The 104,089-nt window shown below is 67.1% G+C and carries 91 protein-coding genes, 1 tRNA gene and 1 pseudogene (1 of these 93 only partly in view); 45 read left to right on the top strand and 48 right to left on the bottom strand.

Annotation, left to right across the window (positions count from 1 at the left end; all coding sequences use genetic code 11):
* On the bottom strand, positions 1-410 hold a 410-nt coding region (locus tag AC1DFC_RS12845; protein WP_478179351.1), incomplete at its 3' end, for a TetR/AcrR family transcriptional regulator.
* 99 nt (positions 411-509) lie between these two features.
* On the opposite strand from AC1DFC_RS12845, the gene AC1DFC_RS12840 reads away from it, so the two are divergent.
* Complete coding sequence (locus AC1DFC_RS12840) at positions 510-926, top strand: 4-oxalocrotonate tautomerase (RefSeq protein ID WP_478179350.1); 417 nt, start codon at positions 510-512, stop codon at positions 924-926.
* A gap of 80 nt (positions 927-1,006) precedes the next feature.
* The gene (locus AC1DFC_RS12835; RefSeq protein ID WP_478179349.1) at positions 1,007-1,300 is read left to right on the top strand and encodes a VOC family protein; all 294 of its coding nucleotides are present in this window, start codon (positions 1,007-1,009) and stop codon (positions 1,298-1,300) included.
* 256 nt (positions 1,301-1,556) lie between these two features.
* Here AC1DFC_RS12835 and AC1DFC_RS12830 read toward each other — a convergent pair whose 3' ends face one another.
* Both AC1DFC_RS12830 and AC1DFC_RS12825 read right to left on the bottom strand, forming a co-directional pair.
* Entirely contained in the window at positions 1,557-2,213 is a 657-nt protein-coding gene (locus AC1DFC_RS12830) for a dihydrofolate reductase family protein (RefSeq protein WP_478179348.1), read from the bottom strand.
* Positions 2,214-2,407: 194 nt separating this feature from the next.
* The gene (locus tag AC1DFC_RS12825; RefSeq protein ID WP_478179347.1) at positions 2,408-3,412 is read right to left on the bottom strand and encodes an AraC family transcriptional regulator; all 1,005 of its coding nucleotides are present in this window, start codon (positions 3,410-3,412) and stop codon (positions 2,408-2,410) included.
* Between the two features lie 194 nt (positions 3,413-3,606).
* Here AC1DFC_RS12825 and AC1DFC_RS12820 point away from each other — a divergent pair, with 194 nt between their 5' ends.
* The 5 genes and pseudogenes from AC1DFC_RS12820 (at position 3,607) to AC1DFC_RS12800 (ending at position 8,692) form a co-directional block, all read left to right on the top strand.
* The gene (locus tag AC1DFC_RS12820; RefSeq protein WP_478179346.1) at positions 3,607-4,398 is read left to right on the top strand and encodes an SDR family oxidoreductase; all 792 of its coding nucleotides are present in this window, start codon (positions 3,607-3,609) and stop codon (positions 4,396-4,398) included.
* A 34-nt stretch (positions 4,399-4,432) separates the two neighbouring features.
* The gene (locus tag AC1DFC_RS12815; protein ID WP_007836034.1) at positions 4,433-5,671 is read left to right on the top strand and encodes a styrene monooxygenase/indole monooxygenase family protein; all 1,239 of its coding nucleotides are present in this window, start codon (positions 4,433-4,435) and stop codon (positions 5,669-5,671) included.
* 14 nt (positions 5,672-5,685) lie between these two features.
* Positions 5,686-6,924, top strand: a pseudogene (locus AC1DFC_RS12810) (styrene monooxygenase/indole monooxygenase family protein); the annotation flags it as partial.
* 33 nt (positions 6,925-6,957) lie between these two features.
* A complete protein-coding gene (locus AC1DFC_RS12805; RefSeq protein WP_256220245.1) occupies positions 6,958-7,419 on the top strand; it encodes a flavin reductase family protein in 462 nt (153 codons plus the stop codon).
* Between the two features lie 19 nt (positions 7,420-7,438).
* Positions 7,439-8,692: a dienelactone hydrolase family protein gene (locus AC1DFC_RS12800; protein WP_478179345.1), complete on the top strand. Its 1,254-nt coding sequence runs from the start codon at positions 7,439-7,441 to the stop codon at positions 8,690-8,692.
* A 24-nt stretch (positions 8,693-8,716) separates the two neighbouring features.
* Here AC1DFC_RS12800 and AC1DFC_RS12795 read toward each other — a convergent pair whose 3' ends face one another.
* From AC1DFC_RS12795 to AC1DFC_RS12785, 3 genes are all read right to left on the bottom strand, one after another.
* Positions 8,717-9,442, bottom strand: coding sequence for a hypothetical protein (locus AC1DFC_RS12795; protein WP_478179344.1), 726 nt, complete (start codon positions 9,440-9,442; stop codon positions 8,717-8,719).
* 143 nt (positions 9,443-9,585) lie between these two features.
* Positions 9,586-10,659 carry an L-idonate 5-dehydrogenase gene (locus AC1DFC_RS12790; protein ID WP_478179343.1) on the bottom strand — a complete coding sequence of 358 codons (1,074 nt, stop codon included), beginning with the start codon at positions 10,657-10,659 and terminating at the stop codon, positions 9,586-9,588.
* Positions 10,660-10,672: 13 nt separating this feature from the next.
* Positions 10,673-11,626, bottom strand: a complete 954-nt coding sequence (locus AC1DFC_RS12785; protein WP_478179342.1) for a 2-hydroxyacid dehydrogenase — start codon at positions 11,624-11,626, stop codon at positions 10,673-10,675.
* A 127-nt stretch (positions 11,627-11,753) separates the two neighbouring features.
* Between AC1DFC_RS12785 and AC1DFC_RS12780 the strand changes: the two genes are divergently transcribed.
* Genes AC1DFC_RS12780 through AC1DFC_RS12770 form a run of 3 tightly spaced genes read left to right on the top strand, consistent with a single transcriptional unit; the run spans position 11,754 to position 13,848 of the window.
* A complete protein-coding gene (locus AC1DFC_RS12780; protein WP_007836040.1) occupies positions 11,754-12,533 on the top strand; it encodes a glucose 1-dehydrogenase in 780 nt (259 codons plus the stop codon).
* A 30-nt stretch (positions 12,534-12,563) separates the two neighbouring features.
* On the top strand, positions 12,564-13,466 hold the full coding sequence (locus AC1DFC_RS12775) for an NAD(P)-dependent oxidoreductase (protein WP_478179341.1): 903 nt from the start codon (positions 12,564-12,566) through the stop codon (positions 13,464-13,466).
* A 43-nt stretch (positions 13,467-13,509) separates the two neighbouring features.
* Positions 13,510-13,848, top strand: a complete 339-nt coding sequence (locus tag AC1DFC_RS12770) for an EthD domain-containing protein (protein ID WP_007836048.1) — start codon at positions 13,510-13,512, stop codon at positions 13,846-13,848.
* On the opposite strand, the gene AC1DFC_RS12765 is transcribed toward AC1DFC_RS12770, so the two are convergent.
* Both AC1DFC_RS12765 and AC1DFC_RS12760 read right to left on the bottom strand, forming a co-directional pair.
* Complete coding sequence (locus tag AC1DFC_RS12765; protein WP_478179340.1) at positions 13,814-15,736, bottom strand: glycoside hydrolase family 15 protein; 1,923 nt, start codon at positions 15,734-15,736, stop codon at positions 13,814-13,816. The genes AC1DFC_RS12770 and AC1DFC_RS12765 overlap by 35 nt on opposite strands.
* A gap of 85 nt (positions 15,737-15,821) precedes the next feature.
* Positions 15,822-16,067: a hypothetical protein gene (locus tag AC1DFC_RS12760; protein WP_007836053.1), complete on the bottom strand. Its 246-nt coding sequence runs from the start codon at positions 16,065-16,067 to the stop codon at positions 15,822-15,824.
* A gap of 235 nt (positions 16,068-16,302) precedes the next feature.
* Here AC1DFC_RS12760 and AC1DFC_RS12755 point away from each other — a divergent pair, with 235 nt between their 5' ends.
* The 4 genes from AC1DFC_RS12755 to AC1DFC_RS12740 all read left to right on the top strand — a co-directional run bounded on the left by AC1DFC_RS12755 (position 16,303) and on the right by AC1DFC_RS12740 (position 27,936).
* A complete protein-coding gene (locus tag AC1DFC_RS12755) occupies positions 16,303-17,085 on the top strand; it encodes a 4'-phosphopantetheinyl transferase family protein (RefSeq protein ID WP_478179339.1) in 783 nt (260 codons plus the stop codon).
* A 421-nt stretch (positions 17,086-17,506) separates the two neighbouring features.
* Positions 17,507-25,201 (top strand): ESPR-type extended signal peptide-containing protein, encoded by a 7,695-nt coding sequence (locus AC1DFC_RS12750; RefSeq protein WP_478179338.1) that lies wholly within the window; start codon positions 17,507-17,509, stop codon positions 25,199-25,201.
* Between the two features lie 32 nt (positions 25,202-25,233).
* Positions 25,234-26,124 carry an OmpA family protein gene (locus tag AC1DFC_RS12745; RefSeq protein ID WP_478179337.1) on the top strand — a complete coding sequence of 297 codons (891 nt, stop codon included), beginning with the start codon at positions 25,234-25,236 and terminating at the stop codon, positions 26,122-26,124.
* A gap of 93 nt (positions 26,125-26,217) precedes the next feature.
* Positions 26,218-27,936 carry a tannase/feruloyl esterase family alpha/beta hydrolase gene (locus AC1DFC_RS12740; RefSeq protein ID WP_478179336.1) on the top strand — a complete coding sequence of 573 codons (1,719 nt, stop codon included), beginning with the start codon at positions 26,218-26,220 and terminating at the stop codon, positions 27,934-27,936.
* Positions 27,937-27,946: 10 nt separating this feature from the next.
* On the opposite strand, the gene AC1DFC_RS12735 is transcribed toward AC1DFC_RS12740, so the two are convergent.
* From AC1DFC_RS12735 to AC1DFC_RS12725, 3 genes are all read right to left on the bottom strand, one after another.
* The gene (locus AC1DFC_RS12735) at positions 27,947-29,827 is read right to left on the bottom strand and encodes a TRAP transporter large permease (protein ID WP_413335539.1); all 1,881 of its coding nucleotides are present in this window, start codon (positions 29,825-29,827) and stop codon (positions 27,947-27,949) included.
* The gene (locus AC1DFC_RS12730) at positions 29,824-30,840 is read right to left on the bottom strand and encodes a TRAP transporter substrate-binding protein (protein WP_007836067.1); all 1,017 of its coding nucleotides are present in this window, start codon (positions 30,838-30,840) and stop codon (positions 29,824-29,826) included. The genes AC1DFC_RS12735 and AC1DFC_RS12730 overlap by 4 nt, the downstream gene beginning before the upstream one ends.
* A gap of 278 nt (positions 30,841-31,118) precedes the next feature.
* A complete protein-coding gene (locus AC1DFC_RS12725; RefSeq protein WP_042673845.1) occupies positions 31,119-31,937 on the bottom strand; it encodes an SDR family NAD(P)-dependent oxidoreductase in 819 nt (272 codons plus the stop codon).
* 280 nt (positions 31,938-32,217) lie between these two features.
* On the opposite strand from AC1DFC_RS12725, the gene AC1DFC_RS12720 reads away from it, so the two are divergent.
* Together AC1DFC_RS12720 and AC1DFC_RS12715 are read left to right on the top strand one after the other, a co-directional pair.
* Complete coding sequence (locus AC1DFC_RS12720) at positions 32,218-33,108, top strand: LysR family transcriptional regulator (RefSeq protein ID WP_007836069.1); 891 nt, start codon at positions 32,218-32,220, stop codon at positions 33,106-33,108.
* Complete coding sequence (locus tag AC1DFC_RS12715; RefSeq protein ID WP_478179335.1) at positions 33,075-34,079, top strand: YihY family inner membrane protein; 1,005 nt, start codon at positions 33,075-33,077, stop codon at positions 34,077-34,079. The genes AC1DFC_RS12720 and AC1DFC_RS12715 overlap by 34 nt, the downstream gene beginning before the upstream one ends.
* Before the next feature lie 126 nt (positions 34,080-34,205).
* Here the strand turns inward: AC1DFC_RS12715 and AC1DFC_RS12710 are convergent, their stop codons facing one another.
* From AC1DFC_RS12710 to AC1DFC_RS12690, 5 genes are read right to left on the bottom strand one after another with little or no spacing between them, the layout of a single operon-like run.
* Positions 34,206-35,186: a UDP-glucuronic acid decarboxylase family protein gene (locus tag AC1DFC_RS12710; RefSeq protein ID WP_478179355.1), complete on the bottom strand. Its 981-nt coding sequence runs from the start codon at positions 35,184-35,186 to the stop codon at positions 34,206-34,208.
* A gap of 22 nt (positions 35,187-35,208) precedes the next feature.
* A complete protein-coding gene (locus AC1DFC_RS12705) occupies positions 35,209-36,594 on the bottom strand; it encodes a UDP-glucose dehydrogenase family protein (RefSeq protein WP_478179334.1) in 1,386 nt (461 codons plus the stop codon).
* Between the two features lie 29 nt (positions 36,595-36,623).
* Positions 36,624-37,436 carry a glycosyltransferase family 2 protein gene (locus tag AC1DFC_RS12700; protein WP_478179333.1) on the bottom strand — a complete coding sequence of 271 codons (813 nt, stop codon included), beginning with the start codon at positions 37,434-37,436 and terminating at the stop codon, positions 36,624-36,626.
* Between the two features lie 54 nt (positions 37,437-37,490).
* The gene (locus AC1DFC_RS12695; RefSeq protein WP_478179332.1) at positions 37,491-38,399 is read right to left on the bottom strand and encodes a UbiA family prenyltransferase; all 909 of its coding nucleotides are present in this window, start codon (positions 38,397-38,399) and stop codon (positions 37,491-37,493) included.
* Positions 38,396-41,068: a hypothetical protein gene (locus AC1DFC_RS12690; protein WP_478179331.1), complete on the bottom strand. Its 2,673-nt coding sequence runs from the start codon at positions 41,066-41,068 to the stop codon at positions 38,396-38,398. Before AC1DFC_RS12690 ends, AC1DFC_RS12695 begins: the two co-directional genes overlap by 4 nt.
* A gap of 193 nt (positions 41,069-41,261) precedes the next feature.
* On the opposite strand from AC1DFC_RS12690, the gene AC1DFC_RS12685 reads away from it, so the two are divergent.
* Positions 41,262-43,931 (top strand): glycosyltransferase, encoded by a 2,670-nt coding sequence (locus tag AC1DFC_RS12685; protein ID WP_478179330.1) that lies wholly within the window; start codon positions 41,262-41,264, stop codon positions 43,929-43,931.
* Between the two features lie 182 nt (positions 43,932-44,113).
* Here AC1DFC_RS12685 and AC1DFC_RS12680 read toward each other — a convergent pair whose 3' ends face one another.
* Positions 44,114-45,172 carry a beta-keto acid cleavage family enzyme gene (locus AC1DFC_RS12680; protein ID WP_478179329.1) on the bottom strand — a complete coding sequence of 353 codons (1,059 nt, stop codon included), beginning with the start codon at positions 45,170-45,172 and terminating at the stop codon, positions 44,114-44,116.
* 250 nt (positions 45,173-45,422) lie between these two features.
* Here AC1DFC_RS12680 and AC1DFC_RS12675 point away from each other — a divergent pair, with 250 nt between their 5' ends.
* The gene (locus tag AC1DFC_RS12675; RefSeq protein WP_007836072.1) at positions 45,423-46,463 is read left to right on the top strand and encodes an AraC family transcriptional regulator; all 1,041 of its coding nucleotides are present in this window, start codon (positions 45,423-45,425) and stop codon (positions 46,461-46,463) included.
* A gap of 91 nt (positions 46,464-46,554) precedes the next feature.
* Here the strand turns inward: AC1DFC_RS12675 and AC1DFC_RS12670 are convergent, their stop codons facing one another.
* Genes AC1DFC_RS12670 through AC1DFC_RS12660 form a run of 3 tightly spaced genes read right to left on the bottom strand, consistent with a single transcriptional unit; the run spans position 46,555 to position 49,506 of the window.
* Positions 46,555-47,613 carry a beta-keto acid cleavage family enzyme gene (locus tag AC1DFC_RS12670; RefSeq protein WP_413315704.1) on the bottom strand — a complete coding sequence of 353 codons (1,059 nt, stop codon included), beginning with the start codon at positions 47,611-47,613 and terminating at the stop codon, positions 46,555-46,557.
* A 50-nt stretch (positions 47,614-47,663) separates the two neighbouring features.
* Positions 47,664-48,506, bottom strand: coding sequence for a TauD/TfdA dioxygenase family protein (locus AC1DFC_RS12665; RefSeq protein ID WP_007836074.1), 843 nt, complete (start codon positions 48,504-48,506; stop codon positions 47,664-47,666).
* 31 nt (positions 48,507-48,537) lie between these two features.
* Positions 48,538-49,506 carry a Bug family tripartite tricarboxylate transporter substrate binding protein gene (locus AC1DFC_RS12660; RefSeq protein ID WP_478179328.1) on the bottom strand — a complete coding sequence of 323 codons (969 nt, stop codon included), beginning with the start codon at positions 49,504-49,506 and terminating at the stop codon, positions 48,538-48,540.
* A 202-nt stretch (positions 49,507-49,708) separates the two neighbouring features.
* Between AC1DFC_RS12660 and AC1DFC_RS12655 the strand changes: the two genes are divergently transcribed.
* The 3 genes from AC1DFC_RS12655 to AC1DFC_RS12645 are packed head-to-tail and all read left to right on the top strand — an operon-like array spanning position 49,709 to position 52,995.
* A complete protein-coding gene (locus tag AC1DFC_RS12655) occupies positions 49,709-50,680 on the top strand; it encodes a quinone oxidoreductase family protein (RefSeq protein ID WP_478179327.1) in 972 nt (323 codons plus the stop codon).
* A 7-nt stretch (positions 50,681-50,687) separates the two neighbouring features.
* Positions 50,688-51,698, top strand: a complete 1,011-nt coding sequence (locus AC1DFC_RS12650; RefSeq protein WP_413335528.1) for a YeiH family protein — start codon at positions 50,688-50,690, stop codon at positions 51,696-51,698.
* A gap of 49 nt (positions 51,699-51,747) precedes the next feature.
* Positions 51,748-52,995: a porin gene (locus tag AC1DFC_RS12645; protein ID WP_478179326.1), complete on the top strand. Its 1,248-nt coding sequence runs from the start codon at positions 51,748-51,750 to the stop codon at positions 52,993-52,995.
* A 257-nt stretch (positions 52,996-53,252) separates the two neighbouring features.
* Here AC1DFC_RS12645 and AC1DFC_RS12640 read toward each other — a convergent pair whose 3' ends face one another.
* From AC1DFC_RS12640 to serS, 3 genes are all read right to left on the bottom strand, one after another.
* Positions 53,253-54,575, bottom strand: coding sequence for an amidohydrolase (locus tag AC1DFC_RS12640; protein ID WP_007836079.1), 1,323 nt, complete (start codon positions 54,573-54,575; stop codon positions 53,253-53,255).
* 516 nt (positions 54,576-55,091) lie between these two features.
* Positions 55,092-55,181 (bottom strand) — tRNA-Ser (locus AC1DFC_RS12635).
* A gap of 57 nt (positions 55,182-55,238) precedes the next feature.
* Positions 55,239-56,570, bottom strand: coding sequence for a serine--tRNA ligase (serS, locus tag AC1DFC_RS12630; RefSeq protein WP_478179325.1), 1,332 nt, complete (start codon positions 56,568-56,570; stop codon positions 55,239-55,241).
* A 61-nt stretch (positions 56,571-56,631) separates the two neighbouring features.
* On the opposite strand from serS, the gene AC1DFC_RS12625 reads away from it, so the two are divergent.
* Positions 56,632-57,033, top strand: a complete 402-nt coding sequence (locus AC1DFC_RS12625) for a VOC family protein (protein ID WP_007836081.1) — start codon at positions 56,632-56,634, stop codon at positions 57,031-57,033.
* A 105-nt stretch (positions 57,034-57,138) separates the two neighbouring features.
* On the opposite strand, the gene AC1DFC_RS12620 is transcribed toward AC1DFC_RS12625, so the two are convergent.
* The 3 genes from AC1DFC_RS12620 to AC1DFC_RS12610 are packed head-to-tail and all read right to left on the bottom strand — an operon-like array spanning position 57,139 to position 59,509.
* Positions 57,139-58,104, bottom strand: a complete 966-nt coding sequence (locus tag AC1DFC_RS12620) for a threonine/serine dehydratase (RefSeq protein WP_007839274.1) — start codon at positions 58,102-58,104, stop codon at positions 57,139-57,141.
* Positions 58,101-59,069: a 4-hydroxy-3-methylbut-2-enyl diphosphate reductase gene (gene ispH / locus AC1DFC_RS12615; RefSeq protein ID WP_007839273.1), complete on the bottom strand. Its 969-nt coding sequence runs from the start codon at positions 59,067-59,069 to the stop codon at positions 58,101-58,103. Before ispH ends, AC1DFC_RS12620 begins: the two co-directional genes overlap by 4 nt.
* Entirely contained in the window at positions 59,066-59,509 is a 444-nt protein-coding gene (locus AC1DFC_RS12610) for an FKBP-type peptidyl-prolyl cis-trans isomerase (protein ID WP_413335521.1), read from the bottom strand. Before AC1DFC_RS12610 ends, ispH begins: the two co-directional genes overlap by 4 nt.
* Positions 59,510-59,617: 108 nt before the next feature.
* Here AC1DFC_RS12610 and radC point away from each other — a divergent pair, with 108 nt between their 5' ends.
* Together radC and AC1DFC_RS12600 are read left to right on the top strand one after the other, a co-directional pair.
* Positions 59,618-60,295, top strand: coding sequence for a RadC family protein (radC, locus tag AC1DFC_RS12605; protein ID WP_007839271.1), 678 nt, complete (start codon positions 59,618-59,620; stop codon positions 60,293-60,295).
* Positions 60,295-60,951, top strand: a complete 657-nt coding sequence (locus AC1DFC_RS12600) for a Smr/MutS family protein (protein ID WP_413335519.1) — start codon at positions 60,295-60,297, stop codon at positions 60,949-60,951. Before radC ends, AC1DFC_RS12600 begins: the two co-directional genes overlap by 1 nt.
* A gap of 143 nt (positions 60,952-61,094) precedes the next feature.
* Here the strand turns inward: AC1DFC_RS12600 and AC1DFC_RS12595 are convergent, their stop codons facing one another.
* Genes AC1DFC_RS12595 through fabV form a run of 3 tightly spaced genes read right to left on the bottom strand, consistent with a single transcriptional unit; the run spans position 61,095 to position 64,000 of the window.
* On the bottom strand, positions 61,095-62,318 hold the full coding sequence (locus AC1DFC_RS12595; RefSeq protein WP_007839269.1) for an NAD(P)/FAD-dependent oxidoreductase: 1,224 nt from the start codon (positions 62,316-62,318) through the stop codon (positions 61,095-61,097).
* Between the two features lie 38 nt (positions 62,319-62,356).
* Positions 62,357-62,776, bottom strand: coding sequence for a group II truncated hemoglobin (locus AC1DFC_RS12590; RefSeq protein ID WP_007839268.1), 420 nt, complete (start codon positions 62,774-62,776; stop codon positions 62,357-62,359).
* Between the two features lie 27 nt (positions 62,777-62,803).
* The gene (gene fabV, locus AC1DFC_RS12585) at positions 62,804-64,000 is read right to left on the bottom strand and encodes an enoyl-ACP reductase FabV (RefSeq protein WP_478179324.1); all 1,197 of its coding nucleotides are present in this window, start codon (positions 63,998-64,000) and stop codon (positions 62,804-62,806) included.
* A 186-nt stretch (positions 64,001-64,186) separates the two neighbouring features.
* Between fabV and AC1DFC_RS12580 the strand changes: the two genes are divergently transcribed.
* The 5 genes from AC1DFC_RS12580 (at position 64,187) to AC1DFC_RS12560 (ending at position 68,339) form a co-directional block, all read left to right on the top strand.
* The gene (locus AC1DFC_RS12580) at positions 64,187-65,014 is read left to right on the top strand and encodes an ABC transporter substrate-binding protein (RefSeq protein ID WP_413335513.1); all 828 of its coding nucleotides are present in this window, start codon (positions 64,187-64,189) and stop codon (positions 65,012-65,014) included.
* A gap of 168 nt (positions 65,015-65,182) precedes the next feature.
* Complete coding sequence (locus AC1DFC_RS12575) at positions 65,183-65,878, top strand: amino acid ABC transporter permease (RefSeq protein ID WP_413335967.1); 696 nt, start codon at positions 65,183-65,185, stop codon at positions 65,876-65,878.
* Between the two features lie 12 nt (positions 65,879-65,890).
* Positions 65,891-66,601, top strand: coding sequence for an amino acid ABC transporter permease (locus tag AC1DFC_RS12570; protein WP_007839262.1), 711 nt, complete (start codon positions 65,891-65,893; stop codon positions 66,599-66,601).
* The gene (locus AC1DFC_RS12565; RefSeq protein WP_007839260.1) at positions 66,598-67,341 is read left to right on the top strand and encodes an amino acid ABC transporter ATP-binding protein; all 744 of its coding nucleotides are present in this window, start codon (positions 66,598-66,600) and stop codon (positions 67,339-67,341) included. Before AC1DFC_RS12570 ends, AC1DFC_RS12565 begins: the two co-directional genes overlap by 4 nt.
* Positions 67,338-68,339 (top strand): isopenicillin N synthase family dioxygenase, encoded by a 1,002-nt coding sequence (locus AC1DFC_RS12560; protein WP_007839259.1) that lies wholly within the window; start codon positions 67,338-67,340, stop codon positions 68,337-68,339. The genes AC1DFC_RS12565 and AC1DFC_RS12560 overlap by 4 nt, the downstream gene beginning before the upstream one ends.
* A 10-nt stretch (positions 68,340-68,349) precedes the next feature.
* Here AC1DFC_RS12560 and AC1DFC_RS12555 read toward each other — a convergent pair whose 3' ends face one another.
* Both AC1DFC_RS12555 and AC1DFC_RS12550 read right to left on the bottom strand, forming a co-directional pair.
* Positions 68,350-69,039 (bottom strand): HAD family hydrolase, encoded by a 690-nt coding sequence (locus AC1DFC_RS12555; protein ID WP_478179323.1) that lies wholly within the window; start codon positions 69,037-69,039, stop codon positions 68,350-68,352.
* Between the two features lie 64 nt (positions 69,040-69,103).
* Complete coding sequence (locus AC1DFC_RS12550; RefSeq protein WP_007839257.1) at positions 69,104-70,444, bottom strand: MFS transporter; 1,341 nt, start codon at positions 70,442-70,444, stop codon at positions 69,104-69,106.
* Positions 70,445-70,622: 178 nt separating this feature from the next.
* Between AC1DFC_RS12550 and cyoA the strand changes: the two genes are divergently transcribed.
* The 8 genes from cyoA to trhA are packed head-to-tail and all read left to right on the top strand — an operon-like array spanning position 70,623 to position 78,139.
* Positions 70,623-71,651 (top strand): ubiquinol oxidase subunit II, encoded by a 1,029-nt coding sequence (gene cyoA / locus AC1DFC_RS12545; RefSeq protein WP_042674611.1) that lies wholly within the window; start codon positions 70,623-70,625, stop codon positions 71,649-71,651.
* 1 nt (position 71,652) lies between these two features.
* Positions 71,653-73,656 carry a cytochrome o ubiquinol oxidase subunit I gene (gene cyoB, locus AC1DFC_RS12540; protein ID WP_413315346.1) on the top strand — a complete coding sequence of 668 codons (2,004 nt, stop codon included), beginning with the start codon at positions 71,653-71,655 and terminating at the stop codon, positions 73,654-73,656.
* Positions 73,649-74,311 carry a cytochrome o ubiquinol oxidase subunit III gene (gene cyoC / locus AC1DFC_RS12535; RefSeq protein ID WP_413315348.1) on the top strand — a complete coding sequence of 221 codons (663 nt, stop codon included), beginning with the start codon at positions 73,649-73,651 and terminating at the stop codon, positions 74,309-74,311. The genes cyoB and cyoC overlap by 8 nt, the downstream gene beginning before the upstream one ends.
* Positions 74,308-74,712, top strand: a complete 405-nt coding sequence (gene cyoD / locus AC1DFC_RS12530) for a cytochrome o ubiquinol oxidase subunit IV (RefSeq protein WP_007839253.1) — start codon at positions 74,308-74,310, stop codon at positions 74,710-74,712. Before cyoC ends, cyoD begins: the two co-directional genes overlap by 4 nt.
* The gene (locus AC1DFC_RS12525; protein WP_413335955.1) at positions 74,712-75,509 is read left to right on the top strand and encodes an SURF1 family protein; all 798 of its coding nucleotides are present in this window, start codon (positions 74,712-74,714) and stop codon (positions 75,507-75,509) included. Before cyoD ends, AC1DFC_RS12525 begins: the two co-directional genes overlap by 1 nt.
* Positions 75,493-76,887, top strand: coding sequence for an ATP-binding protein (locus tag AC1DFC_RS12520; RefSeq protein ID WP_042674621.1), 1,395 nt, complete (start codon positions 75,493-75,495; stop codon positions 76,885-76,887). Before AC1DFC_RS12525 ends, AC1DFC_RS12520 begins: the two co-directional genes overlap by 17 nt.
* Positions 76,868-77,413 (top strand): response regulator transcription factor, encoded by a 546-nt coding sequence (locus tag AC1DFC_RS12515; protein ID WP_413315350.1) that lies wholly within the window; start codon positions 76,868-76,870, stop codon positions 77,411-77,413. The genes AC1DFC_RS12520 and AC1DFC_RS12515 overlap by 20 nt, the downstream gene beginning before the upstream one ends.
* A gap of 36 nt (positions 77,414-77,449) precedes the next feature.
* Positions 77,450-78,139, top strand: a complete 690-nt coding sequence (trhA, locus tag AC1DFC_RS12510; RefSeq protein WP_007839245.1) for a PAQR family membrane homeostasis protein TrhA — start codon at positions 77,450-77,452, stop codon at positions 78,137-78,139.
* A gap of 6 nt (positions 78,140-78,145) precedes the next feature.
* On the opposite strand, the gene AC1DFC_RS12505 is transcribed toward trhA, so the two are convergent.
* From AC1DFC_RS12505 to AC1DFC_RS12495, 3 genes are read right to left on the bottom strand one after another with little or no spacing between them, the layout of a single operon-like run.
* Positions 78,146-78,370, bottom strand: coding sequence for a SlyX family protein (locus tag AC1DFC_RS12505; RefSeq protein WP_007839244.1), 225 nt, complete (start codon positions 78,368-78,370; stop codon positions 78,146-78,148).
* A 46-nt stretch (positions 78,371-78,416) separates the two neighbouring features.
* Positions 78,417-79,340, bottom strand: a complete 924-nt coding sequence (locus AC1DFC_RS12500) for an SDR family oxidoreductase (RefSeq protein ID WP_413335958.1) — start codon at positions 79,338-79,340, stop codon at positions 78,417-78,419.
* A gap of 45 nt (positions 79,341-79,385) precedes the next feature.
* Complete coding sequence (locus tag AC1DFC_RS12495) at positions 79,386-80,129, bottom strand: SDR family oxidoreductase (RefSeq protein ID WP_413335960.1); 744 nt, start codon at positions 80,127-80,129, stop codon at positions 79,386-79,388.
* A 123-nt stretch (positions 80,130-80,252) separates the two neighbouring features.
* Between AC1DFC_RS12495 and AC1DFC_RS12490 the strand changes: the two genes are divergently transcribed.
* Positions 80,253-81,149 carry a LysR family transcriptional regulator gene (locus AC1DFC_RS12490; RefSeq protein WP_413335962.1) on the top strand — a complete coding sequence of 299 codons (897 nt, stop codon included), beginning with the start codon at positions 80,253-80,255 and terminating at the stop codon, positions 81,147-81,149.
* 7 nt (positions 81,150-81,156) lie between these two features.
* Here AC1DFC_RS12490 and AC1DFC_RS12485 read toward each other — a convergent pair whose 3' ends face one another.
* Entirely contained in the window at positions 81,157-82,668 is a 1,512-nt protein-coding gene (locus AC1DFC_RS12485) for an MFS transporter (RefSeq protein ID WP_413335964.1), read from the bottom strand.
* A 107-nt stretch (positions 82,669-82,775) separates the two neighbouring features.
* On the opposite strand from AC1DFC_RS12485, the gene AC1DFC_RS12480 reads away from it, so the two are divergent.
* Positions 82,776-83,702, top strand: a complete 927-nt coding sequence (locus AC1DFC_RS12480; protein ID WP_007839236.1) for a LysR family transcriptional regulator — start codon at positions 82,776-82,778, stop codon at positions 83,700-83,702.
* Here the strand turns inward: AC1DFC_RS12480 and AC1DFC_RS12475 are convergent, their stop codons facing one another.
* A complete protein-coding gene (locus AC1DFC_RS12475) occupies positions 83,703-85,415 on the bottom strand; it encodes an AAA family ATPase (protein ID WP_478179322.1) in 1,713 nt (570 codons plus the stop codon).
* 89 nt (positions 85,416-85,504) lie between these two features.
* The gene (locus AC1DFC_RS12470) at positions 85,505-88,021 is read right to left on the bottom strand and encodes an ABC transporter permease (RefSeq protein ID WP_478179321.1); all 2,517 of its coding nucleotides are present in this window, start codon (positions 88,019-88,021) and stop codon (positions 85,505-85,507) included.
* A 204-nt stretch (positions 88,022-88,225) separates the two neighbouring features.
* Between AC1DFC_RS12470 and AC1DFC_RS12465 the strand changes: the two genes are divergently transcribed.
* Positions 88,226-88,453 (top strand): hypothetical protein, encoded by a 228-nt coding sequence (locus tag AC1DFC_RS12465; RefSeq protein WP_007839233.1) that lies wholly within the window; start codon positions 88,226-88,228, stop codon positions 88,451-88,453.
* An 84-nt stretch (positions 88,454-88,537) separates the two neighbouring features.
* Here AC1DFC_RS12465 and selD read toward each other — a convergent pair whose 3' ends face one another.
* Positions 88,538-89,605 (bottom strand): selenide, water dikinase SelD, encoded by a 1,068-nt coding sequence (gene selD / locus AC1DFC_RS12460; protein ID WP_478179320.1) that lies wholly within the window; start codon positions 89,603-89,605, stop codon positions 88,538-88,540.
* Positions 89,606-89,688: 83 nt separating this feature from the next.
* On the opposite strand from selD, the gene AC1DFC_RS12455 reads away from it, so the two are divergent.
* The 5 genes from AC1DFC_RS12455 (at position 89,689) to mnmH (ending at position 94,305) form a co-directional block, all read left to right on the top strand.
* Positions 89,689-90,549 (top strand): putative selenate ABC transporter substrate-binding protein, encoded by an 861-nt coding sequence (locus AC1DFC_RS12455; protein ID WP_007839231.1) that lies wholly within the window; start codon positions 89,689-89,691, stop codon positions 90,547-90,549.
* Between the two features lie 124 nt (positions 90,550-90,673).
* Positions 90,674-91,489, top strand: a complete 816-nt coding sequence (locus AC1DFC_RS12450) for a phosphonate ABC transporter ATP-binding protein (protein ID WP_007839230.1) — start codon at positions 90,674-90,676, stop codon at positions 91,487-91,489.
* Positions 91,486-92,316, top strand: coding sequence for a PhnE/PtxC family ABC transporter permease (locus AC1DFC_RS12445; protein WP_007839229.1), 831 nt, complete (start codon positions 91,486-91,488; stop codon positions 92,314-92,316). The genes AC1DFC_RS12450 and AC1DFC_RS12445 overlap by 4 nt, the downstream gene beginning before the upstream one ends.
* Positions 92,313-93,113 carry a phosphonate ABC transporter, permease protein PhnE gene (gene phnE / locus AC1DFC_RS12440; RefSeq protein WP_413335508.1) on the top strand — a complete coding sequence of 267 codons (801 nt, stop codon included), beginning with the start codon at positions 92,313-92,315 and terminating at the stop codon, positions 93,111-93,113. The genes AC1DFC_RS12445 and phnE overlap by 4 nt, the downstream gene beginning before the upstream one ends.
* A gap of 121 nt (positions 93,114-93,234) precedes the next feature.
* On the top strand, positions 93,235-94,305 hold the full coding sequence (gene mnmH / locus AC1DFC_RS12435; protein WP_413335506.1) for a tRNA 2-selenouridine(34) synthase MnmH: 1,071 nt from the start codon (positions 93,235-93,237) through the stop codon (positions 94,303-94,305).
* Here the strand turns inward: mnmH and fdhD are convergent.
* The 10 genes from fdhD to apbC all read right to left on the bottom strand — a co-directional run.
* Positions 94,239-95,165, bottom strand: a complete 927-nt coding sequence (fdhD, locus tag AC1DFC_RS12430; protein ID WP_007839222.1) for a formate dehydrogenase accessory sulfurtransferase FdhD — start codon at positions 95,163-95,165, stop codon at positions 94,239-94,241. The two genes, mnmH and fdhD, sit on opposite strands and share 67 nt — an antisense overlap.
* A gap of 31 nt (positions 95,166-95,196) precedes the next feature.
* Complete coding sequence (locus AC1DFC_RS12425) at positions 95,197-95,487, bottom strand: hypothetical protein (protein WP_007839221.1); 291 nt, start codon at positions 95,485-95,487, stop codon at positions 95,197-95,199.
* Positions 95,484-97,844: an FdhF/YdeP family oxidoreductase gene (locus AC1DFC_RS12420; RefSeq protein ID WP_478179319.1), complete on the bottom strand. Its 2,361-nt coding sequence runs from the start codon at positions 97,842-97,844 to the stop codon at positions 95,484-95,486. The genes AC1DFC_RS12425 and AC1DFC_RS12420 overlap by 4 nt, the downstream gene beginning before the upstream one ends.
* A gap of 84 nt (positions 97,845-97,928) precedes the next feature.
* Complete coding sequence (locus AC1DFC_RS12415) at positions 97,929-98,720, bottom strand: ABC transporter ATP-binding protein (RefSeq protein ID WP_007839219.1); 792 nt, start codon at positions 98,718-98,720, stop codon at positions 97,929-97,931.
* A 340-nt stretch (positions 98,721-99,060) separates the two neighbouring features.
* On the bottom strand, positions 99,061-99,810 hold the full coding sequence (gene modA, locus AC1DFC_RS12410) for a molybdate ABC transporter substrate-binding protein (protein ID WP_478179318.1): 750 nt from the start codon (positions 99,808-99,810) through the stop codon (positions 99,061-99,063).
* A gap of 28 nt (positions 99,811-99,838) precedes the next feature.
* Positions 99,839-100,522 carry a molybdate ABC transporter permease subunit gene (modB, locus tag AC1DFC_RS12405; RefSeq protein ID WP_007838579.1) on the bottom strand — a complete coding sequence of 228 codons (684 nt, stop codon included), beginning with the start codon at positions 100,520-100,522 and terminating at the stop codon, positions 99,839-99,841.
* A gap of 89 nt (positions 100,523-100,611) precedes the next feature.
* The gene (locus AC1DFC_RS12400) at positions 100,612-100,959 is read right to left on the bottom strand and encodes a winged helix-turn-helix domain-containing protein (protein ID WP_042674408.1); all 348 of its coding nucleotides are present in this window, start codon (positions 100,957-100,959) and stop codon (positions 100,612-100,614) included.
* Positions 100,960-101,024: 65 nt separating this feature from the next.
* Positions 101,025-102,722 carry an OFA family MFS transporter gene (locus tag AC1DFC_RS12395; RefSeq protein WP_007838583.1) on the bottom strand — a complete coding sequence of 566 codons (1,698 nt, stop codon included), beginning with the start codon at positions 102,720-102,722 and terminating at the stop codon, positions 101,025-101,027.
* Positions 102,723-102,854: 132 nt separating this feature from the next.
* Entirely contained in the window at positions 102,855-103,799 is a 945-nt protein-coding gene (locus AC1DFC_RS12390; RefSeq protein WP_413315368.1) for a LysR substrate-binding domain-containing protein, read from the bottom strand.
* A gap of 209 nt (positions 103,800-104,008) precedes the next feature.
* Positions 104,009-104,089, bottom strand: partial view of an iron-sulfur cluster carrier protein ApbC gene (gene apbC, locus AC1DFC_RS12385; protein ID WP_413335498.1) — the 3' end only. It continues 1,011 nt past the right edge of the window; 81 of the gene's 1,092 nt are visible here — the last part of the coding sequence; the start codon falls outside the window, past its right edge; it ends in the stop codon at positions 104,009-104,011.

The raw sequence follows: 104,089 nt of genomic DNA, 5'->3' as shown, positions 1-104,089 counted from the left end.
GTACGGGAGGCTTCGTCCGATCGTGCCACTTCCGCCGGCATCGTCTGCAGCGTGCAGCTCTCTGACAGGTCACAGGTGCGCTTCGCGCTGAGGTAGAAGCGCACAAACTCCGCCCACCAAGCGCGTCCGTGCTTTTCTTGAAAGTACAGCACGCCACCTCGCAATTCGGCCATGCCTTGTGCGACCGACTCTCGGAATGCGTCAGCCTTYGAGTCGAAATGAACGTAGAAAGCACCCGATGTCAGGCCTGCTTCCTTCGCCAGGCCGTCCACCCCGATCCCGCCGAATCCGGCTTTGCGAAACCCGCGACCTGCGCCCTCCAGGATGCGCTGCCGCGTCTGCACCTTCTGTTCGGACCTTGACACGAGGAACTCCTTCGACATGTGAAGTCGACGATTGTAGTTGTTCAAAACACGATCGTTATGTATTATCGAATAACGGTCGTTACTTGAAATGCCCTGCAGATCGCAGCGTGTGAGTCGACACCGTTCCTTYCACTTGGAGTACCCATGCCACTTACGCTCACCCTCACCGAAGGCGTTCTCCCCAAAGGCCAGGAGAAAGTCGCGTTCAGYCGCCTGTCCGATGCCATGCTCAAGTGGCACGGCCTTACAGGAAACAAGGCGTTGACGCCCAACATCGTTGGCTCGATTCACGTCTTGCCGAAGGAGCACACGTACTCCGGATCAAAGGAGGCCTCCGTGGCCTTCGTCGAATGGAAGGTTCCATCCTTCGCGTTCGCCAGTCGGGATGTGCAAGTCGGCTACATCGAAGAAGCCACGAGCATCATTCATGARCTGTCTGGCGCGCACCACCCGAAGGAGCGCATATGGGTCAACGTGGTGCACGCSGTGGACGGGGCCTGGGGCATTGCCGGGACGGCCCTCACCAATGCGCAGCTCGGCGAAGGGGCCGCTTCGKCCTGACACATCCGCGGGGCAGCAACACGGTCTCCCGGAGCGGTGCGGACCTTGTCGTAGCCCCGTGCACATCCAACTACGCCATCATGCAACTCTCGAACTATCTGTTCTTCACCACAACCTGCGATCAGGCTCTGTCTTTCTACACTGAGGGGCCAGGCCTGCTCTTCTATGCCTCAGACAACGAAGACGCTGAGCCGATGCGGGGCTCCGCGCACTTGCTCGCGATGGACGACCGAGATTCCACGGACAAGCTCTTCCTGGCTCTGGGTGCCGGCGGGACAATCACGACCCCTTTGGGCATCCAGTCCTGGGGCGACTACTACGGCAAATTGACCGATCGTTTCGGTGTTCAGTGGATGTTGAATTGCGCTGAGTGAGATCGTTGGCAGCGCACCTGTCGAGCACGGCCTTCTTGGTCAAGGTCTCCTTCGGAGCAAGCCGACGATCGGCAACGGCCCCAGTCGCCGGCAACCCTTCGGCTGCAGCCGGCGCAATGTGATCCGAACCCGTCATTCACTGTGGGCGGACTGGCGGCACATTTCGCTCCAAAATAATTGCCGCGTTCGGCCAGGAGCGGGCGTTCGGCAGATGACGTGACAAGATCCTGTCGACATTTAAGCCGCGGCTCCCACATCAAGGCGCGCTGCGGCGCAGGAACACATGCGTGGCTCGCTCGCCTGCCACCTGCCGTTCGCAGCGGTAGCCCAGCGCCGGCAGGTCCAGGCCTGCGAACAGCGCCTCGCCCTTACCCAGCAGCACTGGCCGTACGGCCAGGTGCAGTTCGTCGATCAGCCCGGCCTTCAAGTATTCGCGCACGGTGGCCACGCCGCCGCCCACGCGTACGTCGCGCGCACCCGCGGCGGCTTGCGCCAGCGCCAGCGCCTCATGGATGCCGCCAGTGACGAAGTGGAAGGTGGTTCCGCCCTGCAGCGTCAATGGCGCGCGGGCATGGTGGGTCAGCACGAAGACCGGCACGTGGTATGGGGGCTCGTCGCCCCACCAGCCTTTCCAGCTCTCGTCGGGCCAAGGACCGCGCACCGGCCCGAACATGTTGCGCCCGAGGATCCATGCACCTATTCCGGCGAAGCCTTGTTCGGCGATCTCGTTGTCGATGCCGATCTCGCCGTTGGCCTCGCCCGTCTTGTGCATCTGCTGCCAGACGCGCGTAGGAAAGAACCAGTCCATGAGTTCGGGACCGCGAACGCCAAGCGGGTTCTCCAGGCTCTGGTCCGGGCCGGCCGCGAAGCCGTCGAGCGAAACGCCGAAGCTGCGCACGAGCAATCGGGTCATGGAGCGTCTCCCAAAAAAACAGCCGCAGTTTAGCGCCGGCGGCGCCCAACGGGGGCAACAAGGCTGGCGGCAAAGTTCGCGAAGGAGAACGCGGCAGTGGAGATGACTGCAACGCTCGCTCCTCATCTTCGGCTGAGTCGCAGGAACGTTCTACCGGAACAGCCGCCCTTGAGCGCGCGCCCCGCAGAACTCCCTCAGCGCCCCACCGCTCCGCGCGCCAGAGTCTCCGACGGCCGCTCCCCAAAGCGTGCACGGTACTGCGCAGCGAAATGGCCCAGGTGCAGAAAGCCGTATTTCTCCGCGGCTTCACGTACGCCGCCGCCATTGCTTGCCGCCGACACGAGCAGCTCGGCCCGCACCCTGTCGAGCCTGAGCTCCCGCATGAATTCCATCGGCCCCTGGTCCGCGTGCTGGCGAAACGCCAGCTGCAGCGCACGCGCGCTGCAACCGACTTCGCTGCATATGTCGGCCAGCGACAAGGGCTGATCGGCATGCGCCGCCATGAAATCCTGCGCCCTTCGCACGGCGCGCGGCAGCAGGCTGCGTTGCGCATCGCTGGCCAGGGCACGCGAGTGATTGTGGCCGGCCGACATCAGCAGGCTGGACATCAGGTATTCCTCGGCGTGCTCTGCAAGGCGGCTGCCGGCCTGTAGCGCATTGCCGCTGGCTTCGAGCGTGAGCCGCAGGTAGTCGATGAAGTGCACCAGCGGCGCGAGCGCCGGGTTGTCGAGCGGCACGCCGAGGTCGAACACCAGCGCCTGCCGCACGGGCGCCTGCAGCATCGACTCGAGCCGCGACAGCAGCGCCGCCCGGGCCAGCCGCACGATCAGGTGCGGGCTGTCGTCGGCCCAGCGCATGGAGAGCGGCTCGGTCGGCGACGGCAGCGAGGCAAGGCTGGGCGTGGCGTCGATCCGCTGCGCACCGCAGCGGATTTCGGCGCCGCCGCGCAACGGAATCTGCAACAGGAAGAAATCCTGCAGATAGCCCGGCTCGATCTGCACGCCCGGGCCGTACTGCACGTAGTTGAGGCTCACGTCACGGTGCAGGCGCGCGCTGTGGTGGCAGGCGTCGAGCTCGGTGCGGGGCCGCAGCATGGTCAGGCCGTGCGGGCAGAACACGCGGGCCACGCTTTCGCGCGCCTCGTCCATGTCGTGGCTCTCGAACAATCGATAACGCTGCAGCGGCAGCCGGGGGGTCATGGCAGCGGTTTCCATGGGGCCAGGCCACCCTAGCAAAAAGCATCCCAGCCCACAATTCGGATCGCCCCTCGGCAAAAACATGCGCGCCAGGGACAGGGCCTGCGCTTGCGGGATGCGCCGGCGCCCCCTCGCCTCCTAAGGTACGACCCACGGGCCAACCCGGCCCGGTCGATCCACCAAGGAGAGCAAGCGTCATGTTCAAGGGACTCGAAGGCAGGAGCGCCATCGTTACCGGCGGCTCCACATTGATAGGGGCCGGCGTGGTGCGTGCACTGCACGCGGCCGGCGTGAAGGTCGTGGTCGCGGACATCGACGCCGGCAACGGGCAGGCTCTGGCCGATTCGCTCGGCACCGGCGCGTGCTTCGTACACACCGACATCACCGACGACGCCCAGGTGGCGGCGTGCGTTGCACAGGCGGTGGAGCGGCACGGCGGCGTGCACTTCCTGATCAATCTCGCGTGCTCGTACTTGGACGACGGCTTCAAGTCGCCGCGCGCCGACTGGCTCACATCGTTCAACGTGAATGTGGCGAGCGCGGTGGCGATGCTGCAGGCGGTGCATCCGCACATGGCCGCGGCAGGCGGCGGCGCGGTGGTCAATTTCACGAGCATCTCGTCGCGCGTGGCGCAGACGGGGCGATGGCTCTACCCGGTCAGCAAGGCCGCGATGGCGCAGCTCACGCGCAACATGGCGATGGACCTTGCGCCCGACCGCATTCGCGTGAACGGCGTGTCGCCGGGCTGGACGTGGTCGGCCGTGATGGACCGGCTCAGCGGTGGCGACCGGGCCAAGACCGATCGCGTGGCCGCGCCCTATCACCTGCTGGGGCGCGTCGGCGATCCGGATGAGGTGGCGCAGGTGGTGCTGTTCCTGTGCTCGGACCACGCGAGCTTCGTGACCGGCGCCGACTACGCAGTGGACGGCGGCTACGCCGCCATGGGCCCGGAGCAGGCCGTGCCCGCCATTCCCAGGTTGATGGACTGACCGGCAAGCAAGCAAACAGACAAGGAGCAAGGCAATGAAGCGAATCGCAATCGTCGGCGCGGGCCAGTCGGGCCTGCAACTGGGGCTCGGCCTGCTGGGCGCGGGCTACGAGGTCACGATGTTCAGCAACCGCACGGGCGACGACATACGCAGCGGCAAGGTGATGTCGAGCCAGTGCATGTTCCACACCTCGCTGCAGATCGAGCGCGACCTGGGGCTGGACCATTGGGCGAAGGAATGCCCCACGGTGGACGGCATCGGCCTGGCCGTGCCGCATCCGGAGCAGAAGGGAGCCAAGGCCATCGACTGGGCGGCCCGGCTGAATTCGAGCGCGCAGTCGGTCGACCAGCGCGTGAAGATCCCGGCATGGATGGCGGAGTTCCAGCGCAAGGGCGGCGAACTGGTCTTCAAGGACGCGGGCATCGACGAGCTCGAGACCTGCGCGCAAAGCCACGACCTCACGCTGGTGGCGAGCGGCAAGGGCGACATCTCGAAGCTGTTCGAGCGCGACGCCCACAAGTCGCCCTACGACAAGCCGCAGCGCGCGCTGGCGCTGACCTACGTGAAGGGCATGGCGCCGCGCGAGCCATTCTCGGCCGTCTGCTTCAACCTGATTCCCGGCGTCGGCGAGTACTTCGTGTTCCCTGCGCTGACCACCACGGGGCCCTGCGAGATCATGGTGTTCGAGGGCGTGCCCGGCGGGCCGATGGACTGCTGGGCGGACGTGAAGACGCCGCAGGAGCACCTCGCGCGCAGCAAGTGGATCGTCGACACCTTCACGCCGTGGGAGGCCGCGCGCTGCAGTGACATCGAGCTGACCGACGACAACGGCATCCTCGCAGGCCGCTTCGCGCCCACCGTGCGCAAGCCGGTGGCCACCCTGCCGTCGGGGCGCAAGGTACTGGGCCTGGCCGACGTGGTGGTGCTCAACGACCCGATCACCGGCCAGGGCTCGAACAACGCGGCCAAGTGCGCCGACTCTTACCTGAAGAGCATCCTCGCGCGCGGCGACGGTCCCGGCGATGCGGCGTGGATGCAGCAGACCTTCGACCGCTACTGGTTCGGCTACTCGCAATGGGTCACGCAGTGGACCAACATGCTGCTTGCGCCGCCACCGCCCCACGTGCTCAAGCTGCTCGGCAGCGCCGGTGCGATGCCGCCGCTGGCCAGCGCGATCGCCAACGGCTTCGACGATCCACGCACCTTCTTCCCGTGGTTCGCGGACCCGGTGGAGGCGGACCGCTACATCGAGACCTGGGCGGCCGCCGCCTGACGCGGGTACAGCGTATGACAAGACGCGTGGCCATCGTCGGCGCCGGGCAGTCCGGCATGCAACTCGCGCTGGGCCTGCAACGGGCCGGGCACGAGGTGACGGTTTTCTCGAACCGCACGGCGCGGGAGATCTTCGAAGGGCCGGTCATGTCCAGCCAGTGCATGTTCGAGACCGCGCTGCAGACCGAGCGCGAGCTCGGTCTGGACTTCTGGGCCGGTGAATGCCCGTGCGTGGAAGGCATCGGCATGACGGTGCGCAACCCGCAGGGTGGCAAGGCCATCGAATGGAGCGCAAGGCTCGACGGACCGGCGCAGTCGGTCGACCAGCGCATCAAGATCCCCGGATGGATGAATGCGTTCGAGCAGCGAGGCGGCCGCCTCGTGCTGCAGGACGCGGGGCTCGGCGAGCTGGATGCATGTGCGCAAACGCACGACCTCGTGGTCGTGGCCAGCGGCAAGGGCGAGATCTCGAAGCTGTTCGAGCGCGATGCCGAGCGCTCCCCGTTCGACGCACCGCAGCGCGTGCTGGCCCTCACCTACGTGAAGGGCATGCTGCCGGCGCAGCCGTATGCGCGGGTGTGCTTCAACCTGATTCCCGGCGTCGGCGAGTACTTCGTGTTCCCTGCGCTGACCACCACGGGGCCCTGCGAGATCATGGTGTTCGAAGGCGTGCCCGGCGGTCCTATGGATTGCTGGACGGACGTGAAGACACCGCAGGAGCACCTCGCGCGCAGCAAGTGGATCCTCGACACCTTCCTGCCCTGGGAAGCCGAGCGCTGCCGGCACATCGAACTGGCCGACGACAACGGCGTGCTCGTCGGCAGCTTCGCACCGACGGTGCGCAAGCCGGTGGCCACGCTGCCTTCCGGGCGCAAGGTGCTGGGCCTGGCCGACGTGGTGGTGCTCAACGACCCGATCACCGGGCAGGGCTCGAACAACGCGGCCAAGAGCGCCGACATCTGTCTCAAGCGCATCCTCGAGCACGGCGACGCGCCATTCGATGCCGAGTGGATGCAGCAGACCTTCGACCGCTACTGGGAAGGCTATGCACGCTGGGCCACCGCATGGACCCACAGCCTGCTCGCGCCGCCCCTGCCCCACGTGCACAAGCTGCTGCAGAGCGCCACGCACATGCCCCCGGTGGCGAGCACGCTGGTCAACGGCTTCGACGATCCGCGCACCTTCGCGCCTTGGTGGTTCGATGCCGCGGAGGCCGACCGCTTCCTGGAAGCCAGGGCCCGCGAGGCGGCAGTCGACCGGTTCGACCGCCGCGACTTCCGCAAGGCGCTGGGCCAGTTCTCGACCGGCGTGACCGTCATCACCACGCGCGCCATCGACGGGCGCCGCGTGGGCATGACGGCCAATTCGTTTTCATCGGTGTCGCTCGACCCGCCGCTGGTGCTGTGGAGCCTGGCCCGCAACGCACCGAGCGTGGCGGATTTCACCGGCGCCAGCCATTTCGCGATCAACGTGCTGGCGGCGCACCAGCATCACCTGTCGCGCCAGTTCTCGACGCCGCAGGCCGACAAGTTCGGCGGCGTGGATTGCTGCGAGGGCACGGCAGGCGTGCCGCTGCTCAACGACGTCATCGCACGATTCGTCTGCCGCAACGTGCGGCAGTACGATGGGGGCGACCACCTCATCTTCATCGGCGAAGTGGAGCGGTACGACCGCTTCGATGGCGAGCCGCTGGTCTTTCACTCGGGCTACTACCAGGTGACGACGCGGCACCCGGAATGTTTGCAATAGAACGCACACGGAGAACCACATGCAAGAGAAAGCTCAGGCTTCAGGCCACTACATCGAAATGAAAGCCGCCGACGGCAGCGGCACCTTCCGCGGCTACCTCGCGCTGCCTGCGGCGGGCACGGGCCCCGGCCTGGTGATCGCCCAGGAAATCTTCGGCATCAACCACACCATGCGCGAGGTGGCCGATTACTATGCCGAAGAAGGCTACGTGGCGCTGGTGCCCGACCTGTTCTGGCGGCAGGAGCCGAACGTGGAGCTCGGCTACAGCGAGGCCGACTGGCAGCGCGCCTTCGCGCTCTACGGCGGCTTCGACGAAGCCAAGGGCATGGAAGACATGCAGACCGCCATCGATGCGCTGCGCGCGCGCGCCGAGGTGCCCGGCAGGAAGGTCGGCGTGCTCGGCTTCTGCCTCGGCGGCAAGCTCGCATACCTGGCCGCATGCCGCACCGACGCGGACGCGGCGGTCGGCTACTACGGCGTGGGCATCGACGCCGCGCTCGGCGAGGCCGACCGGATCAAGCGGCCGCTCACGCTGCACATCGCCGAGCTCGACAAGTTCTGTCCGCCCGAGGCGCGCGACCGCATCGTCGCCACGCTCAAGGGCCGCCCCGGCGTTTCCCTGTACGTGTATCCGGGCATGGACCACGCCTTCGCGCGCGCCGGCGGCGAGCACTTCCACAAGCCTTCTGCGCTGATGGCGCACGAGCGCAGCATCGCCACGCTGAAGGACGCCATCGGCCCGCACTACGACCTCTCGGCGCTGTGGGACAAGCACTGCGAATACGAGTTCGCCACGCGCAACGTCGACGACACGATGAGCACCATGGTGGCCGAGCCGTACGTCAACCACATTCCCACGATGACCGGCGGCGTGGGCTACAAGGCGCTGCATGCGTTCTATACGAACCACTTCGTCAACAGCAATCCGCCCGACACCTCCCTGGTGCCCATCTCGCGCACAGTGGGCGCTACGCAGGTGGTCGACGAGATGCTGTTCTGCTTCACGCACACCACCGAGATCCCGTGGATGCTGCCGGGGGTCAAACCGACCGGAAAGCGCGTGGAGATACCGCTGCTCGCGGTCATCAAGTTCCGCGGCAACAAGCTCTATCACGAGCACATCTATTGGGACCAGGCCAGTGTGCTGGTGCAGGTCGGACTGCTCGATGCGAAGCTGCTGCCGATGGCGGGCATCGAGACGGCGCGCAAGCTGCTGGACGAGACGCTGCCGTCGAATACGTTGATGACGCGTCAGGGGGCGACCGGGGCTTGAAGGGACGCCGCGGCACTTCACGCCTCACTGTGCAATGTCGGCCGCGATTTTCTCCAGCACCTCGCGCGGCCGTTCGGTGATCACGTCGCCATGGCTCACCACGATACGCGCCAGCGCCGGTTCGGCCGCCCAGGCACGCAGTGCAGCCGCCAGCGCCGCATGGTCCTTGACGAACATCTTTTCGCCCACCCAGGGCATCTGCGGTTCCTTGACGCCAAAGCCCATGAGACGCGCCATCACCTTGGCGCCCAGGCCGTCTGGATGGTGCACGTTGGCAATGATGTCGTTGACGACCAGCGAGGTGCCGTCCGCGCGCCGGATGACCAGGGCGGCCTCCTTGTCGCCGACGCCCGGCACGGTCTGGAACGCCACGGTCGGGTCGTCGAGCACGTCCGTGATCGCATCCACCGGCGCGGCCTCGGCCACGGCTTCGCGCGCGCCGGGCGGGCAGACAACCTTCGCAGTCGGATAGCGCCGCTTCCAGGCCTTGAGATCGAGGCGGTGCGATGCGCCGGGCACGATCAGAAAGTCGACCGACCCCAGCGCTTCGAGCTGCGCCATCTGCGGCTCGCTCAGCGCAATGGCACTCCACACGGCGAGTCGCCGGCCCCGCAATGTGAGCACGGTCATCCGGCGTGGAAAATGGCCGAGCGGCATGACGATTTCGCCCGCCACGGTGTGCAAGCCTTCGCCGAGCATTTCAAGCGGGCCGTGCTTCTCGACCTTCCATTCGTCGTTGAGTCTGGACATCTGGATACCTCCGTTTTGTTGAACGTCGATATGCAGCAACCTGAGCCTGTGGCTCGCGCCGCGCCGCCGGCCTCTTGCGCCAGTTCACGTAGGAATAGCGATGCCCGAAACAACTTCCTTCAGGATTTCAGCGGAAGACCCCGTCAGGCCGCGACAGCCTCGGCGCCCGCATCCGCGAAATCGATCAGCACCTTCATCGCCTTCTGCCGGTCGCTCGCCAGCTCGAAGGCCTGGCGCGCCTGCAGCATCGGGAAGGTGTGCGTCACCACCGGCGACAGGTCGACGCGCCCTTCGTTGATGAGCCGCACCGCGAGCGCGAATTCCGCATGGAAGCGGAACGAGCCGCAGATGCTGAGTTCCTTGGCCACCACCATGTTCTGCGGAATGCTCACGTCGCCGCCCAGCCCCAGCTGCACGACCACGCCGCGCGGGCGCATCACCTCGAGCCCGTCGCGCAGCGCGCGCTCGTTGCCCGAGCATTCGAGCATCACGTCGAAGGTGCCCTTGTCGGCCGAATGGCGCGACACCCAGGCCTTGTCCTGCGCGACGTTGATGACGTTGTCGGCGCCCATGGCGCGCGCGATGGCCAGCGGCTCGTCGACCACGTCGGTGGCGGTGATCTCGGCCGCCCCGTGCGCGCGCGCCGCCGCGATGGCCAGCACGCCGATGGGCCCGCAACCCGACACCAACACCCGCTTGCCCAGCAGCGGACCGGCGCGCGACACGCCGTGCAGCCCCACCGAGAACGGCTCGGCCAGCGCGGCCAGGCGCAGCGGCACGTGCTCGGCCACCTTCACGCACTGCGTGGCCTCGCACAGCAGCATGTTGCGGAAGGCGCCCTGCACGTGCGGCGTGCGCATCGCGCTGCCATAGAAGCGCATGTCGAGGCACTGGTTGGGCAGGCCCTCGAGGCAGAACTTGCAGGCGCCACACGGACGGCTCGGGTTGACGGCCACCTTGTCGCCGATGCGCACGCTCTCCACGCCGGGCGCCACCGCCACCACGGTGCCGGCCACTTCATGGCCCAGCACCATCGGCTCCTTGATGCGCACGGTGCCAAAGCCGCCGTTGTGAAAGTAGTGCAGGTCGGAGCCGCAGATGCCGCCCATGCCGACCTTCACCAGCACCTGGCCCGGGCCGATCTCGCCGGCGTCCTGTTCGTCCAGGCGCAGATCGTCGGGGGCGTGGATCACGAGGCACATACAACGCAAACGCATGATGTTTCTTCCTTCAGGCAACGGGAGTGACCAGGGGCTGGCCCGCGAAGTGGGCTTCGAGGTTGCGGCGCACGAGTTCGCCCATGGCGCGGCGCGTCTGTTCGGTGCCGCTGCCATGGTGCGGGTGCAGCACCACGTTGTCGAGCGCGGCAAAGCGCGGGTCGATGCGCGGTTCGTTGAGGAACACGTCGAGCGCGGCGCCGGCAATGGCGCCCGCCTCCAGCGCCTGCAGCAGCGCGCCTTCGTCGACGGTGGTGCCGCGCGACACGTTCACCAGCCAGCCCTGCGGGCCCAGCGCCTGCAGCACCTCGGCATTGACGATGCCGCGCGTGGCTTCGCCGCCGGGCAGGATGACGATGAGCACGTCGCACCAGTCAGCCATGGCGGACAAGCTTGCGAAGTGACGGTGCGGACTGTCTTGCTTCGGCGTGCGGCTGAAGTAGCCCAGCTCCACGTCGAAGCCCGAGAGCCGGCGCGCGATGGTGCTGCCGATGCGGCCGAAGCCCGCAATGCCGATGCGCTGGCCGAAGACGCGCGTGGTCAGCGGCATGCCGCCGTTGGCCCATGCACCGCTGCGCACGAACCGGTCGCCCGCCGGAATGCGGCGCTGCAGCGCGAGCGTGAGCCCCACGGCGAGATCGGCCACGTCGCCGTTGAGCACGTCGGGCGTGTTGCTCACGCGGATGCCGCGCGCACGGCAGGCGGCGAGGTCGATGCCGTCGGTGCCCACGCCGTAGCAGGCGATCAGCTCCAGCTTCGGCAGCGCGGCGATCAGCTCGGCATTCGCGCCCAGTTCGCCACGCGTGGCGACCGCGCGAATGTGCGGCGCGTGCTCCGCAATGAAGGCCTGCCGGTCGGGCGCTTCCCACAGGCGGTGCAGCGTGTAGGCGGCCTGCATCGGCGCCATGTCCCATTCCGGGTAGGCGCCGGGCATCAGCACGTGCGGGGATGTAGCGGTAGCGGTCAAGCGGGTCTCTCCTGCGGATGTCGATTCAATCAGATACCGGTAACTTTAATCGCCAACATGAAATAACGCCAGCGCAGGTTTTACCCATTGACGACTACAAAAGATACCGGTAACTTATCCGGCTGTCATGGACCAGGAGCCTCCCTTGAAACTGTTCGACCTTTCCGGGCGCACCGCCCTCATCACCGGCTCCAGCAAGGGCATCGGCTTCGCGCTGGCCGCGGCGCTGGGCAACGCCGGGGCGCGCGTGGTGCTCAATGCACGCGACGCCGCGGCGCTCACCGCCGCCCGTGACGCCCTGCGCGCCAAGGGCATCGCGGCCGAGGCCATGGCCTTCGACGTGACCGACGCCGCCGCGGTGGAAGCGGGCGTGGCCGCCATCGAAGCCGACATCGGCGCCATCGACATCCTCGTCAACAACGCCGGCATGCAGCACCGCGGCGCGTTCGCCGAATTCCCGGTCGATGCCTGGCACAAGATAGTCACCACGAACATCGACAGCGTGTTCCTGGTCGGCCGCTTCGTGGCCCAGCGCATGATCGAGCGCAAGCGCGGCAAGATCATCAACGTGTGCTCGGTGCAAAGCGAGCTGGGCCGCCCGGGCATTGCGCCCTACGCCGCCACCAAGGGCGCGGTGAAGATGCTCACCAAGGGCATGGCGATCGACCTCGGCAAGCACGGCATCCAGGTCAACGGCCTCGGGCCGGGCTACTTCAAGACCGAACTCACGCAGGCGCTGGTGGCCGACGAGGCCTTCACGGCATGGCTCTCGGGCCGCACGCCCGCCGGCCGCTGGGGCGACGTGGAAGAGCTGGGCGGTGCGGCCATCTTCCTGGCTTCGGACGCGTCGAGCTTCGTCAACGGCCACATCCTGTATGTGGATGGCGGCATCACCGCGAGCCTGTAGCACCGTGCACTGCATGCTGAAAGCCCCCGCATGACGACCGCAACCGTCCCCAGCCAGCGCGTGGCCGTGATCGGCGTGGGCATCATGGGCACGGCCATCGCGCGCCGGCTGCTCGAATGCGGCCACCGGGTGAGCGTGTTCGATCCCGATACGGCCAAGGTCGCGGCGCTGCAGGCGCATGGCGCGCAGGCCGCCGTCACCGCGCAGGCGGCAGCGGCGGCCTGCGACTTCGTGATCACCAGCCTCAACTCGGCGGCGGTGGTGGAGCGCGCGATCTTCGGCGAGGCCGGCATCGCCGCCGCGCCGGCCGATGCGAAGCGGCTGCTGATCGACATGTCGTCCATCGACCCGCCGTCCACGCGCCGACTCGCGCAGTCGCTGCGCGAGCGCACGGGCATGGGCTTCGTCGACGCACCGCTCTCCGGCGGCGCGCCCAAGGCGCTGCTCGGGCAGCTCACGGTGATGGCCGGCGGCAGCGCCGAAGACGTGCAGCGCGCACGCGCCGTGATGGACAGCCTGTGCGCCAACTACACCCGCATGGGCGACAGCGGCGCGGGCCAGACCACCAAGCTCGTCAACCAGCTGCTCTGCGCCATCGGCTTCCAGGCCGTGGCCGAGGCGGTGCGGCTGGCCGAGGCCGGCGGCGTCGATGCCTCGAAGCTGCCCGCCGCGCTGGCCGGCGGCCGCGCCGACAGCCAGATCCTGCGCGAGTTCGGCCCCAAGATGGCCGCGCGCGACTACACGCCCACGGGGCGCATCGACAACATGCTGAAGGACCTCGAGGCGGTGCAGGCCTTCTCGCAGGGCCAACGCCTGCCGATGCCGCTGGCGGGCGCCGTCTCGGAGTTGCACCGCAGCTTCGTCGCGGCCGGGCTCGGTGCCGAAGACACGGCGGCCATGATGCGGCAGTTCGACGGCTACGCTCGCGGCTGAAGCGGCCGCACCCACGGATTTCAACCAGGAAAGAAGAACACCCATGTTCATCCGCTGCGCGTTTTTCAGGGGCCGGGTCAAGGCCGGCATGGAAGAAGCATTCGACCGCCACGTGCACGAAAAGCTCGTGCCGCTGTGGACCCGCTTCCCCGGCGCGCTCGAGGTGCGCGTGCTGCGCCAGCTCGAAAGCGACGTGAGCGATCCCGAACTGGCAATGGTGCTGTCGATCCGCTATGCGAGCCGCGAGGACATCGCCATCGCGCTCGATTCGCCCGTGCGCTACGAAAGCCGCGAGGTCTCGAAGACGCTCTTCGAGATGTTCGACGGCACGGTCTTCCACACCGTGTTCAGCGCCGAGGAGTTCGCGCTCGCGGCCGCCTGAGCGGCGTCCTCTTCCTTGCCGTCTTGTTTGCCTTCTGCGGCTGCGCCTTGCCGTCGAGGTCCGCCAGTTCCCACACGCCGCCGGCCGCCGACACCAGCGCATGCGCGCTGTTGATCAGCCCGATGTGCGAGAACGCCTGCGGAAAATTGCCGAGCTGCCGCTGCGCCACCGGGTCGTACTCCTCGGCGAACAGGCCCAGGTCGTTGCCCAGTGCCAGCAGGCGCTTGAACAGCGCCCGCGCCTTGCGCAGCCTGCCCATGGCCACGTACACGTTCGACAGCCAGAAGCTGCACGCGAGGAATGCGCCCTCCCCGCCTTCGAGGCCGTCCACGCCTTTCTCGGTGCGGTAGCGGTACACCAGCCCGTTGAAGATCAGCTCCTTCTCGATGCGCGCGATGGTGCCCTGCACGCGTGCGTCGTGAATGGGCAGGAAGCCGATCAGCGGCATCCACAGCAGCGCCGCGTCCACCGTGTCGGCGCCGTAGAACTGAACGAAGGAATTGCGCCCGGCGTCGTAGCCGCGTGCGCAGACTTCGGCATGGATCTCGTCGCGCACCTCGCGCCAGCGCTCCACGGGCCCTTCGAGTCCGTATTCCGTCGCGCTCGCGATCATCCGGTCGAAGGCCAGCCAGCACATGATCTTGGAGTGCACGAAGTGGCGCGGCTCGCCGCGCACTTCCCAGAGGCTGCAGTCGGGCTCCTTCCACAGCGCCGTCAGCTGCTTCGCGATGGCGCGCTCCAGCGGCCACACCTTGTCCATGTCCGCCAGCCCGGCCTTGCGCGCCGCATGGAAGGCTGCGATGACCGAGCCGTACACATCGAGTTGCCGCTGCCCGTGCGCGCCGTTGCCGATGCGCACCGGCCGGCTGTTCTCGTAGCCCGGCAGCCAGCCGAGCTCGAGTTCGGTGAGCGAGCGTTCGCCGTGCAGGCCGTACATCACCTGCAGCTCCTCGGGCGAGCCGCCCACCGCGCGCATCAGCCACCAGCGCCAGGCGCTGGCCTCCTCCACATAGCCCGAGCCGATCAGCGCGTAGAGCGTGAGCGCCGCGTCGCGCAGCCAGCAGAAGCGGTAGTCCCAGTTGCGCTCGCCGCCGGGCCGCTCGGGCAGCGAAGTGCTCGGCGCGGCAACGATGCCGCCGGTGGGCTCGTAGGTGAGCGCCTTGAGTGTGAGCAGCGAGCGCATCACCGGCTCGTGGAACTCGCCACCGTAGCCGCAGCGCCCGGTCCATGCGCTCCACTCGATCACGGTGCGCGCCAGCAGCGCGCTGGCGTCGCGCGTCACCGGCGGCTTCAGGTGCGACGGAAACCAGTCGAGGCTGAACGCGATCGACTGCCCCGCCGACACGGAGAAGTCGGCAAAGCTCGCGAAGTTCTCGTTGGTCAGCGGCACGCCGGAGCTGATGCGCACCGAGTCGGGCCCGGCCGTTGCGAACACCGCGCCGTCGCGCCGCTCCATCCACGGGCACCACTCGCCGTAGTTGAAGCGGATGCGGAACTCGGTGTGCATGGCGACGATGCCGCGCACGCCCCGCACGATGCGCACCACCTCGTGCGTGCCGTCGATGGCGGGGCGGGGCATGAAGTCGGTGACGATGGCCACGCCCTTGGCCGTGCGGATCGTGGTCTCGAGCACCACCGTGCCGGGCAGGTAGCGCCGGGCGATGCGCGCATTGCGGTCCTTGGCACGCATCGTCCAGTGCCCGTTGCGCTCGTCGCCGAGCAGGCTGGCGAACATGGCCGCGGAATCGAAGCGCGGCAGGCACAGCCATTCGATGTCGCCGCCGCGGTGCACCAGCGCCGCGCTGTGGGTCGAGCCGATGAGCGCGTAGTCGCCGATGGGGCGGTCGGCATGGAGCCGTCCGGAGGGGTGCTTGGGGTTCTTTGACAAGAGCCCGAGTCTTTTCGCGCGCCCGGGCGAGGCACGCCAGCGGCGGGCGCGGATTGCTGACGGACAACGCCTTTTCGCGGGCGCGTCAGGCCTGAGGATCACGCCCCCCAGGCCGGGTCATCCATTCGTCCACGAAAAACCGCGCACGGAACCTGACCCGTTCGAGCGCGGCTTCGCGCGAAGGCTGCTGCGCCAGCACGAACACGCAGCGCTGCACCCGCCCCTGGCGGAGTTCGGCCTTGCCGGCGTAGGTGCCTTCCGGGGCCTTCTTGAGGTCCACTTGGCAAGTCCAGCCTTCGGGGAGATCGAAGTCGGAGAATTCGTGGGTCATGGCAGATCGAAGAATAGTTCTCCGGGAGCCGCGGCTCGATCTTCCAGCCAGCGGTGCCAAGGGCCTTTTCCTGAAAATGTGACGATCGCCGGCCTCGAGGAACCACCACCAATGGGCGGGTGCCTGAGCGACCTCTACCAACGCCAGCAGACCGTCGACACCAGTATGGGCGGGCCACCTTAAGCCCAGCTGAAGAACCCGCCGGACGAGTTGAAAAATCAAGCAAGAATTGCGAATGCAACTGCAGATCGACTCGCGCCAGGTCCACCTGTGGCACCTGTACGTTCCCGACCAGGACGCCCCCGCCCACGAAGAAGCCATGGCCCTGCTGACGCCCGAGGAGCGCGAAAAGCACGGGCGCTTCCACTTCGCCCGCGACAGGCGCCGGTACCTCATGACGCGGTGGCTGATCCGCTCGCTGCTCTCCCGCTACGCGCCCATCGCGCCGCGCGACTGGCGGTTCGAAACCAACGCCTATGGGCGCCCGCGGATCGCCAATGCGCTGCTGCAGGCGAAGCGTCTTCGCTTCAACATTTCGCACAGCGCCTCGCTCATCGTGGTGGCGCTGACGGTCGAGCGCGAGGTGGGCGTGGACGTCGAACACACGGCCAGGGCCGCCCCGCTGGAGATTGCGCAGCAGTTCTTTTCCGCCGACGAGGCGCAGGCGCTGCGGCAGCTTCCGGCCGAGCTTCAGCCCTCCCGGTTCTGGGATCTCTGGACGCTCAAGGAAAGCTACATCAAGGCGCGCGGCATGGGGTTGTCGCTTCCGCTGGACCGGTTCTCCTTCAGTTTCGAAGGCGCGCATGAGGTGGCGGTCGGCTTCGAGGACGGCCTCGACGACTCAGCTGCGCGCTGGCGGTTCTGGCAGCTCCAGCCGGACAACGCGCATGCCGTGGCCCTCTGCCTGGAGTGCGTGCAACCGGAAGGCGTGCAACTCGTGTGCTGGAAGGCATCGCCGCTGCTTGCCTCGGTCGAAGAGTTCCAGAGCGCGGTGACGCGCCGGTCACCGGGCGGTTGATTCCCCGGGGCGGAACGGTCTTCCAAATTTCGCGCGAGGCTGATCGCGGGCTTTGTCAAGCGGCATGGCCGCCATGGAACATCGTTTCCATAAATATCTCGCAAGTAAATCGATGCACTAAAAAGAGCTATCGATTTCTTTCCCCCTGTGAGAAACAGATGTTCATTACCACCAAAATCTACGATTGACAAAGGAACTTTTCATGGTAAGCATTCAATTCATTAGTAACTTGTTATTACTATTAATAAATAATCCGCGTTTGAAAATTTAAATCAATTCGACAAACTGCCTCCTAAAAGCGACAAGGCAGATTGCAATCGCCCACCCCCCAATTAACATTTGTTTGCAACAACTAACAAATAGTGCGCAGGGACAAGGTCCTAGGACCGATCACTGATTTTTTAATTGGATGGATGGGGTCATGAATAAAACTTATCGCTCACTCTGGAATGAGTCCCTTGGCGCCTGGGTCGCCGCGTCGGAAAACACACGGGCCTGTGGCAAGCGCGGCGGCGGCCGCGTGGCATTGGCCGCTGTGGCCAGCGTGCTCGGATTGTTGTCGCTCTCGGCGCAGGCGCAGGTGAACTGCAGTGCGCCGCCGTACAACTTCTACAGCGGCAGTGCGACGTGCGCGGGTTATCTGTCTCAAGCGACTCTCGGCGGCGCCACTGCCATAGGCTATAACGCCCAAAGCACGGGGCTGAATGCCGCGACGCTCGGCTACCAAGCCCTTGCCACAGCCACCAACGCCATTTACATCGGTGCGCGCACCGGTGGGACCGGAGCGTCCGGGCAGTCGTCGATTGCTATTGGTACGGATGTCAACTCCAGCGGCGACGCAGCTGTCGCTGTCGGCGCGCAGTCGAAAGCAACTGGACTCAGAGGCATTGCCTTGGGTGCGCAAGCCAATGCCGCTGTCGACTATGCGACAGCACTCGGTGGCGGTGGCGTCAGTCCAGCAACAGCCGTCCGGGCCACCGGCGTCGGTTCGACGGCTCTAGGTGGCAATGCCACCAGTGGCGCCCTTGCATCGGGCGCCGATGCCATCGCCATCGGCGGCCAATCCGTCTCGTCGACACAATATTCAGTGGCCATCGGCCTGAATGCAGCAGCCTCAGGCGCGGGCGGTGCAGTCGCGATAGGTGCCAGCGCGGTTTCGAACAATGTCAATACGGTCGCGCTGGGCGTCAACGCCAATGCCACCGGAGCTGGCGCCAGCGCATTGGGCACCGCTTCCACGGCCACGGGAGGGAACTCCACCGCAGTCGGTGTCAACTCTGTGGCGGGTGCAAACTTCGCGTTCGCCGGAGGCTATTTGTCCCAGGCAACCGGGTTGCGCACCGTCGCGGTAGGCAATCAGGCGGAAGCAACCAGCGACGCAGCCACCTCCGTCGGGAACACTGCTCGGGCGCTAGGGAACAGTTCGCTTGCACTCGGAGCGCAAGCACTCGCCATCGGGGACAGCACGGTTGCGGTCGGCCAGGGTGCCGGCGCGGGCTCGACGATCGCCAACACGGGTTCGGTCGCAGTGGGCATTGCCGCCGGCACGCTGGTCAGCGGCGCGCTGAATACGGCTCTGGGCGGAGGCATTGCGAGCGTGATGCGGGGCGCCGGTTCGGGCGTCACGGGAGCGCGCAACGTCGCATTCGGCACGGGCGATGGCAAGGTCGCCTATGACGCCACGCTGGGCGCTTCGGCGGGCAGCCTGGTCAGCGGCAACGACAACGTCGCGATCGGCACCAACGCAGGCATCGGTGTCGCAGGCAATGCGACCACATCGATCGGCCTGAATGCGAATGCGAGCGCGAACAACGCGATCGCCCTCGGTTCGCAGGCAACGGCATCGGCAGCAAATACCCTCGCTCAAGGCACCGGCAGCAATGCAGGCAACCTGAACGCCATCGCGATCGGCTTCCAAGCGATCGCAACCAAGATCAACTCCATCAATCTTGGCGCGCGCACGGCTCCAGGAGCGGGCGCCCTGGGGGAAAGCGCCATCGCCATTGGCACGGACGTGACGGCCTCGCAAGATCGGGCGGTCGGGCTGGGAATCGGAAGCCGGGCAACCGGCCTGGATGCGCTGGCGGCCGGTACCCGCACCAATGCGGCTGCCGACTACGCCACGGCGCTCGGTTCGGGCGGGACCACGGCAGCGACGGCCGTGCGCGCCACCGGCGTCGGCGCGGTGGCGATGGGCGGCAACGCCACCGCGGGCGCCCTTGCATCGGGCGCCAATGCCATCGCGATTGGCGGTGAATCCGTCGCCGATGCCGCCGAGGCGGTTGCCATTGGCCGGGGCTCCAGGGCCACCGGCGGTCGCGCGGTTTCGATCGGCTCGGGCAACGTCGCCAACGGCAACGGCGCGGTCGCCATCGGCGACCCCAACACCGCCACCGGCAACGGCGCGATTGCCTCGGGCCTGGACAACACCGCCACCGGCGACGGTTCGGTGGCCATGGGCAATACCAACATGGTGGGCGGCGGCGGGCAGGCGGTCAGCACCCCCGGCACGGCGGCACAGGGCGCGGTCGGCATCGGCTACCGCAACACCGTGGTAGGCCAGGGCAGTGTCGCGATCGGCAGCACCAGCAGCGCGCTCGCCGCGGGCGCGGTGGCATTCGGCGACACGGCGGTGGCCAACAACGCGGACGACGTGGCGCTGGGCTCGGGCTCCACGACGAGCAAGGCCGTCGGCACGGCCAGCACCACCATCGGCGGCACGGTCTACAACTTCCAGGGCACCACGCCGACGAGCACGGTGAGCGTGGGCAGCGTGGGCAACGAACGCACCATCACCAACGTGGCCGCGGGCCGGATCTCCGCGACCTCGACCGACGCCATCAACGGCTCGCAGCTCTACGCCACCAACCAGGCGGTGCAGGCCATCGCGGCCAGCACGCCCACGCACTACTACAGCGTGAACGATGGCGGTGTGCAGCAGGCGAACTACACGAACAACGGCGCGACCGGCGCGAATTCGTTGGCGGCCGGCGTCGCCGCGTCGGCTACAGGCGATCAGTCCGTGGCGCAGGGCTTCCAGTCGAGCGCATCGGCCGGCGACGCCATTGCGATCGGCACCGGCACCAAGGCGTCGGCGGTCAGCAGCACCGCGATCGGCGTCAACGCCGTGGCATCGGGCGTCAGCGGCTCCACGGCGGTGGGTGCCTTCTCCAGCGCCAGTGCCACCAACAGCCTGGCGGTCGGCGAATTTGCCAGCGCATCCGACGTGGGCGCCTCGGCCGTCGGCCCCGGCGCGAACGCCGCGGCAGCACGTGCCACGGCGCTCGGCAATGCCTCTTCCGTCACGGCTGCGGGCGGCGTCGCCGTGGGCGACACGGCCAACGCCAAGGCGGCGAACAGCGTGGCGCTGGGCGCGAACTCGGTTGCCAACAACGCCGGTGACGTGGCGCTGGGTTCTGGCTCGACCACCGCCACGGCCGTCGGCACGGCCAGCACCGTGATCAACGGCAAGACGTACAACTTCCAGGGCACCACGCCGACGAGCACCGTGAGCGTGGGCGCGGTGGGCGCCGAGCGCACGATCACCAACGTTGCAGCCGGTCGGATCTCCGGGACAAGCACCGACGCGATCAACGGCAGCCAACTGTTCGCCACCAACGCCGCGATCGATGATGTAGCCACCACGGCCAACAAGGGTTGGAACGTGACCACAGGCCAGACAGGCACCGGCACGGTCACAGGCACCAGCGTGCAGAACATCGCCCCAGGCGGCACCGCCACCTACACGGCGGGCAACAACATCGCCATCACGCAGAACGGTGCAGAGGTGCAGATCGCCACCAGCGCCACGCCCAGCTTCACCAGCGTGACCACGGGCGGTACGGTGCTGAACAACAACGGCCTCACGATCACGGGTGGCCCGAGCGTGACGAACACCGGCATCAACGCCGGCAACACGGTCATCACCAACGTGGCACCCGGCGTGGCGCCCACCGATGCGGTGAACGTGACCCAGCTGAACACCACGGTGGCGGCCAACAAGACCAAGTACTACAGCGTGAACTCCACCGGCGGCGGCAACGAGGACAACCTCGGCGCCACGGGCACCGATGCCATTGCATCGGGCAAGAACGCGACGGCGGCGGGGAACTCGGCCGTGGCCATCGGCCTGGGCGCGACGGCTGCGAACGCCAACAGCGTGGCGCTGGGCTCCGGCTCCGCGACGGCCGCTGCGGTCGGCACGGCCAGCGCCGTGATCAACGGCAAGACCTACAACTTCCAGGGCACCACGCCGGCTTCGACGGTGAGCGTGGGCGCGGTGGGCGCCGAGCGCACGATCACCAACGTCGCAGCCGGCCGGATCTCCGGGACAAGCACCGACGCGATCAACGGCAGCCAACTGTTCGCCACCAACGCCGCGATCGATGACGTAGCCACCACGGCCAACAAAGGTTGGAACGTGACCACAGGCCAGACAGGCACTGGCACGGTCACAGGCACCAGCGTGCAGAACATCGCCCCAGGCGGCACCGCCACCTACACGGCGGGCAACAACATCGCCATCACGCAGAACGGTGCGGAGGTGCAGATCGCCACCAGCGCCACGCCCAGCTTCACCAGCGTGACCACGGGCGGCACAGTGCTGAACAACAACGGCCTCACGATCACGGGCGGACCGAGCGTGACGAACACCGGCATCAACGCCGGCAACACGGTCATCACCAACGTGGCACCCGGCGTGGCGCCCACCGATGCGGTGAACGTGACCCAGCTGGGCGACACGGTGGCGGCCAACAAGACCAAGTACTACAGCGTGAACGACAACGGGGTGGCGGGAGCCAACGTCAACAACGACGGCGCGCAGGGCATCAACTCCATCGCCGCGGGCGTGGGTGCGAGCACCACCAAGGCGGCCACCGGCAGCGTGGCCATGGGCAACAACGCCGCGGCCAGCGTCGTCAACGGGCTGGCGCTGGGCTCCAGCGCGGCGGCGGGTACCAACGCGGGCGACGTGGCACTGGGCTCCGGCTCGGTCACGGCGGCCGTGGTCAACACCCCCGGCGTGACCATCAACGGCACGCCCCACACCTTCCAGGGCACCACTGCGACGAGCACCGTGAGCGTGGGCGCGGTGGGCGCCGAGCGCACGATCACCAACGTCGCGGCCGGTCGGATCTCCGGCACCAGCACCGACGCGATCAACGGCTCGCAGCTGTTCGCCACCAATGCCGAGCTGGCCAACATCGGCTCCACGGCCAGCAAGGGCTGGAACATGACCACGGCCCGGACAGGCACGGGCACGGCGACGGGCACCAGCGTGCAGAACATCGCCCCGGGCGGCACCGCCACCTACACGGCGGGCGACAACATCGCCATCACGCAGAACGGTGCAGAAGTGCAGATCGCCACCAGCGCCACGCCCAACTTCACCAGCGTGACCACGGGCGGCACAGTGCTGAACAACAACGGCCTCACGATCACGGGCGGACCGAGCGTGACCAATACCGGGATCAATGCCGGCAACACGGTCATCACCAACGTGGCGCCCGGCGTGGCGCCCACCGATGCGGTGAACGTGAGCCAGCTGACCACGCAGGTGAATGCGTCCAAGATCCACTACTACAGCGTGAACGACAACGGCACGCAGCAGGGGAACTATGCGAACGATGGGGCCACGGGCATCAATGCCCTGGCTGCCGGCGTGAACGCCCTGGCCGCGGGTGCAAGCGGCATTGCCATGGGCAACGGCGCGCGCGCCAGCGCCGCTGACACCATCGCCATCGGCAGCACTGCGACGGCCGATTCGGCGGAGGCGGTGGCCATCGGCAGGAACGCGAAGGCCACGGGCGGCAAGGCGATCTCGATCGGCTCGGGCAACACGGCCTACGGCGACGGGGCTGTTGCCATCGGCGATCCGAGCTATGCCAGCGGTACCGGTGCCTTTACCGGCGGTGCCAACAACATCGCCAACAGCGACGGCACGGCCTCGGCCACTGCGGCCAACCAGGCCAATGGTGCAGTCGCCATCGGCAATGGCAACAAGGCGATCGGCCAGGGCTCGGTGGCACTGGGCAACGGCTCCACGGCCGGTGCGGCCGGCAAGGCCGGCAGCGTGGCCATCGGCGATGCAGCGACGGCGACTGCCAATGCGGGCGATGTGGCGCTGGGCTCCGGCTCGATCACCACGGCGGCCGTCGGCACGGCCAGTGCGACCATCAACGGCAAGACCTACAACTTCCAGGGCACCACGCCGACGAGCACGGTGAGCGTCGGCGCGCCGGGGGCGGAGCGCACGATCACCAACGTGGCCGCCGGCCGGATCTCCAACACCAGCACCGATGCGATCAACGGCTCGCAGCTGTTCGCCACCAACCAGTCGATCGCGGACCTCAGCACGACGGTCACGACCAACAAGACCAAGTACTACAGCGTCAACTCCACCGGCGGCACCAACGAAGACAACCTCGGCGCCACCGGCGCCAACGCCATCGCGTCGGGCAAGAACGCGGCGGCGGCCGGCGCTTCGGCGGTGGCCATCGGCCTGGGGGCCACGGCCGCGGACGCCAACAGCGTGGCGCTGGGCGCAGGTTCGGCCACGGCCGCTGCAGTGGGGACTGCGAGCACGACGATCAACGGCACGACCTACAACTTCCAGGGCACCACCCCGGTGGGCACGGTCAGCGTGGGCACGGTCGGAGCCGAACGCACCATCACCAACGTGGCCGCCGGCCGGATCTCCAACACCAGCACCGATGCGATCAACGGCTCGCAGCTGTTCGCCACCAACCAGTCGATCGAGAATCTCAGCACCACGGTCACGGCCAACAAGATCAGGTACTACAGCGTCAACTCCACCGGCGGCGGCAACGAAGACAACCTCGGTGCGACGGGTGCCGATGCCATCGCGTCGGGCAAGGATGCGAGCGCAACGGTTGCCGGTGCGGTGGCCATCGGTTCGGGTGCCGTCTCCGACCGGGCGGTCGCGCCTTCCACCGGCAGCATTCCGGCCGGCAGTTCGCTGATCTCCTACAACACCACCGACCGCACCCTGCTGGGCGCACTGTCGGTCGGCAGTGCGACCACCTACCGCCAGATCACCAACGTGGCCGACGGCACGCAAGCGCAGGACGCGGTCACGGTGCGGCAGCTGTCTGGCGCGTTGACGTCCTTCGCGGTGACGCCGACGCTGTACTTCCATGCCAACTCCGCCGCGGCGGACTCGCTGGCCATTGGCGCGGAGTCGGTGGCCGTGGGCCCGCAGACCGTGGTCAACGGCAACAACGGCGTGGGCATCGGCAACGGCGCGGTGGTGCAGCAAAGCGCGCCGGGCGGCATTGCGATCGGCCAGGGCGCGACCTCGCACATGGCCGACTCCATCGCGCTGGGCACGCAGTCGTCGGCCGCCGCCGTGCAAGGCGTGGCGCTGGGCGCGGGCACCAGCGTGACGCAGGCCGGCGGCGTGGCGCTGGGCGCGGGCTCGGTGGCCTCCACCGCCGCGGGCGTGGCCGGCTACATCCCGCCCACCGCCACTGCCGCGCAGCGCATTGCCATCGGCGCGACCACCAGCACGCTGGCGGCGGTATCGGTGGGCAATGCAGCCAGCGGCCAGTTCCGGCAGATCACCGGCGTGGCCGCGGGCACGGCCGACAGCGATGCGGTCAACGTTTCGCAGCTGCGGGGTGTACAGGGCACGGTCGCTGCGATCGACCAGTCGGCGGTCAAGTACGACAGCAATGCGGACGGCACGATCAACCACAACAGCGTGACGATGGGCGGCAGCAACGCCACCGGCCCGGTCACGGTGCACAACGTGGCGCCGGGCGTGGCGGGCACCGACGCCGTCAACGTGAACCAGTTGAACGCGGTCAGCGGCGGCCTGAACAACCGCATCGATGCGACCAACAGCCGCATCGACAACGTCGAGAAGAACGCGTATGCCGGCGTTGCCGCGGCCATGGCCCTGCAGATGCCTGCGAGCTACGTTCCGGGCAAGACGGTCATGCGCATCGGCGCGGGCTCCTTCAAGGGCCAGGGCGCGGTGGGCATCAGTTTCCGGCGCACCTCCGAGAACAACGCCTGGAGCATCACCGGCGGCGTGGCCACCAGCCGTGCCGGGGTGGGCGCCACCGTTGGCGCGGAATGGGTCTTCAACTGATCGCCATACGGATGAACTGGACGAACTCCATCATGAACAAGCCTCTTCAAGCCAAGACTTTCTTCACGGTCCGTACCGCACCGCTCGCCGCGCTCTGCCTCGCGGCACTCGTGGCCGGCGGCTGCGCCAACCCGAGCTACACCATCACGCCGGAGATGCAGGCCAGGGCCGCTTCGGAGAACCCGGCACCGCCGAAGGACGAGGACTTCCCCGCGCTCGACTCGGCCAAATGGCAGCAAGGCGCCTTTCCGAGCCTCGAGGCCCTGCGCGCCATGCGTGCCGGCATGGGCAAGGACCAGGTGCGCGAGCTGCTGGGCTTTCCGCACTTTCGCGAAGGCCTGGGCGGCGTGCGCGAGTGGAACTACATCTTCCACTTTCGCACCAGCGCCGGTCCGGAATACATCACCTGCCAGTACATGGTCCGCTTCAATGCAGACGTGCTGACCAACGGCATGTACTGGAAGGGACCGGGCTGCGCGGACCTGCTCAAGCCGATGGCCGCGACGAAGCCCGCCGCTACCGTCCAGCCGGTGGTTCTGCCTGCAAAGACGACGCTCGGCGCCGACGGCCTGTTCCGCTTCGACGGCCGCTCGCTGGCCGACCTGCTGCCCGAAGGCCGGCGCAAACTGGACGCACTGGCAAGCGACCTCGGGAGCAGCGCCAGACCGGTGAACTCGATCAGGGTGACCGGGCATACCGACCGGCTCGGCAGCAACAGCTACAACCAGGCGCTCTCGCTGGCGCGCGCCAACACCGTGCGCGACTACCTGGTGCAGGCCGGCGTGCCGGCGCAGGCTGTGCAGGTGCAGGGCAAGGGCGAATCGGAGCCGAAGGTGCAGTGCACACAGACGAGGCGCGCGGACCTGATCGACTGCCTCGCCCCGAACCGCCGCGTGGAGATCGAGGTGTCTGCGCAGCGGTGAACTCCGCGGCGGGCCATGCCGAACGCACGGTCCGCCGGCGGTTTCGACCGTAAGATGGCGCCGCGCCGCCGCAGAGCGGTGTCTGGAGACACGATGCCCCGTTTCACCCTCCGTGCCTTCGCTCGAGCCGCCCTCACCGCGGCCGGGCTCTCGCTGACGGCTTGCGGCACCGTGCCGCCTACCGCCGAGCAGCCAGCAACTTCCTGTGCGTCTCTGGCACGCCATGTCATCGAACCGGGAGCCATCGGCTTGCCCAGCGGAAGGGCCTCGGTCACCTCCGCCGTGCTGACGCCCGCCGCGGCAGGAACGGCCAACGCCGGTGCATTTGTGCCGGCCCTTCCCCGGTTCTGCAAGGTCACGGGCACGATCGCATCGCGTGACCCTGCCGCGCAAGTCATCAACTTCCAGCTGAACCTTCCGACCGAATGGAACGGAAAGGCCCTGCAGTACGGTGGCGGCGGCTTCAACGGCGTGTTGATCACCGGCCTCGCGCCCTTGCGCGACGCCGCGCCGGGCGACCCGCTGCCCATCGCGCGGGGCTATGCGACCTTTGGCCAGGACTCGGGCCACCAGGCGAGCGCCTTCCCTCCCGGCGAGCCAGGCGCCTTCGCGCTGAACGACGAGATGCTCGAGAACTTCGCGTTCGCTTCGTACAAGAAGGTGAAGGACGCGGCCGTGGACCTCATGCGCGCCTACTACACACGACCGCCGCAGCGCACGTACTACTTCGGCGGCTCGGAAGGCGGGCGCGAGGGAATGATGATGGCGCAGCGCTTCCCGGCCGACTACGACGGCATCGTCAGCGTGGTGCCCGTCATCAACTGGACCGGCCTGTTCCATGCATTCGTACGCAACCAGGTGCCACAGCACGACGACTGGCTCCAGGCCGGCAAGATCCCGCTGATCGCGAAAGCCACCTCCGATGCCTGCGACGCGCTCGACGGGCTGGCCGACGGCGTCGTCAACAACTACATGGCTTGCCAGGCCCGCGTCGACCTGCAGCCGCTGCGCTGCCCCGGTGGCGGCGATGCAGGCTTGCAATGCCTGTCGGACGCGCAGCTGCGACTGGTGCGCGGCATCCACTCGCCGTATGTTTTTCCCTTTCCCATCGCCAACGGGCTCACCACCTATCCGCAGTGGCTGTACGGCCATGAGGACAGCCTCGACGGTCCCTCCGCCCTGAACATGGTGCGCTGGGTCTCCGGCACGGCGGCGCCCGTTGCCCCTCCGGATGCGGCGCGCCATTCGACGCAGTGGATCTACGGCAGCAACTGGATCCGCTACGCCGTCGCCCGCGACAAGGACTACGACGTGCGCCGCTATCGTCCCCAGGAGTTCCGGGCGCAGGTCCAGAAGACCTCCGCGATGATCGACGCCACCGACCCGGACCTTTCGGCGTTCTTCGCTCGCGGCGGCAAGCTGATCGTGCGCGAGAACGCCGCCGACCGCGCACAGAGCCCCCTCATGGGAATCCAGTACCACGGTGCGCTCGTGGCGCGCATGGGAGCACCGGCCGTGGAAAGATCCGTGCGGCTGTATGTTTCACCGGGCTCGACACACAGTGGCAATTCCCGGGCGGTCGGAGGCGGCGCGCCGGTGCCGACGATGGTGGACCTCCTGGATCCGCTGGACCGATGGGTGAGCACGGGCGCTGCGCCCGCAGACGCGCTGGTGCAAACGGTCAACGCGCCGCTGCCGCCGTTTGTCGTCCAGGCGTCCCGACCGATGTGCCGCTACCCCGCGTACCCGCACTACACAGGCGGCGACCGCATGCAGGCGTCCAGCTACCAGTGCCGCGCTGCGACACCTTGAGCAGGCTCCATCAAAGGAACCCGATGGAGAGCCACGGCACCGCGGCGACCAGGACGGTGCCGACCAGCAGCGCGAGCATGTAGCCGACGATGGGCCGGATGCCCTTGTCCGGATGCACCCGCCCGATCGCGCACGCCGCGTAGTAGCCCACGCCCAGCGGCGGCGCGAACAGCCCCAGCCCCATCGACAGCACGACGACCATGGCGTAATGCACCTCGTGGATGCCGAGCTGGCGGGCGATCGGGAACAGCAGCGGGCCGAACAGCACGATGGCCGGGATGCCCTCGAGCACCGAGCCGAGCACCACGAAGGTGACCAGCGAAACGGCCAGGAACATCGGCGCGCCGCCCGGCAGCCCGGTCATGGCCTGCGCCAGCGAACTGGAGAAGCCCGACTGCGTCAGCCCCCAGGCCATTCCCGTCGCGGTGCCGATGATCAGCAGGATCGCGCCCGACAGCGACGCCGTCGCCACCAGCATCGGCCCGACGCGCTTCCAGTCGAACTGGCGGTACACCAGCAGGCCCGACAGCACGGCATAGACGATGCCGATGGTCGAGACCTCGGTGGCCGTGGCCACGCCTTCGACGACAGCCGCGCGGATGATGAAAGGCAACGCCAGCGCCGGCACTGCAATCGCCGCCAGCTTGGCCACCTGCCGCCGCGAGGGGCGCTCGACATGGCTGAGATCCTCGCCCCGCGCCCGCAGCCAGACGACGACGCACAGCGTGAGACCCAGCACCACGGCCGGCAGGAGGCCGCCGGTGAACAGCGCCGCAATCGAGACGCCCGTGACCGATCCGATGGTGATCAGCACCAGGCTCGGCGGCACGGTCTCGGTCTGCGCGCCGGTTGCCGAGAGCAGCGCCACCAAGTCGCCCTCGCTGGCGCCGCGCTTCTTCATTTCCGGAAAGAGCGCGGGCGCCACCGCGGCCATGTCGGCGGCCTTCGACCCCGAGATGCCGGAGACGAGGTACATCGCCCCGACCAGCACGAACTGCAGGCCGCCGCGCACGTGGCCCAGCAGGCCCGCGAGGAAGGCGATCATGGCCTTGGCCATGCCGGTCATTTCGATGAGCAGCCCCAGGAACACGAACAGGGGCACGGCCAGCAGGATCAGGTGCGACATGCCCTCGTCCATGCGGCCGATGATCACCGGCAGCGCGGTGTCCGTTCCCAGCGCCAGGTAGCCGATGGTCCCCAGGCCGAACGCAAAGGCGATGGGAATGCCGCTGAACACGCCCGCCCCGACCACACCTACGAAGAAGATCAGCAGGTTGTAGCGCCCCAGGTCTTCGAAGACGCCGCGGCCCAGCGCGAAGGCGCCGATCACGACGGCCACTGCGGCGAAGGCCTTGGTGCCCGTGCGCCAGTCGGCATCCTTGAACAGCCGCAGCACCGAGAACAGCATCATCAAGGCGATGCCGCAAGGCAGCGCCGCAGCGCGCCATGCGTTCGAGATCTCGAGGGCCGGCGTGGTGATGAAGCGCTCCTCCGAGGCGTATTCCCACGCTGGCCAGGCCACCATCGCGAGGAAGGCCAGCGACGCGCACACGCTGATGGCCTCCAGCAACTGCTGGCGCGCGGGCGCCTGGCGCGAGACCAGCGCCGTCATGCGCATGTGCTCGCCGCGCCGCAGGGCGACCACGGCACCGAGCATCGCCAGCCAGATGAAGAGCATCGAGGCGAGTTCGTCGGACCAGACCAGCGGCCTGTGGAACGCGAAGCGCGCCACGACGCCGGCCAGCAGCACGGCGATGTCCGCCAGCACGAGCGCACCAGCGGCCGCTTCGACGATGAACCCGAGAACGCGGTCGATGCGCGCCGCCCGCGAAGCGGGGCCCACCGCCGGAGACGCCTGCACGCTGTGGCCGGCGGGGCTCATCGCGCTCATGCCAGCTTGCCGACGGAGCGTTCCAGGAGGGCCCATGCCTCGTCGCCGTACTTGCTCTTCCATTCGCCATAGAAGCCGGCCTTGCGAAGCTGGTCGCGGAAGGCGGCGGCGTCCGGCTGGTTGAAGGCCAGGCCCTTGCCGGCCAGTTCCGTCTGCAGCCCGGCGTTGAGCTGCGCCACGTCGTCGCGCTCCTTCAGGCCGGCCGCGTCGATGTGCTTGGCAACGATGGCGCGCAGATCGGCCGGCAGCTTCTCCCAGGCGCGGCGGTTGGCCAGGAACCAGAAGCCGTCCCACATGTGGTTGGACAGCGAGCAGTACTTCTGCACCTCGAAGAGCTTGGCCGTCGAGATGATGGCCAGCGGGTTCTCCTGGCCGTCGACGATCTTCGTCTGCAGCGCGGAATAGACCTCGGCGAAGTTGATCGACGCCGGCGCGGCATCGAGGGCCTTGAACATCGAAGTCCACAGCGGCGACACCGGCACGCGGATCTTGAAGCCCTTCAGGTCGGCGGGCGTCGCGATGGGCCTGGACGATGAAGTGATCTGGCGAAAGCCGTTGTCCCAGATCTTTTCCATCGGCACGATGCCGGCCTTGGCGATCTGCGCGCGGATGTAGGCACCCAGTTCGCCATCCATCGCCTTCCACACGCTCGGGTAGTCCTTGAACGCAAAGCCGACGCCGCTGATCGATGCCGCCGGCACCAGCGTCGAGAGGATCAGGCCCGAGAGGGTGAAGAACTCGACGCCGCCCGAGCGCAGCTGGCTGAGCACATCCGTGTCGGAGCCGAGCTGGTTGTTCGGGAAGATCTGGATGAGGACGCGGCCGTTGGTCTCGGTGCGGATCGCATCGGCCATCTCCTTGGCGCGCAGGTTCATCGGATGCGTCACCGGCAGGTTGTTCGCGTACTTGTAGGTGAACTCGGCCTTGGTTTGCGCGAAGGCGCTGCCCGCGGGGGCGGCGACAACGGCGGCCGCGGCGGCGCTGCGAAGAATGGTGCGACGGGAAATGTTCATGGTTTGTCTCCTTGGTGGTTCGTCATTGTGATCGGTGGCTCAGCCGTGCATGGCCGGCTGCGATTCTCCACGCTCGACGAGGCGCGTTCGGATGTCGTTCTTGGTGAACTTGCCGTAACCCGGCTTCGGCAGCGAATCCCAGAAGAAGAAGCGGCGCGGCCAGCGGTACCTGGCGCAGCGCCTCGGCCGTAAGGCCCGGCCGGCTCGCGACGACGATCTCGCCCCATCGAGCTTGCCGAAGCGCGTGTGGCCTCAGCCGATGAGTTACGGCAGTTTCGTCATGCCTTGGCTCCTTGCAGTTCGGCCCCGGCTTCGGCCTTGCGGCGGCGAAGGGTTGGCAGGCCGACACCTGCCGCATCGAAGCCGCCGTCGACGGCCACGACCTGGCCGTTGATGAAGCTCGCTTCGGGGCTGCACAGGAAGCCGATGACATTCGCCATCTCCTCGGTGGTGCCGTAGCGGTTCAGCGGAATCGCGTCGTAGTAGTCGGAGCGGATCGCCACGCTGTGCACGAGCTTGGCCATTTCGGTTTCTACCGGGCCGGGGGCAATGACGTTCACGCGCACGCCTGCATCGCCGAGCTCGACCGCATGCTGCTTCGTCATGTGGATGAGCGCGGCCTTGCTGGTGCCATAGGCCACGCGCAGCGTGCTGGCCCGCAGCCCGGAGATCGAGGCGACGTTGACGATGGCGCCGCCGCCGTTGCCGGCCATCACCGCGCCGAAGGCCTGCGTGCAGAGGAAGGCGCCATCGAGGTTGGTGGCCATCACCGTGCGCCATTCCTTGAAGGAGGTTTCCAGCACCGGCTTGAAGATGGCCACGCCGGCATTGTTGACCAGCGCGTCCACGCGGCCGAACTTTGCAACGACGGCCGCCACGGCGCGGTCGACCTGCGCCGGATCGGACACGTCGCAATGGACGCCGAGCAGATCGCCGGGGCGCGCGATCTCCGATATCGTGCTGTCGAGCGTTGCGCTGTCGCAGTCGAGCAAGACGACCTTGCAGCCATGACCAAGAAACCATTCGCCGACGGCGCGGCCGATGCCGCGGGCGCCTCCGGTGACGACTGCGATGCGGGCTGGTGATGTGGTGCTCATGATGTGGTGGGTTGGGTTGAAGGGAAAAAGGAACTCGGGATCCGGAAGCCGGCGGCCATTACTCGGGCGTGACAGGCAGGAGCCCAGGGCATTGGGGCCGCCGTCGATCAGCGTCATCGCATCGACGACGCGATCGAACATCGGTGTTGTGTCTCCTGCTGCCACTTGTGGGAGCGCCCCCCGTTCACGTGCTTGGCGCGCGGGATGCGATGCAGTCTAGGGATGCGCTTCGATCCAGAGAAATTTAAAATCTGGATCAGTCGATACAGAAGGCAAATCAATGGACATGCGCCACCTGCGCTGCTTCGTCGCTGTTTCCGAGGAGCTGCACTTCGGCCGCGCCGCCGAACGGCTGCACCTCACCCAGCCGCCCGTGAGCCTGGCGATCAAGGAGCTGGAAGAAGAACTGGGCGTCACCCTGCTCGAGCGAACCTCGCGCCGCATCGCGCTCACACGGGCCGGCGAGGACGCATTGCGCGACGCACGCGCCGTGCTGGCCGCGGCCGACACCCTGCGCAAGCGCGCCCTGGAGGCCGCTCAGGGCTTGATGGGCTCGCTGTCGCTCGGCTTCATCAGCCTGCCGGCCTATTCATTCCTGCCGCCGATGCTGCGCGCCTTCACGGAGGACTACCAGCGCGTGAACGTGTCGCTGCTGGAAGGCACCACCGACCAGATCATTCACGACGTAGAGAGTGGCAGGCTCGATGTCGGCCTGGTGTTCCGGACGCCCGACCCGCCCGCGGCACTGAACTCGAGGCTGGTCCATACGGAACCGCTGCTCGTGGCGCTGCCCGTGTCGCACCCCCTGGCCGGCGCCACGCGCATCGCGCTCGAAAAGTTGTCGAACGAACGCTTCCTCGGATTCGAGCGCCATCAGGGTCCGATGATGTTCGACGCCATCGTCGCCACCTGCATGCGGCATGGCTTCAGCCCCAAGCTGTTTCCGGCGCGGCAAATGCACACCATCGTGAGCCTCGTGTCCGGCGGCATCGGCGTGGCGCTGGTGCCCGGCAGCGTGCAGGCATTGCATCGCGAGGGGGTCGTCTATCGAAGCATGAAGGGCGAGAAGACCATCGTCGAGACCGTCGCCATCTGGCGCAAGTCCGACGATTCGCCGCAGGTGAAGGCGCTGCTGTCATGCTTGCCGAAGATCCGGCAGCGGGGCGGCTGAGTGAATGCCTCGATCTACGACGCATCGAAGATGGGCCTTGCCGAAAGGCGTCAGCTGCAGGCCTCAAAATCGCATGCAGCGGCTTGTTCGTCCGCGAAGCCAGCCGCCCCCTCCTCTTTCAGCGATACATGTTCACTCTGACCCGCCTGACGATCCACCGCGCCAGGAAAGAACGCTTGCCCCAGGTCGCCGGAAGCCTGACATTCACGACCTTGCTGTCCATCGTGCCCTTGCTGGCGACGAGCTTCGCGCTGTTCACGCGATTCCCGATCTTCAAGCGATTCAAGGATGCGATTCATGAGTTCCTGCTGAGCAGGCTGCTGCCGCCAGACATCGCGCGCACGGTCCTCAAGTATCTGGACCAGTTCGCCGCGAATGCCAGCAGCCTGACCTGGGTCGGCTCGCTCTTCCTGCTGGGGACCGCAGTCGCGATGTTGCTGACCGTCGAGAACGCTTTGAACCAGATGTGGGAGGTGAGGAGGAATCGGCCTTTCTTCAGAAGGGTCGGCCTGTACTTGCTGATGTTGGCCGTGGGGCCACCCGTGATGGGTCTGAGTCTGTGGGCAACGTCGTACGTGCTGGGCGTTTCCCTGGGTCTGATCGGCGCCTTGCCACCATCGCTCGCCTTCGTGCTCGACCTCGGGCCGCTCGTGCTCGGCGTGACCGCGCTGACGAGCATGTTCTATTTCGTTCCGAACACGAAGGTGCGGCTACGCGACGCCGTCGCGGGCGCCCTGATCGCCAGCGTGGCCTTCGAGCTGGGCAAACGGGGCTTCGCCACCTACCTCGTCAAGGTGCCAACCTACAAGGCGCTGTACGGGGCGTTCGCGGCCTTTCCGATCTTCTTGCTGTGGGTGTACTTCTCGTGGCTGATCACGCTGGTCGCGGCCATGATCACGGCCAACCTGGCTCTTGCGCGACGGCGACAGCCGGGGAAGGCAGCTCGAACCTGGCAGTTCGGCCGGGGCTGATGCAGGCGCCGCTCATTCGAAACCGGCCCTCCTCGCAGGCAGCAGCGAGAAGCCCACTCGCTTTTTGGCCCTGCCTGTGACGCTCACATTGCGCGTCATGCCGAGTGGCTTGCACGACAAGCACTGCTATGGAGCCGCCGGCAAGAGCTCGCCGGCCGACAGCACACCATCGAGGTACTCGATGGTCTTGCGCAAGCCCTCCTCGAGCTGCATGCTCGGCTGCCATCCGAACAACCGCTTTGCAAGGCCCACATCAGGCCGGCGCTGCATCGGATCATCGGAAGGCAGCGGCGCGAACGTGAGCTTCGACGAAGATCCCGTGAGTTCGATGATCAGTTTCGCGAGATCGCGCACGGCAATTTCCGCCGGATTGCCGATATTCACTGGGCCCGGTCCGCCCGGACTGGCCTCCATGAATCTGTTGAGCCCTTCTATCAGGTCACCTACGAAGCAGAAGCTGCGCGTTTGCAGGCCCTCGCCGTAAACAGTGATCGGCTCGCCGCGCAGCGCCTGCACGATGAAGTTCGACACAACGCGCCCGTCCCTTGGATGCATGCGCGGACCGTAGGTATTGAAGATGCGCGCCACGCGAATGTCCACGCCGTGTTGACGGTGGTAGTCGAAAAACAGTGCCTCGGCGCAGCGTTTGCCCTCGTCGTAGCAGCTGCGCACGCCGATCGGATTGACATTGCCCCAGTAGCTCTCGGGCTGTGGATGCACATCGGGGTCGCCGTACACCTCGCTGGTCGATGCCTGCAGGATGCGCGCACGCACACGCTTCGCAAGGCCCAGCAGATTGATCGCCCCGAGGACGTTGGTCTTGGTGGTCTGCACGGGGTCGCGCTGATAGTGCACTGGCGAGGCCGGGCATGCGAGGTTGTAGATCTGGTCGACCTCCACGTAGAGCGGGAATGTGACGTCGTGGCGCATCAGTTCGAAGTGCGGATTTCCGAGCAGATGCTCCACATTGCGCTGCGCGCCGGAGAAGAAGTTGTCCACGCACAGCACGTCGTGACCCTGAGCAAGGAGGCGCTCGCACAGATGGCTGCCCAGGAAGCCGGCGCCTCCGGTCACGAGAATTCGGCGCCGGGAGTTGTGGACACGCATGAGGGTTCCTCCGGTTTCTTCTTCAGCGGCCGATGGCCTGGTAGTCGAATCCCTGCGAGCGGATGTCAGGGTCATAGAGGTTGCGGCCGTCAAAAATCAGTGGCTGCCTGAGAACCGTCTTCAGTGCGCTGAAGTTCGGACTCTTGAACGCTTTCCAGTCAGTGAGGATCACGAGCGCATCAGCGTCTTCTGCGGCTTTCATCGCGTTGTCGACATAGCGCAGCCGGGCGAGCAGATCCTGCCTGCCGTCCAGGTCGCCCTCAAGCACCTTGCGGGCCTCGGCAATAGCCACCGGATCGTGCGCCACCACATCTGCCCCGCGCATCAGCAGCGCCTTGATGACAATGCGGCTCGGCGCTTCGCGCATGTCGTCGGTGCCAGGCTTGAAAGCCAAACCCCAGATGCTGAAGCGGCGCCCGCGCAGGTCTTCGCCGAAGCGCTGCACGATCTTCTCGACCAGTACCAGTTTCTGCGCATCGTTCACCGCACGCACGGCTTCCAGCACATGCAGGCGCTGGCCGTGGCTGGCGGCCGTATGTACCAGCGCCTGTACGTCCTTCGGGAAGCAACTGCCGCCGTAGCCGAGACCTGCATAGAGAAAGCTGTAGCCTATGCGCGGATCCGAGCCCACGCCGCGCCGTACCTGCTCGATGTCTACGCCCATCTTCTCCGCGAGGTTCGCCAGCTCATTCATGAAGCTGATGCGCGTGGCGAGCATCGCGTTGGCGGCATATTTGGTGAACTCGGCCGCCTCCACGTCCATGTGGATCATCCGGTCGCGCTGGCGGTTGAAGGGCGCGTACAGGCGGGTCATCATCTCGCGCGCCCGTTGTCCGGCTTCACCGGACTCGCTGCCGAGCACGATTCGGTCAGGCCGCATGAAGTCAGCGATGGCCGCGCCCTGTTTCAGGAACTCGGGGTTCGAGACAATCGCGACGGCAGCGCCCTGAAACCCGCTGTCGGGCGCATGACCTCCGCTCGCGCGCCGTTGCGCGAGCTCTTCTGCTATGACCGTGCGCAGCTTGCCGGCAGTGCCCACCGGCACGGTGGACTTCTCCACCACCACCTTGAAACCCTGCATGTGGCGCCCGACGCTGCGGCCCGCGGCAAGCACATATTGGAGGTCTGCGCTGCCGTCCTCGCTGGGCGGCGTACCTGCCGCAATGAAGATCAGATCGCCATGGTGCACGGCGCGCGCGACGTCGGTCGTGAAGTCCAGCCGGCCGGTGAGAACATTGCGCTCGATCAGCTGCGGCAGCCCCTCTTCGTGGATCGGCACGCTGCCTGAGCGGAGCAGTTCTACCTTGCGTTCGTCGACGTCGACGCAAACGACTTCGTGGCCGATCTCGGCAAGGCAACTGCCTGTGACGAGGCCTACATAGCCGGTACCGAGGACGGAGACTTTCATGGGATAGGAGCGGCGAAGTGATCGAAGCTCTAGTCTTCGACGATGCCCTTCGAGGCAGAAGACTGGGTCGCTGCATTGGCGCCGACCGGATAACTGCAGACACGAAACCACAAGAGATACCAGAGCGCCTTGAGTCCGTCGCGCCAGTTGATCTTCTTCCCCTGTTCGGCAGTGCGGCCCCGATAGCTGATGGGAACTTCACGGATCTTCCATCGGCCGGACCGGGCAATTTGCGCGCTTATTTGAATCTCACATCCAAAATCGGCACAGGTGATGTTCAGGGTGTCATTCACCTCTTTGGTGAACATCTTGTAGCAGACCTCGATGTCGGAGAGCCTTTTCCAAAAGAGAGCGGCAAACAGCGTCGAGATCAGCCAGTTTGCTGCGACTTGGGGAAAGGAAATGAACCTCGCGCGCCCCAGACGCCTGCCTTTGAAGCGCGACCCATAGACCACGTGGGCGGTCTTTTGATTGACGATCAGGTCATACATGGGCGCCCAGTCTGCGGGGTCGTATTCGAGGTCCGCATCCTGGATGACGATGACATTTCCGGTCGCGGCAGCCAAGCCGGTTCTCAGGCCGGCGCCCTTGCCGAGGGTACGCTCGTGATAGAGCGCACGCACCGTGATCCGGGCAGTTGTCGGCTCGCCAGCTCCGAGGTGCGAGGCCGAACATTGCCCATCCGGAAAATTGGTCTTGATCCATTCCCGCGTTCCATCGACCGATCCGTCATCCACAAGAAGGATCTCCTTGTCCACCTCGGGAAGAGCCCTTGAGACGGCGATGAGAACACCAGGCAGCGTATGGACCTCGTTGAGGACGGGAATCACGATGGACAGCATGAGGGTTCGGTACCTGATTGATTTCTGATGGTTTGCGGGAGCCTGCCGATGCCGCTACCACGGGGGAACGGCAGCCAGCATCGCCAAGCCCAGGACCACATGGATGTTCCTGTAGACGGTCTGGAGCCGGCGGACGCCCGCGTAGGTGAGGCCGTCTCGCAGGGCCCGCCAGGACGCGTGCAGATGAATGGCGTACAGCACGATGGCCAGCGACAGTTCGCGAGGGACAAGCCCGAGCAGCGCGAGCACGGTCAGCAACATGTAGGCTGAGCTGAACAAGAACAGGCCGGCAAGAAATGTCCTCTTCTGGCCGAACGCGACGGCGTTCGTTCGGATGCCATTGCGCAGGTCGCCATCGTAGTCGCGCGTCTCGTGGGTCAGATGTCCGGCAGCGAACACGAGCCCGAAGTAGCAGCCGACGGCCACGCTGTGCGGCGAGATCGACGACAGGGCTGCATAACCGAGCAGAAAGTGGAGCGCACCGCCGAAAAAATGAAGCAGCGAGTTCAGCAACGGCACCCCTTTGCCGTGAATGCCCGGAAAGGAATAGATGGCGCTGAACGCCGCGATGATCAACGCAATGGCGAACGACACCCGGCTGACCAAGCCAAAGACCAGCAGGCTGAGCGCCAGCAGGGTCAATGCCAGACCACCCATCCTGGCGGAGTTCTCGCCTTTGGCCAGGTAGGTCCTGGTGGCGCGGTGCGGATCCTCGAGGTCGCCATGCACACCTGACCAGTCGTTGAGCACGAAGACATGCGCGACAAGCAGAAGGTTACCGGCGACCAGGGCTGCAATCGTGAAGAAGGTGCTGGCACTGAAGTCGGCCATCGCGAAGCACGCACCAATCATCGGTGCCCCCTGCAGCACGCAGACCTCGTCGATGCGGATGCAGGACAGGAGGCGCCACAGCGATGCGGCGCGTGCTTGCACGGGGACGGTCTTGGCCTCGGGCTGTGTCATTGGCCGGCGCCTTCCGGGGTACGGGCAGGTTCGGCCTGCAGTCCCATTCCCTTGGTTCCGTAGTAGAGCCTCAACCAAAGCGCGTAACCCACATCCTGCGACCAGTAGTAGCGCCGCACGGTGCCGCTCATGTCGTTGTGATAGAGCAGGGGCGGATTGCCGGCCAGTGCCGAGAAGCCATTGGAGGCGAGGTCGCGCAAGAGCCGGATGGCCTCGGCGTTCACTGCCGTACTTCGCGGTGCGCTCTCCAACTGCGCCAAAAGCGTGGCCGCCCGAGCCCACACCTCCTGGCTGGGAACAGCAGGCTGCAGGCGTGATGCCGGCAAGAGGAGCGGGCAGCCGGCGCGATGCAGATCCGCAAGCCTCAGGATCATCATCGGCGGCGCTCCCGCGTAGTAGACCCAGAGGCTACTGTCGGCCGAGCGTCGCATCAGCGCTTCGCACAGCGAGCGCGCTGCAGTTGGATCCTGCCTGGCGAGCAGCATGTAGATATGCATCTGGATGCCGATGTCCGCTGGATTCGGGTCCGCGCCTGGGTCCAGGCATTGGTAGTCGGCGCGTTGGGCGAGCCAGGTGCGATACAGCCCGTCGCCCGTACGGAACTGCCGGATGGTTCGCAGCGCAGTCGCCAGCTTCGCCTGGATTTCGCCCGGCGCCACGCGCCACACCAGGGCCGTGTCATCCGAGTCAGGCGTGATGGCGCATCCAAGCACGCCGATGGTCGGTGCATCGGACCTTCCGTGATAACGCACGAGGCCATTGGGCTCGATCTGGCTGGCAAGGTAGCTGCGCGCCTTGGCGAGCATGTCCTGCATTTGCGCTGGGGCCGCGATCGGACCTGCGATGTCGAGCATGATCGCGTTGAGATAGGTATTGAGCTCGGGCTGCGGCTTCTCGAAGCGGGTATCGCTGGTGAACGACGTGAGCCAATAGCCTGGCGCCTGTTGCCCTTGGGCGATGCGCTCAACCGCAAGGCGGGATGCGTACTCGAGGAAACGGTCCACCGGATCGGCGGCGCTTTCTGCCGCCAGATCGAAGGAGCGTTCACGCAGGAGCCGCGCCTCGCCACCAGGATGCGCGCGAACGAGAACCGCCAGCACGTGCCTGCCGGGCCGCAACTGGCCGAGGGGTGCGCTCAGCCGCCATCCGGCAGGGTGCTTCTCGCCCAGCGTCCGGACGACATCGGGACGCTCGAAGAAGCGACTTGTTCCCGCCACCTCCCGTCCGTCGATCAGCACCGCAATGTCCTGGGGCGAGTTCGAGTCCACGAGCGCCCATCCGGCGACGTCGAGTTGCCGCTCGATCCGATCGCCCATTGCAGCGTCGTGGACGACCGCCTCGATCGTATCGATCAGATCTACGTTGCCGCGCAGATCCATGAAGAGATCGGCGTGCGCGGGCGGGTGGCTCAACTCGGCGATGAACGCCGCGTTGCGGAAGTCCCACATGGGCCGCATCCTGTCGTCGGCCTTTGCCGTCAATACCGCCGTGTCGATGGCCCCGGTGTACCAGAAGGCGCCGACGGCCTGGATACCGATTGCCAAGACGCATGCTGCGCCGAACAGCACGCGGCCGCCCCGCGACAAGGCGGCCACGATGGGGGGGAGCATCCATACGAGCAGCGGCACCATGTCCGTAAGCCATCGTGGTCCCCATGCAATGCCCTGCCGCCAATCGACCATCGCATAGCCGCCGATTTGCACGACCATGGCTGCGCACAGCGCCAACGTGAGGCCGCGCGCGCTTCGCTCCCGAAGCGCGTAGAGGAGCAGGCACGGCACGAACAGCAGAAACGGCGAGAAGATGAACAACCCCCGCGTCGGGCTGACCAGCAGGCCGGCGACTCCCTCGGTGAAGCTGTCATTGAAATCGCTGGGATGAACACTCAGCGCATACGCGCCGGCCACATGGCCGACCAACTCCAGGTTGTAGACCAGCGTGAAGATGACCGGGACAGCGCCGGAAAGGACGAGCCAGGCCCGCCGCTTCCCCGCCCACCAAAGTCCGTAAAGGCCAAGCGCCGCGGCGAGTATGGCGTCGGGTGGCCGGTTCGCGGCAATCAACGCACAGAGGAATCCGGCTACTGCCACACGAATCGGCGTACTCGGCCCTGTGATCAGCCACATCGTCGCAATGATGAGAAGCTGCGCGACGCCATGCATCCACAACGCCTGGCTGCTGATCACCCATGCGGTGGTGCCGAAGGCAAAAACGAGACTGAGAAGGATGGCGGTGCGGGGGCTGCTGCGCCTGCGCAGCAACAGATAGAGCAAGGCCACCGATGTCGCCGCGATCACGGAGGCGCAGAGCTTTTCCATGATTCGGGCCATCTTCTCGAAAATGTGCGTATCCCAGGCGATGGAATCGAGATAGCGCACAGCCGGCAAGTAGAGCGGCGCGACGATCAACGGGACCACGAGCGGATACTTGGAAACGAGGTGCTGGTCACGCCCCCTCATGATCCAAAACGCCGTGCCGTCCTCGCCCCCGGCTACCGGCGGGGTTCGCCCCAGCGCGACGGGGCTGACGATCGGATCCAGCAATACGCTGTGATTTCGCAGGATAGAGAACGGCAGATACCGCGCCGCGTAAGTGTCGGCGGCCGAAATCAGGCGACCGTTGGCATTGAAGACCACGAACGAGACGATCGCCAGCAGCAGCGCGATCACCCCGTCAGAAAGGGAAGACCTTGACCGCCGTGGTTGTGCTGCATCGCTCCCTGGCCATTTGGACGCGATTCCGCTCATCGATCTTCTTTCTTGCTGTAGCCTCGCGCCCGTATCGGCGACCTTGTAGCTTCTGTAAGAATTATGCCTGACAGTAAATTATGTAAAAATTTGCCGCTTGCGGCGCGGAGTCGTCATGCAGTCCCGCAATTCCGGCAACAGATATCCGTTGCCCACCACCGATCTTGCAATCTTCACGATCTGCGCAAGCAACTATCTCGCCCATGCTTGCGTACTCGGAGCCTCGGTGCGCCAACATCAGCCGGGGGCCACGCTCGTCGTTTTTCTGCTCGATGAGCCGCCTGCAGACATCGAGTTGCCGGAATGCGTAACCATTGTTCCGGCCGAAGCGGCCTTCCAGCGCAGGGAATGGAACCATCGCCGATGCCACTACAGCATCCTCGAGTTCGCAACGAGCGTGAAGCCGGCCTGCTTCCGCTACCTGTTCGACCAAGGGGCCGGGCGCGCCGTCTACCTCGATCCGGACATCCGGCTGTTTCAGAGAGTCGATCAGTTCTGGAACGCAGATGCGAACGATGCTGAACTCGTGCTCACGCCGCATATTCTGTCGCCGCTCCCGGACGACGGATGCATGCCGGACGATCTCGTCATTCTGCGTGCCGGCCTCTACAACCTCGGCTTTGCGGCATTGCGGGACACCGATCGCGCACGCTTCCTGCTGGAATGGTGGGACCACAAGCTGCGAACACTCTGCCTCGAGGACGTGCAGACTGGCGTCTTCACGGACCAGAAGTGGATGGACTACGCACCGCTGCTGGTGCCCGGCGCGACGGTGCTGCGGCACATGGGCTTCAATGCCGCCTATTGGAATCTTCATGAACGCACCCCTCGCCGCCTGGACGACCACTGGCGGGTGGAAGGCCGGGCGGGAGATGTCCATGACCTCATCTTCTTTCACTTCAGCGGCTTCAACCCCGACCTGAAGCAACTCTCACGCTACGAGAGCCGCTTCGGGTGGGATCTGCCCGGAGATGCGCGCACCCTGTTCGGCGATTACGCCAAGGCCCTGATCGACGCCGGCATCTCAAGATTCAGGGCGCTGGGCATTCCGCAGGTCACCTTTGCCGACGGCACCGGCTGGGATCGGGCATGCCGCGCGCTGTACCGCCAGTCGCTCGCGGAAGGACTGGATCTGGGCGACCCGTTGGAGAATCCGGACTTCCTGGAATGGGCGGGATGCCAGGCGCCGGGCGATCACGTGACACGGTATCTCCGGGTCGTGCTGCGCATGCGCGGCGATCTGGTGAGTACCTTCGACGATGGCCATGACATTCGCGGCCTGATGGCCTGGATGCGGACCTCGGGCGTGCGCGAGGCCGGGCTCGACCGGAATCTGGTCGAACGCCTCGGCGCTCCCGGCAAGGCGCACCGCATGAGCGCGAACTATGTGGGCTATCTACGCTCGCATCTGGGCGTCGGGGAGGCCGCTCGCAACAGTGTTGCGGCGCTCGATGCGGCGGGCGTTGCGGTTCATTGCCACGACATCTCGACCGATGCGCCGGCGCCGACGGGCGACTACACACCCCCGGGCCAGCGTTGGTCGTCGGGCACGCCTGCAGCCACCATCCTGGGTTGCAATGCGGACATGCTGCCCGACGTGCTGTCGAAACTGCCGGAGCACCTCCTCACCACCTATCGCGTCGGTTGCTGGTATTGGGAAACGCCCGATTTCCCCGATGAATGGGCGGATCGGTTCGATCTGGTGGATGAGATCTGGGCCGGTACGCAATTCATAGCCGACGCGATCAAGCGGAAGGCGAAGATTCCCGTCGTCGTCATGCCGCCGATGGTCATGCCCCCGCCCGTTGCGAGGGACCGCGCATGGCTGGCAACCCTGCTGCCGGAGGCTTCGCGCGAAGAGTTCATGTTCCTGTTCCAGTTCGACGTGGCCTCGATCCCGTTCCGCAAGAACCCGCAGGGTGTTGTTGCGGCCTTCGTCGAGGCATTCCGGCCAGCCGACCCGGTGCGATTGATCATCAAGGCGCTCAATGGCGAGGCGCATCCCGAGCTGATGCTGTCGTTGCGCGCGGTGGCCAACGGACATCGGGTCTCGTTCCTGACCACGGCGCTCGAGAGCGTCGATCGCTTCCGGCTCCTGGCCTCGGCCGACAGTTTCGTCTCGCTTCATCGGGCCGAAGGCTTCGGCCTGTCGATTGCAGAAGCGATGGCGTACGGCCTGCCTGTGGTGGCCACCGGCTGGAGTGGCAACGTCGATTTCACGCATACCAACAACGCCGCCCTGGTGCCCTTCGATCTCGTTCGCAGTGAAGTCTCGCACGGACCCTATGCGGCCGGCACACTCTGGGCAGAACCTCAGCTCGGCGCCGCCGCCCGCCTAATGCGGCGAGTGTGGCTGGACCCTGTGTGGCGCGCGCAGATCGCGCAGGCCGGCCAAGAGACCGTGGCCGCGAAATTTTCGGCCACGGCCGTGGGTCCTGCGATGCGTGGACGCCTCGATCAGATCGCAGGTCTGGCCAGGGGCCAAGCCAGCCCGCGCGAACAATCGGCGGCCGAACGCACGGATCGGGCATCCGCCTCGCGCGCCAGGCCGCTCTTCGTCAGAGTGATACATGATGTGCTCAGTTACCCTGGCTACTACCTGGTGCGGCTGCCGCGTGTACCCCGGATACTGTGGCGCTATGGCGTTTCCGGTACGTTGAAGAGGGCCGAGTTGGTCGCCGGTGCGGCTGTGGACGTCAAGGGCCAATACCTCGTCACCCAGGTCCTGACACGACTTCGCAGGCGGCTCCTGCGCTGGCGATACGACGGTTGGCGTCGGCGGTAGATGGCGCCTCGCGGGGCACACGCCTTCGCGCCTCTCGCACGCTCAGTCATCGTGACATTCGCCGCGTGGTATATCCGACGGTCAGGGCCGTGGTACTGGCCGCCGGGATCCGCAAAGGGCAGTCGCGCCCAATCCATCGGCCGACCAAACGGCACGTCAACAACTCCGGTGTACCTCATGCGTCAGGCCGGCTTGCGCAGGAAGCCCTGCTGGGCACCGTTGCGATTGGGCGCGAAGCCATTGGCCTGCAGCGTCTCCTCGATGGTTTCGTAAAACACGCCGATCTTCATGATCTCGCGCGCCTGCTGCGCGGTCGCAATGGGGCGACCGAATTCAGTCGAGATGCGCACCAGTTGCCGGATCTGTTCGACCGAGCTCATCTTGCCGGTGCGGGTCTGGTTCCACAGCACGTCCTCAATGCCGCAGCGCACGTGCAGGCCTAGGGCGATGCCGATCATGTTCACGGGCAGCACGTTGAGCACCGAGCTTTCCACCGTGACCACCGAGCCATCGGGTGCGGCGCGCAGGAAGTTGGCCAGGTTGTAGATGTTCGCCTGGTCCATGCCGCCGCTGATGGCCACCCAGTTCATCACCAGCGGGCCCTTGTAGACGCCGCGGCGGATCATCCGCTCGATGGTCTCGAAGCTGTTGATGTTGTAGCACTGGAACTCGCTCTGGATGCCCGCGGACGTGAGGCGGCGGATGTGCTCCTCGACCCAGCTGGGGTTAGAGGGCACGATCATGTCCTTGTACGTCGAATAGAGCCTCGGGTCGCCGCGCGACAGGCCCCTGAAGTCGTCCAGGCCGGCGTGCTCGGTCACGTTCATCTGCGTGGTGTTGACGGTCACGGTCACCTGGTCGGGGCGGGGCGTGAGTTCGGCCAGCATGTGGCGCGTGTCGTCGCTCAGCCACTTGGCCGCGGCACCGTCGTCCTCAGGCGCGAAGCTGATCGAGCCGCCCACCTGGATGATCATTTCCGGCACGGCCTTGCGCACGCCGGCGATCAGTTCGTTGAACATCGACAGCCGCTTGCTGCCCCTGCCGTCGGCCTCGCGCACATGCAGGTGCAGCACGGTGGCGCCGGCTTCGTAGCAATCGACCGCCTTCTGGATCTGGTCTTCCATCGTGACCGGGATGTCTTCCGGAAAGTCGGCGGGAATCCACCCCGGCGCATAGGGCGCGGCCGTGATGATCAGGGGCTGCTGGTTCTCGGGATACAGGTGGCCGTCGAGGAAGTTCATGGGGTTTGTCTCCGGTGGGAAAGTTGCTCTGGCGCCAAAAGTGTCTGGTGCACCCCGGAAAACTTCTTGCTCATCCGGGACTGCGACTTGTCTTTGCGGGACATTGAAACGGTCCGTGCGAAGACCGGTTTCGCAGTCTCCATCTGCACCAGACACTGAAGGCCATGGCCGATCACAATCGGGCCATCATCAAGACACAGCAATCCAGGATCAGCCCCCGGGCGAACACGGGGCTCCTGAAGAATCCACCATGAAGCACCTCGGCCGACTGATGCGTAGTGCGAGCCTCAGCGGCTACGTGGACCTGGTGCGCTCGCTCGGCCGGGACCCGCATGCCTTCCTGCGCACCGTGGGGCTGAAGGCCCAGTTGCTCGAGCACCCCGAGATGCTGATTCCAGGTGACGCCGTGCGCGAGCTGCTCGAGATCACCGCGCGCGCCACGCGCACCGAAGATTTCGCGCTGCGGCTCGCGGCGCAGCGCAAACTCTCGGCGCTCGGGCCGATCGGCGTCGTGCTGAGGGAAGAGCCCACGCCCCGCGACGCGCTCGACACGCTGGGCCGCTACCTGAAGCTGGTGAACGCCTCATTGAGCTTTCGCCTGGAGGATACGGGCGACATGGTCATCCTGCGCGAAGACCTGCTGCCCAGCCCCGGGCTGCCGATGCGCCAGTCGATGGAACTGGCCGTGGGCATCATGTTCCGCGTGCTCACCGAGCTGATCGATCCGCAGTGGCGGCCGCAGCAGGTCTGCTTCACGCACCGCCCGCCGGCGGACGTGTCGGCGCACCGCGCCTTCTTCGGGCGCCACGTCAAGTTCAACCAGGATTTCAATGGGCTCGTGTGCCTGGCGGCCGATCTGCGCAAGCCGCGCGAATCAGGCGACCAGGGCGCGGCGCGTTTTGCGCGAGAGTACCTGGAGGCGGCCCTGAAAGACCGCGGCGAGAGCACGCGCGAAGCCTGCCGCGAACTCATCCTCGCGCTCATGCCCGGCGGCGGCTGCACGGCGCAGGAAGTGGCGCGGCACCTGCGTGTGGACCGCCGCACGCTGCACCGCCGGCTCGAGGCTGAAGGCTTCACCTTCAGCAGCCTGCTCGACCATGTGCGCTCCGACCTCGTCAAGCGCCACCTGCGCGACAGTGACCTGCCGCTGAGCGAAGTGGCCGAGCTGCTGGGCTTCTCGGGGCCAAGCAGCTTCAGCCACTGGTTCCGCCACCACTTCGGCTGCAGCGCCTCGCAGTGGAGCAAGCAGACGGCCAGCGCGGTGGCTCAGGGGACGGTGCGCGCGTTCTGAGCCAGGCCTTCAAAGCGGAGGGCATGCGAAAGGCCTTCGAGCAGGCGCCAAAAGGCGCGCGTGACAGACCTCGTCATCACCACGCTCACTCTCAAGCCGCCTTGCGCAGGAAGCCCTGATTGGCGCCATTGCGATTGGGTGCGAAGCCGTTGGCCGCCAGCGACTCTTCCGCTGTGTCGTAGAAAACGCCGATCTTCGAGATCTCGCGCGCCTGCTGCGCTGTGGCAATCGGACGGCCGAACTGGCGCGAGATTTCCACCAGCTGTTCGATCTGCGCCACCGTACCGATCTTGGCCGAGCGCGTCTGGTTCCACAGCACGTCTTCGGTGCCGCATCGCACGTGCAAGCCCATGGCGATACCTATCATGTTCACGGGCAGCACGTTGCGCACCGAGCTCTCCACGGTGAGCACCGCGCCATCGGGCACCGCACGCACGAAGTTGGCCAGGTTGTAGATGTTCGGCGCGTCCATGCCGCCGCTGATCGCCACCCAGTTCATCACCAGCGGACCTTTGTAGACACCGCGGCGCATCAAGCGTTCGACCGACTCGAAGCTGTTGATGTTGTAGCACTGGAAGGCGCTCTGGATGCCGGCCTTCGTGAGGCGACGGATATGCTCCTCGACCCAGCCCGGCTGTGCCGGCACCGTCATCTCCTTGTAGGCTTCGTAGATGGCGGGGATCTCGCGCGAGGTGCCCTTGAAGTCCGCCAGCTCGGCGTGCTCCGTGACGTTCATCTGCGAGGTGTTGACGGTCACCGTCACCTGGTCCGGCGTGGGCTCCAGCTCGGCCAGCATGTGGCGCGTGTCGTCGCTCAGCCACTTGGCCGCGGCGCCTTCGCTCTCCGGCGCGAAGCTGATCGAGCCGCCCACCTGAATGATCATTTCCGGCACGGCCTTGCGCACGCCGGCGATCAGCTCGTTGAACTTCGACAGCCGCTTGCTGCCCTTGCCGTCCAGTTCGCGCACATGCAGGTGCAGCACCGTCGCGCCGGCGTTGTAGCAGTCCACCGCCTTCTGGATCTGCTCTTCCATCGTGACCGGAATCTCGCCCGGAAAGTCGGAAGGAAGCCAGCCCGGCGCATAGGGCGCGGCGGTGATGATCAGCGGCTGCTGGTTTTCGGGAAAGAGGTGGCCGTCGAGGAAGTTCATGGCGTGGTTTCTGTCGGGTTGCGATGTAGGAAACGGAATCGATGGACAACTCAGTACGGCACGTCGCCGACGATGCCGGCGCGTTCCATCTTGCGCGGCGCGGGCCAGTAGTCGTTCAGCGCGTAGTGCTGCGTGCTGCGGTTGTCCCAGACGACCACGTCGCCGGCCTGCCACGACCAGCGCACCTGGTACTCGGGAATGGTGGCGCGGCTGAGCAGGTAGTTCAGCAGCAGCGCCGCGCCGGGCGTCTTGTCGATGCCGTGCCGCACGTTCTCGGGGGTGCTGTAGTTCACGAAGTGCGTGGTGAAGCTGCCCACGTAGAGCACCTTCTCGCCGGTCTCGGGGTGCGTGCGCACCACGGGGTGCTCCACGGGCGGATGGTCCTGGCCCAGCTTGAGGCGGGCTTCCATCGGCATGACGGCGCCGAACGAATGCTCGATAGCAGCCTTGGCGCGCAGCTTGCCGATCTTCTGCTTGATCTCTTCGGGCAGCTCGTCGTGCGCCTGCACCATGTTCACCCAGATGGTGTCGCCGCCGATCTCGGGACACTCGATGCAGCGCAGCACTGCCCCCATCGCCGGCGCTTGGCGCCACAGGCCGTCGCAGTGATAGGTGTTCTCGTAGCTGTGCTTGTTGTCGCTGCGGTAGATACGCACGAGGCCCGGGTGCTCTGGGTCGCTGCCGACCACGGGGTGATCTTCGAGCGCGCCGAAGCAGCGTGCAAAGGCCGCATGCTCGGCGCGCGTGATGTCCTGTCCGCGGAAGAACAGCACCTTGTGCTGGAGCAGTGCGGCGCGGATCGGCGCAAAGCGCCCGGGGTCGCGCGAGGCCTCGCCCAGGTGGACGTCCGAGATTTCCGCGCCGATGGAGGGCGTGATGGGTCTGATCTTCATGAAGGGTCTCCGATGAAATGGCGAGCGAAGCTCAGTTCGCCTGGATGCGGTACTTCCTGACGATGGCGGCGTTGCGCTCCGACAGCGCCTTCGTCTCGACGATGAGCGCGGGCGTGTCGACGCTGAGTTCGGGCTCCAGGCCCACGTCGAGCAGCTTCTGCTGCACGGCGGGCAACTGGCCGGCCTTGCCGATCGCGGCGTGCAGCTTCGCCAGCACGTCGGCCGGCAGCTTGGCGGAGCCAATGAAGCCGACCCAACCGCGGAACTGCAGGTCGGGATAGCCGAGCTCGGTGGTGGTGGGCAGGTCGGGCAGGAAGCGCGAGCGGGTCTTGCCGGTGAACGCGTAAGGGCGCAGCTTGCCGGCCTTGATGAGCGGCATCGAGGTGAGCATGCCGTCGAACATCAGGTCAACCTGGCCGCCCAGCAGGTCCTGCAGCGCGGGCGGCGAGCCGGGGTAGCCGATGTGCTGCAGGTCGAGCCCCGCGCGGTCGCTGAGGATCAGGCCCGCGTACTGCGACACGGTGCCGGGGCTGTAGCTGGCGAAGCTGGCCTTGCCCTTGCGCGTCTTCAGCTCGGCGACCAGGCCCTGGAAGTCCTTGGCCGGAAAGTTCGCGGCCGTGACGAGCACCACGCCCGAGCGCGCCACCGAGGCAATGGGCACCACGTCCTTCAGCGGATCGAAGGGCATCTTCACGACCTGCGGCGTTTCAGCCAACACGTTGCTCGCCGCCATCACGATCGTGTTGCCGTCGGCCGGTGCCTGCAGCATGGCCTGCAGGCCGATCGATCCGCCGGCACCGGGGCGGTTCTCGACGATCACGGGACGGCCGATGTCCAGCGCCATCTGCTGCCCGACGACGCGGGCAACGATGTCCATCGTGCCGCCCGGCGGCGCGGGGACGATGAGCTTGACGGGCTTGTCGCCCAGCGCCCAGGCCCCGAGGGCCATCGAGCATCCGACCAGCGCCACGGCGGCGCGTGCAAAGTGCAGCAGTTTCATGGGTTGTCTCCGGTTTTTTCATGCGGGCCTCGGTGGGCCAACGCCGCCAGTATCCGGCGCACTCCGCTCGCAGTTCTTGCTTTATTGGGGCATCAATTTGCCGATTTGGGACATCGCCGAGACCACACTTCCCGACGTTGAAACGCGCCGCAAGAATCCGTTCCATCCCAGCCCCCACACGCATCGCATCAGGAGACGCACCATGAACCAGGCCATCCGCTTCCACGAGACCGGCAGCGCCGACGTGCTCAAGCTCGAACACGTCGAGGTCGGCGAACCCGGCCCGGGCGAGGCGCGCGTGCGCCACAGCCTCATCGCCGTCAACTTCATCGACATCTATTTCCGCACGGGGCGCTATCCGCTCGCGCTGCCCAACGGCCTGGGCTCCGACGCCGTGGGCGTGGTCGAAGCCGTGGGGTCGGGCGTGACCGACATCCGCGTGGGTGATCGCGTGGGCTACCTCATCGGGCCGCAGGGGGCGTACTCGCAGGCGCGTGTGATGCCTGCCGATGTGCTCATTCCGCTGCCCAACGGCATCTCGGACAGCACTGCTGCCACGCTGATGATGAAGGGCATGACGGCGCAGTACCTGTTCCGCCAGGTCTATCCATTGAAGGGCGGCGAGACCATCCTGTACCACGCAGCCGCGGGTGGCGTGGGCCTCATCGCCTGCCAGTGGGCGCGTGCCATGGGCGTGACGATGATCGGCACCGTGAGCACCGACGAGAAGGCCGCCGTCGCCAAGGCCAACGGCTGCACGCACACCATCGTGACCTCGCGCGAGAACATCGCCCAGCGTGTGCGCGAGATCACCGACGGCAAGGGCGTGCCGGTGGTCTACGACTCGGTGGGCAAGGACACACTGGAGGCTTCGCTCGATTGCCTGCAGCCGCGCGGCACGCTGGTAAGCAACGGCACCTCTTCTGGCGCCGTGGTCCTCGACACCAAGCTGCTGGCGGCGAAGGGCTCGATCTGGCTCACGCGGCCGGCGATGGTGCACTACATCCATCCGCGCCCGCACATGCTCAGCATGGCCGACGAACTGTTCGGCCACGTGCTGGCCGGACGCATCGTGAGCGAGCCGCAGCAGAGCTTCGCGCTGGCCGACGCGGCCGAGGCGCACCGCGCACTCGAAGGCCGAAAGACCACCGGCGCCACCGTGCTCGTACCCTGAGGTTTTCATGATCGCCTTGTCTGTCGCCGCATGGCCGGCGCGCGGCCGCCTGCTCTTTCCGGGCGTGCTCGCCTGCGCGGTGGTCGCCGCCGCGTCCACCTTTTTGTCGCAGCACTACGGTGCGCCGGTGATGCTGTTTGCGCTCATCCTCGGCATGGCGATGAACTTCCTTTCCGCCGAGGGCCCGTGCAAGCCCGGTATCGAGTTCACCGCGCGCCACGTGCTGCGCTGGGGCGTGGCGCTGCTCGGGCTGCGCATCACGGCCGCGCAGGTAGTGGCGCTGGGCTGGCACCCGGTGCTGCTGGTGGCGGTGTCGCTGGTGCTGACCATCGGCGTGTCGATGGTCGTGGCGCGGCTGATGGGCTTCAACGTGCTGTTCGGCCTGCTCAGCGGCGGCGCCACCGCGATCTGCGGCGCTTCGGCCGCGCTGGCGCTGGCCGCGGCGCTGCCGCCGCATCCGCTGAAGGAACGCGCCACGCTGTTCACGGTGGTGAGCGTGTCGGCGCTGTCGACGCTCACGATGATCGCCTACCCCCTGATCGCACGCGCCCTGGGCATGGACACGCACACGGCCGGCGTGTTCCTGGGCGCCACCATCCACGACGTGGCGCAGGTGGTGGGCGCGGGCTACGGCATGTCGCAGGCCACGGGCGACACGGCCACGCTGGTCAAGCTGATGCGCGTGGCGGCGCTGCTGCCGGTCATCCTGTTCGCCGTGATGTTCACGCGTGCCACCGGCAAGGCCGTGGGCGGCCAGCGCCCGCCGCTGCTGCCGTGGTTCGCGGTGGCGTTCGCTGCGCTGGTGGCGCTCAACAGCACGGGCTGGCTGCCGCCGGCCCTCGCCACCGCGGGCAGCGACCTGTCGCGCTGGTTCCTGGTGGCGGCCATGGCCGGCATCGGCATGAAGACGCAGCTGCGCGAGCTGGTCGACGTGGGCCTCAAGCCGGTGGTGCTGATGGTCGGCGAGACCGTCTTCATCGCCGCGCTGGTGCTCGCGCTGCTGCGCTGGGCGCCCTGACGCACGACGACAGAGACGACAACACACACAACAACCAGGAGACAAGACCATGAAGAAGAAGAAGAAGACCCTCGTCGCCGCCGCAGCCGCGACCCTCGCTGCCGGCGCTTCCCTCGCCCAGTCCTCGCTCACGCTGTTCGGCGTGATGGACGCAGGCGTGAGCCACTACCGCACCACCAGCAGTTCGCACAACCCGCTGCGCTCGGCCAAGCTGCGCCAGAGCCAGACCGTGCTGTCGCCCTCGGGCAATGCGTCCAGCCGCATCGGCTTTCGCGGCACCGAAGACCTCGGCGGCGGACTGGCCGCGAGCTTCTGGCTCGAGGCGCCGCTGAACAACGATACAGGCGGCGGCATCACGAACTTCGGACGCCGCTCCACGCTCAGCCTCAGCGGCCCCTTCGGCGAACTGCGCCTGGGTCGCGACTACACGGCCTCGTTCTGGAATGACGCGGTGTTCGACCCCTTCAGCGTCAACGGCGTGGGCACCAACCTGATCGCCGTGGTCAACAGCAACATCGCGGCCTCGCGCGCGCTGGCCACGGGCAGCCTGCTGAACGGCGGCCTCTCCGCAGGCACCGACAGCTACCTGCGCACCAGCAACGCCGTCAGCTACTTCCTGCCACCAAACCTGGGCGGCTTCTACGGCCAGGTGCAGTACGCGCTGCACGAGAACACCAAGATCAGCAGCACGCCCGACAGCCCCTCCAAACGCGGGCGCTACGTGGGCGGGCGCATCGGCTGGGCCAGCGGCCCCGCCGACGTGGCGCTAGGCTACGGCGAGAGCACGCTGGCCAGCACCACCGTACAGAGCGAGAAGATCAAGAGCCTGAACCTCGGTGCTTCGTACGACTTCGGCGTGGTGAAGGTGTTCGGCGAATGGTCGCGCGTGCGCGACGTGCGCAACAGTGCCGCCCCGTTCGCCAACGGTTCGTTGCGCCTGACCGACCGCTACGACGGCCTCATGGCCGGCGTGAACGTGCCTCTGGGTGCGGGCATGCTGCGCGCCTCGTATGCACGCGTGCGCTTCGTCAACGGGCTGCATCTGCCAGACGGCAATTCGTCGGTGAACAAGCTCGCACTCGGCTACGTGCACAACCTCTCCAAGCGCACGGCGCTGTATGCCTCGGTGGCGCGCATCCACATCGCCAACGGCCGCAACAACCCGACCGTGATGGGCGTGACGCCGCTGGTGCTGAGCCTGCCGGCGATCTTTCCTCAGCCGGGCTACGCGACCACCAACGGCATGCAGCCGCACCGTGCGCTGGGCTACGACGTGGGCATTCGGATGGCGTTCTGAGCGCCTGAAAGCGACGGCGGCGCCCTCCGCATTCCTACTAGCCATTGCCGCAGACGCTGGTACGGCTGGTAGGGAGCAGGTCACTCTCGGCCTACTTTGACGTAGTCCACTATTGCGGATACCGGGTAATTTTCTGCCGTCATGACGAAGGTCTGGCATTGCAGACGAGGCCAATCGCCAATTCTTGCGCCGTGACATCGGCGTTCTGCCGACGCCATGTCGAAGACTACCGTCGCCGGCGGCAGCCGCACGCCGAGCTACTTGGGTGCCATGGTGGTGAGCACGGCCACGCTCATGGCCTCCACACTCGTCTTGATCGATGGCTCGGGCACCGGCGCGAAGAAGGGCGAGTGATTGAAGGCCAAGGGCTTGCCGCCGGGCTTGAGCGACGCCATCACCTCTTCGGGAGAGAGCACGCCCACGAAGAACATCATCGATGGCACGCCCGCATTGCCGAACTCGGAAAAATCCTCGCTCGCGGTGATGGGCCGAACCTGCACCACCTTCGGGTCGCCGAACGCCGTCTTGAGTGCCGCCGCCGTCCGGTTGACCACCGCTTCGTCGTTGACCACCGCAGCCCCACCGGGCACCAGCTCGACCGTCGGCTCGGGCGCACCGCCCATCATCGCGGCCGCGTTGGCCGTGCGGCGAACGCCGGCCAGCAGCTTCTCGCGCACCTCCGGCTGGTAGCTGCGGATGGTGCCGCGCAACACCGCCGTGTCGGGAATGATGTTCCCCACTGTGCCGGCTTGGACCGCACCGATGGTGACCACGCCGAACTCGGCCGGGTCCTTCTCACGGCTCACCACGGTCTGCACGTCAGTGATGAAACGGGCGGCAATCGCAATCGGGTCGATCGTCTTGTCCGGCGCCGATCCATGGCCGCCGCGGCCTTTGAAGGTGATCTCGAGCGAGTCAGAGTTAGAACTGATCGCACCGACCTTGTAACCGACGAAGCCATAGGGCGACGGCGAGGTGTGCAGAGCGAACGCGAAGTCGGGCTTGGGAAAGCGCTTGAACAGGCCGTCGGCAAGCATGGCCTTGGCACCTGACACGGTTTCCTCAGCGGGCTGCGCGACAAACATCAGCGTGCCCTTCCACTGATCTTTCATCGTGAGCAGCGTGCGCGCGGTGCCGACCCAGCTCGCCATGTGGATGTCGTGGCCGCAGCTGTGCGCCACGAAGGTCTCGCGGCCGTTCGATTGGGTCTTGGCCTTGCTCGCGTACGGCAAGCCGGTCTTCTCTTCCATGGGCAGCGCGTCGAGTTCGGTGCGCACGAGCACGGTCGGGCCTGCGCCGTTCTTGTAAATCGCGACGAGGCCCGTGCCGCCGACCTTCTCGGTGACATCGAAACCGAGCTTGCGCATTTCGCCGGCCAGCTTCGCAGCCGTTCGCACTTCCTGGAAGGCGATCTCCGGATTGGCGTGCAGGTCTTTGTAGAGCGTGTCGAGCGAGGGGTACATACCGTTGACGACAGGCCCGATCTGCTGATGCAGCGACGTCTGTGCGCTGGCGCCCAGCGCCAGGGTCAGCAAGGCAACGGCGGACAAGGTGCCATGACGAAATGAACGGGAAGACATGGAGGAAGAAGCCCTATATGGAAAGAAGATAGACACCAGCCCTGCCAGTGTGGCCTTCTTCACGCAAGCTTCGAGCCCGGGATTGCCCTAGACATCAAAGCCGATCCGCAGTTCCCTTTTTTGCGACAGCAGGTCGCGTTCAAAAATTCGCTACTCACACAGGACAGCAAGGCACTTCGCGTACGTGGCGTGCATGCAAGGCATGCCATCGCGCGCCCTCCCCCAAGCGCCAGCTTCCAGTCGACCTCAACAAGGCTGGATGTCAGCACGCCCTCCTTGGCGACGTCTGCCTGATCGACTGCACCAATGGAACGCTGGACGTGGCCCTCGCCCATGGTCAGCGCAACGTAGCCGACAACATCTGCTGGCGAGGGGAAAGCAGCAGGGACAAGACCCATCCTTGCGAAGGCCGAGGCGATGCACTTTGTACCCAAGTTCGACCGTCAATCGAATTGGTAGGAACAATGGTGTAAGAAATAAAAAAGCGCCCCGAAAGGCGCTTGTTTATTGACTTCTTGGAGGAGAGGGAGGGATTCGAACCCTCGGTACTATCGCTAGTACGCCTGATTTCGAGTCAGGTACATTCGACCACTCTGCCACCTCTCCGGTGCTGTCGAGCCTTCGATTATAGCAGAGGAAATTGCACTTTTTGAAGCCCTGGGCTCAGCCGCGCAAAACTTCGAGCCCACCGAGGTACGGACGCAACGCCGCGGGCACGTTGATGGAGCCGTCTTCGTTCTGGTGGTTTTCCAGCACGGCCACCAGCGCGCGGCCCACCGCCAGGCCGGAACCATTGAGGGTGTGCACGAGTTCGTTCTTGCCCTGCGCGTTCTTGAAACGGGCCTGCAAACGACGCGCCTGGAAGGCTTCGCAGTTCGAGACCGAGCTGATCTCGCGGTAGGTGTCCTGCGCCGGCAGCCACACCTCGAGGTCGTAGGTCTTGGCGGCGCCGAAGCCCATGTCGCCGGTGCACAGCAGCACCACGCGGTATGGCAGCTCCAGCGCCTGCAGCACAGCTTCGGCGTGGCCGGTCATCTGCTCGAGTGCGTCGTAGCTCTTCTCAGGATGCACGATCTGCACCATCTCGACCTTGTCGAACTGGTGCTGGCGGATCATGCCGCGCGTGTCGCGCCCGGCACTGCCAGCCTCGGAACGGAAGCACGGCGTATGGGCCGTGAGCTTGATGGGCAGCTGCACCTCGGGCACGACCTCGTCGCGCACGAAGTTGGTCAGCGGCACTTCACTGGTCGGAATGAGGTACAGCGCCGAATGATCGGGCGCAGGCTCGCCGTCCTGGCCGCCCTTCTTCGCGGCGAACAGGTCACCTTCGAACTTGGGCAGCTGGCCGGTGCCGCTGAGCGTGGCGGCGTTGACCACGTAGGGCACGTAGCACTCGGTGTAGCCGTGTTGTTCGGTCTGCAGGTCGACCATGAACTGCGCGAGCGCGCGATGCAGACGGGCGATCGGGCCCTTCATGACGGAGAAGCGCGAGCCCGAGAGCTTGGCGCCCATCTCGAAGTCGAGGCCCAGCGGCGCGCCGAGGTCGACGTGGTCCTTGGGCGCGAAGCCCAGCCGCGTGGCGCTGGCGCCGGCGCCGCCCTTCGGGGCCCAGCGGCGCATCTCGACGTTGCCGGCCTCGTCTTCGCCCAGCGGCACGCTGGCGTGCGGCAGGTTGGGCACGGCGAGCAGCAGCGCGTGCAGTGCGGGCTGGATCTCTTCGAGGCGCCTGGATTGCGATTCCTGCTCGGCCTTGAGCGCGTTGACCTCGGCCATGAGCGCGTCGACCGATTCGCCCTTGGCCTTGAGCGGGCCGATCTGCTTGTTCAGCGTGTTGCGGCGCGCCTGGATTTCCTCGGTGCGGGTTTGCAGCGTCTTGCGCTCGGCCTCGAGCGCGGTGAACGCCGACACGTCGAGGTACGGCTGGTTCTTCTTGCGTTTTTCGAGGCCGGCCACGGCGGAGGCCAGGTCTTTGCGGAGCAGGGTGATGTCAAGCATGGGGGGATTTTAGGTGGGCGTAGCATCGCGATCCCACTCACCCACCTCGAAGGGAAAAACGATGGAAGCCTATCTGACATTCAACGGCAATGCCGCCGAAGCGCTCGCCTTCTATGCCAAGGCGCTGGACGGCAAGGTCGCCTTCAGCATGACCTTCGGCGAGAGCCCGATGGGCGCCCAGACGCCGGCCAGCCACAAGGACAAGATCATGCACGCCACGCTCGAGGCCCGCGGCCACAAGCTGATGGCCTCGGACGCCCCGCCGGAGTGGCCCTTCGAGGGCTACAAGGGCTTCTCGCTCTCGGTGCAGGCGAACAGCGTGGACGAAGGCAAGAAGCTGTTCGACGCACTGGCCGAAGGCGGCAAGGTGACGATGCCCTACGGCCCGCAGTTCTGGGCCAAGGGCTTCGGCATGCTCACCGACAAGTTCGGCGTGGCGTGGATGGTGAACTGCGAGAAGTGAAGGCCCCCCGGCTTTTCACTGCGCTTCGCTCCGTGTAATTCGCCACCCCCCGAGGGGGAGGCGCGGTTCGCCTTGGGGCGGCCCGGCGGCGGCCGCCTTCGACTCTCAGGCGACCGTCGCGGGATCGACGTTCGCCCCGCAGACGATCAGGCAGACCTTCTCGCCCGCGCGCGGCGCGTAAGCGCCGGTCTGCAGCGCGGCCAGCGGCAGCGCGGCGGCCGGTTCCACTGCCAGCTTCAGCTCTTTCCACAGCCACTGCTGGGCGGCGCGGATGGATTCGTCGGACAGCAGCAGGGCGTGCCGCACCTGCCGCTGCGTAATTTCCCACGAAATGGCGCCGATGCGACGCGCCCCGAGCGAATCGGCCGCGATGCCGCCCACCTCCACGTCGATCGGCTCTCCGGCCTCGCGAGCGCGAAACAGCGTGGGCGCCTTTTCGGGTTCGAGTGCCACCACACGGACGCGCTGCTCGAACCAACCAGCGAGGCCACCGATCAGCCCACCGCCGCCGACGCTCACGAGCACAGCATCGGGAAGACCGCCCTGCTCTTCGATCTCACGGCCGAGCGTGCCCGCGCCGGCCACCACTTCGGGCTGGTCGTAGGCGTGGGTGAGCAAGGCGCCGGACTCTTTCTGGCGCGTGAGGCAGGCGGCCAGCGCATCGGGGTACAGCTCGCCGACGACGACCACTTCCGCGCCCAGCGCACGCAGCCGCGCGCGCTTGGCCTCAGGCGACACGCCCGGCAGGAACACCTGGCAAGGCACGCCCAGAGCGCGCGCCGCGGCCGCCGTGGCGATGCCCGCATTGCCGCCCGAGGCCACGACCACGCCGCTGTCGGGAATGTCGTTGGCCAGCAGCCGGTTCATCATGCCGCGCGCCTTGAAGCTGCCACTGACCTGCATGTGCTCGAGCTTCAGCCAGATCTCGGCGCCCGGCGCCGCGACCCCGAAGGCGGCCGCCGGCAGCTTCCACAGCGGGGTTTCGCGCAGGAAGTGGCCGGCACGCTCGCTCAGCCTGCGGGAAGCGCTATCTATTTCAGAGCGCCAGTCGAAGGTTTTCTTGTCGTTCAAGAGATATGTCCTGGAGGGGGAATGTCGTCGAGCTTGAGCCCCTTGGGCAGCGGAAACTTGATGGTTTCCTCGATGCCGTCCATCTTGCGGACCGACACCGCGCCGAACGCGCGCACGCGCTCGATCACCTCGCGCACCAGCACCTCGGGGGCCGAGGCGCCGGCGGTGAGGCCGATGCGCGTCTTGCCCTCGAACCACTCGGGCTTGAGCTCTTCGGCCGAATCGACCATATAGCTCTCGGTGCCCAGCCGCTGCGCCAGTTCGCGCAGCCGGTTGCTGTTGGAACTGGTGGGGCTGCCGACCACGATCACGAGGTCGACCTGCGGGCTCATGATCTTCACCGCGTCCTGGCGGTTCTGGGTGGCATAGCAGATGTCCTGCTGCTTGGGCTCTCGCACGGCCGGAAAGCGCGTGCGCACGGCGGCGGCGATCTCGGCCGCGTCGTCCACGCTCAGCGTGGTCTGGGTGACCACCGCGAGCTTCTCGGTCTGCGAGGGCGAGACCTTCGCCACGTCGGCCACGTCCTCGACGAGGTGAATGCCGCTGCTGAGCTGGCCCATCGTGCCCTCAACCTCGGGGTGCCCCTTGTGGCCGATCATGATGAACTCGAAGCCCTCCTTCGCGAGCTTGGCGACCTCGACGTGCACCTTGGTCACCAGCGGGCAGGTGGCATCGAATATCTCGAAGCCGCGGTCGCGCGCCTCCTGCTCCACCGCCTTGCTCACGCCGTGTGCGCTGAACACCAGCGTGGCGCCGGGCGGCACGTCGGACAGTTCCTCGATGAAGATCGCGCCCTTGGCCTTGAGCTCGTTCACCACGTAGGTGTTGTGCACGATCTCGTGGCGCACGTAGATCGGTGCGCCGAACTTGGCAATGGCGCGCTCGACGATCTCGATGGCGCGATCGACACCCGCGCAGAAACCGCGCGGTTCGGCAAGGATGACTTCCGAGATGTCGGGGTTCATAGCACGCCGATCAGCTTCACTTCGAAGGTGACGGGCTGGCCGGCCAGCGGATGGTTGAAGTCGAAGCGCACCGCCGTGTCATTCGATTCGATCACCGCTCCCGCGTAGCTGCCCGTGCCGTCGGGCGTGGGGAACTGCACGACGTCGCCCGTGGCGTATTGCTCGTCGGGGTCGCCCATCTGAGCGAGCAGCTTCCTGGCCACCCACTGCTGCATGTCGGGGTTGCGCTCGCCGAAGGCCTCGCCGGCGGGCAGCTCGAAGGTGGCATGCGCGCCTTCTTCCAGGCCCATCAGGCGCTGCTCCATGGCCGGAGAAAGCTCGCCGGTGCCGAGCGACAGGGTCGCGGGCTTGTCGGCGAAAGTGTTGATGATGTCGCCCGCCGGGCCGGCCAGCCGGTAGTGCAGGGTCAGGAAGGAGCCGGAAGTCACGAGTTGGGACATGGGGGCAGCGGAGGTGGGCAAAGACAAGGTGGGTGTCCCGATAAACTGGACCTCATTTTAAGGACCGGGACTTCACCCGGCTCCGCCAAGGTTTCACCCCAGGGTTTCATGGCATTCAAGGATCTCCCTCTCGACGCCCGTCCCCGCGAAAAACTCATCTCGCGAGGGGCATCCGCGCTGGCCGACGCCGAGCTGCTGGCCCTGCTGCTGCGCACCGGCGTGGCGGGCATGAACGTGCTGCAGCTGGCGCAGCAGCTGCTCGAGCGCTTCGGCGGCCTCTCGGGCCTGCTGCACACCGGCGCCGAGGAGCTCAAGACCATCAAGGGCATGGGCGGCAGCGCCAAGCGCTCCGAACTGATCGCGGTGCTCGAACTGGCGCGCCGCGCCATGGGCGAAAGGCTCAGGGAGCGCACGGTGTTCGACTCGCCCGACGCGGTCAAGCAGTACCTGCAGCTGCACATCGGCTCGCGCCCCTACGAAGTGTTCGCGGTGGTGTTCCTCGACGTGCAGCACCGCATGATCGCGCTGGAGGAAATGTTCCGCGGCACGCTCACGCAGACCAGCGTCTATCCGCGCGAGGTCGTCACGCGCGCCATCCACCACCAGGCCGCGGCGGTGGTGCTGGCGCACAACCACCCCAGCGGCAACATCGAGCCCTCGCGTGCCGACGAGTCGCTCACGCAGACGCTGCGCGCCGCACTGGCGCTGGTGGACGTGCGGGTGCTCGACCACATCATCGTGAGCCCCGGACAGAGCTTCTCGATGGCCGAGAAGGGCGTGCTCTGATGGCCGCACGCGCCCCGTCTCTCAAGAACCTCGCCGACCTCAAGCAGGTGCAGCGCACGCTCGCCGAAACCCGCGAGCGCGAAGCCGCCGAGGCGGCCGCAAAGGCCGCGGCCGAACGCAAGCTCGCCGCCGAGAAAGACCTCTTTGCACGCGCCATCGGTGCCACCGAGCCGCTGCGCCGCAAGGCCGCAGTGCCGCTTGCGCCGCTGCCGCCGGCACCGATCCCGGTGCAGCACCAGCTCGACGAGCAGCGCGTGCTGCGCGAGTCGCTCTCCGACGAGTTCGACGTGACCACGCTGCTCGACGTGGACGACGCCATGAGCTTTCGCCGGCCCGGCATCGGCACCGACGTGACGGCGCGGCTGCGCAAGGGCGAATGGGCGATCCAGGGGCAGGTCGACCTGCACGGGCTGCGCAGCGACGAGGCGCGCGAGGCGCTCGGTGGCTTCATCCGCAACGCCAGCAAGCAGGGGCTGCGCTGCGTGCGCGTGGTGCACGGCAAGGGGCTGGGTTCGCCAGGCAGGCAGCCGGTGCTGAAGACCAAGGCGCAGCGCTGGCTGATCCAGAAGAACGAGGTGATCGCGTTCGTGCAGGCCAAGCCCGCGGAAGGCGGCGCCGGCGCCCTCGTCGTGCTGCTGGCGCCCACGCGGCGCTGACGCTTTCTGACTTGCTCCTTCCCCTTCCGGGCGAAGGCTGGGATGGGGGCTCGCGGCCTTTGCACGGGCCCTCCCTCATCCATCGCCGTCGTGTCCCCACCCCTACCCTCCCCAGCGGGGAGGGAGCAGGAAACGCAGCCGGCTTACGCCAAGTGATTCTTCAGCGGAACCGATGCGTCCGCCACCGCCGCAGCATCAGGGCTACGCCCCGCTTCAAGCAGCTTGCGGCTCATCATGTGGTCGACCGGCGCGTTCACCGACTCCACGCACACGAGCTGCCCATCGACGTAGTGGAACAGCGAGAACGCATCGGGCTTCGGCCCCGCGCGGCGAACGCTGACGAGGCCCGGCGTGCCTTCGGCCGGCATCAGGCCCACCATCTGCAGGCGCATGCCGCCCTGGTCGGACCAGAACCACGCGACCGCGTCGTGCGCACGCGCCGCGCCGGTCAGCGTGGCCACCGCGGTGCGCGCCTGGTCGTTGGCGTTCTGCACCGACTCGAGCCGCAGCGCGCGGCCCGCGCGGCGGTCGGGGAAGCGCGTGCAGTCGCCCACCGCGAGCACACCGGCCGCGCTGGTCTGCATGTGGCCGTCGACCACGATGCCGTCGGCGCATTCGATGCCGGCCGCCTGTGCGAGCGCCGTCTCGGGCACGGCGCCGATGCCGAGCAGCAGCAGGTCGACCGGCTGCTTCACGCCGTTGACCTGGATCGACACCAGCCGGTCGCCTTCCACTTCGAAGGCACCGGTCTGCGCACCGAGCACGATGTCGATGCCGGCCGCACGGTGCGTGGCGAGCACATGCGCCGACAGCTCGGGCGAGACGGCCCGGCCCAGCAGGCGCGGCGCGCTTTCGATCACCTGCACCGATTTGCCGAGCGCCTTGGCGGTGGCCGCCACCTCGAGCCCGATGAAGCCGCCGCCGAGCACGGTCACCTTCTCGGCCGATGCAAGCCGCTCGCGCAGGCGGTGCGCTTCTTCGGCGGCACGCAGGCTCGCGACGTTTTCGAGGCCCGGCTTCAGGTCGGGCATCTGGCGTGCGCGCGTGCCGGTGGCCAGCACCAAGCGCTCCCACGGCAGCACCGCGCCCGAACGCAGCGTGACGGTGCGCGCCTCGCGGTCGATCGCCACGGCCGCGTCGCCCAGGTGCAGCGCGATGCCCGCTTCGCGGTACCAGTCGGCGGCCTTGTGCGGCTGCGTGGTTTCCTCCGCGCTCTTCAGGAAGGCCTTGGACAGGGGCGGGCGGTGGTACGGCTCGCACGCCTCTTCGCACACGAGGTGCACGCGCGCGCCCTGCCCCGCTTCGGCAAGCCCCGCGCAGAGCTGGGCCGCGGCGTGGCCGCCGCCGATGATGACGATGGAATTCATGATGAGAGAAACGTCTTTCGGAATCGTTGTGGGGTCGGTCACTCGCCGCGGTTGCGCATCCAGTCGGCGGTTTTGAAAAAGGAGTCGCGCAGCCTTGCGCGCAAGTCCTCGGGCACACCCGTCTCGCCCATCGCCTGGTCCATGCAGGCCAGCCATTGGTCGCGTTCCTTGATGCCGATGGTGTGGCCGCCGATGCTCTGCGGCAGGTGGCGCGCGCGCAGCATCGGATGGCCGAAGCGGTCGGTGTAGTGCTGCGGCCCGCCGAGCCAGCCGCAGAGGAACCAGAACAGGCGCTGGCGCGCGTTGTCGAGGCTGGTGCCGTGCACGGCGCGCAATTGCGCATACGCGGGCTCGAGGTCCATCAGGTCGTAGAAGCGCTCGACCAGCGCCTCCACCTTCGGTTCGCCGCCGATCCAGTCGAACGGCGTGCCGGCGGGCGGCTTTTCTTGTATCTGCATGGGCGGGAGTATCCCTTGAGGGGCCTGCTAGAGCTGCACGATGCCCGGAATGCCCACATCGGGGTTCACGTCGGCCTCGTAGTCCACGCCCTCCACCGAGAAGCCGAAGAGGCGCAGGAACTCGGTCTTGTAGCCGGCGAAATCAGTGAGCTCGTCGAGGTTGTCGCCGGTCACCTGCGGCCAAAGCTCCAGCACGCGAGCCTGCACCTGCGGCGCCAGTTCCTTGTAGTCCGCGCGCAGGCGGCCTTCCTCGTCGATGTGCGGTGCGCTGCCGTAGAGACTTTCGGCGAAAAGCCCGTGCACCTGCTCGATGCAGCCCTCGTGCGTGCCTTGCGCCTTCATCACCTTGAACAGCAGCGACAGGTACAGCGGCATCATCGGAATGGCCGAACTGGCCTGCGTGACGACCGCCTTCAGCACCGACACGCGCGCATCGCCGCCCTTGGCCGCCAGTTGCGCGCGGATGCCCAGCACCTTCTGGTCGAGGTCCTTCTTGGCGGCGCCGATGGAGCCGTTCCAGTAGATGTCGTGCGTGATCTGCTCGCCCAGATAGGTAAAGGCGGTGGTCTTCGCGCCGTCGGCCAGCACGCCGGCCTGCTGCAGCGCGTCGATCCACATTTGCCAGTCTTCACCGCCCATCACGGCCACGGTGTTGTCGATTTCTTCCTGCGTCGCGGGTTCGAGCACCGTTTCCTTCACGGCCCCGCTGTCGGTGTCGAGGCCGCGCAGGTTCACCGACTTGCCGATGGGCTTGAGCACCGAGTTGAAGACCTGTCCGGTCTTCGGGTGCGTGCGTCGCGGCGCTGCCAGGCTGTAGACGACGAGGTCGACCTGGCCAAGGTCGGCGCGGATGGTGTCGATGACCTGCTGCTTCACAGCATCGGAGAAGCCATCGCCGTTGATGCTCTTCGCGTAGTGGCCTTCGGCTGTCGCGGCGCGATGGAAAGCGGCGGTGTTGTACCAGCCGGGCGAGCCGGGCTTGGTTTCGCTGCCCGGGCGTTCGAAGAACACGCCGAGCGTGTCGGCGCCGCTGCCGAAAGCGGCGGTGATGCGCGCGGCCAGGCCGTAGCCGGTCGATGCGCCGATCACCAGCACCTTCTTCGGGCCGCCCGCGATGGGCCCCTGGGCCTTGACGTAGTCGATCTGCTGCCTGACGTTGGCTTCGCAGCCGGTGGGATGGGTCGTGACGCAGATGAAGCCGCGCACGCGGGGTTTGATGATCATGAGGATCTCGCTGGATGAGATGCGGGAAGAAAACGGCGGGAGCGCGTTTTTGGCGCCGCGAATTTAACCCAGCCCGTAATAACCGCCTTCAGCTTGTCCATATGCATATGTCGATTGACGATTTAATAATCAGGGGTTTTATTGATATGGTTCGACCCTGAATTTCCTCTAGGAGAGAGACAACCTATGCGCCACACCCTGCTCGCCGCGGCCGTCGCCGCTTCCACCTTCCTGCTCGGCACCCTCGCCCACGCCGACCAGCTGGCCGACATCAAGAAAAAGGGCGAGCTGGTCGTCGGCGTGCTCGGCACCGACGAGCCCGCGACCTTCGTCGATCCGAAGACGCGCCAGATCGTCGGCTACGAAGTCGACCTGGTGAACGCCATTGCAAAGAAGATCGGCGTGAAGCCGGTCCTCAAGCAGATCGCCGTGGCCGCGCGCATTCCCGAACTGCAGCAGGGCCACGTCGACCTTGTCGCCGCCGGCCTCACGCACAACAAGGAGCGCGAGGCGCAGATCGACTTCTCGCTCACCACCTTCGTCACCGGCCAGAAGGCCATCGTGAAGAAGGACAGCGGCATCACCGAGGTGCCGCAGCTCGCCGGCAAGAAGGTGCTGACCATCCGCGGCGGCACGCAGGAACCCAACATCCGCAAGGCCGTGCCCAACGTCGAGGTCGTGACCTTCGACACCAGCCAGCAAGCCTTCCAGGCGCTGCAGCAGGGCAAGGGCGTGGGCTATGTGGACGACGAGGCCGCGCTGCTGCGCAGCTACGCCAAGCTCGGCCCGCAGAAGGCGCAGTACGAGGTGCTCAAGCAGAACCTGAGCACCGAGGCGCTGGCCATCGGTATCAAGAAGGGCGAGAGCGGCCTGAAGGCCGTGGTGGACGACACGCTGCGTGAGCTCGAGAAGTCGGGCGAGGCGCAGAAGATCTTCATCAAGTGGTACGGCCCGGACACGGCCTCGGGCTTCCAGTCGCGCGACTTCAAGCTCGAGAGCGACAAGATCGACTGAGCCCGGCCCCCGGTCTTTCTCCTTCCCCCGCTGGGGGAAGGCCGGGATGGGGGCTGACGGCCTTTGCATAGGCCTCGGTGGATCGACCTCCGCCGCGCCCCCACCCCAACCCTCCCCCAGCGGGGGAGGGAGCCAACTCCCCTCGCGGCGGTGATACTGTCGCCCCCCATGCCCCTGTTCGACTATTCCTTGCTGCTCACCGGCAAGTACCACGACATGCTGGTCGCGGGCCTGCTGCTGTCGCTGCAGCTGCTCGCGGCCGCGCTGGTGCTGGCGCTGCCCATCGCGCTGGTGGTGGCGCTGCTGCGCCTTTCGCCCTTCGCGCCGCTGCGCTGGGTGGGCTTCGCGTACGTCGAGTCGATCCGCAACATTCCGCTGCTCGCGCACATGCTGTTCTGGTACTTCGGCGCGCCCGAGCTGCTGCCCGAAGGCATCAAGCAATGGCTCTACGCGGGGCACATCGAGGCCTACAGCGCGGTGATCGCGCTGTCGCTGTACACGGCGGCCTTCATGGCCGAGGACATCCGCAGCGGCATCCGCGCGATCCCCACGGTGCAGTTCGAGGCCGGCCGCGCGATGGGCTTCAGCTACCTCGCCACCATGCGCGGCGTGGTGCTGCCGCAGGCGCTGCGCGTGACTGTCCCGCCGCTGATCTCGCAGACGCTGAGCCTCTGGAAGAACACCTCCATCGCCACCGTGATCGGCGTGGCCGAGCTGATGTACCAGGCCGGCCAGGTCGAGAGCGCGACCTTCCGCAGCTTCGAGTCCTTCGCGTTCGCGAGCGCGGCGTACCTGACGGTGTCGCTGGCGATCACGGGGCTGGCGACGTGGTACCACCACCGGTATCCGGTGCGCACGATCTGAGGACGCCGGGCGATGCTGCAGATCATCAACGACTATTGGGTCTACTTCCTCATCGGGCAGTACCCGAATGGCCCGCTCGGCGGACTGGTGCTCACGCTGCTGCTGGCCTCCTGCGGGCTCGTACTCGCCTTGCCATTGGGCATCGTGCTCGGCCTCGCGCGCGTCAGTCCGTGGCGCTGGCTGCGCTGGCCGGTCACGGGCTTCGTGTTCGTGGTGCGCGGCCTGCCGCTGCTGATGGTGATCTTCTGGGCCTACTTCTTCCTGCCGAGCGTCACGGGCGTGAAGACCGACCAGTTCACCACCATGCTGATCGCGCTGGTGATATTCGACGCCGCCTACCTCGCGGAGATCGTGCGCGCCGGCATCCAGGGCCTGCCCCGCGGGCAGATGGAAACCGCCCGCGCGCTGGGCCTGGGCTACGGACGCGCGATGCGCCTCGTGGTGCTGCCGCAGGCGCTGCGCAGCATGCTGCCCTCGCTGGTGAACCAGTTCGTCTCGACCATCAAGGAAACCTCGCTGGGCTACATCATCGGGCTGGCCGAGGTGTCGTTCATCGCGACGCAGATCAACACGCAGGTGTTCACCAAGCCGGCGCAGATCTACCTGATCCTGGGCGGCACGTATTTCATTCTCTGCTTCGGCCTGTCGCGCTTCGCCTACTGGCTGGAACGCCGGCTTGCGCGCCGCGGCATGTCCACCGTTGCACCCAAGGTGTCCGCATGATCGAACTCGAAAAAGTCAACAAGTGGTACGGCAGCTACCACGCGCTGGTCGACATCACCGAGACCATCCACAAGGGCGAAGTCGTCGTGGTGTGCGGGCCCTCGGGCTCGGGCAAGTCGACGCTGATCCGCACCTTCAACCGGCTGGAGCCGATCCAGTCGGGCCGCATCGCCGTGGACGGCCAGGACATCCATGCGCCCGGCCTCGACGTGAACGCCTTCCGCTCGCGCATCGGCTTCGTGTTCCAGCAGTTCAACCTCTTTCCGCACCTCACGGTGCTGCAGAACTGCACCATGGCGCCGATGCAGCTGCGCGGCCTCACGCGCAAGGAGGCCGAGGAGCGCGCGATGGCGCTGCTGCAGCGCGTGGGCCTGTCGAACAAGGCGAATGCGTGGCCCAGCGAACTGTCGGGCGGCCAGCAGCAGCGCGTGGCGATTGCGCGCGCGCTGGCCATGCAGCCGCCGCTGATGCTGTTCGACGAACCCACGAGTGCGCTCGACCCCGAGATGGTCGGTGAAGTGCTCCTGGTGATGCGCGACCTCACGCGCGACGGCATGACGATGGTCTGCGTGACGCACGAGATGGGCTTCGCGCGCGAGGTGGCCGACCGCGTGCTGTTCATGGACGAGGGCAAGGTGCTGGAACGCGCCACGCCCGACGATTTCTTCAACCGTCCGCAGCATCCGCGCGCGCAGCAGTTCCTGGCCGACATCCGGTCGCCCTTTGCGAGAGACGCATGACCGACACGGCCCTCCCCCTCATCGACGTCGCGCCCCTCGTGGCGGGCACAGCCGGGCGCGACGCAGTCGCCGCGCAGATCGGCGCGGCCTGCCGCGCGCACGGCTTCTTCTACGCGACGGGCCACGGCGTCGACGCGGCGCTCGTGAAGCGGCTCGAAGACCTGAGCCACCGCTTCTTCGACCTGCCCGAGGAAACCAAGATGCGGTGGCGCATGGCCTTGGGCGGGCGCGCGTGGCGCGGCTACTTTCCGCTCGGCGGCGAGCTGACCTCCGGCCGGCCCGACTGGAAGGAAGGGCTCTACCTCGGCACCGAGCTGCCCGCCACGCATCCGCTGGTGCAGGCGAAGACGCCGGTGCACGGGCCCAATCTGTTTCCCGATGTGCCGGGCTTGCGCGAGACCATCCTCGACTACATGGCCGCCGTCACGCAACTCGGCCACCGGCTGATGGAAGGCATCGCGCTGAGCCTGGGCCTGCCCGGGAGCTACTTCGCCGAACGCTACACCGCCGACCCGCTGATCCTGTTCCGCCTCTTCAACTACCCCTCGCAGCCAGTGCCCGAAGGCCTCGACGTGCAATGGGGCGTGGGCGAGCACACCGACTACGGGCTGCTCACCATCCTGCACCAGGACACCGTGGGCGGCCTCGCCGTGCACACGCCGGACGGATGGATCGACGCGCCGCCGATTCCCGGCTCGTTCGTCTGCAACATCGGCGACATGCTCGACCGCATGACCGGCGGGCTCTACAAGTCGACGCCGCACCGCGTGAAGCGCAACACCTCGGGCCGCGACCGGCTGTCGTTCCCGCTGTTCTTCGATCCGAATTTCGAGGCCCGCGTGCAGCGCATCGAAGGGCTCGCCGGCGCCGAGGCACGCGACGACAGCGCCGAGCGCTGGGACCGCGCCAACGTGCACGCCTTCAACGGCCGCTACGGCGACTACCTGCTCGCAAAGGTGTCGAAGGTGTTCCCGCAGCTGCGCGACGAAGTGCTCTGAACAGACCCGGTCACGCGGGCTGCTGCCTTTCCGCCGGAGAAGGAAACCAGCGCGGCAGATGTGCCAACGCGTCGTGCAGCGAGCCGAGTACGTGGAATGCCCGCTCGACGATGGATTCGGGCGGCTGCTTGAGATCGGGCACCACCACCACGCGCATGCCCGCGGCCAGCGCCGCCTTGGCGCCGTTCTCGCTGTCCTCGAAGGCGATGCAGTCCGCCGGGTCCACGCCCAGCCGCCCGGCTGCGAGCAGGTAGAGCGCCGGATCGGGCTTGGCGCGCGCCACCTCGTCGCCGCCCGCGAAGGCCTCGAAGTGATGAAGCACGTCGAGACTGCCGAGGCAGGCCTGGATCTGCCCGCTGGTCGACGACGAGGCCACGGCGCAGCGCGTGCCGCGTTCGCGCAGCGCCGCCAGGAATTCGCCCGCACCGGGCTTGATGGGAAACAGCGGCGTGCCGTCGGAGCGCGCCAGCTGCAGCCGCTGGCGCACATGGCCGATGGCGTGGCGGTAGGCGTCAGCGCCGCCGAGCAGCGATGCGAGGATGAGTTCGGACTCGGAGGTGGCCAGCCCCACGACCTGCAGGTACTCGCTATGCGAAAGCTCGATGCCGAGCGTGCGGGCAGCCTCGATCCAGGCGGCCATGATGGGGCGCTCCGAATCGATCAGCAGCCCATCCATGTCGAAAATTGCGGCAGCGAACATCGGGGCATCCTAATGAAAAAGGGGCCGAAACGGCCCCTTACGGAAGAAATGGCTGCGCAGCCGGTCAGTCGCGCGCCAGCGCCCGGTTCAGCCCCAGCGCGGCCAGCGTGGCGACCGCGCCCGACAGCAGGTAGACGCTGACGTACGCCAGGCCGAAGTGGGCCGACAGGCCCAGCGCGACCAGCGGCGCGAACGCCGCGCCGATCAGCCAGGCCAGGTCGGCCGTCAGGGCCGCGCCGACGTAGCGGTACTTGGGCGCGAAGTTCGAGGTCACGGCGCCGGCCGCCTGGCCGTACGACAGGCCCAGGATCACGAAGCCCACCAGGATGAAGATGTCCTGGCCGAGACGGCCGCCGTCGAGCAGCGTGGGGGCGAAGCCACTGAACGCGGCAATCACGGCGGCCAGGCCGCCCAGAGTGAAGCGGCGGCCGATGCGGTCGGCCAGCAGGCCCGAGGCCACGATGCCGGCTGCGGCCAGCACCGCGCCGATCATCTGCACGACCAGGAATTCGCTGACCGACTGGTCGGAGTACAGCGTGATCCACGACAGCGGGAACACGGTGATCAGGTGGAACAGCGCATAGCTGGCCAGCGCGGCGAAAGCGCCGATCAGCAGGTTGGCGCCCTGCGAGCGGACCAGCTCGGTCACGCTGGTGGGCTCCAGTTCGCGTTCCTCGAGCAGGCGCGAGTATTCGTCGGTGGCCACCAGGCGCAGGCGCGCGAACAGCGCCACCACGTTGATCGCGAAGGCCACGTAGAAGGAATAGCGCCAGCCCCAGTCGAGGAAGTCCTCGGACGGCAGGCTCGAATACAGGTAGGCGAACAGCGCGCTGGCAATGAAGAAGCCGATGGGCGCACCCAGCTGGCCCAGCATCGCGTACCAGCCGCGGCGGTTGGCGGGCGCATTCAGCGCCAGCAGCGAAGGCAGGCCGTCCCACGAGCCGCCCAGCGCCAGGCCCTGGCCGAAGCGGAACACCGACAGCAGCACGATGGCCGTGAAGCCGAGGCTCGCGTAGCCCGGAAGGAAGGCGATGCCGGCGGTGGAGGTGCCCAGCACGAAAAGCGCCAGCGTGAGCTTGGCCTCGCGCCCGAAACGTCGCTGGATCATCATCGAGATGACAGTTCCGAACGGACGCGCGATGAAGGCGAAGGAGAAGATCAGGAACGAGTACAGAACACCTTCGAGGTGTTGCTCGAAGGGGAAGAAGACCGCCGGGAACACCAGCACCGAGGCGATGCCGTAGACGAAGAAGTCGAAATATTCGGAGGCGCGGCCGATGATCACGCCGACCGCGATCTCGCCGGGGGCGATGTGCGAGTGGTCGTCGCCCTGCCGGGCGCCGCCGTGCTCGGGCGAGTTCGGCAGCGGCTGTGCGCCTTGCGGACTGATGCTGGACGTCGTCATTGCTTGCTGTAATTCAGGTGTCACGCCTGGACGCGACACAAAAGACCATGGAGAACCTAGAGCGTCGCACCGAAACACATTTACCGCCATAGGACAAAACGTCCAATAGGCGAAACCCGTCTTCGAGCGTAGATTGTGGGGTCTTTTTGCGTCGCCCCTGCACCTCTTTTCCCCCGGCATGCACATCCTCAAGAACCTTCGCCGATCACTCCTGCTGCTTTCCGCCATGCTCCTGGCGGGCTGCAACACGGTGTTGATGAACCCCTCCGGCGACATCGCCAATCAGCAGGGACGCCTCATCGTCGTCTCCACCGTGCTGATGCTGATCATCATCATCCCGGTGATCGCCCTGACCGTCTTCTTTGCCTGGCGCTACCGCCAGTCGAACAAGGAGGCCACCTACAGCCCCGACTGGGACCACTCGACCCAGCTCGAACTGGCGATCTGGGCGGCGCCGCTGCTCATCATCATCGCGCTGGGCGCCATCACCTGGATCAGCACCCACACGCTCGACCCCTACCAGCCGCTGCGCCGCCTCGACGCGCAACGCGCAATCCCGGCCGAAGCCAAGCCGCTGGTGGTCGAAGTGGTGGCCCTCGACTGGAAGTGGCTCTTCATCTACCCCGAGCAGGGCATCGCCACGGTGAACGAGCTGGCCGCCCCGGTGGACCGCCCGATCAGCTTCAAGATCACGGCCTCCTCGGTCATGAACTCGTTCTTCATCCCCGCTCTGGCCGGCCAGATCTACGCCATGCCGGGCATGGAGACCAAGCTGCACGCGGTGATCAACAAGCCGGGCGAGTTCGAAGGCTTCTCCGCCAACTACAGCGGCGCCGGCTTCTCGGGCATGCGCTTCAAGTTCCACGGCCTGAGCAACGGCGACTTCGACCAGTGGGTGCAGAAGGTCAAGGCCGGCAAGGACGGCGAACTCACGCGCGAGCTCTACCAGAAGAAGCTCGAGGTGCCGAGCGAACGCGAGCCCGTGCGCCACTACGCGTCGGTGGACCCCGCGCTGTACGACGCCATCCTCAACCTGTGCGTCGACCGCAGCAAGATGTGCATGAAGGAAATGATGGCCATCGACGCCGACGGCGGCCTGGGCAAGCCCGGCGCCTTCAACGTCGCCACCAAGCAGGCCTGGCAGGCCGACTCCCTCGATTCGCCCAAGCGCAAGTACGTCACCGCGATGTGCACCACCGAAGAATAAGATGTTGCAGAACCTAGACCTGACGAAGCTCGTCTTCGGCCGCCTCTCCTGGGAGGCGATTCCCTTCCACGAACCCATCCTGCTCGCGACCTTCGCGGGCGTGGTGCTGGGCGGCATCGCCGTGCTGGGCGCGCTGACCTACTTCAAGCTGTGGGGCATGCTGTGGCGCGACTGGATCACCAGCATCGACCACAAGAAGATCGGCATCATGTACATCATCCTGGGCCTGGTGATGCTGCTTCGCGGCTTCGCCGACGCCCTGATGATGCGGGCCCAGCAGGCGATGGCCTTCGGCGACAACGCCGGCTTCCTGCCACCGCACCACTACGACCAGGTCTTCACCGCCCACGGCGTGATCATGATCTTCTTCGTGGCGATGCCGCTGGTCACGGGCCTCATGAACTTCGTGGTGCCGCTGCAGATCGGCGCGCGCGACGTGGCCTTCCCGTTCCTGAACAACTTCAGCTTCTGGATGACCACCTTCGGCGCTGGCCTGGTGATGGCGTCGCTGTTCGTCGGCGAGTTCGCCAAGACCGGCTGGCTGGCCTATCCGCCGCTGTCGGGCATCCTGTTCAGTCCCGACGTGGGGGTCGACTACTACATCTGGTCGTTGCAGATAGCGGGGGTGGGCACATTGCTCTCTGGCGTGAACCTGCTGGCGACCATCGTGAAGATGCGCGCGCCCGGCATGACCATGATGAAGATGCCCGTCTTCACCTGGACCGCCCTGTGCACCAACGTGCTGATCGTCGCCGCCTTCCCGGTGCTGACCGCCGTGCTGGCCCTGCTGTCGCTCGACCGCTACGTCGGCACCAACTTCTTCACGAACGACCTCGGCGGCAACGCCATGATGTACGTGAACCTGATCTGGATCTGGGGCCACCCCGAGGTATACATCCTGATCCTGCCGGCCTTCGGCATCTTCTCGGAAGTGGTCTCCACCTTCTCGGGCAAGCGCCTGTTCGGCTACGCCTCGATGGTGTACGCGACGGTCGTGATCACGATCCTGTCGTACCTCGTGTGGCTGCACCACTTCTTCACCATGGGCTCCGGCGCCAGCGTGAACTCGTTCTTCGGCATCACGACGATGATCATCTCGATCCCGACGGGCGCGAAGATCTTCAACTGGCTCTTCACCATGTACCGCGGCCGCATCCGCTTCGAGCTGCCCATGATGTGGACCATCGGCTTCATGATCACCTTCGTGATCGGCGGCATGACCGGCGTGCTGCTGGCCGTTCCCCCGGCCGACTTCGTGCTGCACAACAGCCTGTTCCTGATCGCCCACTTCCACAACGTGATCATCGGCGGCGTGCTGTTCGGCATGCTGGCCGGCATCACCTACTGGTTCCCGAAGGCCTTCGGCTACAAGCTCGATCCGTTCTGGGGCAAGTGCTCGTTCTGGTTCTGGATCGTCGGCTTCTGGTTCGCCTTCATGCCGCTGTACATCCTGGGCCTGATGGGCGTCACGCGCCGCATGAACCACTTCCAGGACATGTCGCTGCAGATCTGGTTCCAGGTTGCTGCCTTCGGCGCCGTGCTGATCGCGCTGGGCATCGGCTCGTTCATCATCCAGCTGGTGGTGAGCTACATCCGCCGCGAGTCGCTGCGCGACACCACGGGCGACCCGTGGAACGGCCGCACGCTGGAGTGGTCGACCTCGTCGCCGCCGCCGGCCTACAACTTCGCCTTCACGCCGCGCATCCATGACAACGACGCCTGGTCCGACATGAAGGCCCGCGGCTACGAGCGTCCGGTGGAAGGCTTCAGCCCGATCCACATGCCCAAGAACACGGCCGCCGGCTTCATCATCGCCGCGCTGGCCGCGCTGTGCGGCTTCGCTCTGATCTGGCAGATGTGGCTCGTGGCCGGCATCGGCTTCTTCTCCATGCTCGCCGCCGTGATCATCCATACCTTCAACTACAAGCGCGACTACCACATCCCCGCGGATGAAGTCGTTCGCACCGAAGACGCGCGCACGCGCCTGCTGGCCGCCCATGTCTAACAGTACCGCCCTCCCCTCCAGCCACGCGAACACCGTGGGCAACGCCTCGAGCGTGCCCACCTTCGAGGTGTTCAACGTCCGCAACGAAGACCACCACCCCGAGAACGGCACGCTGCTCGGGTTCTGGCTCTACCTGATGAGCGACTGCCTGGTCTTCGCCTGCCTGTTCGCGGTGTATGGCGTGCTGGGCCGCAGCTACGCGGCCGGCCCCTCGGGCGCCGACCTGTTCGACCTGCCGCTGGTGGCGATCAACACCTCGCTGCTGCTGTTCTCGTCCATCACCTACGGCTTTGCCGTGCTCCAGATGCAGCAGCGCCGCATGGGCGGCGTGCTGCTCTGGCTGGCCATCACCGGCCTGCTGGGCGCGGGCTTCATCGGCCTGGAGCTGTACGAGTTCGCGCACCTGATCCACGAAGGCGCCGGCCCGCAGCGCAGCGCCTTCCTGTCGTCGTTCTTCGCGCTGGTGGGCACCCACGGGCTGCACGTGACCTTCGGCATCGTCTGGCTCATCGTGCTGATGATCCAGCTGCCCAAGCACGGCTTCACCGCCGCCAACCGCCGACGCCTGATGTGCCTGTCGATGTTCTGGCACTTCCTGGACGTGGTCTGGATCGGCGTCTTCACCTTCGTGTACCTGATGGGATCGCTGCAATGAGCGCGCATATCGAAACCGCCGGCCATGGCGCCCATGGCCATGACGACCACGGCCACGACGACGGCCCGGTGAGCCACAGCACCTTCAAGGGCTACATGACCGGCTTCGTGCTGGCCGTGATCCTCACCGCCATTCCGTTCTGGATCGTGATGGGCAAGGTCTTCGACAAGCCAGGCACCACCGCGCTGGTCATCCTGGCCTTTGCCGTGGTGCAGATCGTGGTGCACATGGTGTACTTCCTGCACATGGACGCCAAGTCCGAAGGCGGCTGGAACATGCTGGCACTGATCTTCACGCTGGTGCTCGTGGTCATCACGCTGGCCGGTTCGCTGTGGGTCATGTACCACATGAACACCAACATGATGCCGCACTCGATGCACGACATGAAGAACATGCCCTGATGACGCAGCAGGCCGCGCGCCAGCGTTCCGATACCTCGCGGGTGGCGCGGGTGGCGCTGGCGGTCTGCGCCGCTCTCGCCTTTGCCGGCTTCATCTCGCTCGGCACCTGGCAGGTCGAGCGCAGGGCCTGGAAGCTCGATCTCATCGCCCGCGTCGACCAGCGCGTGCATGCCCCGGCCGCCACGGCCCCCGGGCGAACCGAATGGCCCACCGTCAACGCGGCCAACGACGAATACCGGCATGTCCGCCTCGCCGGCATCTTCCTCCATGACAAGGAAACGCTGGTGCAGGCCAGCACGAAGCTCGGCCCGGGCTTCTGGGTGCTGACCCCGCTGCGCACGACCGAAGGCACCGTGGTGCTGGTCAATCGCGGCTTCGTGCCGCCCGAGGCGCGCGAACGCCAGGCCCGCACCGCGCCAGAGCCGCAGGGCGAAACCAACGTCGCCGGCCTGTTGCGCCTGACCGAACCCAAGGGCGGCTTCCTGCGCAAGAACGATCCGGCCGGCGAGCGCTGGTTCTCGCGCGACGTGCAGGCCATTGCCGCGGCGCGCGGCCTGAACAACGTCGCGCCCTACTTCGTCGATGCCGAGGCCGCTCCCGCGCAGGCTGCGAACGGCACCCCGGCCTGGCCCGCCGCCGGCCTCACGGTCATCGCCTTCCCCAACAGCCATCTCGTCTACGCCCTGACCTGGTATGGCCTGGCGCTGATGGTGCTGATCGCCGCCTGGTTCGTGCGGCGCAGCGAAAATGCGGCCCATGCCGACACCCGCCCTGCCGAAGATGCCCACCGCGATTGAGGCGATCGCAGGAGAGCTGCACGCCCCCCGCGCCGGTGTCGCGAGCCTCGACAACGCCACCGGCCACCAGAACATGCAGCAGCTGATCCAGCTGCGCTGGTTCGCCGTGGTCGGGCAAGTGGTCACCATCCTGGTGGTGCACTACGGCTTCGCGATCCGCCTGCCGCTGGACCACATGCTGCAGGTGCTGGCCTGCCTGGCGCTCTTCAACATGGTCAGCCTGCTGCGCTCGCGCAGCCACCGGCGCGTGACGAACGGCGAACTGTTCCTCGCGCTGCTGGTCGATGTGGCCACGCTCACCGCGCAGCTCTACCTGAGCGGCGGCGCCACCAACCCCTTCGTGTTCCTGTTCCTGCTGCAGGTGACGCTGGGCGCAGTGCTGCTGAAGCCATGGTCGACCTGGACCATCGTGGTCATCACCAGCATCTGCTTCGCCGGGCTGGCGCTGTTCTCGCGCCCGCTCGCGCTGCCGCTGGACCACGACCGCGGCCTCTGGAGCCCCTTCGTCCAGGGCATGCTGGTGTGCTTCGCGCTGAACGCGGCGCTGCTCGTGATCTTCATCACCCGCATCAGCCGCAACCTGCGCGCGCGCGACGCGCGGCTGGCCGACCTGCGCCAGCGCGCCTCGGAGGAAGAACACATCGTGCGCATGGGCCTGCTGGCTTCGGGCGCGGCGCACGAGCTGGGCACGCCGCTGGCCACGCTGGCCGTGATCCTCGGCGACTGGCGCCGGCTGCCACACTTCAGCTCCGACCCCGAGCTGCTGACCGAGGTGGCCGAGATGGAGCTGCAGATCCAGCGCTGCAAGAGCATCGTGAGCGGCATCCTGCTGTCGGCCGGCGAGGCGCGCGGCGAGTCCTCCGAGGAAACCACCGTCAGCACCTTCCTCGACGACCTGATCGAAGAGTGGCGCACCACCCGCCCGGTGGAAGATTTCGAATACGACAATCGCTTCGGCCGCGACCTGCCCATGGTCTCGGACTCGGCGCTGAAGCAGATGATCTGCAACGTGCTCGACAATGCGCTGGAGGCGTCGCCGCACTGGCTGCGCCTCGAAGCGGCGCACGACGCCGACGCGCTGACGATCACGGTCACCGACGCGGGCCCCGGCTTCCTGCCGGCCATCCTGAAGGAGTTCGGCAAGCCCTACCAGTCGAGCAAGGGGCGACCCGGCGGCGGGCTGGGGCTGTTCCTGGTCGTCAACGTGGCGCGCACCGTGGGTGGCCGCGTCGCGGCGGCCAACCGGCCCGAGGGCGGCGCGATCGTGACGATCACGCTGCCGCTCGCGGCCATCGTGCTGGAAGAAGAAGCAGGGGACGAAGAGGTCCTCGACGGCGAGACCATCGAAACGGAAGGCCATGACCGAAACCGGAGCTGAGCGCCAGTTGCTGATCGTCGAGGACGACGACGCCTTCGCGCGCACACTCGGCCGCTCCTTCGAGCGGCGCGGCTATGCCGTGGCGCTCGCCAACAACCTCGGAGACGTCGAGGCGCTGCTCGCCACCTCGTCGCCGGGCTACGCGGTGGTCGACCTCAAGCTCAACGGCGAGGCCTCGGGCCTGGCCTGCGTGCAGATGCTGCACCGGCACAACGCCGAGATGCTGATCGTGGTGCTGACGGGCTTCGCCAGCATCGCCACCGCCGTCGAGGCCATCAAGCTCGGCGCCTGCCACTACCTGGCCAAGCCGTCGAACACCGACGACATCGAGGCCGCCTTCGGCCGAGCCGCCGGCACCACAGAGGTCGAGCTGACCAACCGCTCGACCTCGATCAAGACGCTCGAATGGGAGCGCATCCACGAGACGCTGGCCGAAACCGGCTTCAACATCTCGGAGACCGCGCGCAGGCTCGGCATGCACCGGCGCACGCTGGCGCGCAAGCTGGGCAAGCAGCAGGTCAAGTAGGCAACCACTGCATCCCTCCATCTGCATGAGGTTCCGATGACGACAGCTCCCTCCCAGACGCAACCCTCGCAGCGCACCTCCGTGCTGGCAGCCCGCGACCAGACGGCGATGGAAGAACTCTTCAATGCCCTGAGCCACGGCCTGGGCCTGGCGCTGGCCATCGCCGCGCTGCCCATCCTGGTCTACAACGCGGCGCAGAAGGGGCAGGCCGCGGGCGTGGTCGGCGCCTGCCTGTTCGCGGGCACGGCCATCGTGCTGTACCTGATCTCCACGCTGTACCACGCACTGCCCATGGGCCGGGCCAAGGCCTGGTTCAACCGGCTGGACCACGCGGCCATCTACCTGTTCATCGCGGGCAGCTACATGCCCTTCGTGTTCGGCGTGCTGCGCGGTCCGCTGGGGTGGACGCTGTTCGGCGCCATCTGCGCGGCGGCCGTGCTGGGCGTGAGCGCCAAGCTGTTCAACCGGCTGCAGCATCCGCTGTGGTCGACCGGACTCTATGTGGCGATGGGGTGGATGGCGCTGATGGCTGCCGTGCCGCTGTACGAGCGCATGTCACCGGCGGGGCTGGGTTGGCTGGTGGCCGGCGGGCTCTTCTATACGGCGGGCGCCGTGGTGTTCCTGTTCGACAACAAGGTGCGCTTCGCGCATTCGGTGTGGCACCTGTTCGTGCTGGCGGGCAGCACCTGCCATTTCTTCGCCGTGCTCTGGCACTCGCACGGCTGAACGTCTTCAATAGTGCGGCGGTAGCTCGTCGCGCGGGTTGCGCGCAGCGCCGTCCTGACCCGCGCTTTGCGCCTGCTCCTTGAGTTGCGTCACCTGCAGGATCAGCCGGTCGATCTGCTGCTGCTGGCGGTAGATCGTCATGTTCAGCTGGTCGAGCAGGTCTTCGGCGTAGCTCGACTTGATCTCGAGCTCGGTCACGCGTTCCGCGAGGTCGTGGGGTGGGTTTTCCATGCCGCTATTGGACAGGAAGACCGACCCACCTTTTATGACGCCTCCCTTAACTTCCTCTTAGCTTCTTGGCCTCTTGGCGCCGTACCTTCGCTTCGAGCAGATCGCCCATGCCGATGCGCTTCGCGAACTCGATGCGCACACGCTCCGACACCTCGAACACCTCCGTAGCACCGTCGCCCACGAAGTCGATCAGCGAGCGCATCGGCCGTGTGCCGGCGGGCAAGCCCACGATGCGCACGATTTCGTCGGCCACGGCCTGCGGGTCGGCGTTGTCGGGCGTCAGCGCCGAGAGGCGTTCGCCGATCTGGTCCATCACGCCGTCGTAGCGGCTGTAGGCGGCGGCGGTCGCGGCATCGGCCGGCTTGCCCGCGCTCGGGAAGTGGTCGGTGCCCCTGGTGAATGCGCCCGGCACGACGATGGAAGTCTCGATGCCGAAGCGCGCGATCTCGTAGGCCAGCGTGACGGCCAGCGAATCCATCGCCGCCTTGGCCGCGCCATAAGGGCCCATGAACGGCGGAAAGCCGCCCTTGGTGGTGGTGCTGCTGATCCACAGTATCAGCCCCGATTCCTGCCTGCGCAGGTACGGCAGCACCGCGCGGTTCACGCGCTGCGCGCCGAGCACGTTGGTGTCGAACACCTTCACGATCTCTTCGGGCGTGAAGGCCTCGGTCGGACCGACCACGAGGTGGCCGGCGTTCTGCATCACCACGTCGAGGTGGCCCTGCTCGCGCACGATGGTCGCGGCGGCGGCATCGGCCGAGTCCTGCGAGAGCACGTCGAGTTCGAGTGGGTAGAGCTGAATGTTCTTCGCCGCGGCAAGCGAGCGCAGTTCGGCGGCGCGGCCGGCATTGCGGCCCGCGATGTCGCGCATCGACGCGTAGACGACGTGGCCGGCTTCGGCCAGCGATTGCGCGCCGAGCTTGCCGATGCCGGTGCCAGCACCGGTGACCAGGATGATCTGCTTTTGCATGAGGTTTCTCCGTATGGGTTGGGTTGATCCGAGAAAGCGAATGGCTCAGGCCACGCCGCCGTTGGCGCGCAGGACCTGCCCGTTGACCCAGCCCGCGTCCGGGCCGGCGAGGAAGGCCACCACCGAGGCGATGTCCTCGGGCTGGCCGAGGCGCTGCAGCGGCGGCATCCTGGCGAAGGTCTGGATCTGTTCGTCGGTCTTGCCGTCGAGGAACAGCGAGGTGGCGATCGGGCCCGGCGCCACGGCATTCACCGTGATGTTTCGGCCGCGCAGCTCCTTGGCGAAGACGTGCGTGAAGGCCTCGACCGCCGCCTTGGTGGCGTTGTAGATCGCATAGCCGGGCATGTTCAGCGCGAGCGTGGTGCTCGAGAAGTTGACGACGCGCCCGCCCTCGTTGACGCGCGTGGCGGCTTCGCGCAGCGTGTTGAAGGTGCCGCGCACGTTGATGTCGAAGGTCTGGTCGTAGAGCGCGTCCGTGTGCTCGGCCAGCGGCACGGTCTTGAGCACGCCGGCGTTGTTGACCAGCACGTCGACCTTGCCGAGTTGCACCTCGACGGCGTCGAACATGGCGCGCACTTCGCCGGCGCTGGCCACGTCGGCCTTGACCGCGAAAGCCTTGCCGCCGGCGGCCTGCAGTTCGGCGACGAGGGCGTCGGCCTGCGCCGGGCTCGACGCGTAGTTGACGGCGACCGCGAAGCCGTCCTTGGCGAGACGCCGCGCAATGGCGGCGCCGATGCCGCGCGATGCGCCGGTGACGAGGGCGACTTTGGAGTTGGAGGGCTTGTTCATGGCTGTTTCCTGTGCAGTGGTGGGTTGGTGAGACGAATGATCGATCGTTCCCATACAAAGATAATCAGCCTCAAATTGCCATTACTATTCCATTTATTTCAACAATAGATTCGGAGCCCGGCCATGGACCGCTTCCAGGAAATGCTGGCCTTCGTACGCATCGCCGAGCGCCAGAGCTTCACGCAGGCGTCCGAAGACCTGCAGATTCCGCGCGCCACCGTCACCAACCTGATCAAGCGCGTGGAGCAGCGCCTGGGAACCCGGCTGCTGGAGCGCACCACCCGCACCGTGCGCCTCACGCAGGACGGCGAGGCCTACTACCGCCGCTGCGTTCGGCTGCTGGCCGACGTCGAAGAGGCCGAAGGCCTGTTCCGCGACGAGGCGCCCAAGGGGCTGCTGCGCGTGAACCTGCAGGGCACGCTGGCGCGGCATTTCGTGGTGCCCGCGCTGCCGGCGTTCCTGACGCGATATCCCGACCTGGAACTGCACATCGGCGAAGACGACCGGCTGGTCGACCTGGTGCGCGAAGGCGTCGACTGCGTCCTGCGCGCGGGCACGCTGCAAGATTCATCGATGGTCGGGCGGCGCGTGGCGCTGCTGCCGCAGGTCACGGTCGCGAGCCCGGCCTACCTGGCGCAGCACGGCGAGCCCGAGAGCGTGGAAGCGCTGTCGGCGCACCGCGCCATCCACTACATCTCCAGCGCCACGGGCAAGGCGGTGCCGCTCGAATTCACGGTCGACGGGCGGGTGACGAGCGTGCAGCTCGGCGGCATCGTCTCGGTGACGGGCGCCGACCTGTACACCGGCTCGGCCGTCGCGGGCCTGGGGCTGGTGCAGGTGCCGCGCTATCGCGTGGCCAGCGAACTTGCAGACGGGCGACTGAAGGTGCTGCTGCCCGGCTTCGCGCCACCGCCGATGCCGGTCTCGGTGCTGTACGCGCAGAACCGGCAGCTGTCGTCGCGGGTGCGAGTGTTCACGCAATGGCTGCGCGACATCTTCGAGGCGGCCGCGCAAGCCTGAGCAGGTCTCAACAGGCCGTCGACTCCAGCGCCACGGCACCAGCCTCAGCGTGCGTCTCGCCACGCAGGAACGCGAACACCACCAGCGCCGTCACCACCGTCACGCCTGCCAGCACGCACAGCAGCGTGCCGAACGCCGCGCCGTAGGCATGCAGCAGCGCCGCGCGGTCCATGCCGGGCAGCAGGGCCAGCGCCTGGGACAAGTCCCCGGTCGTGACGCGCTGCGCCGCCTGCGATGCGGCGGCGGCAGGCCCCAGTCGCGCCGTCACAAGTGCCGTCAGCCCGGCCCCCACCAGCGCCAGCGCAATCCCCTCCCCCGCCACCCGCACGGTGTTGAAGATGCCCGATGCCATGCCCGCACGCTCGCGCGGCACCACGCTCACGGCCAGCCCGTCCATCAAGCCCCACGGCAGGCCGATGCCGGCGCCGATCAACAACAGCGGCCACACGATGTCGTGCAGCGGCGTGCCCGGCGCGCAGCGGCTGAGCCAGAACAGCCCCGCCGCGCACACCAGCAGCCCCACGGCCGAGATCACGCCCGCCGAGAACCGGTGCGCAAGCGATGCCGCCAGCGTCGGCACGACGAGGATCGGCCCCGAGAGAGCGAACATGAAAGTCCCCGCCTCGATTGCGCTGCGCCCTTCCAGCCCGATGAAGCGGATCGGCAACAGCACCAGCAGCACGACGAAGCCATAGGCCGGCGCGGCAGCCAGCAGTTGCACGCCCACGAAGCGCGGAAAACGGAACAGCGACAGATCGAGCATCGGATGCGCCACGCGCCGCTCGATGGCGATGAAGGCCGCGCCCATCAGCGCCGCGCCCGCCAGCGCGCAAAGCACCCACGGGCTGCCCCAGCCGCTGGCGGGCGCCTGCAGCACGCCGAGCGTCAGCAGGCTCAGCGCGGCGGTGAAAGTCGCTGTGCCCGGCATGTCGAGCCCCATGGCATCCGGATTGCGCGACTCGCGCATGCTCGGCGCGGCGATGCACAGCGCCACGAGGCTGACCGCGCCGGGGCTCAGCATCACCGCCTGCCAGCCGAAGCTCTCAGCGAGCCAGCCCGAGAGGATGGAGCCGCACGACAGCCCCACGCCGAACGAAGTTCCGATCAGGCTGAAGGCCCGCGTGCGCGCCGCGCCGTCGAACACCTGCGCCAGCGCGGCCGTGCCCGCCGCAAAGGCCGCGGCCGAGCCCAGCCCCTGCAGGGCCCGCGCCAGATCGAAGGCGACGATGCCCGGGGCCAGCGTCAGCAGCGAGCTGCTCAGCGCCACCACCGCGAGCCCCAGCAGGAACACGCGCTTGCGCCCATAGGCATCGGCCAGCGCCCCGGCCGCCATCAGCGTGGCGCCGAAGCTCAGCATGAAGGCGTTGGTCACCCAGTTGAGCTGCACCGGGCTGCCGCCCAGCGCATCGCGGACCGCGGGCAGCACCACCGCCGGGCCGGTGAAGCTCAGCGGCATGCCCAGCGCTGCCAGGCAGACGGCGGCCAGCAGCCAGTTCTTGTTGGGGGAAGACGTGGACATCGAAGGCTTTCACGCAGGAGAAAGGAAGCCACAGAAGATAGAAAGGAATCAATGGAATGAAAATGACGCCAGTGATCCTCACACTCCCAACCCAGGGTTGCTAATCCATGGACAGCTTCAGCGGACTCGAATCTTTCGTGCGCGCGGCCGACCAGCTGAGCTTTGCCAAGGCCGGCCGGCAGCTGGGCATCTCGGCTTCGGCGGTGGGCAAGAATGTCGCACGGCTCGAACAGCAGCTCGGCGTGCGCCTTTTCAACCGCACCACGCGCCACACGCGGCTGACGCAGGAAGGCGCGCTCTTCCACGAGCGCTGCCGCCGCATCCTCGACGAGCTGGACGATGCGCGCGCCATGATGCAAGACGCCGTCGCCGCCCCGCGCGGCCGGCTGCGCGTGAGCCTGCCGACCATCGGCTACCGCTTCCTGCTGCCGATCCTGCCGGACTTCAAGGCGCGCTACCCCGAGATCGAGCTCGACCTCGACTTCAACGACCGGCTGGTCGACGTGATCGCCGAGGGCGTCGATGTAGCCATCCGCAGCGGCGACCTGGTCGATTCGCAACTGGTGGCGCGGCGGCTCGGCCCGTTCCAGTTCGTGCTGGTGGCCTCACCGGCTTATCTCGAACGCCACGGCGTGCCACAGGTGCCGGCCGACCTGATACAGCACGCCTGCCTGCGATACAAGTTCGTGACCGGCGGCAAGGTCGAGGAATGGGACCTGCCCGGGCTGCCCGCGCAACTGCCGCCCGGCCTGCTGTGCAACAACATGGAAGCCATGCTGGGCGCGGCCGTGGCCGGACTCGGCGTGGCCTACATGCCCGACTTCCTGGCGCGCGATTCGCTGTACCGCGGCGAGCTTCAGCGCGTGCTGGCCACGCACCTCGTGCGGCAGGGGCAGTTCTCGGCGCTGTGGCCGTCGAGCCGGCAGTTGTCGCCGAAGGTGCGGGCGTTTGTGGACTTTGCGGGGGAGCGGATGTTCAAGGAGGGCGACGAAGTCCCGCCCACCCCGGTCACGAGGCAGGCCGCGCGCGGATGATCAGCCCGGTTCCACCTGCTCGGCGACCGCCTCGGCAGGCGCGGCCATGGGCGCGGGAGCCGCAGCCACGGTGACGGGTGGCACCGCGACCGGGGCAGCGACCGGTGCGGCGATCGGTGCGGCGACAGGCTCAACGACTGCGGCAACGGGCGCCACTTCGGCAGGCGCTGCCACGGCGGCAGGCATCACCTCCACGGGCTTGGCCGCCCTGACAGGCTTCACGCCCTCTGCAGTCACCGTTCTTGCAGCCGCCGGCTTCGTCGGCTCCGCCTTCACAGCCACGGCCTTCGCGGCCTCCACCTCCACCGGCTCGCTCCCAAGCCGGCTCAGTGCCAGTGCAGCCTTCAGCGGGAACAGCGTGCGCTCGTCGCCCTCCGCGGCATTGCTCACAGTGGTGCCGCTGGTCTCGCCGAGGCTGGCCGTGCGCACCGAGTCGAGCCGATGCGCAGGCACCATGAACGGCGAGTGCGTGGTGTAGATGATCTGGTTGCCGAAGTCTTTCTCGAAGTGCGCCAGCAGGTCGGCCTGCGAGTGCGGGTGCAGGTGCAGCCCGGGTTCGTCCAGCAGCAGCACCGCGTCTTCCGCACGCCCGCCCTTCGTGTCAGCAAAGAACGCGATGTAGAACGAGAAGAACCACTGGAAGCCGCGGCTGCGCTCGTCGAGGTTCACTTCGACCTCGTAGGCGCCGTTCGGGTCGGACACCAGCGTGTCGAGGTACTGCCCGTCGAGGTTGAAGCGCACCTTCAGCGCACGGTCCTTCCACAGGCGGCGGACCTCGGCCGTCACCACCGAGCCCGCGCGATTGGCGAGCTGGTTGCGCGTGGCCTGGTCGTTCTTTTCCAGCAGGTCCTGCAGCTGCTGCGGATCGAGCCCCGCGACCTTGCACAGCTTGCCGAAGCTCTGCTGCGCGGGCGTGAGCTGCCCCCAGCCCTGGCGCCCAAGGTACTCGGCGATGTTCTGGCGGCCGGGCGGCGCCGGGTACTCGTCGACGTAGATGAAGCGCGGCAGCTTTTCGATCACCCAGGCCTGCGCGCGGGCGAGCGCGGGCGCGTCATTGGCGATGGACAGGGCCATGTCCTCGAGCTCGGCCAGCATCTGCTCCTGTTTGTCGCTGAGTTCGGCGCGCGCCACGGCCAGCGCCTTGCGCAAGGCCTGTGCCGCCTGGACCGCGCCCGCAGACCACCTGATGTAGTCGGGGCTCATGATCATCGCGGCATCGAAGGTGTCGGCCTCCTGCTCGAGCGTGGCCTTCGCTTCCTCGGCGACCTTTTCTGCGGCGGCCTTCACGGCCGGCACGATCTTGCGGACCTTGCCCTTGATGTCGCTCACGTCGAGCGACAGCGCATTGAGCCCTTCGAGCCCGGCCCGGCGCGCGGTGGCATAGCCACGGGCCGCCGTGACGTGGCGCACGCCCGCCGCGCGCGGCAGGATCCCGGCCAGCTCGGCCTGCTCGCTTTCGTCGAGGCTCCAGCGCGTGAAGACGACCGGCGTTTCGCCAGTGCACTCCTCGAGCCGCCGGTGGCGCGGGAAGTCCTTGATGGGGCTGAGTTCGGCCAGGCCCTCTGCCGGGTTCAGGCTGTGGAGTGCGCGCAGCAGGTTCGATTTACCGCTGTCATTCCGTCCGAGGACCGCCGTGATCTGCTGTGTGGAATCGATGAGGCCGCTGTCGTTGATCGAGCGAAAGTTGGTGATCTGGAATGACGCCAAGCGCATGTAGAAAGCTTCTTCTGAATTGAATACGGGGCCGGGGAATGTATTGCATTCCCCGGCCCCGTCCGGCCCGAATCCGAAGAAAAAGTTTGCTACTCGGCAGCGCGGCGCAGCGTGTCGACCACCGGGCGGCGCAGCACGTCGCGCAGGCCCCACCATCCGGCTCCCAGCGCGAGCACCGCGCCGGCCAGCGCACCGGCCACCGGCACGATGGGCGAGGCCCTCCACGTGAACTCGAACACATAGCGCGCCAGGGCCCAGCCGATCGCCGAAGCCACGATGCTCGCGAGAAAACCCGCAAGCAGGCCGACACCCGCCAGCTCGGCGCGCTGCACCTGCCGCAGCAGGCTGGCACGCGCGCCCACCGCGCGCATCACCGCGAACTCGCGCGCGCGCTCCTCGCGCGTGGCCGTGACAGCCGCGAACAGCACCACCAGCCCGGCCGCGAGCGTGAAGCCGAACAGGAATTCGACCGCGCGGATCACCTGGTCGAGCACACGCTGCACCTGGTTGATGGTGGCGCTCATGTCCACGTTGGTGACGTTCGGATAGCTGCGCACCAGCGCGTTGTCGAAGCCCCGCGTCTCGGGCGCGCGGAAGGCGCCCATGTAGGTGGTGGGCACGTCGGCCAGCGAAGCCACCGTGTACATGACGAAGAAGTTGGCATGCATCGAGCCCCAGTCGACCTTGCGCAGCGAGGTGATGCGCGCCTCGCTCTGCGTGCCGCCGATGTCGAAGCGCAGCGAGTCGCCGAGCTTGAGGCCGAGTGTCTCGGCCAGGCCCTCTTCCACGCTCACTTCGCCGGCTGCATCCGGCGTCCACTTGCCGGCCGTGATGCTGTTGTGCGCAGGTGCAGCCACGCTGTTGCTGAGGTTGAACTCGCGGTCCACCAGCCGCTTGGCGCGGTCCTCGGCGTAGTCGTCGGGCGACACCGGCTTGTCGTTGATGGCCACGAGGCGGCCGCGGATCATGGGATACCAGTCGAACTTGCGCACGCCCGCATCACGCAGCGACTTCTGGAAGGCGTCGCTCTGGTCGGGCATGACGTTGATGACGAAGCGGTTCGGCGCGTCGGGCGGCGTGGCCTGGCGCCAGCTCGCGACGAGGTCGGTGCGCAGCAGCACCAGCAGCACCAGCGCCAGCAGCCCCACCGACAGCGCACTGACCTGCACCACCGCATACGCCGGCCGCGCCGAGATCTGCCGCGTGGCCAGCACCAGCCAGCGCGGCGCGGTGGTTTCGTTGACGCTGCGGCGCAGCACCTTCACCGCGAGCCAGCTCAGCAGCGCGAACACGGCCACCGCACCCGCGAAGCCGCCGACGGCAATGAGGCCCAGCTTGATGTCGCTGCTGGCCGCCATCAGCAGCGCCGCGAAGCCCGCGACGCCGACACCCAGCACCGCGAGCGAAGCGGGCTTGAGGCCGCCGACATCGCGCCGGATCACGCGCAGCGGCGGCACGCGGGCCAGTTGCAGCACCGGCGGCAGGCCGAAGGCGAACAACAGCGTGAGCCCCATGCCCAGTCCGAAGGCCACCGGCCACAGCGTGGCTGCGGGCAGCGCGGTTTCGACCAGCCCGGCCAGCAGCAGCACGAACACGTAGTGCACCGCGAAGCCGATCGCCACGCCGAGCGCGCTGGCCACGATGCCGATCACCGCGAACTCGAAGGCATAGGCGACGGCGATGGTGCGCTGGCTCTGGCCCAGCACGCGCAGCATCGCGCAGTCGTCGAGGTGGCTGGCCGCGAAGCCGCGCGCGGCCAGCGCCACCGCCACGGCCGACAGCAGAGCGGCGAGCAGCGCGACCAGGCTCAGGAATTTCTCGGCACGGTCCAGCGTCTGGCGCATCTCGGGCCGGCCGCCCTCGAAGGAATCGAGCCGCACGCCGCGCAGCTCGCCCTTCTTGATGGTGGCGTCGGCCCAGTCGGAAAAACGCTTCACCGCCGCGTCGCTGCCCGCCACCGCATAGCGGTAGCCGACACGGCTGGCCGGCTGCACGAGCGCGGTGCGCGCGACGTCGGCCTGGTTGATCATCACGCGCGGCGAGAAGCTCATGAAGCCGGCGCCGCGGTCGGGCTCCAGCGTGATGACGCGGCCGACGCGCAGGCCGGCATCGCCAAGCAGCAGCGTGTCGCCGACCTGGAGCGCGAGCGAGTCGAGCAGCGAGGCATCGACCCACACCTCGCCCGGCGGTGGGATGTCTCGCGTCGCCTTGCCGGGGCCTTCGAGGGTGGCCGAGGTCAAAAGGCTGCCGCGCAGCGGATAGCCCGCGGCCACGGCCTTGAGCGCCACCAGCTTGCTGGCGCCGCCCTGCGCATCTTCGGCCCGGGCCATGGTCGGGAAGCCGTAGGTGCCGGAACCTTCCAGGCCGAGCGCCCTGGCCTGCGCCACGAAGGCAGCGGGGGTCGGGTTGTCGCTGACGATCACCGCATCGCCGCCCAGCAACTGGCGCGCATCGCGCTTCAGCCCACCCTGCAGCCGGTCGGCGAAGAAGCCGACGGCCGTGAGCGCAGCCACGGCCAGCAGCACGGCGACGATCAACAGGCGCAGCTCGCCGGCGCGCAGGTCGCGCCAGAGCGTGCGCCAACCCAGGCGGAGGGAGGCATTCATGGCGCGAACGATAGCCGACAGTCGGGGGCACGGCCGGCTCCAAGGGTTATTGCGCCCTTGCGCCCCTTGATCCCGACTGGATGCTGCCGCATGATGCGACAAACACACCCCGTTCTGTCGCAAACCGGGCCTTCGGCGAGCGAAGGACGAGGCAAGAAAAACAGCCAGTTTGTTTGTCGGACCATCCTTCCTCAAGGAGTGTCTATGCCACGATGCCAGCGCTTGCAGATCGTCGGCCTGTGCCTGGTTGCAGGTGTGCTGGCCAGTGCCTGCGATCCCAAACCCCCCGCACCGAAGGTGACCGGCGCGAGCCCGGCGGGCGTCAGGCCCGCCGACTCCGGTGTCGGCGGCATGAGCGGCCCGAATGGCGGCAGTTCCTCCGGCGGCGCGGCACCCGCGCCGAGCGGCGGCGACGCTGCGGCGCCCAAGTAGCGCCGGCCGCCAGATCCAGCTATCGAGCGCCGCTTGCCCCCACCCCTTCCCTCCCCCGGAAGGGGTGGGAGAAATGCCCGGGGGCTACGAAATCACGCGCAACGAGGGTTCACCAGCCTCCACACGGCCTATGACCGCCGCTCGCGCAAAGCCTTCGTCGCGGAAGATCTTCAGCACCGCATCGACCGCTTCGGGCGCACAGCTCACGAGCAGGCCGCCCGATGTCTGCGGATCGCTCAGCAAGTTCTGCGCGGTGGCCGGCAGGCCGGCTGCGAGTTCGATCTCTGCGCCATAACCCGCCCAGTTGCGCCCCGAGGCGCCAGTCACGAATCCTGCGCCAGCCATCGCCACCACGTTGTCGAGCAACGGCATCTTCGACCACTCGACCACCGCCCTCAGCTTTGCGCCGCGCGCCAGTTCGAGCGTGTGGCCCGCCAGCCCGAAGCCCGTGACGTCGGTCAGTGCGTGCACGCCGTCGAGCGCCGACAGCGCGATGCCCGGCGTGTTGAGCTTCGTCGTGTTCTCGATCAGCTGGCGGTAGCCCGTCTCGGACAGTTGCTCCTTCTTGAGCGCGGCCGACAGCACGCCCACGCCCAGCGGCTTGCCCAGCACCAGCACGTCGCCCGCCTTCGCATCGGCATTGCGCCGCACGCGGTCCGGGTGCACCAGACCCATCGCGACGAGGCCGTAGATCGGTTCGACCGAATCGATGGTGTGGCCGCCGGCAATCGGGATGCCAGCTGAGCGGCACACGTCCTGCCCGCCGCGTACGATCTCTGCGATGACTTCCACCGGCAGCTGGTTGATCGGCATGGCCACCAGGGCCAGCGCCATGATCGGCCGGCCGCCCATCGCGTACACGTCGCTGATCGCGTTGGTCGCGGCGATGCGGCCGAACTCGTAGGGATCGTCCACGATGGGCATGAAGAAGTCGGTGGTCGCGATCAGTGCCTGCTGGTCGTTGAGCCTGTACACAGCCGCGTCGTCGGCGGTCTCGATGCCCACCATGAGTTCGGGCGGAATCATGCCGCCGGCGTGGTTCTTCAGGATCTGCGACAGCACGCCGGGCGCGATCTTGCAGCCACAGCCACCGCCGTGCGAAAAACTCGTGAGGCGCAAGGGCGCGAGCGGGTTCATGAGCGTTGGGTTCATGGGCCGATTATCGAAGCGGCCCCGCTTTCTACAATCCCGTCCTTACCTTTCCCGTACCCGCTGCACGTTTTCGAGGCACATCCATGAAGAAGACAACTCTTACCCAGCTGGCGCTCGCGCTCGCCGTTTCCGTCGCCAGCTTCGGCGCCCTCGCCCAGGGCCTGCTGCGCGTCTCGGCCATTCCCGACGAGGCGCCCACCGAGCTGCAGCGCAAGTTCACCCCGCTGGGCGACTACCTCAAGAAGGAGACCGGCATGGACGTGCAGTTCACGCCCGTGACCGACTATGCAGCAGTGGTCGAGGGCCTGGCCACCAACAAGATCGACCTGGCCTGGCTCGGCGGCTTCACCTTCGTGCAGGCGCGCATTCGCACCAACGGCGGCGCGGTGCCGATCGTGCAGCGCGCAGAAGACGAGGTGTTCACCAGCAAGTTCATCGTGCCGGTGGACAGCACCGCGAAGACCCTGGCCGACCTGAAGGGCAAGACCTTCGCCTTCGGCGCGCCCTCGTCCACCTCGGGCAGCCTGATGCCGCGCTACTTCCTGCTGCAGGCCGGCATCAACCCCGAGAAGGACTTCAAGACGGTCGCCTTCTCGGGCGCGCACGACGCCACCGTGGCCTTCGTGGCCGCATCGCGCGCCGAGGCAGGCGTGCTCAACGCATCGGTGTGGGACAAGCTGGTCGAGTCGAAGAACCCCAACGCCGCCAAGGTGCGCGTGCTGGCAACCACGCCGACCTACTACGACTACAACTGGACGGTGCGCCCGGGCATGGACGCCACGCTGCAGAAGAAGCTGACCGACGCGTTCCTGAAGCTCGATCCGGCGAACCCGGCGCACAAGGAAATCATGGCGCTGCAACGTGCGAGCAAGTTCATCCCGACCAAGTCGTCGAACTACGACGGGATCGAGACGGCGGGGAAGTCGGCGGGTTTGATCAAGTGATTTTCTGGAAGGCGGGGGCACCCTCATCCCATACAGGGTCCGGCCGTTGGTTTTGGCTCCCTCTCCCTCTCCCGCTCGCGGGAGAGGGTTGGGGTGAGGGAACGCCCCCCGAAAGCCCCGCAGCGTGAGCTTCTCCCTCGATGCCATCGGCGTGGTCCACGCCAACGGCCAGCGCGCGCTGGCCGGAGTGACCCTCGCCGCGCAGGACGGCGAATGCATCGCCGTCATCGGCCCTTCGGGTGCCGGCAAGACCACGCTGCTGCGCGTACTCGGTGCGGCGCTGCGGCCCACGGAGGGCGCAGTGCAGGCATTGGGCGCACAGCCCTGGCAGTTGCCGGCCGCAGCGCTGAAGAAGCTGCGCGCCCGCATCGGCACCGTGCACCAGGCGCCACCGATCGCGCCACGCCTGCGCGTAGTCACCGCCGTGCTCACGGGCCGGCTCGGCGAATGGTCCACGCTGCGCGCGCTGGGTTCGCTGTTCTATCCCTCGGACATTGCCGGCGCGCACGAAGCGCTGTCGCGGCTGGCCATGGAAGACCGTCTGTTCGACCGCTGCGACCGCCTCTCGGGCGGGCAGCTGCAGCGCGTCGGCATCGCGCGCGCCCTGTACCAGCGCCCCGCCCTGCTGCTGGCCGATGAACCCGTGTCCGCGCTCGACCCCACGCTGGCCGACGCCGCCGTCGGCCAGCTCGTTGCGCAAAGCGAATCGACAGGGGCCACGCTGGTGGCCTCGCTGCATGCGGTGGACCTGGCGCTGCGCTGGTTCCCGCGCATCGTCGGCATGCGCAACGGGCAGGTGATGTTCGACCTGCCTGCCGCGCAAGTCACGGCCGCGATGCTCGACACGCTGTATGCGAGCGAAGGCGGCATCGCCATGCAGCGGCCGCTGCCGGCGGGCGCTGCGATGGAGGCGGCCTTCCACCGGCCGGACTGCCCTTGAGCTCGAACGCCATCGCGCAGCGCGACCCGCATGCGGCACGCCGGCTGGCCGGGTGGATCGCCGCGCTCGTCATCGCGTGGCCGATGCTGGCGCTGTCGGAGTTCAAGCCGTGGGCGCTGTTCGGCAGCGGCAACCTCGCCGTCATCGGCGGATTCCTGGCGGGCTTCTTTCCGCCCGAAGGCTCGCCCGCATTCCTCGCGATGCTCTTCAAGGCCACGCTCGAAACGCTGGCGATGGCCACGGCCGGCACCGCACTGGCGCTGCTGATCGGTGCGCCGCTCGGCTTCGTGACGACGCGCGCGCTGTCCATCTCGCGCATCGGCCCCGGGCCCGGCCGCGTGCAGGCGGGCATCGTGCGGCAGGCCGCGCGCTGGCTGCTGATGGTGCTGCGCGCCATTCCGGAAATCGTCTGGGCGCTGCTGTTCGTGCGCGCGCTCGGGCTCGGCCCCGCCTCGGGCGTGCTGGCGCTGGCCATCACCTACGGCGGCATGCTGGGCAAGGTCTACGCCGAGATCCTCGAATCGACCGACACGCGCCCCGCGCGCGCCCTGCTCGAAAGCGGCAGCGGCCGGGTCGCGGCGCTGTGCTACGGCCTGCTGCCGAACACGGCGCAGGAGCTCGCTTCGTACACCGTCTACCGCTGGGAATGCGCGGTGCGCGCCTCGGTGGTGATGGGCTTCGTCGGCGCTGGCGGGCTGGGGCAGCTGATGGACCAGTCGATGAAGATGCTCAACGGCGGCGAGGCCAGCAGCATCCTGCTGGTGTTCCTCGCGCTGGTGCTGCTGGCCGACCTGCTGAGCAATGCACTGCGGAGGCTGCTGGCATGACGACGCCGCTGCCCCCGCGCCCGCCGCCGTGCTGGCGCTGCCGCATCGCGCTGCTGCTGATCGGCGCGGCGGTGGCCGCGAGCTTTGTCTACCTGGGCATCGACTACCGCGCGCTCGGCTCGTCGGAGTCGCTTCGGCTCATGGGCAGGTTCATCGCCGAGTTCTTCCCGCCCGACCTCTCGCCGGACTTCCTCGCCAAGGTGGGCAACGGTGCCTTGCAGACGCTGGCGGTGTCGGCCCTCGGTACGGTGCTGGCGGCCATTGCGGGTGCGGTGCTTGCGCTGCCTGCATCGGGCCGCACCGGCTGGCTGCCGCGCCACGTGGCGCGATTCGTCCTCAACTTCCTGCGCAGCGTGCCCGAACTCGTGTGGGCCGCGCTGATGGTGCTGGCCGCGGGCATCGGCCCATTCGCCGGCGCGCTGGCCCTGTCGCTGCACACCACGGGCGTGCTGGGCCGCCTCTTCGCCGAAGCATTGGAAAACGCCCCGCGCGAACCCGAGCACGCGCTCACGCTCTCGGGCGCCAACGCGGTCACCGCCTTCAGCTACGCGAGCCTGCCCATCGTGCTGCCGCAATGGGTGGCCTACACGCTCTACCGATGGGAGATGAACATCCGCATGGCGGCCGTGCTGGGCTTCGTGGGCGGCGGCGGGCTGGGGCTGCTGCTGTACTTCCACCTGTCGATCTTCCAGCAGCAGCAGGCGATGACGGTGCTGATCGCGATGTTCGTGCTGGTCACCTTTGTCGACCTTGCCAGCGCTCGGTTGCGCAAGGGGCTGGGGCCTGCTTACGCTTGATGCGCTCCCGGTCAGGGGTGCGATCACGCCGACGGGGGACATTCGCGCAGGGGAGCACCCGGGGCCCTGTGCACGCACCCCGAACAGCAAGACCGACAATCGAGCCCATGAGGTTCCAGCCATGAGTCACCGCCAGCCCGTACGAGTCGCCGACCGCCACGCCTTCGACACGCTGATCGACGCCCGCTCGCCGGCCGAGTTCGCGCTCGACCACATTCCCGGCGCCATCAACTGCCCCGTGCTCGACGACGAGGAGCGGCACATCGTCGGCACCGTCTATGTGCAGACCGGCGCCTTCGAGGCCCGGCGCATCGGCGGCGCGATGGTCGCGGCCAACATCGCCAGGCACCTGCGCGAGACGCTGGCCGACCGGCCCGAGAACTGGAAGCCGCTGGTCTACTGCTGGCGCGGTGGCATGCGCAGCGGCTCGATGGTCACCTGGCTTCGTCTCGTCGGGTGGGATGCGCAGCAACTCGCGGGCGGCTACAAGAGCTTTCGCCGGCATGTGATCTCGCAAATCGACGCGCTGACGCCCAAGCTCGACCTGCGCGTGATCTGCGGCGCCACCGGCAGCGCGAAGACCCGCGTGCTGCATGCGCTGGCCGCGCGCGGTGCGCAGGTGCTCGACCTCGAAGATTTCGCCAGCCACAAGGGCTCGCTGCTGGGTTCGCTGCCGGGCGTGCCGCAGCCGTCGCAAAAGCATTTCGAGACGCGCATCGCGGCCGTGCTCGAAACCATCGACCTGTCGCGCCCGCTGTACGTCGAGGGCGAGAGCATTCGCATCGGGCGGCTGTCGCTGCCACTGTCGCTGGTGGCGCAGATGCGCGCGGCGCCGTGCATCGAGGTGTCCGCCACGCCCGAGGCGCGACTGGCCTACCTGCTGCGCGACTACGCCTACCTGGGCGACGACCGCAACGCGCTGGCCGACAAGCTCGGCGTGCTGAAGGAACTGCAGGGCAAGGAGACGGTGGCGCGCTGGCAGCAGTGGGCACACGAGGCCGACCTGCCGCACCTGTTCGCGGAACTGATGGCGCTGCACTACGACCCGCACTACCAGAAATCGCAGGAGCTGCACTTCCGCGCCTGGGCGCAGCGCCAGCGCGTGGCGGCGCCCGACCTGTCGGATCAGGGCATCGAGGCGGTGGCCGATGCAGTGCTGGCGCTCGGCGAACCCGCGAGCCCGTCAGCATAGAGCACGCCGCGCGGTGCGCGGCACAGGCCCCAGAAACGCAGGCCGCTGAGCTCGGCCATGCGCACGCCCATCGAAGTCGGCGCGGAGATGGTCGCCATCGCCGCAATGCCCAGGCGCGCGCACTTGCGCACCAGTTCGTGGCTGCCGCGGCTGGACATCAGCACGAAGCCCGGCTCCTCGAGGCGGCCCGCCAGCGCGAGCTTGCCGAGCAGCTTGTCGAGCGCGTTGTGGCGGCCGACGTCTTCCATCAGGTCGGTGAGCTCGCCATCGATCGTGGCCCATGCGGCGGCGTGGATCGCGCCGGCTTCGGCGTTGAGGATCTGGCGCGGCGGCATGGCGGCGAAGGCGCGCAGCACGGTGGCCAGATCGATGCGCTCGATCCAGTCGCGCGGCGGCACGCGCTGCGGCGTGAGGTCCAGCCCCGCGAAACTCTCGACACCGCACACGCCGCACCCGGTACGGCCCGCGAGGCTGCGGCGGCGGTCTTTCAGGCGCTCGAAGCTGCGCGTGGAAATCTCGAGCTGCACCTCGATGCCGGGCATGCCTTCGGGCAGGCCCGCGTCGGTGGCATCGACCGTGCGCGCCTCGACGCCGCGGCAGTCGGCCGCGGTGTCGAGGATGCCTTCGCTCAGTGCGAAGCCGAGCGCGAAGGCTTCGAGGTCTTGCGGCGTGGCCATCATCACCGCATGCGAGACGCCGTTGAACACCAGCGCCACCGGCACTTCGGCCGCCAGCGTGTCGTCGCGCACCACGCCTTCGGGCGCAACGCCGCGCTCGCCGAAGACATGCACGGCGTGCCGCGAAAGCGGCGGCAGGGCGTCTTCGGGATCGGCGAGATTGGCGAGGTCTGGCTTCGACATGGTGGCTCCGGGTGGGCCTGCCATTGTCTGCTCAGTCGCGGTTCTCGTCCGCAAGGGGCGGCAGCGTTTGCACCTGGGCCCGTCCGGGCGCCTGGAGGTGTGCCACCCAGCGGTCGTCGTACTGCACCACCCGCACCCAGCCGGGGCCGCGCACGCCGCCGATGGCCGCATCGCCCATCAGCGTGAGCCGGCGCATCAGCACGCTGGCGCCCTGCCCTAGCCGCTTGCCCAGGCGCGGCAGCGAGACGCCGGTGCCGTCGGGCTCCTGCGCGAGCATGCGCAGGATGGCCACCGACAGGCTGTCCTGCAGCAGGGCACTCATGCCGCCACCATGCCGTCGGCTTCGTCCTCCGCCAGTTTCTGGATCGGCAGCTCGTGCGGCACCAGCACCACGGGAATGGACTTGGAAGTCGGCGTGCCCGCGTTCTCGGCCACCGACGACAGCGGCACCAGTGGGTTCGTTTCGGGGTAGTAGGCCGCGAGGTTGCCGCGCGGGATGTCGTACGCCACCAGCCTGAAACGGTCGGCGCGGCGCTCCTGGCCGTCGTCCCACACCGTCTGCAGATCGACCCAGTCGCCGTCCTTCATGCCCAGCGCCCGGATGTCCTCGGCGTTGATGAAGACCACGCGACGCTGGCCGAACACGCCGCGGTAGCGGTCGTCCATGCCGTAGATGGTGGTGTTGTACTGGTCGTGCGAACGCGTGGTCAGCAGCGTGAAGACGATGGTGTCGCCCTTCTTCGCAAAGCGCGCGCGGGCGCGGTGCGAATGGGTGTCCAGCGGCACGGCGTGCGTGAAGAACACGGCCTTCTTCGACGCGGTGTTCCACACCCGCTCGCTCGCGGTGTTGCGCAGGCGGAAGCCGCCGGGGTGCGCGACACGCGCATTGAAATCCTTGAAGTCGTCGAACACGGCTTCGATCTTGTCGCGGATGCGGGCGTAGTCTTCGATCAGCGACAGCCACGGCGTCTTGCTGCGCGCGCCGAGGGTGGCGTCAGCAAGCCGCGCCACGATGGCCGGCTCGGACAGCAGGTGCTCCGACGCGGGCGGGTTGATGCCCATCGAGATGTGCACCATGCTCATCGAGTCTTCCACCGTCACGCCCTGGGGGCCGCCGGCCTGCATGTCGATCTCGGTGCGCCCCAGGCACGGCAGAATGATCGCCTCGCGCCCGTGGATCACGTGGCTGCGGTTGAGCTTGGTGGTCACGTGCACCGTGAGGTCGCACTTCTGCAGGCCCTTCCAGGTCTGGTAGGTGTCGGGCGTGGCCGCCGCGAAGTTGCCGCCGAGCGCGAAGAACACCTTGCCCTTGCCCTCGAGCATGAGTTGTATGGCCTCGACCGTGTCGACGCCATTGCGGCGCGGCGGCTCGAAACCGAACACCTGCTGCAGCCGATCGAGCAGCGCGGCAGGCGGCTTTTCCCAGATACCCATGGTGCGGTCGCCCTGCACGTTGCTGTGGCCGCGCACCGGGCAGGCGCCCGCGCCTTCGCGCCCCATGTGGCCGCACAGCATGAGCCAGTTGCCGATCATCTGGATGGTGGCCACCGAATGCTGGTGCTGCGTGATGCCCATGCCCCAGCAGGCGATGACCCTCTTCGCACCCAGGTACACGTCGGCCGCGGCGCGGATCTGCGCTTCGCTCAGCCCCGACTCCTGCACCAGGATGTCCCACGACTCGGCACGCAGGTCGGCCGCCAGAGCCTCGAAGCCGGTGGTGTGCGTGGCGATGAATTCATGGTCGAGCACCGGAGGCTCGCCGCGCGCCACGGCTGCGTCCTCGCGCTCGACGACGTGCTTCATCATCCCCTTGACGGCGGCAAAGTCGCCGCCCACGCGCAGCTGGAAGTAGTGCGTGCTGATGGGCGTGGAGCCCATGGTCGCCATCTCGAGCTTGTCCTGCGGATCGGCGAAGCGCTCCAGCCCGCGCTCGCGCAGCGGGTTGAAGCTCACGATGCGCGCGCCGCGCTTCGAGGCCGCGCGCAATTCGCCGAGCATGCGCGGATGGTTGGTGCCGGGGTTCTGGCCGAAGATGAAGATCGCGTCGGCCTTCTCGAAGTCATCGAGCGTGACCGTGCCCTTGCCCACGCCGAACTGCGGGCGCATGCCGCTGCCGCTGGGCTCGTGGCACATGTTCGAGCAGTCGGGAAAATTGTTGGTGCCGTACTCGCGCACGAACAGCTGGTAGAGGAAGGCGGCCTCGTTGCTCGCGCGGCCCGAGGTATAGAAGATGGCCTGGTCCGGATCAGGCAGCGCGTTCAGGTGCTTCGCGATGCGCGCGAAGGCGTCGTCCCATTCGATCGGCACGTACTTGTCGCTGGCCGCGTCGTACGCCATCGGGTGCGTGAGGCGGCCCTGGTCCTCGAGCCAGAAATCGCTCTGCTCGGCCAGTTGCGCCACGGTGTGCTTTGCAAAGAGTTCCGGGCCGGCACGCCGCGCAGTGGCTTCGGCCGCCACGGCCTTGACGCCGTTCTCGCAGAACTCGAACGTGGAGGCATGGTTGCGGTCGGGCCAGGCGCAGCCCGGGCAGTCGAAACCGTCCGGCTGGTTGGCCGAGAGCAGCGTCTTCGCGCCCTTGATGGGAATGTCCTGCCGCAGCAGCGCGTTGGTCACGCTGCGCAATGCGCCCCAACCGCCCGCGGGGCCCTTGTAAAACTCGATCTTCTGCTCACTGCTCATGCCGGCGAGTGTTCGCCGTGGGCCTGCGGAGCGTCAAATTGAATCGGGACATGCGGCGATTCAAAAAGGAAATGAAGCGAGGTCTCAGGCGCCTCGCGTGTCTTGCATCAGCAGCCCGCGCAACTTGCTGCGCAGCGGCGTCTCTTCCACAGCCTGCACGCCGGCGATCTCGCGCAACGCGAAGTCGCGGCTTTCAGCCGTGCGCAGGTCGATCTCGCGCACCACCTGCCCGTCCTTGTAGACAAAGGCCACGTCAGCCAGCGCGAGCACGTCCTCGATGTCGTGCGTGATCATCAGCACGGGAATGCCCCATTGCCTGCGCACTTGCGCGAGTTCGTTGCGCAACTCCGCGCGCAGCATGGGGTTGAGCGCGGCGAAGGGTTCGTCGAGCAGCAGCACCTGCGGCTCGCAGGCCAGCGCGCGCGCGAGCGCCACGCGCTGCTGCTGGCCGCCCGAGAGGTTCTGCGGCCGGCTGTCGGCCAGCGCCCCGAGGCCGAAGCTTTCGAGCAGGGCCTGCACGCGCTCGGCGTCTTTGGCGGCCGGCTTGCGACGGTGCCATGCGGTCAAGCCGAAGCCCACGTTCTCGCGCACGCTCAGGTGCGGGAACAGTGCGTAGTGCTGGAACAGGTAGCCGATGCGCCGCGCCGGTGCGGGCACGTCGATGCCCTGGGCCGCGTCGTACAGCGTGCGACCGTCGAGCCGCACGTGGCCGGCGCTGGGATGCAGCAGGCCGGCAATGGCCTGCAAGGTCAGCGACTTGCCTGCACCCGAAGGGCCGTAGAGCGCGGCGAAGGGCACGTCCGTGGCGAAACGCACGGCCAGATCGAAACGCCGGCGGCCGTCGGCTACCGTGAGCTTCAGGTCGACATCGATCATCCTTGCTGCTCCGGCGTTCTGGGGCGTGATACGCGTTTCGTTCCGGGGTGCGTGCGCAGGCCACCGGGTACTCCCCTCCGCGAATGTCCCCCGCTTCGCTCCTCCTTTATTTCGCTGCGGGGAGCACCCGGTGCCCTGCGCACAGGGCACGCTGCTGGTGTACCGCCGATCAACGACTGCTCTGTCCAACGCTCACGCCGATGGGGTGCCTTGCGCAGCGAAATAAAGGAGGAGGCCGTAGGCCGGGGGACATTCGCGGAGCAAGGTACCCCGTCGGCGTGAGCGCACCCCGAAGCACCCACAACGCGACGCATGAAACAACAGGATCTCATCTCGGGAGTCACGGCTTCCCGAACCCGTAACGCGTAAGCACTTCCTGCGCGGCGGGCGTCGAAAGAAAGGCGATGAAGTCACCGGCCAGCGCCTTCTGCCTGCTCTCGGCCACCACGGCGATGGGGTATGTCACTGGCGCGTGGCCGGTAGGCGTAAAGGCGATCTTCACCTTGTCGCCGGCCACGGCCGCATCGGTGCGGTAGACGAAGCCGGCCTCGACCTCGCCGCGGCTCACGTAGTCGAGCACCTGGCGCACGCTGTCGGCCTGCACGAACTTCGGTTCGAGCGCGGTCCAGAGGTTGGCGTTGTCCAGCACCTGCCTGGTGTAGCGGCCGACCGGGACGGTCGCGACCTTGCCGATGGCGATCTTCTTCACGTTCGCGCCGCCCAGGTCCTGCAGCGTCTTGACGCCCACGCCCTCCTTGGCGGGTTCGATGAGCACCAGGCTGTTGGTGACGAAGTCCTTGCGCGTGGCGGCGTCGACGGCCTTCTGCTCGACACCGCGGTTCATCGTTTCCTGGTCGGCGCTGGCGAACACGTCCACCGGCGCGCCCTGGCCGATCTGCTGCAGCAGCACGCCCGAGGCGGCGAAGTTGAAGCGCACCGTGGCGCCGGCCTTGGCAGCCTCGAACCTGCGGCCGATTTCCTTGAACGCGTCGGTCAGGCTCGCGGCGGCGGACACGGTGATCTGCTGCGCGGCAGCAGCCAGCGGCAGGGCGAGTGCGAGAACCAACGACAGAAGGCGGAACGGGCGCATGGACAACTCCGGAATGATGAAGACGAAATCAGCGAAGCGAGAAGAAGCGGCTCGACAGCACCAGCACGGTGATCGACAGCAGCGAGGTCACGACGACCAGCAGCAGCGCGAGGTCGTCGTGACCGGCCTGCACAGCGTCGTAGATGGCCATCGACAGCGTCTGGGTCTGCTTGGGAATGGAGCCGGCCACCATCAGCGACGCGCCGAACTCACCCATCGCGCGTGCGAACGCGAGCAGTGTGCCGGCCAGGATGCCGGGCCACGCCAGCGGCAGCGTGACGCGCAGGAAAACCGACAGCGGCGACTGCCGCAGCGTGCTGGCTGCGGCTTCGAGCGATCGGTCCACACCCGAGAATGCCGCGCTGGCCGACTTGAGTACCAGGGGCAACGCCACCACGGCCGAGGCCACCACGGCGCCGTGCCAGCTGAAGATGATGGTGTAGTCGAGGTGCTCGCGCAGCCACGCACCCAGCGGGCTGCGGCGCCCGGCCGCCACGAGGATGGCGTAGCCGATCACCGTGGGCGGCAGTACCAGCGGCAGCATGAACACGGCCTCGAGCACGGTGGCGCCGAAGAACTTCTTGCGTGCGAACACCCAGCCCAGCGCCACGCCCGCAATCAGCGCCAGCACGGTCGCGACCGCGGCGACCTTGAGCGACAGTGCCAGGGGTGACCAGTCGGTCGAGGCGATGAGGGCATTCGTCGTATTCATTGGGATACGACGGGATTGTTGCACGACGGACGCTGCCTCACCGCGAAGATGCACGGCGTGAGCTGCCCCATATACCGATCGATATAGCGTTACGGTGCCAGCAGCCGCGTCAGCGCACGGATGTCCGCCGCCGTGGCCAGCTTCGCCGCGTTTTCGATGGCACGGTAGTGCCTGACGACTTCCTCGCCCACCGGCGTGAGCGCGGTGCCGCCGCCGCGCGAGCCGCCGGCCGCGGTGTTCACGGCCGGCGAGACCAGTGCCTGGTTCATCTCGTCGATCAGCATCCACGCCCTGCGGTACGACATGCCCAGCAGGCGGGCCGCCGCCGAGATCGAACCGGTCTCGGCCACCGCTTCGAGCACGGCGATCTTGCCGGGGCCGATGGCGATGGCGTCGTCCCGGTATACGCGCAGACGGAACTGGACTTTGGATTTCATTTGGCGCGAAGGGTAAACCATGCCGCAAGGCTCGGCTCCCTTCGCGAAGCCCCGGGAAAGCGTTCCTAGTGGAAGAACTTCGCCGCGCTCACCAGCGTCTTGTAGACGCCCCAGGCCAACGGAATACCCACTGCCACCCAAGCCAGCGCCACGACCGCAGGGCTCACCGTGTCGGCGCGGCCAGAGCCGCTGCCCACTTCGGCCGCAGAGGCCTTTTCGTGCGCCAGCTTCTTCTCGACCGCCAGTTCGGCGTCGGTCATGAAGTGCTTGTCGGCCACCGGGCGCACCAGCAGGTTGGCGATGAAGCCGATCACCAGCATGCCCACGAGGATGTACATGGTCTGGTTGTAGACCTGCTCGCGCGGCAGGCCCAGGCCCAGTTGGTACTCGCGCATGTAGTTCACCACCACCGGGCCGAGGATGCCGGCCGTGGCCCACGCGGTGAGCAGGCGGCCATGGATGGCGCCCACGAACTGCGTGCCGAACAGGTCGGCGAGGTACGCCGGCACCGTGGCGAAGCCGCCGCCGTACATCGACACGATCACGCAGCAGGCGCCCACGAACAGCAGCTTGCTGCCCGCGCCGGCCGACGAGGGAATGCTCGCGTACAGGATGCCGCCGAGCACGAAGAACACCGTGTAGGTGAGCTTGCGGCCCAGCTTGTCCGACAGGCTGGCCCACACGAAGCGCCCGCCGATGTTGAACAGCGACAGCAGCGCCGTGAAGCCGCCCGCCACCACCGCGATGGCCGCGAGTTGCGTCTTGTCGAGCTGTCCGTACTTGGCCGGCAGGTCGATGAGCGCGCCGCCGAACACTTCCTGCAGCATCGGCGAGGCCATGCCGATCACGCCGATGCCGGCGCTCACATTCATGCACAGCACCAGCCACACGAGCCAGAACTGCGGAATGCCCCAGACCTTCTTCACGTGCACGTGGCGCTGCGTGATCATGGTGTTGCTGGTCTGCGCCGGGGGCGGCGTCCAGCCTTCGGGCTTCCAGCCCGAGGGCGGCACGCGGTAGCCGAGCGCACCAGCCATCATGAACACGAAGTAGCCGAGCGCCATGACCACGAAGGTCTGCATCACACCCACGTCGGTGGCCGTGCTGAAGCGCTTCATCAGGTCGACCGCCAGCGGCGAGCCGATCATCGCGCCGCCGCCGAAGCCCATGATGGCCATGCCGGTGGCCATGCCGCGTCGGTCGGGGAACCACTTGATCAGCGTGCTCACCGGCGAGATGTAGCCGAGCCCGAGGCCGATGCCGCCGATCACGCCCGAGCCGAGGATCATCAGCCAGAACTGGTGCAGGTGGATGCCCACCGCCGACAACAGCATGCCGCCGCACCAGCACAGCGCCGACACCACGCCGGCCTTGCGCGGGCCCGCGCGTTCGAGCCAGCCGCCCCACAGGGCCGCCGAGCAGCCGAGGAAGACGAAGAACAGCGTGTACATCCAGCCCAGCGTGGCCACGCGCCAGTCGCAGTTCGTGGCGAACAGCTCGGCGAAGAAGCTCATGTCCTTGGCGCAGGCCTGGGCGCCGGTGCCGGCCGTGCCGAGCGCTTTCGACAGCGGCAGCCAGAACACCGAGAAGCCATACGCCATGCCGATGCACAGGTGAATAGCCAATGCGGCGGGCGGCACCAGCCAGCGGTTGAAGCCAGGGCCCGCGATGATGCGTTCCTTTTCCAGGAAGCCAGGTTGCGGTTGCGCCCCTCCTCCGACGATGCGATCTCCATCGAGAACGCCTGCAGTTGAGCCTGCCATATTTCTCCTTGTTGGCCGGATTTGTAACTCTTGTGTTTGAATCCGGGCCGAGGAGTGTGTCAGAACGTTTCTCGCTCCGTCAAATTCGTTCGGCGCATCGGCCGATTCAATAACTAAATGCCCGGCCGGTGCTCAGTCGCCGAGCGCCCCGCTGTGGATACGCACCTGCTCACGCCACTCGGGGGTTTGCAGGAAGGCCAGCGCGGCTTCGAGCGCGCGCGAGGAGCGCACGCCGTCCTGCGTCATGAAGCCGATCGGCGTGAGCACTTCGGGCGCCACCAGCGGCAGCGCCTCCAGCTCACGATGGCTGCGCACGGCCGCGACCATGGCGCCCGGAAGCACGCTGCTGACCGTGCCCGCGCTGACCGCGAGCGCGAGCGCGAGCACGGAGTTGGTCTCGATGGCGGGCGCCACCGGAACGCCGGCTTCGCGCAGCGCCTGGTCCATGATGGCGCGGTTGTGCATGTCGGTCGTGAGCAGGCACAGCGGCAGCTTGCCGGCCTCGGCCCAGGTGATGGGTTGGCCGATGCGCAGTTCGTCCACAGAGGGCGTTTCGGCGCGCCGCAGGAGGAAGTAGTGCTCGACGCTCTGCGGCCAGGCCGTGAGCTTGATGCCCGGCAGGTGCATGCGCTCCGTGTAGCCGAGCGCAAGGTCGATCGAAAGGCTTTCGAGCCCCGTCTCCAGTTCCTGCGAGCTCATCGACAGCACGACCGGCAGGATGCCCGGATGCCGCTGGTTCAGCATGGCGGCGAAGCGCGAGAGCATCGGAATGGCGGTAGGCACCGCGGCCATGCGCAGGCGACCGTGCGGATTGTCCACATCGCTGCGCAACTCCTGCAGCAGCACTTCGTTGTCGCGCAGCATGCGCTGCGCCGTGGCCAGCACGCGCTCGCCCTCGTGTGTGAGGCCGACATAGACGCGCGCACGCTTGACGATGACCACGCCGAACTCGGTTTCGAGCGCGCGCAGCGCGTTCGACAGCGCCGGCTGCGTGATGTGGCAAGCCTGCGCGGCGCGGCCGAAGTGCTTGTGCTCGTTGAGCGCCACCAGGTAGCGCATCGAGGCGAGCAGGTTCATGCCTGTGGCTCCGGCGCGTGTCGTGTCGCGGGGTGCTTGTGTTCGGGGTGCATGCCAAGGGCACCGGGTGGCTCCCGCAGCGAAATAAAGGAGGAGGCAGCAGGCCGGGGGACATTCGCGGAGCAAGGCACCCCGTCGGCGTGACCGCGCCCCGAACAACGACGCACATCACGCACAACGCACCCAATCGAAAAGCAGGGCGTCATCCCTCAGGTGTTCTTGCTGATCGAGATCGTCGGAAACTTGGAGGAAAAATCCTTCGCCTTCTCGGCGATGCCCACGGCCACGCG

This window comes from Variovorax sp. 10L421, assembly GCF_056395365.1.
The sequence above is the reverse complement of the archived record's forward strand: the minus strand, read 5'-3'. Positions and strand labels throughout refer to the sequence as shown.

Bases quoted from the DNA above. Each gene is read 5' to 3' on its own strand.
- AC1DFC_RS12835 (WP_478179349.1), top strand. From the start codon at position 1,007: ATGCAACTCTCGAACTATCTGTTCTTCACCACAACCTGCGATCAGGCT.
- AC1DFC_RS12830 (WP_478179348.1), bottom strand. From the start codon at position 2,213: ATGACCCGATTGCTCGTGCGCAGCTTCGGCGTTTCGCTCGACGGCTTC.
- AC1DFC_RS12825 (WP_478179347.1), bottom strand. From the start codon at position 3,412: ATGACCCCCCGGCTGCCGCTGCAGCGTTATCGATTGTTCGAGAGCCAC.
- AC1DFC_RS12820 (WP_478179346.1), top strand. From the start codon at position 3,607: ATGTTCAAGGGACTCGAAGGCAGGAGCGCCATCGTTACCGGCGGCTCC.
- AC1DFC_RS12815 (WP_007836034.1), top strand. From the start codon at position 4,433: ATGAAGCGAATCGCAATCGTCGGCGCGGGCCAGTCGGGCCTGCAACTG.
- AC1DFC_RS12800 (WP_478179345.1), top strand. From the start codon at position 7,439: ATGCAAGAGAAAGCTCAGGCTTCAGGCCACTACATCGAAATGAAAGCC.
- AC1DFC_RS12795 (WP_478179344.1), bottom strand. From the start codon at position 9,442: ATGTCCAGACTCAACGACGAATGGAAGGTCGAGAAGCACGGCCCGCTT.
- AC1DFC_RS12790 (WP_478179343.1), bottom strand. From the start codon at position 10,659: ATGCGTTTGCGTTGTATGTGCCTCGTGATCCACGCCCCCGACGATCTG.
- AC1DFC_RS12780 (WP_007836040.1), top strand. From the start codon at position 11,754: ATGGACCAGGAGCCTCCCTTGAAACTGTTCGACCTTTCCGGGCGCACC.
- AC1DFC_RS12775 (WP_478179341.1), top strand. From the start codon at position 12,564: ATGACGACCGCAACCGTCCCCAGCCAGCGCGTGGCCGTGATCGGCGTG.
- AC1DFC_RS12770 (WP_007836048.1), top strand. From the start codon at position 13,510: ATGTTCATCCGCTGCGCGTTTTTCAGGGGCCGGGTCAAGGCCGGCATG.
- AC1DFC_RS12760 (WP_007836053.1), bottom strand. From the start codon at position 16,067: ATGACCCACGAATTCTCCGACTTCGATCTCCCCGAAGGCTGGACTTGC.
- AC1DFC_RS12755 (WP_478179339.1), top strand. From the start codon at position 16,303: ATGCAACTGCAGATCGACTCGCGCCAGGTCCACCTGTGGCACCTGTAC.
- AC1DFC_RS12750 (WP_478179338.1), top strand. From the start codon at position 17,507: ATGAATAAAACTTATCGCTCACTCTGGAATGAGTCCCTTGGCGCCTGG.
- AC1DFC_RS12745 (WP_478179337.1), top strand. From the start codon at position 25,234: ATGAACAAGCCTCTTCAAGCCAAGACTTTCTTCACGGTCCGTACCGCA.
- AC1DFC_RS12740 (WP_478179336.1), top strand. From the start codon at position 26,218: ATGCCCCGTTTCACCCTCCGTGCCTTCGCTCGAGCCGCCCTCACCGCG.
- AC1DFC_RS12735 (WP_413335539.1), bottom strand. From the start codon at position 29,827: ATGAGCGCGATGAGCCCCGCCGGCCACAGCGTGCAGGCGTCTCCGGCG.
- AC1DFC_RS12730 (WP_007836067.1), bottom strand. From the start codon at position 30,840: ATGAACATTTCCCGTCGCACCATTCTTCGCAGCGCCGCCGCGGCCGCC.
- AC1DFC_RS12725 (WP_042673845.1), bottom strand. From the start codon at position 31,937: ATGAGCACCACATCACCAGCCCGCATCGCAGTCGTCACCGGAGGCGCC.
- AC1DFC_RS12720 (WP_007836069.1), top strand. From the start codon at position 32,218: ATGGACATGCGCCACCTGCGCTGCTTCGTCGCTGTTTCCGAGGAGCTG.
- AC1DFC_RS12715 (WP_478179335.1), top strand. From the start codon at position 33,075: ATGCTTGCCGAAGATCCGGCAGCGGGGCGGCTGAGTGAATGCCTCGAT.
- AC1DFC_RS12710 (WP_478179355.1), bottom strand. From the start codon at position 35,186: ATGCGTGTCCACAACTCCCGGCGCCGAATTCTCGTGACCGGAGGCGCC.
- AC1DFC_RS12705 (WP_478179334.1), bottom strand. From the start codon at position 36,594: ATGAAAGTCTCCGTCCTCGGTACCGGCTATGTAGGCCTCGTCACAGGC.
- AC1DFC_RS12700 (WP_478179333.1), bottom strand. From the start codon at position 37,436: ATGCTGTCCATCGTGATTCCCGTCCTCAACGAGGTCCATACGCTGCCT.
- AC1DFC_RS12695 (WP_478179332.1), bottom strand. From the start codon at position 38,399: ATGACACAGCCCGAGGCCAAGACCGTCCCCGTGCAAGCACGCGCCGCA.
- AC1DFC_RS12685 (WP_478179330.1), top strand. From the start codon at position 41,262: ATGCAGTCCCGCAATTCCGGCAACAGATATCCGTTGCCCACCACCGAT.
- AC1DFC_RS12680 (WP_478179329.1), bottom strand. From the start codon at position 45,172: ATGAACTTCCTCGACGGCCACCTGTATCCCGAGAACCAGCAGCCCCTG.
- AC1DFC_RS12675 (WP_007836072.1), top strand. From the start codon at position 45,423: ATGAAGCACCTCGGCCGACTGATGCGTAGTGCGAGCCTCAGCGGCTAC.
- AC1DFC_RS12670 (WP_413315704.1), bottom strand. From the start codon at position 47,613: ATGAACTTCCTCGACGGCCACCTCTTTCCCGAAAACCAGCAGCCGCTG.
- AC1DFC_RS12665 (WP_007836074.1), bottom strand. From the start codon at position 48,506: ATGAAGATCAGACCCATCACGCCCTCCATCGGCGCGGAAATCTCGGAC.
- AC1DFC_RS12660 (WP_478179328.1), bottom strand. From the start codon at position 49,506: ATGAAACTGCTGCACTTTGCACGCGCCGCCGTGGCGCTGGTCGGATGC.
- AC1DFC_RS12655 (WP_478179327.1), top strand. From the start codon at position 49,709: ATGAACCAGGCCATCCGCTTCCACGAGACCGGCAGCGCCGACGTGCTC.
- AC1DFC_RS12650 (WP_413335528.1), top strand. From the start codon at position 50,688: ATGATCGCCTTGTCTGTCGCCGCATGGCCGGCGCGCGGCCGCCTGCTC.
- AC1DFC_RS12645 (WP_478179326.1), top strand. From the start codon at position 51,748: ATGAAGAAGAAGAAGAAGACCCTCGTCGCCGCCGCAGCCGCGACCCTC.
- AC1DFC_RS12640 (WP_007836079.1), bottom strand. From the start codon at position 54,575: ATGTCTTCCCGTTCATTTCGTCATGGCACCTTGTCCGCCGTTGCCTTG.
- serS (WP_478179325.1), bottom strand. From the start codon at position 56,570: ATGCTTGACATCACCCTGCTCCGCAAAGACCTGGCCTCCGCCGTGGCC.
- AC1DFC_RS12625 (WP_007836081.1), top strand. From the start codon at position 56,632: ATGGAAGCCTATCTGACATTCAACGGCAATGCCGCCGAAGCGCTCGCC.
- ispH (WP_007839273.1), bottom strand. From the start codon at position 59,069: ATGAACCCCGACATCTCGGAAGTCATCCTTGCCGAACCGCGCGGTTTC.
- AC1DFC_RS12610 (WP_413335521.1), bottom strand. From the start codon at position 59,509: ATGTCCCAACTCGTGACTTCCGGCTCCTTCCTGACCCTGCACTACCGG.
- radC (WP_007839271.1), top strand. From the start codon at position 59,618: ATGGCATTCAAGGATCTCCCTCTCGACGCCCGTCCCCGCGAAAAACTC.
- AC1DFC_RS12600 (WP_413335519.1), top strand. From the start codon at position 60,295: ATGGCCGCACGCGCCCCGTCTCTCAAGAACCTCGCCGACCTCAAGCAG.
- AC1DFC_RS12595 (WP_007839269.1), bottom strand. From the start codon at position 62,318: ATGAATTCCATCGTCATCATCGGCGGCGGCCACGCCGCGGCCCAGCTC.
- AC1DFC_RS12590 (WP_007839268.1), bottom strand. From the start codon at position 62,776: ATGCAGATACAAGAAAAGCCGCCCGCCGGCACGCCGTTCGACTGGATC.
- fabV (WP_478179324.1), bottom strand. From the start codon at position 64,000: ATGATCATCAAACCCCGCGTGCGCGGCTTCATCTGCGTCACGACCCAT.
- AC1DFC_RS12580 (WP_413335513.1), top strand. From the start codon at position 64,187: ATGCGCCACACCCTGCTCGCCGCGGCCGTCGCCGCTTCCACCTTCCTG.
- AC1DFC_RS12575 (WP_413335967.1), top strand. From the start codon at position 65,183: ATGCCCCTGTTCGACTATTCCTTGCTGCTCACCGGCAAGTACCACGAC.
- AC1DFC_RS12570 (WP_007839262.1), top strand. From the start codon at position 65,891: ATGCTGCAGATCATCAACGACTATTGGGTCTACTTCCTCATCGGGCAG.
- AC1DFC_RS12565 (WP_007839260.1), top strand. From the start codon at position 66,598: ATGATCGAACTCGAAAAAGTCAACAAGTGGTACGGCAGCTACCACGCG.
- AC1DFC_RS12560 (WP_007839259.1), top strand. From the start codon at position 67,338: ATGACCGACACGGCCCTCCCCCTCATCGACGTCGCGCCCCTCGTGGCG.
- AC1DFC_RS12555 (WP_478179323.1), bottom strand. From the start codon at position 69,039: ATGTTCGCTGCCGCAATTTTCGACATGGATGGGCTGCTGATCGATTCG.
- AC1DFC_RS12550 (WP_007839257.1), bottom strand. From the start codon at position 70,444: ATGACGACGTCCAGCATCAGTCCGCAAGGCGCACAGCCGCTGCCGAAC.
- cyoA (WP_042674611.1), top strand. From the start codon at position 70,623: ATGCACATCCTCAAGAACCTTCGCCGATCACTCCTGCTGCTTTCCGCC.
- cyoB (WP_413315346.1), top strand. From the start codon at position 71,653: ATGTTGCAGAACCTAGACCTGACGAAGCTCGTCTTCGGCCGCCTCTCC.
- cyoC (WP_413315348.1), top strand. From the start codon at position 73,649: ATGTCTAACAGTACCGCCCTCCCCTCCAGCCACGCGAACACCGTGGGC.
- cyoD (WP_007839253.1), top strand. From the start codon at position 74,308: ATGAGCGCGCATATCGAAACCGCCGGCCATGGCGCCCATGGCCATGAC.
- AC1DFC_RS12525 (WP_413335955.1), top strand. From the start codon at position 74,712: ATGACGCAGCAGGCCGCGCGCCAGCGTTCCGATACCTCGCGGGTGGCG.
- AC1DFC_RS12520 (WP_042674621.1), top strand. From the start codon at position 75,493: ATGCCCACCGCGATTGAGGCGATCGCAGGAGAGCTGCACGCCCCCCGC.
- AC1DFC_RS12515 (WP_413315350.1), top strand. From the start codon at position 76,868: ATGACCGAAACCGGAGCTGAGCGCCAGTTGCTGATCGTCGAGGACGAC.
- trhA (WP_007839245.1), top strand. From the start codon at position 77,450: ATGACGACAGCTCCCTCCCAGACGCAACCCTCGCAGCGCACCTCCGTG.
- AC1DFC_RS12505 (WP_007839244.1), bottom strand. From the start codon at position 78,370: ATGGAAAACCCACCCCACGACCTCGCGGAACGCGTGACCGAGCTCGAG.
- AC1DFC_RS12500 (WP_413335958.1), bottom strand. From the start codon at position 79,340: ATGCAAAAGCAGATCATCCTGGTCACCGGTGCTGGCACCGGCATCGGC.
- AC1DFC_RS12495 (WP_413335960.1), bottom strand. From the start codon at position 80,129: ATGAACAAGCCCTCCAACTCCAAAGTCGCCCTCGTCACCGGCGCATCG.
- AC1DFC_RS12490 (WP_413335962.1), top strand. From the start codon at position 80,253: ATGGACCGCTTCCAGGAAATGCTGGCCTTCGTACGCATCGCCGAGCGC.
- AC1DFC_RS12485 (WP_413335964.1), bottom strand. From the start codon at position 82,668: ATGTCCACGTCTTCCCCCAACAAGAACTGGCTGCTGGCCGCCGTCTGC.
- AC1DFC_RS12480 (WP_007839236.1), top strand. From the start codon at position 82,776: ATGGACAGCTTCAGCGGACTCGAATCTTTCGTGCGCGCGGCCGACCAG.
- AC1DFC_RS12475 (WP_478179322.1), bottom strand. From the start codon at position 85,415: ATGCGCTTGGCGTCATTCCAGATCACCAACTTTCGCTCGATCAACGAC.
- AC1DFC_RS12470 (WP_478179321.1), bottom strand. From the start codon at position 88,021: ATGAATGCCTCCCTCCGCCTGGGTTGGCGCACGCTCTGGCGCGACCTG.
- AC1DFC_RS12465 (WP_007839233.1), top strand. From the start codon at position 88,226: ATGCCACGATGCCAGCGCTTGCAGATCGTCGGCCTGTGCCTGGTTGCA.
- selD (WP_478179320.1), bottom strand. From the start codon at position 89,605: ATGAACCCAACGCTCATGAACCCGCTCGCGCCCTTGCGCCTCACGAGT.
- AC1DFC_RS12455 (WP_007839231.1), top strand. From the start codon at position 89,689: ATGAAGAAGACAACTCTTACCCAGCTGGCGCTCGCGCTCGCCGTTTCC.
- phnE (WP_413335508.1), top strand. From the start codon at position 92,313: ATGACGACGCCGCTGCCCCCGCGCCCGCCGCCGTGCTGGCGCTGCCGC.
- mnmH (WP_413335506.1), top strand. From the start codon at position 93,235: ATGAGTCACCGCCAGCCCGTACGAGTCGCCGACCGCCACGCCTTCGAC.
- fdhD (WP_007839222.1), bottom strand. From the start codon at position 95,165: ATGTCGAAGCCAGACCTCGCCAATCTCGCCGATCCCGAAGACGCCCTG.
- AC1DFC_RS12425 (WP_007839221.1), bottom strand. From the start codon at position 95,487: ATGAGTGCCCTGCTGCAGGACAGCCTGTCGGTGGCCATCCTGCGCATG.
- AC1DFC_RS12420 (WP_478179319.1), bottom strand. From the start codon at position 97,844: ATGAGCAGTGAGCAGAAGATCGAGTTTTACAAGGGCCCCGCGGGCGGT.
- AC1DFC_RS12415 (WP_007839219.1), bottom strand. From the start codon at position 98,720: ATGATCGATGTCGACCTGAAGCTCACGGTAGCCGACGGCCGCCGGCGT.
- modA (WP_478179318.1), bottom strand. From the start codon at position 99,810: ATGCGCCCGTTCCGCCTTCTGTCGTTGGTTCTCGCACTCGCCCTGCCG.
- modB (WP_007838579.1), bottom strand. From the start codon at position 100,522: ATGAATACGACGAATGCCCTCATCGCCTCGACCGACTGGTCACCCCTG.
- AC1DFC_RS12400 (WP_042674408.1), bottom strand. From the start codon at position 100,959: ATGAAATCCAAAGTCCAGTTCCGTCTGCGCGTATACCGGGACGACGCC.
- AC1DFC_RS12395 (WP_007838583.1), bottom strand. From the start codon at position 102,722: ATGGCAGGCTCAACTGCAGGCGTTCTCGATGGAGATCGCATCGTCGGA.
- AC1DFC_RS12390 (WP_413315368.1), bottom strand. From the start codon at position 103,799: ATGAACCTGCTCGCCTCGATGCGCTACCTGGTGGCGCTCAACGAGCAC.